The sequence below is a fragment of the Caballeronia fortuita genome, assembly GCF_001544835.2.
GTDB classification, from domain to species: Bacteria; Pseudomonadota; Gammaproteobacteria; order Burkholderiales; family Burkholderiaceae; genus Caballeronia; species Caballeronia fortuita.
This window is the reverse complement of sequence record NZ_FCNX02000009.1, coordinates 111,179-224,165: the sequence shown is the minus strand read 5'-3', so window position 1 is coordinate 224,165 and position 112,987 is coordinate 111,179. Positions and strand designations below refer to the sequence as shown.

Annotated in this window: 107 protein-coding genes, 2 pseudogenes and 1 riboswitch (1 of these 110 only partly in view); of the genes and pseudogenes, 52 read left to right on the top strand and 57 right to left on the bottom strand. The window is 64.5% G+C overall.

What is annotated here, in order from left to right:
• Positions 1-831 precede the first annotated feature (831 nt).
• Positions 832-1,110: a tyrosine-type recombinase/integrase gene (locus AWB77_RS37210; RefSeq protein ID WP_074168903.1), complete on the bottom strand. Its 279-nt coding sequence runs from the start codon at positions 1,108-1,110 to the stop codon at positions 832-834.
• 956 nt (positions 1,111-2,066) lie between these two features.
• Complete coding sequence (locus AWB77_RS18945; RefSeq protein WP_061136075.1) at positions 2,067-2,852, bottom strand: IclR family transcriptional regulator; 786 nt, start codon at positions 2,850-2,852, stop codon at positions 2,067-2,069.
• 189 nt (positions 2,853-3,041) lie between these two features.
• Here AWB77_RS18945 and AWB77_RS18940 point away from each other — a divergent pair, with 189 nt between their 5' ends.
• Together AWB77_RS18940 and AWB77_RS18935 are read left to right on the top strand one after the other, a co-directional pair.
• Positions 3,042-4,325: an MFS transporter gene (locus tag AWB77_RS18940; RefSeq protein ID WP_061135982.1), complete on the top strand. Its 1,284-nt coding sequence runs from the start codon at positions 3,042-3,044 to the stop codon at positions 4,323-4,325.
• A gap of 5 nt (positions 4,326-4,330) precedes the next feature.
• Entirely contained in the window at positions 4,331-4,777 is a 447-nt protein-coding gene (locus tag AWB77_RS18935) for a type II 3-dehydroquinate dehydratase (RefSeq protein WP_061135981.1), read from the top strand.
• A gap of 44 nt (positions 4,778-4,821) precedes the next feature.
• Here AWB77_RS18935 and AWB77_RS18930 read toward each other — a convergent pair whose 3' ends face one another.
• The 5 genes from AWB77_RS18930 to soxC form a co-directional block, all read right to left on the bottom strand.
• Positions 4,822-6,153: an LLM class flavin-dependent oxidoreductase gene (locus AWB77_RS18930; protein ID WP_061135980.1), complete on the bottom strand. Its 1,332-nt coding sequence runs from the start codon at positions 6,151-6,153 to the stop codon at positions 4,822-4,824.
• A 95-nt stretch (positions 6,154-6,248) separates the two neighbouring features.
• Positions 6,249-6,512, bottom strand: coding sequence for a hypothetical protein (locus AWB77_RS18925; RefSeq protein ID WP_061135979.1), 264 nt, complete (start codon positions 6,510-6,512; stop codon positions 6,249-6,251).
• A gap of 156 nt (positions 6,513-6,668) precedes the next feature.
• A complete protein-coding gene (locus tag AWB77_RS18920) occupies positions 6,669-6,890 on the bottom strand; it encodes a hypothetical protein (protein WP_061136074.1) in 222 nt (73 codons plus the stop codon).
• A gap of 164 nt (positions 6,891-7,054) precedes the next feature.
• Positions 7,055-7,621 (bottom strand): c-type cytochrome, encoded by a 567-nt coding sequence (locus tag AWB77_RS18915; protein WP_244158580.1) that lies wholly within the window; start codon positions 7,619-7,621, stop codon positions 7,055-7,057.
• A 34-nt stretch (positions 7,622-7,655) separates the two neighbouring features.
• Positions 7,656-8,948, bottom strand: a complete 1,293-nt coding sequence (soxC, locus tag AWB77_RS18910) for a sulfite dehydrogenase (RefSeq protein WP_061135977.1) — start codon at positions 8,946-8,948, stop codon at positions 7,656-7,658.
• Between the two features lie 226 nt (positions 8,949-9,174).
• Between soxC and AWB77_RS18905 the strand changes: the two genes are divergently transcribed.
• Genes AWB77_RS18905 through AWB77_RS18890 form a run of 4 tightly spaced genes read left to right on the top strand, consistent with a single transcriptional unit; the run spans position 9,175 to position 13,814 of the window.
• On the top strand, positions 9,175-11,118 hold the full coding sequence (locus AWB77_RS18905) for an arylsulfatase (protein WP_061135976.1): 1,944 nt from the start codon (positions 9,175-9,177) through the stop codon (positions 11,116-11,118).
• A gap of 7 nt (positions 11,119-11,125) precedes the next feature.
• Positions 11,126-12,166 (top strand): formylglycine-generating enzyme family protein, encoded by a 1,041-nt coding sequence (locus AWB77_RS18900; RefSeq protein ID WP_096031152.1) that lies wholly within the window; start codon positions 11,126-11,128, stop codon positions 12,164-12,166.
• On the top strand, positions 12,166-12,954 hold the full coding sequence (locus AWB77_RS18895; RefSeq protein WP_061135975.1) for a MetQ/NlpA family ABC transporter substrate-binding protein: 789 nt from the start codon (positions 12,166-12,168) through the stop codon (positions 12,952-12,954). The genes AWB77_RS18900 and AWB77_RS18895 overlap by 1 nt, the downstream gene beginning before the upstream one ends.
• Positions 12,951-13,814: a hypothetical protein gene (locus tag AWB77_RS18890; RefSeq protein ID WP_082852690.1), complete on the top strand. Its 864-nt coding sequence runs from the start codon at positions 12,951-12,953 to the stop codon at positions 13,812-13,814. Before AWB77_RS18895 ends, AWB77_RS18890 begins: the two co-directional genes overlap by 4 nt.
• A 2-nt stretch (positions 13,815-13,816) precedes the next feature.
• Here AWB77_RS18890 and AWB77_RS18885 read toward each other — a convergent pair whose 3' ends face one another.
• Both AWB77_RS18885 and flgM read right to left on the bottom strand, forming a co-directional pair.
• Entirely contained in the window at positions 13,817-14,458 is a 642-nt protein-coding gene (locus tag AWB77_RS18885) for a dihydrofolate reductase family protein (protein ID WP_061136072.1), read from the bottom strand.
• Between the two features lie 72 nt (positions 14,459-14,530).
• Positions 14,531-14,815, bottom strand: coding sequence for a flagellar biosynthesis anti-sigma factor FlgM (gene flgM, locus AWB77_RS18880; protein WP_061135973.1), 285 nt, complete (start codon positions 14,813-14,815; stop codon positions 14,531-14,533).
• 225 nt (positions 14,816-15,040) lie between these two features.
• Between flgM and AWB77_RS18875 the strand changes: the two genes are divergently transcribed.
• Both AWB77_RS18875 and AWB77_RS18870 read left to right on the top strand, forming a co-directional pair.
• The gene (locus AWB77_RS18875) at positions 15,041-15,898 is read left to right on the top strand and encodes an AraC family transcriptional regulator (protein ID WP_061135972.1); all 858 of its coding nucleotides are present in this window, start codon (positions 15,041-15,043) and stop codon (positions 15,896-15,898) included.
• A 44-nt stretch (positions 15,899-15,942) separates the two neighbouring features.
• A complete protein-coding gene (locus tag AWB77_RS18870; RefSeq protein WP_061135971.1) occupies positions 15,943-16,350 on the top strand; it encodes a DUF2000 domain-containing protein in 408 nt (135 codons plus the stop codon).
• A 2-nt stretch (positions 16,351-16,352) separates the two neighbouring features.
• Here the strand turns inward: AWB77_RS18870 and AWB77_RS18865 are convergent, their stop codons facing one another.
• The gene (locus AWB77_RS18865; protein WP_061135970.1) at positions 16,353-16,811 is read right to left on the bottom strand and encodes an NUDIX domain-containing protein; all 459 of its coding nucleotides are present in this window, start codon (positions 16,809-16,811) and stop codon (positions 16,353-16,355) included.
• Positions 16,812-16,935: 124 nt separating this feature from the next.
• Between AWB77_RS18865 and AWB77_RS18860 the strand changes: the two genes are divergently transcribed.
• Positions 16,936-17,310: an ester cyclase gene (locus tag AWB77_RS18860; RefSeq protein ID WP_061135969.1), complete on the top strand. Its 375-nt coding sequence runs from the start codon at positions 16,936-16,938 to the stop codon at positions 17,308-17,310.
• Here the strand turns inward: AWB77_RS18860 and AWB77_RS18855 are convergent.
• The 9 genes from AWB77_RS18855 to AWB77_RS18815 form a co-directional block, all read right to left on the bottom strand.
• Entirely contained in the window at positions 17,307-18,077 is a 771-nt protein-coding gene (locus AWB77_RS18855; protein WP_061135968.1) for an ABC transporter ATP-binding protein, read from the bottom strand. The two genes, AWB77_RS18860 and AWB77_RS18855, sit on opposite strands and share 4 nt — an antisense overlap.
• Positions 18,078-18,091: 14 nt before the next feature.
• Positions 18,092-18,880, bottom strand: a complete 789-nt coding sequence (locus tag AWB77_RS18850; RefSeq protein ID WP_061135967.1) for an ABC transporter permease — start codon at positions 18,878-18,880, stop codon at positions 18,092-18,094.
• 10 nt (positions 18,881-18,890) lie between these two features.
• The gene (locus AWB77_RS18845; RefSeq protein WP_061135966.1) at positions 18,891-19,715 is read right to left on the bottom strand and encodes an ABC transporter permease; all 825 of its coding nucleotides are present in this window, start codon (positions 19,713-19,715) and stop codon (positions 18,891-18,893) included.
• Complete coding sequence (locus AWB77_RS18840) at positions 19,716-20,801, bottom strand: ABC transporter substrate-binding protein (protein WP_061135965.1); 1,086 nt, start codon at positions 20,799-20,801, stop codon at positions 19,716-19,718. It abuts the gene before it with no gap.
• A gap of 66 nt (positions 20,802-20,867) precedes the next feature.
• Positions 20,868-21,806 (bottom strand): TauD/TfdA dioxygenase family protein, encoded by a 939-nt coding sequence (locus tag AWB77_RS18835; RefSeq protein ID WP_061135964.1) that lies wholly within the window; start codon positions 21,804-21,806, stop codon positions 20,868-20,870.
• Positions 21,807-21,910: 104 nt separating this feature from the next.
• Entirely contained in the window at positions 21,911-22,996 is a 1,086-nt protein-coding gene (locus tag AWB77_RS18830) for an NAD(P)H-dependent flavin oxidoreductase (RefSeq protein WP_061135963.1), read from the bottom strand.
• Positions 22,997-23,024: 28 nt separating this feature from the next.
• Positions 23,025-23,939 carry a LysR family transcriptional regulator gene (locus AWB77_RS18825; protein ID WP_061135962.1) on the bottom strand — a complete coding sequence of 305 codons (915 nt, stop codon included), beginning with the start codon at positions 23,937-23,939 and terminating at the stop codon, positions 23,025-23,027.
• Positions 23,940-24,085: 146 nt separating this feature from the next.
• Positions 24,086-25,333, bottom strand: a complete 1,248-nt coding sequence (locus tag AWB77_RS18820) for an ABC transporter substrate-binding protein (protein WP_061135961.1) — start codon at positions 25,331-25,333, stop codon at positions 24,086-24,088.
• 67 nt (positions 25,334-25,400) lie between these two features.
• Entirely contained in the window at positions 25,401-26,645 is a 1,245-nt protein-coding gene (locus AWB77_RS18815; RefSeq protein ID WP_061135960.1) for a DUF1479 domain-containing protein, read from the bottom strand.
• Positions 26,646-26,738: 93 nt separating this feature from the next.
• Here AWB77_RS18815 and AWB77_RS18810 point away from each other — a divergent pair, with 93 nt between their 5' ends.
• The 11 genes from AWB77_RS18810 (at position 26,739) to AWB77_RS18760 (ending at position 38,404) form a co-directional block, all read left to right on the top strand.
• A complete protein-coding gene (locus tag AWB77_RS18810) occupies positions 26,739-27,698 on the top strand; it encodes a helix-turn-helix domain-containing protein (RefSeq protein WP_061135959.1) in 960 nt (319 codons plus the stop codon).
• A 112-nt stretch (positions 27,699-27,810) separates the two neighbouring features.
• A complete protein-coding gene (locus AWB77_RS18805) occupies positions 27,811-28,254 on the top strand; it encodes a hypothetical protein (RefSeq protein ID WP_061135958.1) in 444 nt (147 codons plus the stop codon).
• Positions 28,255-28,455: 201 nt separating this feature from the next.
• Positions 28,456-30,840 carry a bifunctional salicylyl-CoA 5-hydroxylase/oxidoreductase gene (locus tag AWB77_RS18800; RefSeq protein ID WP_061135957.1) on the top strand — a complete coding sequence of 795 codons (2,385 nt, stop codon included), beginning with the start codon at positions 28,456-28,458 and terminating at the stop codon, positions 30,838-30,840.
• Positions 30,840-31,604, top strand: a complete 765-nt coding sequence (locus tag AWB77_RS18795) for an SDR family NAD(P)-dependent oxidoreductase (RefSeq protein ID WP_061135956.1) — start codon at positions 30,840-30,842, stop codon at positions 31,602-31,604. The genes AWB77_RS18800 and AWB77_RS18795 overlap by 1 nt, the downstream gene beginning before the upstream one ends.
• Positions 31,605-31,609: 5 nt before the next feature.
• Complete coding sequence (locus tag AWB77_RS18790) at positions 31,610-32,161, top strand: MarR family winged helix-turn-helix transcriptional regulator (protein WP_208601534.1); 552 nt, start codon at positions 31,610-31,612, stop codon at positions 32,159-32,161.
• Positions 32,162-32,180: 19 nt separating this feature from the next.
• The gene (locus AWB77_RS18785) at positions 32,181-33,032 is read left to right on the top strand and encodes an enoyl-CoA hydratase family protein (RefSeq protein WP_061135954.1); all 852 of its coding nucleotides are present in this window, start codon (positions 32,181-32,183) and stop codon (positions 33,030-33,032) included.
• Positions 33,033-34,211, top strand: coding sequence for an acyl-CoA dehydrogenase family protein (locus tag AWB77_RS18780; RefSeq protein WP_061135953.1), 1,179 nt, complete (start codon positions 33,033-33,035; stop codon positions 34,209-34,211).
• Positions 34,208-34,669: an acyl-CoA thioesterase gene (locus AWB77_RS18775; protein ID WP_061135952.1), complete on the top strand. Its 462-nt coding sequence runs from the start codon at positions 34,208-34,210 to the stop codon at positions 34,667-34,669. Before AWB77_RS18780 ends, AWB77_RS18775 begins: the two co-directional genes overlap by 4 nt.
• Entirely contained in the window at positions 34,666-35,061 is a 396-nt protein-coding gene (locus AWB77_RS18770) for a RidA family protein (RefSeq protein WP_061135951.1), read from the top strand. The genes AWB77_RS18775 and AWB77_RS18770 overlap by 4 nt, the downstream gene beginning before the upstream one ends.
• A gap of 12 nt (positions 35,062-35,073) precedes the next feature.
• Entirely contained in the window at positions 35,074-36,711 is a 1,638-nt protein-coding gene (locus AWB77_RS18765; protein WP_061135950.1) for an AMP-binding protein, read from the top strand.
• An 85-nt stretch (positions 36,712-36,796) separates the two neighbouring features.
• Positions 36,797-38,404 carry an ABC transporter substrate-binding protein gene (locus AWB77_RS18760; RefSeq protein WP_061135949.1) on the top strand — a complete coding sequence of 536 codons (1,608 nt, stop codon included), beginning with the start codon at positions 36,797-36,799 and terminating at the stop codon, positions 38,402-38,404.
• Between the two features lie 4 nt (positions 38,405-38,408).
• On the opposite strand, the gene AWB77_RS18755 is transcribed toward AWB77_RS18760, so the two are convergent.
• Entirely contained in the window at positions 38,409-38,654 is a 246-nt protein-coding gene (locus AWB77_RS18755; RefSeq protein ID WP_061135948.1) for a hypothetical protein, read from the bottom strand.
• A gap of 316 nt (positions 38,655-38,970) precedes the next feature.
• On the opposite strand from AWB77_RS18755, the pseudogene AWB77_RS18750 reads away from it, so the two are divergent.
• Positions 38,971-39,323: pseudogene (locus tag AWB77_RS18750) on the top strand (MFS transporter); the annotation flags it as partial.
• 12 nt (positions 39,324-39,335) lie between these two features.
• On the opposite strand, the gene AWB77_RS18745 reads toward AWB77_RS18750, so the two are convergent.
• The 10 genes from AWB77_RS18745 to AWB77_RS18700 form a co-directional block, all read right to left on the bottom strand.
• Positions 39,336-39,962, bottom strand: coding sequence for a DAK2 domain-containing protein (locus AWB77_RS18745; RefSeq protein ID WP_061135946.1), 627 nt, complete (start codon positions 39,960-39,962; stop codon positions 39,336-39,338).
• Between the two features lie 12 nt (positions 39,963-39,974).
• A complete protein-coding gene (locus AWB77_RS18740; protein ID WP_061135945.1) occupies positions 39,975-40,985 on the bottom strand; it encodes a dihydroxyacetone kinase subunit DhaK in 1,011 nt (336 codons plus the stop codon).
• Between the two features lie 685 nt (positions 40,986-41,670).
• On the bottom strand, positions 41,671-42,672 hold the full coding sequence (locus tag AWB77_RS18735) for an ABC transporter permease (protein WP_061135944.1): 1,002 nt from the start codon (positions 42,670-42,672) through the stop codon (positions 41,671-41,673).
• Positions 42,669-44,213, bottom strand: a complete 1,545-nt coding sequence (locus tag AWB77_RS18730) for a sugar ABC transporter ATP-binding protein (RefSeq protein ID WP_208601532.1) — start codon at positions 44,211-44,213, stop codon at positions 42,669-42,671. Before AWB77_RS18730 ends, AWB77_RS18735 begins: the two co-directional genes overlap by 4 nt.
• A 14-nt stretch (positions 44,214-44,227) precedes the next feature.
• The gene (locus AWB77_RS18725) at positions 44,228-45,340 is read right to left on the bottom strand and encodes a sugar ABC transporter substrate-binding protein (protein ID WP_061135943.1); all 1,113 of its coding nucleotides are present in this window, start codon (positions 45,338-45,340) and stop codon (positions 44,228-44,230) included.
• A gap of 73 nt (positions 45,341-45,413) precedes the next feature.
• Positions 45,414-46,085, bottom strand: coding sequence for an L-fuculose-phosphate aldolase (locus tag AWB77_RS18720; RefSeq protein WP_061135942.1), 672 nt, complete (start codon positions 46,083-46,085; stop codon positions 45,414-45,416).
• Positions 46,082-47,161 (bottom strand): S-methyl-5-thioribose-1-phosphate isomerase, encoded by a 1,080-nt coding sequence (gene mtnA, locus AWB77_RS18715; protein WP_061135941.1) that lies wholly within the window; start codon positions 47,159-47,161, stop codon positions 46,082-46,084. Before mtnA ends, AWB77_RS18720 begins: the two co-directional genes overlap by 4 nt.
• Positions 47,162-47,172: 11 nt before the next feature.
• Complete coding sequence (gene mtnK, locus AWB77_RS18710; RefSeq protein WP_061135940.1) at positions 47,173-48,438, bottom strand: S-methyl-5-thioribose kinase; 1,266 nt, start codon at positions 48,436-48,438, stop codon at positions 47,173-47,175.
• A 37-nt stretch (positions 48,439-48,475) separates the two neighbouring features.
• Positions 48,476-49,171, bottom strand: a complete 696-nt coding sequence (locus AWB77_RS18705) for a GntR family transcriptional regulator (protein WP_244158572.1) — start codon at positions 49,169-49,171, stop codon at positions 48,476-48,478.
• 197 nt (positions 49,172-49,368) lie between these two features.
• Positions 49,369-49,983 (bottom strand): DJ-1/PfpI family protein, encoded by a 615-nt coding sequence (locus tag AWB77_RS18700; RefSeq protein WP_061136070.1) that lies wholly within the window; start codon positions 49,981-49,983, stop codon positions 49,369-49,371.
• Positions 49,984-50,082: 99 nt separating this feature from the next.
• Here AWB77_RS18700 and AWB77_RS18695 point away from each other — a divergent pair, with 99 nt between their 5' ends.
• Complete coding sequence (locus AWB77_RS18695) at positions 50,083-51,420, top strand: aminotransferase-like domain-containing protein (RefSeq protein WP_061135938.1); 1,338 nt, start codon at positions 50,083-50,085, stop codon at positions 51,418-51,420.
• A gap of 23 nt (positions 51,421-51,443) precedes the next feature.
• On the opposite strand, the gene AWB77_RS18690 is transcribed toward AWB77_RS18695, so the two are convergent.
• Complete coding sequence (locus AWB77_RS18690) at positions 51,444-52,298, bottom strand: LysR family transcriptional regulator (protein ID WP_061135937.1); 855 nt, start codon at positions 52,296-52,298, stop codon at positions 51,444-51,446.
• A 105-nt stretch (positions 52,299-52,403) separates the two neighbouring features.
• Between AWB77_RS18690 and AWB77_RS18685 the strand changes: the two genes are divergently transcribed.
• Both AWB77_RS18685 and AWB77_RS18680 read left to right on the top strand, forming a co-directional pair.
• The gene (locus tag AWB77_RS18685; RefSeq protein ID WP_061136069.1) at positions 52,404-53,282 is read left to right on the top strand and encodes an SDR family oxidoreductase; all 879 of its coding nucleotides are present in this window, start codon (positions 52,404-52,406) and stop codon (positions 53,280-53,282) included.
• 305 nt (positions 53,283-53,587) lie between these two features.
• A complete protein-coding gene (locus AWB77_RS18680; RefSeq protein ID WP_061135936.1) occupies positions 53,588-56,095 on the top strand; it encodes a hybrid sensor histidine kinase/response regulator in 2,508 nt (835 codons plus the stop codon).
• Positions 56,096-56,113: 18 nt separating this feature from the next.
• Here the strand turns inward: AWB77_RS18680 and AWB77_RS18675 are convergent, their stop codons facing one another.
• On the bottom strand, positions 56,114-56,893 hold the full coding sequence (locus tag AWB77_RS18675; RefSeq protein ID WP_061135935.1) for a DeoR/GlpR family DNA-binding transcription regulator: 780 nt from the start codon (positions 56,891-56,893) through the stop codon (positions 56,114-56,116).
• A gap of 254 nt (positions 56,894-57,147) precedes the next feature.
• Here AWB77_RS18675 and AWB77_RS18670 point away from each other — a divergent pair, with 254 nt between their 5' ends.
• The 4 genes from AWB77_RS18670 to AWB77_RS18655 are packed head-to-tail and all read left to right on the top strand — an operon-like array spanning position 57,148 to position 61,871.
• Positions 57,148-58,146: a 2-keto-3-deoxygluconate permease gene (locus tag AWB77_RS18670; RefSeq protein ID WP_061135934.1), complete on the top strand. Its 999-nt coding sequence runs from the start codon at positions 57,148-57,150 to the stop codon at positions 58,144-58,146.
• A complete protein-coding gene (locus tag AWB77_RS18665) occupies positions 58,143-59,405 on the top strand; it encodes a four-carbon acid sugar kinase family protein (RefSeq protein ID WP_061135933.1) in 1,263 nt (420 codons plus the stop codon). The genes AWB77_RS18670 and AWB77_RS18665 overlap by 4 nt, the downstream gene beginning before the upstream one ends.
• Before the next feature lie 35 nt (positions 59,406-59,440).
• Positions 59,441-60,442 carry a 4-hydroxythreonine-4-phosphate dehydrogenase PdxA gene (gene pdxA / locus AWB77_RS18660; protein WP_061135932.1) on the top strand — a complete coding sequence of 334 codons (1,002 nt, stop codon included), beginning with the start codon at positions 59,441-59,443 and terminating at the stop codon, positions 60,440-60,442.
• A gap of 49 nt (positions 60,443-60,491) precedes the next feature.
• Positions 60,492-61,871: a CoA transferase gene (locus tag AWB77_RS18655; protein ID WP_061135931.1), complete on the top strand. Its 1,380-nt coding sequence runs from the start codon at positions 60,492-60,494 to the stop codon at positions 61,869-61,871.
• Between the two features lie 10 nt (positions 61,872-61,881).
• Here the strand turns inward: AWB77_RS18655 and AWB77_RS18650 are convergent, their stop codons facing one another.
• Positions 61,882-62,505, bottom strand: a complete 624-nt coding sequence (locus AWB77_RS18650) for a LysE family translocator (protein WP_061135930.1) — start codon at positions 62,503-62,505, stop codon at positions 61,882-61,884.
• A gap of 3 nt (positions 62,506-62,508) precedes the next feature.
• Positions 62,509-63,135, bottom strand: a complete 627-nt coding sequence (locus AWB77_RS18645; protein ID WP_061135929.1) for an FMN-binding negative transcriptional regulator — start codon at positions 63,133-63,135, stop codon at positions 62,509-62,511.
• An 84-nt stretch (positions 63,136-63,219) separates the two neighbouring features.
• Between AWB77_RS18645 and pdxR the strand changes: the two genes are divergently transcribed.
• Both pdxR and AWB77_RS18635 read left to right on the top strand, forming a co-directional pair.
• On the top strand, positions 63,220-64,677 hold the full coding sequence (gene pdxR / locus AWB77_RS18640) for a MocR-like pyridoxine biosynthesis transcription factor PdxR (protein ID WP_061135928.1): 1,458 nt from the start codon (positions 63,220-63,222) through the stop codon (positions 64,675-64,677).
• A gap of 302 nt (positions 64,678-64,979) precedes the next feature.
• Positions 64,980-65,417, top strand: a complete 438-nt coding sequence (locus AWB77_RS18635) for a DUF6632 domain-containing protein (protein WP_061135927.1) — start codon at positions 64,980-64,982, stop codon at positions 65,415-65,417.
• Here AWB77_RS18635 and mntP read toward each other — a convergent pair.
• Positions 65,383-65,952 (bottom strand): manganese efflux pump MntP, encoded by a 570-nt coding sequence (gene mntP / locus AWB77_RS18630; RefSeq protein WP_061135926.1) that lies wholly within the window; start codon positions 65,950-65,952, stop codon positions 65,383-65,385. The two genes, AWB77_RS18635 and mntP, sit on opposite strands and share 35 nt — an antisense overlap.
• An 8-nt stretch (positions 65,953-65,960) precedes the next feature.
• Positions 65,961-66,132: riboswitch (yybP-ykoY riboswitch) on the bottom strand.
• A 170-nt stretch (positions 66,133-66,302) separates the two neighbouring features.
• Between mntP and AWB77_RS37205 the strand changes: the two genes are divergently transcribed.
• Positions 66,303-66,425: a hypothetical protein gene (locus AWB77_RS37205; protein WP_279616187.1), complete on the top strand. Its 123-nt coding sequence runs from the start codon at positions 66,303-66,305 to the stop codon at positions 66,423-66,425.
• A 43-nt stretch (positions 66,426-66,468) separates the two neighbouring features.
• Here the strand turns inward: AWB77_RS37205 and AWB77_RS18625 are convergent, their stop codons facing one another.
• The 3 genes from AWB77_RS18625 to AWB77_RS18615 all read right to left on the bottom strand — a co-directional run bounded on the left by AWB77_RS18625 (position 66,469) and on the right by AWB77_RS18615 (position 69,781).
• Positions 66,469-68,979 (bottom strand): glucose/quinate/shikimate family membrane-bound PQQ-dependent dehydrogenase, encoded by a 2,511-nt coding sequence (locus AWB77_RS18625; RefSeq protein WP_061135925.1) that lies wholly within the window; start codon positions 68,977-68,979, stop codon positions 66,469-66,471.
• A 177-nt stretch (positions 68,980-69,156) separates the two neighbouring features.
• Complete coding sequence (locus tag AWB77_RS18620; RefSeq protein ID WP_061135924.1) at positions 69,157-69,480, bottom strand: hypothetical protein; 324 nt, start codon at positions 69,478-69,480, stop codon at positions 69,157-69,159.
• Between the two features lie 52 nt (positions 69,481-69,532).
• Positions 69,533-69,781 (bottom strand): hypothetical protein, encoded by a 249-nt coding sequence (locus AWB77_RS18615; protein ID WP_061135923.1) that lies wholly within the window; start codon positions 69,779-69,781, stop codon positions 69,533-69,535.
• Positions 69,782-69,904: 123 nt separating this feature from the next.
• Between AWB77_RS18615 and AWB77_RS18610 the strand changes: the two genes are divergently transcribed.
• Positions 69,905-70,276 carry a hypothetical protein gene (locus AWB77_RS18610; protein WP_061136068.1) on the top strand — a complete coding sequence of 124 codons (372 nt, stop codon included), beginning with the start codon at positions 69,905-69,907 and terminating at the stop codon, positions 70,274-70,276.
• A 4-nt stretch (positions 70,277-70,280) separates the two neighbouring features.
• Here AWB77_RS18610 and AWB77_RS18605 read toward each other — a convergent pair whose 3' ends face one another.
• Together AWB77_RS18605 and AWB77_RS18600 are read right to left on the bottom strand one after the other, a co-directional pair.
• Complete coding sequence (locus tag AWB77_RS18605; protein ID WP_061135922.1) at positions 70,281-71,480, bottom strand: amino acid aminotransferase; 1,200 nt, start codon at positions 71,478-71,480, stop codon at positions 70,281-70,283.
• A 40-nt stretch (positions 71,481-71,520) separates the two neighbouring features.
• Positions 71,521-72,897: an amino acid permease gene (locus AWB77_RS18600; protein ID WP_061135921.1), complete on the bottom strand. Its 1,377-nt coding sequence runs from the start codon at positions 72,895-72,897 to the stop codon at positions 71,521-71,523.
• 342 nt (positions 72,898-73,239) lie between these two features.
• Between AWB77_RS18600 and AWB77_RS18595 the strand changes: the two genes are divergently transcribed.
• Positions 73,240-73,500, top strand: a complete 261-nt coding sequence (locus AWB77_RS18595) for a hypothetical protein (protein WP_061135920.1) — start codon at positions 73,240-73,242, stop codon at positions 73,498-73,500.
• Positions 73,501-73,579: 79 nt separating this feature from the next.
• Positions 73,580-73,747 carry a hypothetical protein gene (locus AWB77_RS36405; protein ID WP_167354152.1) on the top strand — a complete coding sequence of 56 codons (168 nt, stop codon included), beginning with the start codon at positions 73,580-73,582 and terminating at the stop codon, positions 73,745-73,747.
• Between the two features lie 49 nt (positions 73,748-73,796).
• Here the strand turns inward: AWB77_RS36405 and aroQ are convergent, their stop codons facing one another.
• The 3 genes from aroQ to AWB77_RS18580 all read right to left on the bottom strand — a co-directional run bounded on the left by aroQ (position 73,797) and on the right by AWB77_RS18580 (position 76,828).
• Positions 73,797-74,234: a type II 3-dehydroquinate dehydratase gene (aroQ, locus tag AWB77_RS18590; protein ID WP_061135919.1), complete on the bottom strand. Its 438-nt coding sequence runs from the start codon at positions 74,232-74,234 to the stop codon at positions 73,797-73,799.
• Between the two features lie 27 nt (positions 74,235-74,261).
• Positions 74,262-75,320 (bottom strand): Gfo/Idh/MocA family protein, encoded by a 1,059-nt coding sequence (locus AWB77_RS18585; protein ID WP_279616186.1) that lies wholly within the window; start codon positions 75,318-75,320, stop codon positions 74,262-74,264.
• A gap of 89 nt (positions 75,321-75,409) precedes the next feature.
• Positions 75,410-76,828, bottom strand: coding sequence for an MFS transporter (locus tag AWB77_RS18580; protein ID WP_061135918.1), 1,419 nt, complete (start codon positions 76,826-76,828; stop codon positions 75,410-75,412).
• Between the two features lie 380 nt (positions 76,829-77,208).
• Here AWB77_RS18580 and AWB77_RS18575 point away from each other — a divergent pair, with 380 nt between their 5' ends.
• Positions 77,209-78,789, top strand: coding sequence for a sensor domain-containing diguanylate cyclase (locus tag AWB77_RS18575; protein ID WP_063936516.1), 1,581 nt, complete (start codon positions 77,209-77,211; stop codon positions 78,787-78,789).
• A gap of 22 nt (positions 78,790-78,811) precedes the next feature.
• Here AWB77_RS18575 and AWB77_RS18570 read toward each other — a convergent pair whose 3' ends face one another.
• The 4 genes from AWB77_RS18570 to AWB77_RS18555 are packed head-to-tail and all read right to left on the bottom strand — an operon-like array spanning position 78,812 to position 83,097.
• Entirely contained in the window at positions 78,812-81,148 is a 2,337-nt protein-coding gene (locus AWB77_RS18570) for a bifunctional diguanylate cyclase/phosphodiesterase (RefSeq protein ID WP_061135917.1), read from the bottom strand.
• A gap of 13 nt (positions 81,149-81,161) precedes the next feature.
• Positions 81,162-81,767: a methylamine utilization protein gene (locus AWB77_RS18565; protein WP_061135916.1), complete on the bottom strand. Its 606-nt coding sequence runs from the start codon at positions 81,765-81,767 to the stop codon at positions 81,162-81,164.
• Entirely contained in the window at positions 81,764-82,183 is a 420-nt protein-coding gene (locus AWB77_RS18560; RefSeq protein WP_061135915.1) for a group I truncated hemoglobin, read from the bottom strand. The genes AWB77_RS18565 and AWB77_RS18560 overlap by 4 nt, the downstream gene beginning before the upstream one ends.
• 2 nt (positions 82,184-82,185) lie before the next feature.
• The gene (locus AWB77_RS18555) at positions 82,186-83,097 is read right to left on the bottom strand and encodes a DUF3034 family protein (protein ID WP_061135914.1); all 912 of its coding nucleotides are present in this window, start codon (positions 83,095-83,097) and stop codon (positions 82,186-82,188) included.
• Positions 83,098-83,470: 373 nt separating this feature from the next.
• Between AWB77_RS18555 and AWB77_RS18550 the strand changes: the two genes are divergently transcribed.
• Complete coding sequence (locus AWB77_RS18550) at positions 83,471-84,682, top strand: MFS transporter (RefSeq protein ID WP_061135913.1); 1,212 nt, start codon at positions 83,471-83,473, stop codon at positions 84,680-84,682.
• Positions 84,683-84,700: 18 nt separating this feature from the next.
• Here the strand turns inward: AWB77_RS18550 and pssA are convergent, their stop codons facing one another.
• Positions 84,701-85,315, bottom strand: coding sequence for a CDP-diacylglycerol--serine O-phosphatidyltransferase (gene pssA / locus AWB77_RS18545; protein ID WP_061135912.1), 615 nt, complete (start codon positions 85,313-85,315; stop codon positions 84,701-84,703).
• Positions 85,316-85,487: 172 nt separating this feature from the next.
• Here pssA and AWB77_RS18540 point away from each other — a divergent pair, with 172 nt between their 5' ends.
• The 4 genes from AWB77_RS18540 (at position 85,488) to AWB77_RS18525 (ending at position 88,710) form a co-directional block, all read left to right on the top strand.
• On the top strand, positions 85,488-85,994 hold the full coding sequence (locus tag AWB77_RS18540; RefSeq protein ID WP_061135911.1) for a MerR family transcriptional regulator: 507 nt from the start codon (positions 85,488-85,490) through the stop codon (positions 85,992-85,994).
• Complete coding sequence (locus AWB77_RS18535; protein ID WP_061135910.1) at positions 85,991-87,547, top strand: MFS transporter; 1,557 nt, start codon at positions 85,991-85,993, stop codon at positions 87,545-87,547. The genes AWB77_RS18540 and AWB77_RS18535 overlap by 4 nt, the downstream gene beginning before the upstream one ends.
• Before the next feature lie 153 nt (positions 87,548-87,700).
• Positions 87,701-87,880 carry a hypothetical protein gene (locus tag AWB77_RS35860; RefSeq protein ID WP_157694834.1) on the top strand — a complete coding sequence of 60 codons (180 nt, stop codon included), beginning with the start codon at positions 87,701-87,703 and terminating at the stop codon, positions 87,878-87,880.
• Entirely contained in the window at positions 87,877-88,710 is an 834-nt protein-coding gene (locus tag AWB77_RS18525) for a cytochrome c (RefSeq protein ID WP_061135908.1), read from the top strand. The genes AWB77_RS35860 and AWB77_RS18525 overlap by 4 nt, the downstream gene beginning before the upstream one ends.
• 12 nt (positions 88,711-88,722) lie before the next feature.
• Here AWB77_RS18525 and AWB77_RS18520 read toward each other — a convergent pair whose 3' ends face one another.
• A complete protein-coding gene (locus tag AWB77_RS18520) occupies positions 88,723-89,121 on the bottom strand; it encodes a RidA family protein (RefSeq protein WP_061135907.1) in 399 nt (132 codons plus the stop codon).
• Positions 89,122-89,149: 28 nt separating this feature from the next.
• Positions 89,150-89,974, bottom strand: a complete 825-nt coding sequence (locus AWB77_RS18515) for an isocitrate lyase/PEP mutase family protein (RefSeq protein WP_061135906.1) — start codon at positions 89,972-89,974, stop codon at positions 89,150-89,152.
• Positions 89,975-90,103: 129 nt separating this feature from the next.
• Between AWB77_RS18515 and AWB77_RS18510 the strand changes: the two genes are divergently transcribed.
• Positions 90,104-90,859, top strand: a complete 756-nt coding sequence (locus AWB77_RS18510) for a COG4705 family protein (RefSeq protein WP_061135905.1) — start codon at positions 90,104-90,106, stop codon at positions 90,857-90,859.
• 57 nt (positions 90,860-90,916) lie between these two features.
• Here AWB77_RS18510 and katG read toward each other — a convergent pair whose 3' ends face one another.
• Positions 90,917-93,184 (bottom strand): catalase/peroxidase HPI, encoded by a 2,268-nt coding sequence (gene katG, locus AWB77_RS18505; protein WP_061135904.1) that lies wholly within the window; start codon positions 93,182-93,184, stop codon positions 90,917-90,919.
• A gap of 337 nt (positions 93,185-93,521) precedes the next feature.
• The gene (gene fae / locus AWB77_RS18500; protein ID WP_061135903.1) at positions 93,522-94,055 is read right to left on the bottom strand and encodes a formaldehyde-activating enzyme; all 534 of its coding nucleotides are present in this window, start codon (positions 94,053-94,055) and stop codon (positions 93,522-93,524) included.
• Between the two features lie 306 nt (positions 94,056-94,361).
• On the opposite strand from fae, the gene AWB77_RS18495 reads away from it, so the two are divergent.
• Positions 94,362-95,651, top strand: a complete 1,290-nt coding sequence (locus tag AWB77_RS18495; RefSeq protein ID WP_061135902.1) for an MFS transporter — start codon at positions 94,362-94,364, stop codon at positions 95,649-95,651.
• A gap of 6 nt (positions 95,652-95,657) precedes the next feature.
• On the opposite strand, the gene AWB77_RS18490 is transcribed toward AWB77_RS18495, so the two are convergent.
• On the bottom strand, positions 95,658-96,368 hold the full coding sequence (locus AWB77_RS18490) for a GntR family transcriptional regulator (protein WP_061135901.1): 711 nt from the start codon (positions 96,366-96,368) through the stop codon (positions 95,658-95,660).
• A gap of 154 nt (positions 96,369-96,522) precedes the next feature.
• Here AWB77_RS18490 and AWB77_RS18485 point away from each other — a divergent pair, with 154 nt between their 5' ends.
• Together AWB77_RS18485 and AWB77_RS18480 are read left to right on the top strand one after the other, a co-directional pair.
• Positions 96,523-97,431, top strand: a complete 909-nt coding sequence (locus tag AWB77_RS18485; RefSeq protein ID WP_061135900.1) for a TauD/TfdA dioxygenase family protein — start codon at positions 96,523-96,525, stop codon at positions 97,429-97,431.
• Between the two features lie 26 nt (positions 97,432-97,457).
• Positions 97,458-98,885, top strand: coding sequence for an aldehyde dehydrogenase family protein (locus AWB77_RS18480; RefSeq protein WP_061135899.1), 1,428 nt, complete (start codon positions 97,458-97,460; stop codon positions 98,883-98,885).
• 111 nt (positions 98,886-98,996) lie between these two features.
• Here the strand turns inward: AWB77_RS18480 and AWB77_RS18475 are convergent, their stop codons facing one another.
• Complete coding sequence (locus AWB77_RS18475) at positions 98,997-99,359, bottom strand: BON domain-containing protein (RefSeq protein WP_061135898.1); 363 nt, start codon at positions 99,357-99,359, stop codon at positions 98,997-98,999.
• A 106-nt stretch (positions 99,360-99,465) separates the two neighbouring features.
• Entirely contained in the window at positions 99,466-100,578 is a 1,113-nt protein-coding gene (locus AWB77_RS18470) for a porin (protein WP_061135897.1), read from the bottom strand.
• 345 nt (positions 100,579-100,923) lie between these two features.
• Here AWB77_RS18470 and AWB77_RS18465 point away from each other — a divergent pair, with 345 nt between their 5' ends.
• On the top strand, positions 100,924-103,737 hold the full coding sequence (locus AWB77_RS18465; RefSeq protein WP_061135896.1) for a winged helix-turn-helix domain-containing protein: 2,814 nt from the start codon (positions 100,924-100,926) through the stop codon (positions 103,735-103,737).
• 17 nt (positions 103,738-103,754) lie between these two features.
• On the opposite strand, the gene AWB77_RS18460 is transcribed toward AWB77_RS18465, so the two are convergent.
• Positions 103,755-104,894 carry an acyl-CoA dehydrogenase family protein gene (locus tag AWB77_RS18460; protein ID WP_061135895.1) on the bottom strand — a complete coding sequence of 380 codons (1,140 nt, stop codon included), beginning with the start codon at positions 104,892-104,894 and terminating at the stop codon, positions 103,755-103,757.
• Positions 104,895-104,902: 8 nt separating this feature from the next.
• A complete protein-coding gene (locus AWB77_RS18455; RefSeq protein ID WP_061135894.1) occupies positions 104,903-106,096 on the bottom strand; it encodes an acyl-CoA dehydrogenase family protein in 1,194 nt (397 codons plus the stop codon).
• A gap of 228 nt (positions 106,097-106,324) precedes the next feature.
• Between AWB77_RS18455 and AWB77_RS18450 the strand changes: the two genes are divergently transcribed.
• The 7 genes and pseudogenes from AWB77_RS18450 to AWB77_RS18420 all read left to right on the top strand — a co-directional run.
• The gene (locus AWB77_RS18450; RefSeq protein ID WP_061135893.1) at positions 106,325-108,217 is read left to right on the top strand and encodes a feruloyl-CoA synthase; all 1,893 of its coding nucleotides are present in this window, start codon (positions 106,325-106,327) and stop codon (positions 108,215-108,217) included.
• 19 nt (positions 108,218-108,236) lie between these two features.
• On the top strand, positions 108,237-109,376 hold the full coding sequence (locus tag AWB77_RS18445) for an acyl-CoA dehydrogenase family protein (protein ID WP_061135892.1): 1,140 nt from the start codon (positions 108,237-108,239) through the stop codon (positions 109,374-109,376).
• A gap of 37 nt (positions 109,377-109,413) precedes the next feature.
• Positions 109,414-110,601, top strand: coding sequence for a lipid-transfer protein (locus AWB77_RS18440; protein ID WP_061135891.1), 1,188 nt, complete (start codon positions 109,414-109,416; stop codon positions 110,599-110,601).
• 2 nt (positions 110,602-110,603) lie between these two features.
• The gene (locus tag AWB77_RS18435; RefSeq protein WP_061136065.1) at positions 110,604-111,038 is read left to right on the top strand and encodes a MaoC family dehydratase N-terminal domain-containing protein; all 435 of its coding nucleotides are present in this window, start codon (positions 110,604-110,606) and stop codon (positions 111,036-111,038) included.
• A 14-nt stretch (positions 111,039-111,052) separates the two neighbouring features.
• Positions 111,053-111,469 carry a MaoC family dehydratase gene (locus AWB77_RS18430; RefSeq protein ID WP_061135890.1) on the top strand — a complete coding sequence of 139 codons (417 nt, stop codon included), beginning with the start codon at positions 111,053-111,055 and terminating at the stop codon, positions 111,467-111,469.
• Positions 111,470-111,488: 19 nt separating this feature from the next.
• A pseudogene (locus AWB77_RS18425) lies at positions 111,489-112,310 on the top strand (SDR family NAD(P)-dependent oxidoreductase).
• 331 nt (positions 112,311-112,641) lie between these two features.
• Positions 112,642-112,987: the 5' portion of a glycosyltransferase family 2 protein gene (locus AWB77_RS18420; RefSeq protein ID WP_061135889.1), read on the top strand. Its footprint extends 638 nt past the window's final position; 346 of the gene's 984 nt are visible here — the first part of the coding sequence; the start codon lies at positions 112,642-112,644; the stop codon falls past the right edge of the window.

Below are 112,987 nucleotides of genomic sequence, written 5' to 3'. Positions count from 1 at the left end.
GCGCGTCGCAGCAGTGTATGTCGGACGCCAAAAACTCGGATATCAGGGAGTGTCAAACGTAGTGGTCGCGCCACGGCAGCCGCGTTTCGGCAAGGTCGCACTGCCCTTCATGGCGCATCGGGAGACGCCGCATCGGCTTGACGCACCGCGTCCACGATGGCGTGGTAGTCGTGGCGCTCGGTATCCACCATGCACATGCAATAGTTCGGCACACCGGCCTCGCCGAACCTCAACTCTAGTTCCGATTCCAGTTCCCATGGATGACATGGGCGATGGCCCGTTGCCGAGTCCTCGTCGATACGAACGCAACGAAGCCCACACGGCGCAGCTCATCGGCGAGCGCGCCAGCATCGAGCTCACTAGTACCGCCTTCGTACTGGATCGGTATGTGAACGCTCACGCCGCGCCTCCCTGAACGCTAATTGAAAGAGCCATTTTAGACGCATCTCCGGCGGAGGGGTTCGGAATAACGGCGGTCGGCCCGCAGTAGGCGTCTTCATAGCCCTTGACCAGCTCGCGCAGATAAGCGGCGGCCGCCGGCATGCTAGTTGGACGTGCCGGGATGCCGCTAGAGTCGCGCCGGATGCGTTGCTGTCTGGCATGCCCTTCAGTCGCCCAATACTCACTTGGGCATACACCTGCGTGGTCGAGATTGTCCGCGTGTCCTAGCATCGTCTGGGTGAACCTGTTATCGGGTGCGCTCTCCAGCTTCAGCGTCGCCACCGTGTGCCGGAATAGTGGCACCTGCCTTGCCCTGTGTCGTCACGAACAGCGTGCCGTCGTCACCAGCCAGCGCCCACTGCAGCCGCGCCCCATCGGATGCCGGGCAACCTAGGCAAGCGTACGATCCTTGATCGGCATTATCCGGTCCTTCTTGCCCTTGCCGTGCCAGATCATCACCGTGCCGCGCTCAAAGGTCCGGTCGAACAGCTTCAGCCCGAACAGCTCCAAGGGACGCATGCCCGTGCTGTACAGCGTCTCCAGGATTCCCCTGGTCCCGGACCCAGGCGTCGCTCTACAGGTGCAGCTCGAATGACCGAACCGCGGTGGACAATTGCTCAATGCAACGCGCACTCCGTGCAACTGGCTATACGGCGAAGATCGCGCCATAGTCGATGCGTGGCTCCGGCGCGCGATCGCCGGAACCCTGCAGATGCACCGCGACGTGAACGCGCGCCGGGGGTGGAGAGAGCGATTTCTAGCAACCACGCTCCGGGCACGCGGCCGACGACCAACGAAGCAAATCGTCGCGACCGCGCCCCAACGACGCTTGGCCGAACCTGCCATCATCACCTGAAGAAAAACGGGGTCGACTTCTTGCGCAGTAGTGTCCGCAGCTTGCCGTGAACTTTGTCGATCACGGCTCTGATTCGGTCAAGATAAGACGGCAACTTTGCGTCGATTGCAGCATTTGCGTCCCTGTCGGCATGACGTGATATCTGGTTGCGCATAACAGACGCTGCTATGGCATCTGAAAAAGCAGGAAGCCACTCAACGTGACCTGCCGTGATGTATGAAATTTCTTTGGTGTCGATGACCGTGCATGCAGCACTCTAGCGACAGCCCGAGAACCGATGCATGGCGTTGGTTCGCGTCGTTACGATCTACCTACGGTCTGCGCTGCAGAACAGTTTTCGTTTGCGAATCTGGTCGACCAGACACGAGTAGCTGGATCATATCTATTTGCAGCCGCTCGGGCACGGCACGGCATGCGAATTCAACGAATTCAATGGTTTAGCGGCGATTGCCAGAACAGCTTTCTTTTACAAACTACCAGATCATCGCGAAGGGGCGGGATTTACTTGGCGCGCCGATGCCACACTCTGTTTCGGTATTCCGCGATCGCCAGCACACTGGATCGAGAGCATTGCCCGCGCCGACAAGGACACACCGCTCGTGCCTGCCGATCCGCGCCACGGCGACAAACCAAGGCAACGAGACATGCACGAGATGAGAAGGCGGCCACGCGCGCCGATGTGCTTGAGAGGGCTTCCGCGCATTGGCTCGGGCACAGCGCCGGCTCGCACGTTCGTTTGCTTGCCCAACAACGTTGGACTCATTTCAGCTCATCCCTTGCCGAGAGGGGGTCGCGTGGGAAACCCAGCCATATTGCTCAGTTGCGCCAGTTCGTCGGCCGCCTCGCGAAGCACCACCGAATACTCGTGGATCTTCCCGGCCGTCAGCCGGACTCGCGGACCCGCCAGGCTGATGACGCCGACGCATCGCGAACCGCTGACCACGGGCGTCGCCACCGCCGACATGCGCGGCGCGAACACCTCGTCGATCATCGCGTAGCCGCGCACGCGCGCGGCGTGCAGGAAACCCAGCAGCGCCTTGAGCGTCGTCGGCGCATTGGGGCCGAACTCGTTGGGTTGCCCGAAGCCTTGCTTCAGGACGAGCGCGGCCGCCTGCTCGTCGGTCATCGTCATGAGCCACGCATGTCCGGTCGACGTGCAGGAAAGTTGCGCTGCCTGACCCATGTCGGGATCGTAGCGAAAGCCCGTGCGCTGTCCGTCCGCCTTGCCCACCCAGATGATCGCCTCGCCGTCGACCAGTGACAGCCGCGCCAGTTCGCCCGTGTGCGCCGCGACGCGTTCGATGATCGGCTGGGCGATATCCGCAATGCCGGTCAGGCTCAGGAATTCGAGTCCGTTCGACGTCATGCGCATGGTAAGGATGTAGCGGCTCTGCTCGACCAGTTGTCTCACATAGCCGCTCTCCACCAGTTCGGCAAGGACGCGATGGCATGAACTGCGCGGCATTCCCAGCGCATCCGCGATCTCGACCAACCCCACGCCTTCGCCTTGCGACGCAAGGAAATCGAGCATTCTCAAGCCGTTCTTGAGCGACATCGTCGATGGATTTTCGTGATATGAAATGCAGTTCCGGTGCGGAACGACCCGCCTTTGCTGCGCAAACAATAGCACCTGTTCGCCGAGAGAAGCGAACATCACGACAGACCGAGAACTCAGGAGACACCCATGTCAGTTACTGCTGACCCCAACCTTGCTGCGAGCGAGCGCGCCGCTCAGGCTCAATCGATGGCGCGTCGCGCCGTTGCAGGCGCCACCGTCGGCACGGCGCTGGAATGGTTCGACTTCGCGCTGTACGGCGTCGTCGCGGCCACGATCTTCCCGAAGCTGTTTTTTCCGTCACTAGATCCGACCGCCTCGCTGCTCGCGTCGCTGGCGAGCTTCTGGGCGGGACTCGCCGCACGTCCGCTCGGCGCGGTCATCTGCGGCATGCTCGGCGACCGATGGGGACGGCGCAACCTGATGCTCGTCACAGTTTCGGTGATGGGCGCATCATCGTTCCTCATGGGGCTGCTTCCCACATACCAGCAGGTCGGCATACTTGCGCCGATCTTGCTGGTCTCGCTGCGCATCGTTCAGGGTTTCGCGCTCGGCGGAGAATCGACGGGTGCGCAACTGATGGCGGTCGAACACGCGTCCGCGTCGAAGCGCGGGCTGTATTCGGGCCTGCTCGGCATTTGCTCGCCGCTCAGCCAGATCCTCGCCAATTTCGCGCTCTTTGCGCTGTCTGCTCTGCTTTCAGCCGACGACTTCGAATCGTTCGGATGGAGAATTCCGTTTCTCGCGAGCTTCGTGCTCGTGTTGCTTGGGATCTACATCCGCATGAAGGTCAGCGAGACGCCGGCCTTCGAGGCGCTCAGGAAGAAAGGCGAAGGGGCACGCGCTGCGAATCCGCTCGGCATCGTCTTCAGGTTTCACTGGCGCACCGCGCTGCGTCTGACGCTGTTCTTCTGCGGCCCGGCTGCGCTGTTCTACCTGATCGTCGTCTTCTCGCTGAGCTATCTCACGAAGAACCTCGGCGTGCCCAAGCAGACCGGCTTCATGCTGCTGATGGTGGCTAACGTCTGCGCCATCGCCGGCGCACTGGCGGGCGGCTATTTGAGCGATCGGATCGGACGCAAGCGCGCGCTGATGATCGGCTCGTTCTGCACGCTGATCTGCTGCCTGATCTATTTTCCGATTCTCAACCAGCACTCGGTCGCCATGACAATGGCCGTAATGGGCGCGTTCCTCGGCTTCACTCAGTTCCAGAGCGGCATTCAGCCCGTGTGGTTCGCCGAATCCTTCCCGACCGAAGCGCGCTACACGGGCTCCGCACTGTCGTACTCGGGCGCGAACCTGCTGACCGGCGGCCCGATGCCCATTGTCGCCGTCGCCCTGCTCAATGCCTTTCATGGTTCGCCATGGGCCATCGTCGCGGTCTGCGGCTCGTTGAACCTGCTCTCTTTCCTCATGATCGCGACGTCGCGGGAAACCAGAGACACCGCCCTCGAACGCAGCGCAACACACTAAAAACCATGACTCGCAAACTCTATATCCTCAACGGCTCCAACCTGAACATGCTGGGCGTGCGGGAGCCGCACATCTACGGCCATACGACACTGAAGGACATCGAGAAGAACAGTCTCGCGCTGGCCGAAGATCTCAAGTTCGACTGCGTGTTCCGTCAGACCAACAGCGAAAGCCAGTTGATCGACTGGATTCAGGAGGCGTTCCTGCAGGACGCCGCGCTCATCATCAATCCGGCCGGATTCTCGTTCGGACGAATCCCGGTACTCGATGCCGTCAAACTGGTCCGACGGCCGGTCGTTGAATTGCATATCACGAATATCCACCGGCGCTCCGAGGAGTATCGCCATTCGACCATCTCGGTCGCTGCGACTGCCGTGATCTGCGGGGCTGGCGCGAATGGATACTTGCTCGCGATCCGCGCAGCCGACGATCTTTGGGGCGAAAAAGGTTGAATGATTGCGGCGCGGCCTCGATCCTCGGAGCGATGCCGCCCGCCTTAGCCGCGCGCGAAGAAACGGTTGGCCGGCCTCGGCAAGCCGAAATGCTGCCGAAGTGTCGAACCCTCGTAGGCACGACGGAAAATGCCGCGCCGCTGCAACTCCGGCACCACCTTCGCGACGAAATCATCGAGGCCCGCCGGCAGATACGGGAACATCACGTTGAAGCCGTCGCTGCCTTCCTCGACGAGCCACTGCTCCATCTGATCCGCGATGTCGGTTGCGGTGCCGACCATCTGCAAACCGGAATAGCCGCCGACACGCTGCGCCAGTTGCCGCACGGTGAGCCCTTCGGCGCGCGCCATGTCGATCACGCGTTCGCGCGCGCTCCTGCTCGCGTTCGTTTCGGGTATCTCGGGCAACGGGCCGTCGGGATCGAACGACGAGACATCGTGGCCCAGCGCGATCGACAGTGACGCGAACCCGCTGTCGTCATGCACGAAGGTATCGAGCAATGCGCGTTTTTCCTGCGCTTCGTCGCGCGAGTCGCCCACCACGACGAACGCGCCGGGCAATATCTTCAGATGCTCGCGCGCGCGGCCCGCGCGTTCCATCCGGCCTTTGACGTCGGCATAGAAGCGCTTGCCCGCGGCGAGATTCGGCTGCGCGGTGAAGACGGCGTCGGCGGTTTCGGCGGCGAGTTGCCTGCCCGCTTCGGACGATCCGGCCTGCACCACGACCGGCCAGCCCTGCACCGGCCGCGCGATGTTCAACGGCCCGCGCACCGACAGATACTCGCCCTTGTGATCGAGCACATGCAGCTTCGCGGGATCGAAGAACAAGCCGCTTTGCGCGTCCTGCACGAAGGCGTCGTCGGCCCAGCTATCCCAGAGACCGGTGACTACATCGTAGAACTCGTGCGCGCGCCGATAACGCTCGTCGTGCTCCATATGTTCGTCGCGCCCGAAATTGAGCGCGGCATCCGGGTTCGACGTGGTGACGAGGTTCCATCCCGCACGCCCTTCGCTCAGATGATCGAGCGATGCGAAACGCCGCGCGATGTGATACGGCTCGTCGAACGTGGTCGACGCCGTCGCTATCAAGCCGATGCGCTCCGTCACGGAAGCGAGCGCGGACAGCAGCGTGAACGGCTCGAACGACGTCGCCGTGTGGCTGCGCTTGAGCGCGTTCACCGGCATGTTCAGCACGGCGAGATGATCCGCCATGAAAAAGGCATCGAAGCATGCTTTCTCGAGCGTCTGGACGAACTGCTTCAGATGCCGAAAGTTGAAGTTGGCATCGGGATACGCGCCGGGATAGCGCCATGCGCCTGTGTGCAGGCTCACCGGACGCATGAATGCGCCGAGATGGAGTTGTCGGGAGTGTGGCATCGCGTCGGAGGAATGAAGGAATGGCGAACCGCGTCAACTTACCCCAACTCTCGCAAACACGCTTGCAACGCGCGAGCGGTGAACTCGTCGCGCGCTTATCGAAACGGCGGCGGCTCGACGGGCGGCTGAAACAGATCGACCGCGTTGCCCATGTTGAAGTACCCCGCCTGCGCGAACAAGGCGATGTGTTCGAGCTGTTCCGCGCGGGTCGCTTCGTCGTTGCCGCGCGCGACGGCACGCGGCGCATCGCACGCGCAGGCGTTCATCACGCGTCTCGCTTCACGCATGAAGCGGCGCTCGCGAGACCGTTCGAGGCTGTCGGACAATACGTGCCAGTAATGCGTCAGGATCTGCGCCATGACTCGCTACCTTCGAATGACGATGACTACAAATCTAAGCTCGCGCGACGCATTTCACAAACGAGCTTTTCTGCGATGCATTGCAGGCATCGTGCGGACGTTGCCGCTCTTCCCGCAGAAGCGCGAGCGCAACGCGTTGGCCGCTGCCTGCAAACGCTATCCACGGCTCTTGCGCGCGCTGCGCTGATCGATCCACAGCCGCGCCCAGCGTGCTGCATAAGCGATTGCGTGGTCGCGCTCGAAGAAGTAATCCAGCGCATCGAAAGTGAAGCTCGCACCGCGCGCGTACCGGTGATGTTCGATCGTCAGGTTTGCCGCATATAAGCCGCTCGGCATGGCCTGAGCAGAGGGTGCAACCTCGTAACCTTTGTATCGCATGAAACGCGTCCTCGGGACTAACCGGGCAACATTGCCCGACGGCTTCATGCTAGGGGTCGACGCACCCGCCGCCAACCAATCCTTTGACGTTTGCAAATCACAGACAGCATCGATTCATCATTACGTCATGCTACGAATTTCGAATCGATGCGCTTGCTATCGATTCAAAGGCGTCCCGGTCGCGGATCGGGCACGAACCCATCGCGGTTGGGCATGCGGATGGCGGCAAGCGAATGCGCATCGAGACGGGCGTCGTCGGGGACGATGCCGTTCTGATTCAGGATCCACGCGCTCACTGCGTAGACCTCGTCGGCGCTCAGCGATTGCGGCGCGTTATATGGCATCGCGCGGCGGATGTAGTCGAATAGTGTCGTCGCGTAAGGCCAGTAGCTTCCGACCGTGCGCACCGGCTTGTCGCTCGCGAGCGTGCCGCGTCCGCCGATCAGCCGGTCGCCCAGGACGCCCTCGCCTTTCGCGCCGTGACATGCGGCGCACTTGAGCGCGAAGACCCGCGCACCGGTCGCCACGTCGCCGCTGCCCGCAGGCAAACCGTGACCGTCAGGCGCGACATCGATGTTCCATGCGGCGATATCCGCAGCCTTCACCGGCGTGCCGATAGCGCCGATAGCGCCGCGCGACGTCGCATCATCCGCCGCAGCCTGCGACGCGCGCCCTTCCCGCCACGGCCCCGAGCAAGCGGTGAGACAGAGCGCCGTCAGACCCACGATCATCGAACGCAAGGCATGATGTTTTCGAGCGGGATCGCTATGCATTTTTCACGCTGCCATCGGCGTCGATGCGCCATTGCTGGATGCCGTTGTAGTGGTAGTTCGAATTCAGCCCGCGCGCGGCGACGAGCGCCTCGCGCGTCGGTTGAATGTATCCGGTCGAATCCGTCGCCCGCGAGAGGATCGTGGCCGGCCCGCCGTTCCACACCCATCCCGCATGAAAGCGCGTGAGCGCGCGATCCCGCGGCGGTCCATCGAGCCGCGCCGCTTGCCATGACGCACCGCCATCGACGGATACGTCGACCTGGCGGATCGCGCCGCGTCCCGACCACGCTAATCCGACGATCGGGTAATAACCGTGCGTCGTCAATTTGTGGCCGGGCGATGGCCGCGTGATGACCGACTTCGCGTCCATCTCGAAGACGAACTGGCGCGCGCGACCATCGGCCAGCAGGTTCGTGTATTTCGACGTTTCCTCTCGCGTTTCGAGCGGCGCATCGACGAGCTTCAGCCTGCGCAGCCACTTCACGTTCGTGTTGCCTTCGAAGCCGGGGACCAGCAGCCGCAGCGGATAGCCGTTCTCCGGCCGCAGGCGCTCCCCGTTCTGCGCATACACGACGAGCGCATGATCGAGCACGCGATCGAGCGGCAGACTGCGCGTCATCGCAGCGGCATCGGCGCCTTCCGCGAGAATCCAGCGCGGTTGCTGGCCATCGTTCGAAGCGAGGCCGCCGGCCGCCTCGATCAAGGTCGAAAGGCGCACGCCGGTCCACTCGCAACACGACAGCAACCCGTGCGTGAGTTGAACGGGCAGTCCGCTCGGCCCTTTCCATTCACTCGCGGTGTTGCCCGAGCATTCGAGAAAATGCACGCGCGATTCGGATGGCAAGCGCATCAGGTCGTCCATCGTGAAGAGCTTCGGCTCGCGCACGAAGCCATGAATCACGAGCCGATGATGATCCGGATCGATATCCGGCACACCGGCATGATGGCGCTCGTAGACGAGCCCGTTCGGTGTGATCGCGCCGTGCAGATCGGCGAGCGGCGTCAGCGACGAAGCCGCGCCCGGCACCGGCCACGCACGCGCCGCGCGGCGCACGACGTCGGCTTCGTGCGGCGACGGCAGGCCGTATGGATGATCGAGGATCGGTGCGCCAGGCATGCGCGACCACGGATCGACGCCAATAGGCTGCAACAGCCCGGACGCCGCATTCGCGTGCGGCGCCACGACTGCCGACAGCGCGAGGCCGCCGAGCATTCGCCGTCGCGGCGACGCGGGATCGCCAGGGCGTTTGGCGGACAACGATGAGAGATGCGGAAGTTTCGGCATGCGCGATGAGTCGGGCAAAGAAGACAGGCAGTCGGGCGCCGATTATAGGTCGCCGTTTCGGGATGCCCAATCGAGATTGCGACTATGTAAATGACGATGCGTGCTTAGGCCCGCGGACCGCTTTCGCAAATCTTCTTCGACGACAAGCTAAGCAGAAATCGATCGTTAGCGCCCGAAAGCCGGTTGCTAAGATCGCCGCTCGCTTTCACGGACCGCCATAACGACAATGACCTTGCACCGCTCGATCGCACCCCGCCGCGCCGCCGTTGCGCTCGCCGTCGCCAGCCTCTTCACGCTGGCTTCGTGCGGCTCTTCAAGCGATAGTTCGCCGACGACCGCACCGGTCGCCGCCGCCGCCAAACGGCCGAACATCCTGTACATCATGGCCGACGATCTCGGCTACTCGGACATCCATGCGTTCGGCGGCGAAATCAACACGCCGAATCTCGATGCGCTCGTCGCATCGGGCCGCATCCTCACGAACCATCACACGGGCACGGTCTGCGCGATCACGCGCGCGATGCTGATTTCGGGCACCGATCATCATCTCGTCGGCGAAGGCACGATGGGCACGCCGACCGACGAACGCAAGGGCTTGCCGGGTTACGAAGGATATCTGAACGATCGCGCGCTATCCGTCGCGCAGTTGCTGAAGGACGGCGGTTATCACACGTACATGGCGGGCAAGTGGCACATCGGTTCGGGAATCGTGGGCAGCACGACGGGCGGCGGGCAGACGCCGGATCAATGGGGCTTCGAGCATAGCTATGCGCTGCTCGGCGGCGCCGCGACGAATCACTTCGCGCACGAAGCCGCAGGCTCGAAGAACTACACCGAAGACGGCCGCTACGTTCAGCCGGGACAGCCCGCTCAGCCGGGCGGCGCAGGCGGCAGTCCAACCGTGTTCTATTCGACCGACTTCTATACGCAACGGCTGATCTCCTACATCGACTCGAACAAGGGCGATGGCAAGCCGTTCTTCGCCTACGCGGCCTATACGTCGCCGCACTGGCCGCTGCAAGTGCCGGAGCCTTATCTGCACAACTACGCCGGCAAGTACGATGCGGGCTACGACGTCATCCGCAACGCGCGAATCGCACGGCAGAAGGCGCTCGGCATCATTCCCGCCGATTTCAACCCGTATCAGGGTGCGCAGGAAACGCTGACCTTGTCGCCCGCGACGGCGAACAACGGCACGGCGAACGCGAAGTACATCAGCGCCGTGCACAGCGCCGCGCAAGGCTATAGCGACTACGGTCCCGGCACGGTCAACAAGTCCTGGAACAGCCTGTCCGCCGCCGAGAAGAAGGCGCAGGCGCGCTACATGGAAATCTACGCGGGCATGGTCGAGAATCTCGATCACAACATCGGCCTGTTGATCCAGCATCTGAAAGACATCGGCGAATACGACAACACGTTCATCCTGTTCCAGTCCGACAACGGCGCGGAAGGCTGGCCGATCGACTCGGGCGCGGATCCCACCGCGACCGATACCGCGAACGCATCCGATGCGATCTATACGACGCTCGGCACCGACAACGGTCAGCAGAACGCGCGGCGTCTGCAATACGGACTGCGCTGGGCCGAAGTGAGCGCGACGCCGTTCCGCCTGACGAAGGGCTTCTCGGGCGAGGGCGGCGTATCGACACCGCTCATCGCGCATCTGCCCGGACAGACGACGCAGTTGCCCACCTTGCGCGCCTTCACGCACGTCACCGACAACACCGCGACCTTCCTCGCGGTCGCGCAGATCACGCCGCCGACGCAGCCGGCGCCGGCTTCGATCAACACGCTCACGGGCGTCGATTCGAACAAGGGCAAGGTGGTCTACAACAACCGTTACGTGTATCCGGTCACCGGACAGTCGCTGCTCCCGATTCTCAAGGGCGACGGCGCCGCCGAAGTGCACACCGCCGCGTTCGGTGACGAAGCCTATGGACGCGGTTACCTGCGCAGTTCCGATGGCCGCTGGAAGGCGCTCTGGACCGAGCCGCCGACCGGGCCCGTCGACGGTCACTGGCAACTCTTCGACCTGCAGGCCGATCGCGGCGAGAACAACGACGTATCGGCGCAGAATCCGTCGATCATCGACAGTCTCGTACAGCAGTGGAACAGCTACATGAGCACGGTGGGCGGCGTCGAACCGTTGCGGCCGCGCGGCTACTACTGAGCGCGCGATGAGCAGACGATGGAAGTTCATCGCCGGCGCCGGCGCCGTCACGCTCGCGCTGTTCGGTGCGGGCTTCGGCGCGGCGCTCGCCGTGAACGACAGACACGGTTTCGATCCGCGCAATCTCGCGCGCACGCTGGCGCCGCTCGGCTCCGAGCAGCAATGCGAACGCTATTCCGGCATTCCGTCCAGATGGCGCGACGATTCGCGCGCGGGCATGGTGCATCTGCGTGGCGGCGAGTTCGTCTTCGGCAGCAAACTGGGTTATGACGACGAGCGCCCGGTGGGCGATGGCAGGACGAAGGTCGGTTCCTTCTGGATCGACCAGACCGATGTCACCAACGCGCAGTTCGCCGCTTTCGTCGACGCAACGGGTTATGTGACCGAGGCTGAACGTCAGGGCGGCGCCGTCGTGTTCCATGTCCCGACGCGCGAAGAATTGAACACACGCGATCTCGCGTGGTGGTCGTGGGTGAAGGGTGCGTCGTGGAAGCATCCCGGCGGATCGTCGAGCACTTGGAAAGGGCACGAGAATCAGCCGGTCACGATGGTCACGCTCGCCGATGCCCTCGCCTACGCGCATTGGCTCGGCCGCGATCTGCCGACCGAGGCCGAATGGGAATACGCGGGCAAGGCTGGCCGCGAGGGCGCGCAACTCGACGCCGCGCCGCGCGATGCGGGGGGCAAGCCATCGGCGAATTACTGGCAGGGCGTGTTTCCCGTGCTCGATTCCGCCGAAGACGGCCACGCGGGTTTGTCGCCGGTGGGCTGCTATGCGGCGAATGATTTCAAGCTGTATGACATGATCGGCAACGCGTGGGAATGGACGAAGGATCCCTACACCGGTCCGCGTCAGCCGCATTCGAACGGCGACACCGCGGCGGTCGCTCCCGCGCGCAAACACGACACGGCGATGGTCATCAAGGGCGGCTCGTTCCTGTGCGCGCAGGATTACTGCGTGCGTTACCGGGCGTCGTCGCGCGAGCAGCAGGAAGCGGACTTGCCCGCGTCGCATATCGGCTTTCGCACCGTGTTGAGGGATGGCTGATGCGCGCGCGATGCGTGATCGGCGGAGCGGTACTGACGGCGGTTTTCATGACGACGGCGCATGCCGCGGAGCAGACGGTTCGCATCGGCGTGATGCCGGGCGAAGAAGCGGCGATCGTCGCGCATGTGCGTGAAGTCGCCGCGAAGCAGGGCATGCCGCTCGCCGTCGTGACGTTCGACGATGCGGCGCGCATCGACGCCGCGCTCGCGAACGGCACGATCGATGCCGCCAGCTTCGAGGACGAAGCGAGCCTCGTCGACCGCAGCGCGCGCAACGGCTATGCGATCGAAAGCGTCGCCGCAACCGTGACCTTGCCGATGGCGTTCTACTCGCGCAAGCTCGCTTTGATCTCGAGCCTGCCGCGCGGCGCGACCGTCGCCATTCCCGCCGACGCAGCCGGCACGGCGCGTGCGTTGATCCTCCTGCAGAACTATGCGCTCATCACCCTGAAAGACGGCGCGGGCCTTCATCCGACGCTCGCGGACATCGCCGGCAATCGCTTCGGACTGAAGATCCGTCGAGTGGAACGCGCGAAACTCTACGCGGCGCTCGATACAACGAGCTTCGTCGCGATGAATGCCGACGATGCCGCGCGCAACGACTTGAAGCCGGGGCGCGACAGCATCGGTATCGAAGATGCGCGTTCACCTTACCAGCATGTCCTCGCCGTGCGCACGCGCGACGCGAAGGCCGCCTGGGTCGGGCAACTCATCCGCGCCTATCATTCCGACGCTGTCGCGCACTTCATTCTCACGCAGTATCAGGATTCGGTGCGCCGGCCTTGGTGAACAGCTACTCGTTGAACTGCACCGCGTGCGGCAAATGCTGCAATAGTCCGCCGGCGATGTCGCTGCGCGAACTGTTCGAACATCGCGATGTGTTCGTCGGCTGCATCGCGCTCGGGCGCGTATCGCGAGACGCGGACGCGCCGCCGCACGCGTTTCCCCTCGATAACGCCAACGCGATCACGATCACGATGCTCGCGCTCGATTACCCGTCGCTCGGACGCTGTCCTGCGCTCGCGCATGACGGGCTGTGCAGCCTCCATGCAGAGGGCAAACCGGATCAGTGCATCGCGGTGCCGCTCGATCCGCTCGTGCCGGATCGACTGCAACATGCAGTGCTTGCGCAGCGTTCGCATGGCGCGGGATGGATCGGTGCGCAGTGCATCCAGCCGGGCGAGCACGCGGGTACGTTGCTTCTCAGGGCCGGCGAGATCGTGGATGAAGAGGCCAGCGCGGCCGTGCAACGCAGACGGCATGCGCTGAGCGTCGAGCGGGAGCTATGGGCTGCGTCGTTGTTCGATGCATTGAAACGAGATTTCGCCGATCCGCGCCGTGCGCTTGCGATGCTTCCCGCCGATGGCTACCGCACCATTGCGAGCGTGCCGGCGCTCATTGGCATCGGGACGCTATCGACGGCGCTCGCGCGCGCGTGCATCGACTATATCGACGCTCAGACGGCGCTGATAAACCGTAACGTCGCGCAGGCCGTGCAACGCCGCCGCCTCGACGACCGGCCGACGACGCAGACACTGCGCGGTTTCTCCGATGCACTTCTTCATGCGGGCGCTCATCTTCGCGCGCTGCCCGAACGCACCGCGACCTCGCTGCTCGCGAAGAAGGCGGAGGCATGGCTACTCGCCTGAAACTACTTCGCAAGAACGACGTGCGTGGCGCGCTCCGTCGCCACATGCTCTACCGTCCGGTATCCGAGCGCGCGAAGATCGATGCCCGCGAATAGCGGCTCGCCCTGTCCGAGCGCGGCCGGCGCAAGCGCAAGGTGGATTTGATCGACGTGGCCGGCCTGAATGTATTGCCGCACGGTCGGTGCACCGCCGCCGATCTTGATGTCCTTCGCGCCCGCCGCTTCACGCGCCTTTTGCAGCGCGACGTCGATGCCTTCGGTGATGAAATGAAAGGTCGTCCCGCCCAGCATCTCGATGGGCGGTCGCGGATAGTGCGTCAGTACGAACGTCGGCGCATGGTACGGCGGTTCGTCGCCCCACCATCCTTTCCATTGATCGTCGGGCCATTCGCCCCGAACGGGTCCGAACATGTTGCGCCCGAGGATGAAGGCGCCGAAACCGTCCATCGCGCGGCGGGCGAACGTGTCGTCCGGGCCGGTTTCGCCGCCCTCTTTTCCGATCATGGCGCGAAAGGTCTGCGTCGGGAAGAACCACTGGAACAGTTCCTCGCCTCGCAGACCAAGCGGATGTTCGAGGCTTTGATCGGTCCCGGCGGCGAAGCCGTCGAGCGACACACCGAATCCGGCTACTTTTACTTGGGTCATGGGCGTCTCCGTTTCGTTGCGAGCTTCCATGCTAACGGGATTCGTCGCGATCGATGACCTCGGAACGCCCAATCAGCCCATCCTCGCGCCCAACATATCGCGCGCGGCGCTCAGCATGCCGTCCGCAATCCGCGCAGAATCCGGCCTGTAGCTGCCGTCGGCGAGCGTCGCCTTGATCGATGCGACCTTCGCCGTATCGATATCCGATTCATTCGACACGCGCAACGTCGACATCGGCGACAGATTCACGGTCGAGCTGCTCGCGCTGGCCGCGCCGCCTTGCTGACCGCCGATCGCGCGCACCGCGGCGGGCTGGAGAATCGTGACGGCGTTGTTGCTGCTGGTTTCGATCTTCATGATGTCCGTTCCTGTCTGTTGAATCCTTTAACGGCCCTCGATTCGAAGTCTTCACCGCCCGGCCAAGGGCCCGCCCTGTTTCGCCGCCAACGAACCGCGCAAAGCCTTGCTGGGTGGGCATTCCGACGAGTTGAAACAAATTGAAACAAAGTGTATGAAAGTGCACATAGCGGGCTTCGCATACCATTTGTGACGGGCACGTTGCCGAGACAACCAAAGCGAGCGATGACAGGCGCAATCGTTTTCAACGACCGGACCGATCACTGGCTCGCCGCGCGGCGCGACCAGGAAACGAGTATCGAAGCGCTGCGCGCGCATTTCAGCGGCCACGCCTACGATCCCCACGATCACGACGACATGCTCATCGGCTACACCGAGCAAGGCGTGCAGCGGTTCCAGTGTCATCGGTCGCTGCATACGAGCGTGCCGGGCCGCGCGATTCTCATCGAGCCCGGCGCGCTGCACGACGGCCACGCGCCCGAGGCGAGCGGCTTTACGTACGCGATGCTGTATCTGCCGCAAGGCTGGGTCGAGCAGGCGGCGCGCGAGCTGAATCTTCCGGGCATGCGCGGCGTCGAGGCGGCGTTCAGCCATACGCTCGTCGACGATCGCCATCTCGTCGATGCCATCCGCGCGGCGTTCATCGCGATCCATCACGACGAAGGCCGGCTCGCGCGCGATCAGACGCTCGATCATCTGCTGGTGCAACTCAGCGGCCAGTTGAACGACGCACCGTCGACGAACACGCTCGCCATTCCGCTCGCCGCCCGCCGCGTGCGCGATATGCTGCACGAACACATGGACGGCAACATCGGACTGGATGAACTCGCGATCGCCGCCGGCATCGACCGGTTCAGACTGACGCGCCTCTTCAAGCGCACGTTCGGCACGTCGCCGCATGCGTATCTCGTGCGCTTGCGGTTGCGGGCCGCGCGACGATTGCTCGCGGAGGGGTTGCGGCCCGCGCAGGTTGCCGCGAGCGTGGGTTTCGCGGATCAAAGTCATCTTGGCCGCTGGTTTCATCGCGCTTACCGGATGACGCCCGCGGCTTATCGGCGAATGTGCACAAACGTTCCAGACTGAGCGCGGCGAATCGCGGACCATGATCGTTCGACGGAGGAACCTTCATGTTCGACACAAAAGTGGCGCTCATCGTGCGCGACGATCTCGCGGTCTGGCAGAAACTGAATGTGGTCGCCTTCCTCGCGACCGGCGTGGCGGCGGCGATGCCCGACGCAATCGGCGAGCCTTACGAGGACGGCAGCGGTCAACGCTATGGCCGCATGCTCGGCCAGCCGATGCTCGTCTTCGCCGCCGATCTGCCCGGGTTGCAGAACGCGCATCGGCAGGCGCTATTGCGCGAATTGAAGATCGTGCCGTATGTCCACGCCATGTTTTCGACGGGACACGATGCGGCCAACCGCGAAGTGTTTCGCGCGCAGGACGCGGCCAATCTCGATTTCGTCGGTCTCGCGCTGCATGGGCCGAAGAAGGCCGTGGACAAGGCCGTGAAGGGGCTCGCGTTGCACGGTTGATGCTAACGCAGGCCGCGATGACAGTACGCAGCCGCAGCCTCGGTCAACGCGATGCCGCGCAATTCGTCCGGCGATGCAAGGCGCGCGGCGACGATCTCGCGATTATCGAGCCGCAACTCGGGCAGCGAATCGAGATGAAGCTCGAAGAAATGCACGGTGTCCTTGCGCCCGTCCCAGATGCCATACGCGCTGCCCGCCGCAACGAGCGCGTGCGGCGGCAGACCGAGTTCTTCATCGATTTCGCGCAAGGCCGCAGCTTCGGGCGTCTCGCCCGCATCGACGCTGCCGCCGGGCAGATTCCATTCACGTCGATACGACGGCTTCACGAGCAGCAACGCCTCCCCGACATGGATCGCAACGAGCGCGCCTTCGTGATGAGGCTGTCGAAAGCCCCACCACATGCGCGCAAGCCGGAACGCGACGCGAAACATCACTCGCCAGATTGAATCGATTAACGCCATGACCGCTTTTCTGTAGTTCGATTAAGCGGATTATGACGAAAGCGGGGCCTGCATGTCTTGGGCGCGCAGCTTGCCGACATGAGAAGATGCGCGGATCGTTGCAATCGGTTCGGGAGCGGATGCGATGCTTGCAGAGATCTATCGCGGATACATCGCCTGTCTGAACGCGCAGGACTGGCCCAATCTCGGCACGTTCGTACATGACACGCTGCGATACAACGAACGCGCGCTGACACTCGACGACTATCGCGACATGCTGCGAAAGGATTACCGCGAAATCCCCGATCTTTTCTTCGACATTCGCTTGCTGATCGAAGAAGCGCCGCGCATCGCGTGCCGGTTGCGCTTCGAATGCACGCCGGCGGGGGTGTTCCTCGGGCTTCACGTGGATGGAAAGCGCGTCGTGTTCTTCGAGAACGTCATCTACGAATTCCGCGACGGGAAGATCGATAACGTGTGGTCCGTCATCGATAAAGCGGCGATCGAAGCGCAGCTTTAGGCGGCTTCCGAGAAGAACCCATCCACGATATCGTCGCGCAACGCAGCCACCTTTCGATCCCCGAGCTTGCGCGGCCTCGGCAGCGACACATCGACGACTTCCCCGATCCGCCCCGGGCGCGCCTGCATCACCACGATCCGGTCCGACAGCAGCACGGCCTCTTCGACGTCGTGCGTGACGAGCACCATCGTGATCCGCTCGCGCTCCCATATGCGTTGCAGTTCAACTTGCAGACGGCTGCGCGTCAACGCATCGAGCGCGCCGAACGGTTCATCGAGCAACAACAGACGCGGACGATTCACGAGCCCGCGCGCAATCGCGACCCGCTGCGCCATGCCGCCCGACAACTGATGCGGATAAAGCCGCTCATGGCCTTTCAATCCGACGAGCGCGATATGCTCCGCCACCGCGTGCGTCTTCTCCGCCTTCGATAACGGCGCGTTGCGCAGCGCCACCGCGACGTTCTGCGCGACATCGAGCCACGGAAACAGTCGATGATCCTGAAACACGATGCCGCGCGACAGGTCCGTCGTCACGATGCGTTCGCCGCCGAACTCGATCTCGCCGTCGTAATCGCCGTCGAGGCCCGCGATCAGACGCAGCAATGTCGACTTGCCGCATCCGCTCGCCCCGACGATGCTGACGAACTCGCCGCTCGCAATGGAAAGATCGATGCGATCGAGCACTGGCGGTGCGTCGTCGCCAACGAAGCGCTTCGTCACATGCCGCAGCGCGAGGCCGCTGTCCTGTTCGATATCCGTCGTCATCTTCTGGTTTCTCCTCAAGCCGCGCGGCCCGATGCAGTGCCGAACCAGCGCCGCTGCACAGCGCGCGCGAAGGCATTCAACGCCCACCCCGTCAAACCGACCACGATCACGCCGAACGCGACGAGATCCATTCGAAACTGCTCGCTGCCATCGACAAGCGTATTGCCGATCCCGCTTCCCGCGACGAGCAGATATTCCGCACCGAGCGTCGCGAGCCATGAATAGATGAGCGCGAGATAGACGCCGGTGAAGATCGACGGCAACGCGGCGGGCAGCACGACATGCGCGAGTGTCTGCAATCGCCCGTATCGATACGCGCGCGCTACGTCGAGCCAGTTCGCGGGCACCGCGCGAATGCCGTCGCTCGTATGCATCACGACGGGCACCAGCGCCGCGAGCGACAGGAACACGACCTTCGCGACATCGCCGAGCCCGAACCACACGGAGATCAGCGGAATCCACGCGAACAGCGACACTTGTTTGAACGTATTGAAGCTCGGCGCGATCGCGCGATTCGCGAGCTTCGATATGCCGAGCAGCGCGCCCAGTGCAAGCCCGAGACTCGTGCCTATCGCGAAGCCCGTCAGTTCGCGCGCAAGCGATGCCGACAGCGCACGCGCGAGCGCCCCGCTTCGAACCTGCTCCACGGCGGTTTCCCAGACCTGCGCGGGCGAGACCAGCACGCCGTGCCCCACCTGGGCGCCGCGCGATACGAACCACCATACGGCAAGCGCGCCGATCGGCAGCACGAGGCCGCGCCACGATCCCTTGACGGTTCCCGCTTCGTATTCCAGTGTCGACATACGCCGTTCCTCAGTTGTTGCGGCCGCGCTGCAGCTTGCGCTCGAACGCATTGAGCAGGCGATCGGCGGCATAACCGATCGCCCCGACGATCAGCACCGCGGCCAGCACGAGATCGAGCTGGAAGAGCTGACGTCCATACACGATCAGATAGCCGAGCCCTTCGGATGAGGCAACCAGTTCCACGACCACGAGCGTCAGCCACGCCTTCGTGAACGCGAGCCGCACGCCCGTGCCGATGACGGGAATCGCAGCCGGCAAAGTCACCCGCGTCACGACCTGCCAGCGCGAATAGCGATACACCGACGCCACTTCCTGCAACGCGCGCGGCGTGCCGCGAAAGCCCTGCAACGTGGATAGCGTGACCGGCACGAGCGCCGCATGCCCGATCAGCAGATACTTCAATGGCTCGCCGATGCCGACGACGATCATCAGGAACGGCAGCCAGCCGAGTACCGGAACCTGCACGATCGCGTTGAAGCTCGGCAGCACATAGGCTTCGAGCGTGCGCGACAATCCGAGCAATCCGCCGAGCGCGATGCCAAGCAGCACGCCGCCGCCGAATCCGACCGCGGCGCGCGTCATGCTCGCCGACAGATGCATCCACAAGTCGCCGCTCTTCACCAGCGCGCCGAGCGTGTCGAACACGAGCGCGGGCGAGGGCAGCACTTGCGCGGAGATCCATCCGTAGCGCGAACCGAGCGTCCACAGCAACGCGCATAGCACAGGCACGATCCACGGCAACGCGGTCCAGCCGATCGTGCGCAACGTATCCTTCGATGAAGCCTCGCGGCCGCGATCCGCAGGCAGGAACACACGCGTCAGCGCCTTGGCCATTTATCGATTCTCCGCAAGACGTTCGCCGGAAGGCTTGCCCGATGCGTCGAAACGCGGCCAGTACGCTTCGAGCTTCAGCGACTTCAACGCCGCGTCGAGATACTTCGGCTCGAACCATCCGTTCACGCTAACGGGCTGGCGAATCAGGTTCAGACGCAAGGCATCGTCGGCGACGGACTGATAGCGCGCGACGAGAAACGGATCGACGAGCGGCGACATGCGATCCTTCAACGGCTGATTCGCGAACTCGGACGCCCACGATTCGACCGGCACGCCACTCTTCGCCCATAACGCAAAGAGCGCATTGCGATTGGCTTCGTCGGATGACCATTGCGCCGCCTGAACGACTGCCGTCACGACCTTCTGCACCGTGTCGGGATGCGCGCGCTCGTAGTCTTCGAGCACGAGCAGATGCGCCTGACGCGTGAACTGCACGCCGTCGTCGCGCGATGCGTAGACGATCTTCGCGAGGCCCTGACGTTGCAGCTTGAAGAGCGAGTAATCGAGGAACACCGCATCGACGCCCTTCGATGCGAGCGCGGCCTGCGCGGCGGCGGTATCGAGATTGATGACGCGCAGATCGCGTTCGCTGAGACCGTTCTGCTTCAGCACGTTATCGGCGACGAGCTGAAGATTCGTGCCGCGGAAGATGGCGACGCGCTTGCCCTTCAGGTCCTTCACGCTCTTGATGTCGGAGTCCGGCGGCACCGCGAGGTACACGCCCGTTCGCACGTTCGATGCAAGCAGCAAATGCGTCTTCAAACCGTTCGCACGGCCGATCACCGAAGGCAGATCGCCCTGATATGCAAAGTCGATCTGCTTGTTCGCGAGCGCTTCGTTGACGGCCGGCCCCGCGCCCTTGAAGAAGATCCATTCGACCTTGGCGTGCCCGGCCTGCAATGCATCCTCGACACGATGCTGCAACTGCGCGGTCGCGGCGGGCGAGCCGCCGAAGGTCGGCGGATCGCCCATGCCCTGCTGCGCGACGCCGATGCGCACCACGGCCGGATCGGCAGCATGCGCGGGACCGATGAGCGCGGCAAAGAGCGTCGCCGCGCTGGCGAGGAGCTTGAATCGTAGTGTCATCGTGCAATGAGAAAGAGTGGATCGCCGGCGATGTCATCGCCGGTGCATGCAGCGACGCAGCGCACGTCAGACCGTGCGCGCTTCCTGTCTGACGATGCGGCTCCTGCGCCCGTCGATGCCCACGGGCACATCGCCATGCACGGTCGCGCGGCGCACGACGCGATGCGCATCGCCGTAATCGGCCACCGCGTAATGCTGGGTCGCGCGGTTGTCCCAGATCGCGACGTCGCCCTGCGTCCAGCGCCAGCGCACGGTGTTCTCGAGGCGCGTGACGTGATCGTGGAAAAGTTCGATCAGCCGGTCCGAATCCCGCTGCGACAGACCGATGAAGCGCTGCACGAAATGGCCGAGCACGAGCGTGCGCTCGCCCGTTTCCGGATGCACGCGCACGACGGGATGCTCCGTTTCATACAGCGTCGACGTGAACTGCTTGCGGTACTCGCTTTCCTGCTGCGTGTCGGGCACATTGCGCGTCGCGGCATAGTCGTAGGCGTTCGAATGCAGCGCCCAGAGCGTATCGGCGAGTTCGCGCAGCACTTGCGGCAGATTCGCGTAGGCGGCGGCCGTGTTGGCCCATACCGTGTCGCCGCCGGCGGGCGGAATCACGACACCGCGCAGAATCGAAATCTTCGGGTACGCATCGACGAACGTGACGTCCGTATGCCACGAATTCGCGCGCGTGCCGTGCTTCGAATCGAGTTCGAGCAGGCGGCTGCCGCTCGCGAGCGATGGCACGGTCGGATGCGCGACGGTCTCGCCGAAGCGCGCGGCGAAGGCTTCCTGCGCGGCATCGTCGAGATGCGACTGGCCGCGGAAAAACAGCACTTTATGTTGAAGCAACGCCTGATTGATCGCGGCGATGGCGTCGTCGGCGAGATCGGCGGAAAGCGTCACGCCGCGCACTTCCGCGCCGCTACGCCCGCCGATCGGGCGTACCTGGAACGGTTCATTCGACGTGGCGGGAGCAAGCGTGGAATCGGCGGCGAGCGTGGGGAGTGCGGACATCGAAAATCTCCGTTGGTATGCGTTTGTCTGTCGATGCAGGCCGCATGGAGTGCGACGGAAACATTGAAGCATCGACAGCGCGCCTGACCAACGAAGCGTTTCGACTATGCATATCGCTGCATGTGCGCGATGCTTTCCCGCAGTTCCGCCTGCAGGCGCGCCATCAGTTCGGCAGCGGGCAATTCCCGCGCGAGCGCGGCGGCCTGTCCCGCCCACTGCGCGCCGTAGCCGAATTCGCCCTTCGCTTTCGCGGCCGCGTGCAGCGACTTGCCGGCATCGTAGGTGACGGGATAGGCGGGGATCGTGGGCGCGTGCGCGCTGCGCCCCAATTCCGTGAACTTGTTGACGAGGCCGCGCGCCTCGCGCCCCGAGATCGCGGATGTGAACGTCGTGCGCGCGGCGGCATCGCTCAGGATTGCACGGCGATATCCCTCGTCGATCGAAGTCTCCGTGCAAGGCACGAACGCCGTGCCGAGTTGCGCCGCCTGTGCGCCGAGCGCGAGCGCCGCCGCGATGCCCGCGCCGTCCATGATGCCGCCGGCCGCGATCACGGGCACGTCGAACTTGCGCACGAGAAGACGCGTGAGCGCGAAGGAGCCGAGATAATCGTCGTCGGCTTGCGTATCGAAGATGCCGCGATGCCCGCCCGCCTCGATGCCCTGCGCGACGATCGCATCCATGCCCGCCGCGGCCACCTGCTCCGCTTCACTCACGTTCGTGGCGGATGCCAGCAGCTTGATGCCCGCGCCGCGCAATGCATCGACATAGTCCTTCGACGGCAAGCCGAAGTGAAAACTCACGACCGCCGGCTTCTCTTCGACGAACACCTTCAGCATCGCTTCATCGACGACGAAGCTCGTATAGATCTCGCTCAGCCTCGCGGGCGGCGTCGCGCCGTATTGCGCGAACACGGGCGCGAGCCAGGCGGTCCATGCTTCTTCGACGGCGGCATCGGCACGCGCGGGCGCGTGACAGAACACGTTGATGTTGAACGGCTTGCCGGTCAGCGCACGCGTCTCGCGGATGACCTTGCGCGCACCCTCGGCGTTCATCGCGCCGACGCCGAGCGAGCCGAGCCCGCCCGCATTCGATACCGCCGCCGCGAGCGCGGGCGTGCTCACGCCGGCCATCGGCGCCTGGATGATCGGCGTATCGATGCCGAGTAACGATGTCAATGCGTTCTTGCTCATGAAAGTGCGTCCCTTTGAACGGTTCGATTCAACGCGTGCCGAGCTTCTCGACGACGAAGTCGACGAATGCCCGTACGCGCGACGACAAATGTCTGCCATGCGGATACAGCAGGATGAACGGCCGGCTGCATCCGCCATGATCGCGCAGCACTTCGACGAGCGTGCCCGCGCGCAATTCGTTCTCCACCGTGAAGCGATAAGTCTGGAAGAGTCCCGCGCCGTGACAGGCGAGCGGAATGCCCGCGAGCGCATCGCCGGAGGTGCCGTAGCCGCCTTGCGTGGTGATCTCGATGGCTTCGCCGTTCTGCATGAAGCGCCACGGCACGGCGCGCCCGGTGCTCGGCATCTCGAACTGGATGCATTCGTGACCGGTAAGATCGTCGATCGTCTTCGGCGTGCCCGCGCGCTTCAGATACGCCGGCGACGCGACCACGACGAGCTCCGCGTCTTCCAGCTTGCGCGCGATCAGGCCGGAGTCGCGCGGCGCGCGGCCGCGAATCGCGAGATCGAAGCCTTCATCGGCGAAGTCGATGTTGCGGTTGCTCAGATGCGCCTCGACGGTGACATCGGGATAACGCTTCCTGAACTCCGCGAAGAGCGGCAACATGCGGTAATGACCGTAGGGCGTCGGCATGCTGATGCGCAGCGCGCCCTTGGGCGTCGTCTGCTGGCCGGTCGCTTCGCGCTCCGCTTCGGCAAGGCGGTTGAGCGCGTCGCGGCATTGCTCGAAATAGCGGCGGCCCGCATCGGTCAGTCGAATCTGACGCGTGGTGCGCACGAAAAGGCGCACGTCCAGGCGCTTTTCCAGTCGCGCGACGGCACGGCTCACGGCGGCGGGCGTGACGCTCGCCGCGGTGGCCGCCAGTGTGAAACTGCCGAGATCGGCCGCGAGGCAGAAGAGTTCGATGCTGCCGAGAAGAAGGTCGTCGAATTGCCGCTGCATGAGAATGGGCTGCGCGTCGCTATCGCTATCGCTATCGCTATCGCTATCGCTATCGCTGCATCTTCCCTGCTTGCCGCCGCACGGTCAACCGACGCGCGTTCAATTGAGTTATGACGCGCGCGAACAGATCCCGGTAACGCGCGCGCCTACTTGACCTTCGCGGCGGCGGCGAGCTTGCGTACGCCCTCTTTCGCGTCCTCGTTCGAGTTCATGAAGTTCGTCACGACATCGGTGATCGCACCGGCCGTCACCGGCGATTGCAGTTCGCCGAAAGCGAGCGATGGAAAGAAGCCGCCCGACTTGATCGTCGCCTGTTCGTCGGCGCGCGACTTCTTCGCGCAGGCGTCGAACTTGTCCATCGACACGTCGAGCCTCACGGGAATCGATCCCTTGTTCAGGCTGAACTGCTCCTGAAAATCCGGCGACATGATGGTCTTCGCCATCGCGAGCTGGCCCGGCGTCGCGTCCTTCTTGCCGTTCTGCTTGAAGAACACGAACGCATCGGCCGTGTAGGTGTACGCGTTCGAGGTGCCCGGCGCGGGCGCGCAGACGAAGTCGACATCCGCCTTCTTGTTTGCGTTGGCGAACTCGCCCTTGGCCCAGTCGCCCATGAACTGCATGCCGCCCGAACCCGATATCACCATTGCGGTGGCGAGGTTCCAGTCGCGTCCGTGATAGCTCTTGTCGAAGTACGTCCTGATCTTTTGCACGGTCTCGAAGACCTGCACCATCTGCGGCGACGTCAACGTCTTCTGATCCAGATCGACGAGCGCCTTGCGATAGAAGTCCGCGCCCTGCGACAGCACGACCGTCTCCCAGATCGTCATGTCCTGCCACGGCTGGCCGCCGTGCGCGACGGGCGTGATGCCCGCCGCGCGGAATTTGTCCGCAAGCGCGAAGAACTCCGCCCACGTCGCGGGCGGCGTGCCGCCTACCTTGTCGAGGTCCGCCTTGTTGATCCACAGCCAGTTGATGCGATGCACCGAGAACGGCACCGCGACATAGTGACCGCCCGACTTCACGTCGCTATCGATCGGCGCGGGGAGATGGCTTTTCCAGTCGGTCGCGGACGGATCGATCGTCACGAGCACGCCCTGATCGGCCCAGTCCTGGATCAGCGGTCCCTTGATCTGCGCGGCCGACGGCGCATTGCCCGAGATCACCTGCGTCTTGAGCGCCGTCATCGCCGCCGTGCCCGATCCGCCCGCGACGGCGAAGTCATTCCATCCGTAGCCCTGCTTGCTCATGTCGTCCCTGAGCACGCGAATCGCCTTCGATTCGCCGCCGGACGTCCACCAGTGCAGGACCGATATCTGTTCGGCCGCCGATGCAGCCTGCGTACCGGCGATGAGAAGCGCGACGGCCGCCGTGGCCGACCTCAGCGAGTGTTTCATTGCAGTCTCCGATATTGTCTTTATGGATGATGCGGCGCGTTGACCGCGCAACGGTGCCGTCCGCCTTCTACAGATCGAATCCGAGTTGCGCGCGGCCGAGCGGCGTCAGATCGCCGGGCGTCGCGCGGCCTTCGAAGTCGACCTCGAAGTGATCGGCGGGAAAATCGGGCGGGCTTTCGCCCTTCAGAAAGCTCGGCAACTGACGCTTGAGATACGCGTCGTTCTTCGCGCACGCGGGCGCGGAAGCGATGTACATCACGTTGCTGTAACCCGAGCCCTTGTGTTCGTCTTCGACCGCGTGAATGACGTCGCTGTGCCAGAACACGGTGTCGCCCGCGTCCATCTCCGGTATCGAGGAAAGCGCCTCGAACAGCGGCGCGTGATACTCCGGCTTGATCGACAGCGCGCGGCCGGGCATGGCGCCGCACAGGTCGTCGTCGGCGATATCGTCCTGGAGGGCGCGCAGGAGGATGTACACCATCGCGTTGGCGATGGGCACGAGTTGCAGCGTGCCGTCGCCCGGACCTTGCGGCGTAAGCGCGGTCCAGCCCTGGAAAGTGCGGAACATCGAGCAGACGGCGGGCGATGCGATCTCTTCCACGTCGGGCCGGAACGCGGCATCGAAGGCATCGTAGGCGCGCCAGTTGCCGGAGAACACGTGCCGGTACACCTTGCGGAAATTGCCTTCTATCCAGCGTTCGACAGAGCCGCCATCGCAATGCGCCGACAGCCCGAGCGATGCCGAACCCGGCGGCCTGCGGCGCAGCCGGTCGGCATAGACGGGCACGCGTTCGGGATCGAAGTGCACGCGCCCATCACTCTCGTTGCGCCAGAGCTTGTTGAGGAAGACGCGCGCGGCGCTCAGCGATTCCGACTGGCGCGCGAGCACTTGCGGCTTCGACCAGTACACGCCGTAAATCTGCGGCTTGCTCGATGCGAGCTGCCCGAAGTACTTGTCCTCGGCGCGGTTTTCGAGGCGTTTGTCGAGGTGATTGCGCTCGACGTAATCGGCGATATCGTCGTCCCACTGGCGCGCCTGCTCGCGAGGAAAGACGTTGCGAATCACGCATGCGCCGCGCGATTTGACGAGCGCGACATCGCCGTCGCTGACGCGTCCTTCGACGATATCGGCGAAGCGGATTTCGGGAATGACGTTCTCGCCGCGATCGCGCCGTGCCGCGATGCGTTTCGCCTCATCGCCGATCGCTTTTTCGACCTCGGCGAAGATCTCGCGATAGTTCGGCAGCGCGGCGCGCAGTTCCTTTTTCGCATGCCGGATCGCGCCCGGCATGTCGTCGATTATCAGCGCCATGATCGTCTCCCTATGAATTTCCGTGCGAAAAGCATAAGACGGCTACGCGATTGCGAGTGATACTATCCGGGCAATTCATTTGCGCTTTCGGCCATGAAACCAGCTTATGAGCACGTCGAGTTCGGCGAGGACTGTTCGGTCCGGGTATACCATCGGCGGCTCGCGCGTATTCCGTTCGAATGGCATCACCATCCGGAATACGAGTTGACGCTGACGATGAATAGTCATGGCAAGCGCTATATCGGCGATGCCGTGAACGACTATCAGGCCGAAGACCTCGTGCTCGTGCCGCCGGATTTGCCGCATACGTGGTCGTCGAACCGGTCGATCGATCCTGCCTTGCCGCAAGTCGCCATCGTCATATGGTTCGACGGCGACTGGGCGCGACGCATGGCGGATTGCTGCCGCGAATACGAGCCGCTTCGCAAGCTGCTGCGCCGCGCCGCGTGCGGGCTTGCCTTCGATCCGCCCGCCGGAGAATGGATGCGCGGCCGGCTCGCGCCATTGCTCTCGAACGTGCCGCGCGAGCGCCTGAGCGCGGCGCTCGACATTCTGTGCACGCTCGGCGAAGCGCCCGGCCATCCGCTCGCATCGCCGAGCGCGTTCAATCAAACGAACGCCGGGCCGTCAGGTCACGAACCCGAACGCATCAGTCGCGTGCTCGCGATGATCGATGCACGCTTCGCGGAACCGCTGCGCATAGCGGATCTCTGTGCGGCGGCGAATCTTTCGGAGCGGACGTTGACGCGCTATTTCGTGCAGCACATTGGCGAGAGCGTCGGACGATATATCGCGCGCGTTCGCATGGGGCACGCGTGCCGGATGCTTGGCGATACCTCGCTGCCCGTGTCAGTGATCGCGGCTCGTTCGGGCTTCGCGAACGTCGCTAATTTCAACCGGCAGTTCAAGGCGGCGAAGCAGACGACGCCGGCGGACTATCGGCGGCAGTTTCGCGCGGCGGGCAGCGCCGGGACGGACACGGATACGGCAGCGCGCCTGACCGAACGGCCGCCGTCATTGCGCCGGCGGAACAAGGGCGCGGATGCCGCGTAAGGAAGGCTCAACGCCTTGTTACACCTCTTACCGCCGCTCACGCGCGATGTTACGAAAGCCTTTCGATGGCACAGTTATATTCGCGCCGTCTCATAAATAAAACATCTGAACTATGTCAAAGCGAATCCTTCGACTCGTTGCTATTGCAACGCTCGCGGCTGCATCGTCGATGCCGGCCATTGCAGGCGACATGAACAATGCGCTCGGCGGCGCGCTCGGTGGCGTCGCGGGCGCGGCGCTCGGCGGTGCGGTAGGCGGCAGCACGGGCGCGGTGCTCGGCGGAGCTGTCGGCGGCGGCGCGGGTGGCGCGGTCACGTCGAATCGTCGCGAGCGCACGGGCGCGATCATCGGCGGTGCGCTCGGCGGCGGTGCGGGCACGGCGGCAGGCAATACGATGGGCGGCAGAGGCGGCGGCCTTATCGGCGCGGCGCTCGGCGGCGGCGCGGGCTCGGCACTGGGCGGCAATATCTCGCGCTCGAACTCGTACGCGGATGACTACGGTCGCGATTATCGGGGCAATCGCGGCAAGCATCACAAGCATCATCACCGCGACTGATCGGCTGATAAGGGCTCGCTGCGCCTCACGATGAACTGAAACATCGCGCGCGGCACGCACTCCATCGACATCCATCGTGGAGAGCGGCGCGCGCGAACTCAGTCGCAGACGTTCGTCAATTTACTTGACATCTAAATTATCAAAACCTAAATTATCGACATGGAGTGAGACACCGCAAGACACACGACCCGGAGAGCAAGCATGCGCATCGTCTGTATCGGCGGAGGCCCGGCGGGTCTGTATTTCGGGCTTTTGATGAAGCGCCGCCATCCCGGTTACGACATCACCATCGTCGAACGAAACCGTCCATACGATACTTTCGGATGGGGCGTCGTCTTCTCCGATCAAACGCTCGGCAATCTGCGCGCGGCGGACCCGCAAAGCGCCGACGCCATTCTCGATGCCTTCAATCACTGGGACGATATCGAGGTTCATATCGACGGCCGCACGATCCGCTCGTCGGGTCATGGCTTTTGCGGCATCGGCCGCAAGCGTCTCTTGAACATTCTCCAGGCGCGCTCTGAAGAACTCGGCGTGAAGCTCGTCTTCGAAACGCAAGTCACGAACGACGAAGACTACGACGCCGATCTCATCATCGCGAGCGACGGCCTCAACAGCGCGATCCGCGCGAAATACGCATCGACGTATCAGCCCGACATCGACATGCGCGACTGCCGCTTCGTATGGCTCGGCACGCACAAGTGTTTCGACGCCTTCACGTTCGCGTTCGAGAAGACCGAATGGGGCTGGTTTCAGGCGCATGCTTATCGCTTCGACGAGAACACGTCGACGTTCATCGTCGAAGCGCCCGAGCGCGTGTGGCGCGCGGCCGGCCTCGCCGACATGAGCAAGGAAGACGGCATCGCGTTTTGCGAGAAACTCTTCGCGAAGTATCTCGACGGCCACGCGCTCGTTTCGAATGCCACGCATCTGCGCGGCTCGGCGCAATGGATCCGCTTTCCGCGTGTCGTCAATCGCGAATGGGTGCACTGGCGCGAAAGCGCGCCGGGCAAGCGCACGCCTGTCGTGTTGATGGGCGATGCGGCGCATACCGCGCACTTCTCCATCGGTTCGGGTACGAAGCTCGCGCTCGAAGATGCGATCGAACTCGCGAACAGCATCGACACCGCCTTCGCGAAACAGGACGGCGATCTCGCAGGCGCGCTCGCGCATTACACGCAGGTGCGCAGTGTCGACGTGCTGCGCATTCAGAACGCCGCGCGCAATTCGACCGAATGGTTCGAGCATGTCGATCGTTACGCGTCGTTCGAGCCCGAGCAGTTCGCGTATTCGCTGCTTACGCGCTCGCAGCGCATCTCGCATGAAAATTTGCGCGAACGCGATGCGCGCTATCTCGCATCGTTCGAAGACTGGCTCGCCGCGCGCTCAGGCCTCGAACGCGATGCAAAACAACGCCCTGTTCCGCCGATGTTCACGCCGTTCACGTTGCGCGGCGTTACGCTGAAGAACCGCGTGGTCGTCTCGCCGATGGCGCAGTATTCCGCCGTCGACGGCATCGCGGGCGACTATCACCTGATGCATCTCGGCGCGCGCGCGATGGGCGGCGCCGCGCTCGTGATGACCGAGATGACCTGCGTGTCGCCCGAGGCGCGCATCACGCCTGGATGCCCCGGCATGTATGCACCCGCGCATCTTGCTGCGTGGCAACGCATCGTCGAGTTCGTGCATGCGCAATCGGATGCGAAGATCGGCATGCAGATCGGTCATGCGGGCGCGAAGGCATCGACACGTGTGGCCTGGGAAGGCATCGATCAGCCGCTTCGCGACGGAAACTGGCCGCTCGTGTCCGCATCGCCGCAACAATACTTGCAAGGCGTGAGCCAATGGTCGCGCGAGGCATCGCATGAAGACCTGCGCGAGATCGAAGCGCAGTTCGTGCGCGCCACGGAGATGGCCGCGCGCGCAGGCTTCGACTGGCTCGAATTGCACTGCGCGCATGGCTATTTCCTGTCGAGCTTTCTCTCGCCGCTCACGAATCATCGCACCGACGAATATGGCGGCTCGCTCGAGAACCGTCTGCGCTATCCGCTCGAAGTCTTCACGGCGATGCGCGCCGCATGGCCGCAAGACAAGCCGATGTCGGTGCGCATCTCCGCGCACGACTGGGTCGATGGCGGCACGACGCCCGACGACGCCGTGCAGATCGCGCGCGCAGTCAAGGCCGCGGGCGCGGACATGATCGACGTATCGTCGGGGCAGGTCAGCAAGCAGGAAAAGCCCGTGTTCGGCCGCATGTTCCAGACGCCGTTCGCCGATCGCATCCGCAACGAAGCGGGCATCGCGACGATCGCGGTCGGCGCGATCTCGGAAGCGGATCACGTGAACAGCATCATCGCGGCGGGACGCGCGGACCTGTGCGCGGTGGCGCGTCCGCATCTCGCGAATCCATCGTGGACATTGAACGAGGCCGCGAAGATCGGCTACTTCGATATCGCATGGCCGAAGCAATACGCCGCCGCGAAATCGCAACTCGAACGCAATCTCGAACGCGAACGCGCGATGGCCGCGGACAATGCGCGCCTCACGCCGCAAGAACGCGCGCAGCGCGCGGAAGGATCGGTCTGATGATGTCTTCTCTCGCGGACAAACACGCGGTCGTGACGGGCGGCGGCAGCGGCATAGGCGCATCGTGCGCGCTGGCGCTTGCAGAAGCGGGCGCGCGCATCACGCTGATGGGCCGCGATATCGCGCGTCTCGAAGCGCAGCGCGATGCGATGCGTGCGCGTGTCGATGTGGCGTGCATCGCCGTCGATGTGACCGACGAAGCCGCCGTCGCCGCTGCATTCTCGCGCGCCGGACCCGTCGATATTCTCGTGAACAACGCGGGCCACGCGCAAGCCGCGCCCTTCACGCAAACCGATACCGCGCTGTGGCAACGCATGCTCGACGTGAACCTCACGGGCGTCTTCTTCTGCACGCGCGCCGTGTTGCCTTCGATGCTCGAGCGCGGCTATGGCCGCATCGTGAATGTTGCGAGCACGGCGGGACAGACCGGCTATGCGTATGTCGCGGCGTATTGCGCGGCGAAGCATGGCGTCGTCGGTCTCACGCGCGCACTCGCCGCCGAAGTCGCGACGAAGGGCGTCACGGTCAATGCGGTGTGCCCCGGTTATACCGAGACCGAACTGCTGCGCTCATCGCTCGATCAGATCATGTCGAAAACCGCGCGCGGCGAACAGGAAGCACGCGATGCACTCGTGCGCAACAACCCGCAACGCCGCTTCGTGCAGCCCGAAGAAGTCGCGAGCGCCGTGCTTTGGCTATGCGCGCCCGGCTCGGGTTCGATGAACGGCCAGTCGATATCCGTATCAGGTGGAGAAGTCACGTGAGCAACATGGCAGGCAACAAGAAAACGGGCGCCGCGGCCGAATCGAAAGCGCCGCGCAAGGGCGTCGAGAAACCGGCCGATAACGTCGTCGATCTGGAGATGAGCACGGGCGCGGACAGTCACATGGGATTGCGTTTGTGGCTGCGCATGCTGACGACGACCAACCTCGTGCAAGCCGAACTGCGCAAGCGCCTGCGCACCGAATTCGATACCACGTTGCCGCGCTTCGATCTGATGGCGCAGCTCGAACGTCATCCCGAAGGATTGAAGATGACCGAGCTGTCGCGCCGCATGATGGTCACCGGCGGCAACGTGACCGGCATCACGGATCAACTGGAAAAGGAAGGACTGGTCTCGCGTTATACCGATCCGAACGATCGGCGCTCGACGAGCGTGCGCCTCACGCCGCAAGGCCGCGCCGCATTCGACAAGATGGCGACCGCGCACGAGCAATGGGTCGTCGAAATGTTCGGCGGTCTCGAACTGAACGAAAAATCGCAGACGCATCAGCGGCTCGGCAAGCTGAAGCAACATCTGCTGAAGACGCTGAAGGACTGAGAGATTGAAGGAGATAACGATGACCTCATCCGCTGCCGGGGCGCTCTTCGCCGGCAATCGCGTAACGCTCGCGGAGTATCGCGCGACGCATTTCGGCTGGTCCGTGACGAGCGGCGTCGCGACCATCATGCTGAACAGGCCCGAGCGCAAAAATCCGCTGACGTTCGAATCGTATGCCGAATTGCGCGACCTGTTCCGCCAGCTCGCCTATGCAACCGATGTGAAAGCCGTCGTCATCCACGGCGCGGGCGATAACTTCTGTTCCGGCGGCGACGTGCATGAAATCATCGCGCCATTGATCGATCTACCGATGCCCGAGCTATTGCTCTTCACGCGCATGACCGGCGATCTCGTCAAGGCGATGCGTCATTGCCCGCAACCGATCGTCGCCGCCGTCGATGGCGTCTGCGCGGGCGCGGGCGCGATCCTCGCGATGGCGTCCGACATGCGTCTCGGCACCGCGCGAAGCAAGCTCGCGTTCCTGTTCGCGCGCGTCGGTCTCGCGGGCTGCGACATGGGCGCGTGCTCGATCCTGCCGCGCATCATCGGACAGGGGCGCGCGGCGGAACTGCTGTTCACGGGCCGCGCCGCGAGCGGCGACGAGGGCTATCAGTGGGGCTTCTACAACCGCCTTTGCGCGCCCGAAACCTTGCTCGACGAAGCAGCTAAGCTCGCCTCCGAACTCGTCTCGGGGCCAACCTTCGCGCACGGCATCACGAAGAAGATGCTGCATCAGGAATGGAGCATGAGCATCGACGAAGCGATCGAATCGGAAGCGCAGGCGCAAGCCATCTGCATGAGCACGCGCGATTTCGAGCGCGCCTATCGTGCGTTCGCCGCGAAGACGCGTCCCGTGTTCGAAGGAGACTAAATGGACGTCGATCCTCACAGCGCGCTCGCGTGGCCCTTCTTCGACGAACGGCATCGCGAACTCGCGCGCAATGCCGATGCGTGGGCGCAAGAGCATCTGAAGCACGTCGATCACGCCGATACTGATGCCGCTTGCAAGCGCCTTGTACGCATGCTCGGCGATGCGGGCTGGCTCAGGCATTGCATCGGCGGCACGCGTTACGGCGCATCGGGCGATACGATCGATACGCGCGCCGTGTGCCTGCTGCGCGAAACGCTCGCGAAGCACGATGGCCTCGCCGACTTCGCCTTCGCGATGCAAGGGCTCGGCTCCGGCGCGATATCGCTCGCCGGCACCGATGCGCAAAAGGCGCGTTACTTGCCGCGCGTCGCGAACGGCACCGCACTCGCGGCGTTCGCGTTGTCGGAGCCGGAAGCGGGATCGGACGTCGCGGCGATGTCGCTCGATGCGCGCATCGATGGCGACGCATACGTGCTGAACGGCGACAAGACGTGGATCTCGAACGGCGGCATCGCGGATTTCTATGTCGTGTTCGCGCGCACCGGCGAAGCGCCGGGCTCGCGCGGCATCAGCGCGTTCATCGTCGATGCGGATACGCAGGGCTTGCACATCGCCGAACGCATCGACGTGATCGCACCGCATCCGCTCGCGCGCCTGCATTTCGACGAAGCGCGCATACCGCGCAGTCAAATGCTCGGCGTCGCGGGCGAAGGCTTCAAGATCGCCATGCGCACGCTCGATATCTTCCGCACGTCGGTTGCGGCGGCATCGCTCGGCTTCGCGCGTCACGCGATGGAGGAAGGACTCGAACGCGCGGCATCGCGCACGATGTTCGGCCACACGCTCGGCGACTTTCAACTGACGCAGGCGAAGTTGGCGCAGATGGCGTTGACCATCGACACCAGCGCGCTGCTCGTCTATCGCGCGGCATGGCTGCGCGATCAGGGCGAGAGCGTCACGCGCGAAGCAGCGATGGCGAAGTGGCACGCGAGCGAAGGCGCGCAGCAAGTCATCGATGCAGCCGTGCAGTTGTGGGGCGGCCTGGGCGTGAAGCGCGGCACCGCGGTCGAATCGCTTTATCGCGAGATACGCGCGCTGCGCATTTATGAAGGCGCGACCGAAGTGCAGCAACTCATTGTCGGACGCGACCTGCTGAAAGCACACGGAGAACGCCGATGACACCGATAACGCCGCCTGCCTTCGACATGCCGATGCGTATCCGTTTCGCGCACTGCGATCCGGCGGGCATCGTCTACTTTCCGCAATACCTCGTGATGACCAACGCGCTCGTCGAGGACTGGTTCGATCACGCGCTTCGCATCGACTATGCGCGCATGATCTCGCAGCGGCGCGTCGGGCTGCCCATCGTCAAGCTCAATTGCGAGTTCTCGCGGCCAAGCCGTATGGGCGAAACGGTGACACTTACGCTTGCTGTCGATTCCGTCGGGCAGCGCTCGATTCGCATCGACATCGTCTGTCATTGCGATGGCGAAGTGCGCTTTCGCGCAAAGCAGGTGCTCGTGACGACATCGCTCGACGATGGCCATTCGATCGACATTCCCGCCGACATCGCACGCGCCATCGAACAGTTCGCGCCCGGCACGAGCCGCGCGCTGAAAGAGGAGACACGTTCATGAAGAAGACGCTTCTGCCTTCGGGCTGGGTCAAGCCGCGCGGCTACGCGAACGGCGTCGCGGCGCGCGGCACGCAGGTTTATATCGCAGGCCAGATCGGCTGGGACGAAGAGGCGCGCTTCGTCAGCAAGGCATTCGGCGCGCAGGCCGAGCAGGCGTTGCGCAATGTCGTGGCCGTGCTGCGCGAAGCGGGCGGTCGGCCCGAGCATCTCGTGCGCATGACGTGGTATGTGACCGACAAGCGCGCGTATCTCGCTGCGGCGAAGGAAATCGGCGCGGCGTTCCGCGAGACGATCGGCGATTACGACATCGCGATGAGCGCCGTGCAGGTGGCCGCGCTCATCGAAGACGATGCACTGGTGGAAATCGAAGCCACGGCTGTCATCCCCGACTAAGCGGAGAGCACGATGGAACGGTCAGCACACGTCGATACCTTCGCGCGCGATCACCTGCCGCCGCAGGAACAGTGGCCGGTGTTGATGCTCGACAACGCCGATGTCGCCTACCCCGCGCGCATCAATTGCGCGACCGAACTGCTGGATCGCGCGATCGAAAGCGGGCACGGCGAGCGTACCGTGATCTGGTCCGATGCGAACGGCGAGCCTCATGCAACGAGTTATCGCGAGTTGCGCGCGCTCGTGAATCGCAGCGCGCATGTGCTCGTCGATGAGATGGGCTTGCGTCCGGGCAATCGCGTGTTGTTGCGCGGACCGAATACCTTGCAGATGGCCGTTGCGTTCTTCGCGGCGTTGAAGGCGGGCCTCGTCGTCGTACCGACTATGCCGCTGTTGCGCGCGAAGGAACTCAAGCAGATCATCGACAAGGCACGCATCTCGGCCGCGCTGTGCGACGTGCGCCTGACCGAAGAGCTGAGCCGCTGCGCGACCAGAGGCGACGAGTTCCATTGCGAAGGCCTTGCGCAAGTCCTCACGTTTCACGACGATGCGCCCGCCTCGCTGGAATCGCTCGCAAGCAGCAAGCCCGAGCAGTTCGACGCGTGCGATACCGCCGCCGACGACGTGTGCCTCATCGCGTTCACGAGCGGCACGACGGGCGCGCCGAAGGGCTGCATGCACTTTCATCGCGATGTCCTCGCGATGTGCGATCTCTTTCCGCGACACATCCTGAAGCCCACGTCCGGCGATGTCTTTTGCGGCACGCCGCCGCTCGCTTTCACGTTCGGTCTCGGCGGACTCTTGTGCTTTCCGTTGCGCGTGGGCGCATCGACGGTATTGCTCGAGAAGCTCACGCCCGAAACGCTGCTGCAAACCGTGCAACGCTTTCGCGCGACGATCATGTTCACCGCGCCGACGTTCTATCGGCAGATGGCGCCGCTCATCGATCGCTTCGATGTATCGAGTCTGAAGAAGACCGTGTCGGCGGGCGAGGCCTTGCCCGACTCGACGCGTGCGCTGTGGCGCGAAGCGAGCGGCATCGAGATGATCGACGGCATCGGCGGCACGGAGATGATCCACATCTTCATATCGTCGGCGGGCGCGGACGTGCGTGAGCATGCGATCGGACGCGCAGTGCCGGGTTACGTCGTGCAAGCCGTCGACGATGCGATGCGGCCCGTGCCGCCCGGCACGCTCGGCAAGCTCGCGGTGCGCGGCCCGACCGGTTGCCGTTATCTCGCCGACGAGCGTCAGACCGGGTTCGTGCGCGATGGCTGGAACCTGCCCGGCGACTCCGTCGTGATCGATGAAGACGGCTACGTGTTCTATCAGGCGCGCGCGGACGACATGATCGTATCGGCGGGCTACAACATCTCCGGTCCCGAAGTCGAGAGCGTGCTCATGCAGCACGAAGCGGTCGCGGAATGCGGCGTCATCGGCGTGCCCGATGAAACGCGCGGACAGGTGGTGAAGGCGTTCGTCGTGCTCAATCCGGGGTTCGCCGGCGACGATGCGCGCATCGCCGAATTGCAGGAGTTCGTGAAGCGCAACGTGGCGCCGTACAAGTATCCGCGCGTCGTGGTGTTTCTCGATGCGTTGCCGCGCACGGAAACCGGCAAGCTCAAGCGCTTCGCGTTGCGCGCGATGTAGCAAGCTCGCAAAACGTTTGCTTGGTAGAGTATGGGCCACGCCCGCCGCGAGGCGGCTTGCCCACTCTTTCGAGCAAACAAGAAAAATGGTTCCGACGCATCGACACCTTGCCGTTTCCCTCTTTGCCGCACTCGCCGTGACCTCCCAGGCCGCATCGGCTGCGAGCAAGACGCTCGTGTTCTGCTCCGAAGGCAGTCCCGCCGGCTTCGATTCCGCGCAGTACACGACGAGCACCGACTTCGACGCGGGCGCGCATTCTGTCTACGATCAACTCGTCGAATTCAAGCGCGGCACGCTCGATCTCGTGCCGGGTCTCGCGCAGAAGTGGGACGAGTCGCCGGACGCGAAGACCTTCACGTTTCATCTCCGGCACGGCGTGAAATTTCAATCGACGTCATGGTTCAAGCCGACGCGCGACTTCAATGCGGACGATGTCGTGTTCACGTTCAAGCGCATGATCGATCCGAACGAGCCGTTTCAGAAGGCGCATCCCGTGAGCTTCCCGTATCTGACCGATCTCGGTTACGACAAGAACATCGCCGCCGTCGACAAGCTCGACGACTACACCGTGCGCTTCACGCTGAAGACGCCGGATGTCGTGTTCGTGCGCAACATCGCCATGGAATTCGCATCGATCGTATCGGCGGAATATGCCGCGCAACTGCTCAAGCAAGGCAAGCCGGAGGACCTGAATCAGAAGCCTGTCGGCACCGGCGCATTCGTGTTCCGCGACTATCAGAAGGACGCGACGATCCGCTACGACGCGAACCCGGATTACTGGAACCGCAAGGACGTGCATATCGACAAGCTCGTCTTCTCGATCACGCCGGATGCCGCCGTGCGCCAGCAGAAGTTGTCGAGCGGCGAATGCCAGTTGACGTCGTTTGCACGTCCCGCCGATATCGCCGCGTCGAAGCAGGATCCGAAGCTCGCTGTGCTGTCGGGTGTGGGCTTCAACGTCGCATACGTGGGCTACAACACGACGCACAAGCCGCTCGACAACGTGAACGTGCGCCGCGCGCTCGACATGGCGATCGACAAGCAGGCGATCATCAAGACCGTCTACGAAGGCGCGGCCACCGTCGCGACCAACCCGATGCCGCCATCGCAATGGTCGTATAACAAGGCGCTGAAAGATGCGCCGCACGATCCCGCGAAGGCGAAGGAACTGCTCAAGGAAGCGGGCTTCCCGAACGGCTTCACCATCACGTTATGGGCGATGCCGGTGCAGCGCGGCTACAACCCGAACGCGCGTCTGATGGCGCAACTGATTCAGTCGGACTGGGCGAAGATCGGCGTGAAGGCGAACATCGTCAGTTACGAATGGGCGGAGTACAACAAGCGCGCGAAGACGAACGGCGAGCACGATGCGATTCTCTACGGCTGGCTCGGCGACAACGGCGACCCCGACAACTGGCTCGGCACGACGCTGGGTTGCGACGCGGTTCACGGCAGCAACATGGCGAAGTGGTGCAACAAGCAGTTCGACGATCTGCTCGCGAAAGCGCGCCTCATCACCGATCAGAACGCGCGCACGAAGCTCTATGAAGAAGCGCAAGTGGTCTTCAAGGATCAGGTGCCGTACACGCCGCTCGCGCACGCCAACATCTTTCAGCCGATATCGAAGCGCGTGCACGGCTATCTGATCAGCCCGCTCGGCGGACATCGCTTCGACGGCATCACGCTCGACTGAGCGATCAGCCGCCGCGATACGACGCATCGATGCTGTCGTGCTGCTCGCGCTTGCTCGACTGCATTCCCGACGCTTCGGGCGTGTCGTGTCTGACGCCCTTCGTGTGCTGCGTGCCGTTCTCCCTGTGAGATACACGCTTCACCGCGCTTTTGCACGGCATGCTCGCCGCGCTGCACTCGTGCGCGATTGCGGGCAAGGCGGACGAGGCCGCGCTCGCGACGAGAAGAACGGCGATGGTCTTCGCTTTCATGGCAACCCCGTGAATCCGTCGATAAAAAGAGGCGCGATCCGTCGACACGGCTCCCGGAATGAAACCATCGTGCCGACGGCATCACGCCCGCTTCTCCAAATGCATGGCTTATGCCAATGACGCGCTGATTCGCGGCAAGTCTTACGGGATAAGGGAGAGGCTCGCCGAGCGATGAGCGCGTGGAGGCGCTTCTGTTGGACTGGAGCCAACGCTCGCGAGTCTCCTGTGCGTAGCGAACCGACATCGCGGTGACATGTCGACGAAACGCATGGTCTCTTTCTCGTGCTGCTCGTGATGGTGCTGATGAGCCCGATTCGTGACGCCTTCGTCGCTGCCCGCGCTTTTCCGACGCGCATTCGTTACGGCGCGCTCGCTATCGGCTTCGACGTATCCGTGTCGCGCTTCGGCGGCACGACGCCGCTCGTTACGGCATGGCTCGTCGATGCCGCCGGCAATCCGATGATGCCCGCGTACTATCTGATGGCGTCATCGGTGATCGGCGTGGTGTCGGTACTTGGGTTGCGCGAGACGGCGCGCGAGCCTTTGCTCGGCTCGGGACCGCGCGTCGCGACGAAGGCCGAAGCGGTCGCCCTCGCGCTCAGGAAGTTGAAGGTCGTGGAGGCCGGGAAGCGTGAACGCGAGGTCGTGGCGCAAAGAAAGCGCGCATGAATCGCGCAGCATTCATGCCGCGATGGCATGTCTCAACGCTTCAAGAAAGCGGACGTAAGCGGTCGCGCCGGGGTCCGCGTGGCCGATGCTGCGCTCCTGCACCCATGCGGCGCGACCCTTCTTCGATTGCATCGTCGCCGTCGCGCTGACTTGCTCGCGTGCTTTCGCAATCATCGCGTCGAGCGCATCCGCCGCGCTGCCTTGCGATGCGGCGAGCACGTCGAGACTCGGCACGAGCGCATCGAGCACGGTCTTGTCGCCGACCTGACTCTTGCCGCGTTCGATGATGCGCGCCGCCACCGCCTGCCCGATCGCGAGCGCCTCGTCGCGACCTATCGCCTCCTTGTCTTTCACGGTCTTCGCCGCCGCGATGAGACCGCCGCCGACGAGCGCCGCGAATGTCGATGGATTCGCCGTCGAGAACGCCTTCGCTGCGGCCAGCATGATGTCGTTCAACGTCGCCCTTTCCGGCAGCGCGCTCAATGCCTTCACGACCGCCATCGATCCCGCCTGCACGGTGATGCCGAGATCGCCGTCGCCGAGTGCGGCATCGAGATCGCGTAGTTCGTCGGCGTGAGCGGGAAGCGCGCTCAGCGCGCTTGTGAGGATGTTCCGCAGTTCCCTGCTTGTGACGCTCATCGCTGGCTCCTTTCAGGATTCGGTGCCGTCGCGGAAGAACGGCGAACGCGCGGGCGCTTCGAGCAGCACTTCGAGTTCATCGTCGAGCAGCATGATCGTGATCGATGCGCCCGCCATCTCCAGGCTCGTCACATATTCACCGACATACGAGCGCGCGATCTTGAGCCCTGCATCGCCGATGAGTTGCGCCGAACGTCGATAGAGCAAGTACAGCTCTTCGAGCGGCGTCGCGCCGAGACCGTTGACGAGCAGTGCGACGCGCGAGCCTCTCGGCGCGGCGAGATCGTCGACGATTTGCTTCGTGATGCGCTCCGCGATGGCGTCGGCGGTTTCGAGCTTGCCGCGATGCGTGCCCGGTTCGCCGTGTATACCGATGCCGATTTCCATTTCCCCTTCGGGCAGCGTGAACGTGGGCTTGCCTGCGGCGGGCAGGATGGTCGGTGAGAGGCCGACGCCCATCGTGCGGCAGTTTGCGTTGGCTTTGGCGCAGATGCGCGCGACGTCTTCGAGCGAATCGCCGCGTTCGGCTGCGGCGCCTGCGCATTTGAAGGCGAAGACCATGCCGGCGACGCCGCGCCGGTCGGCTGCGCGATCTTTCGGTGCGGAGGCGACATCGTCGGTCAACACGACTGTTTTTATGTCGATGCCTTCCGCTTCGGCGAGGTCGGCGGCGAGATCGAAGTTGAGGACATCGCCGCCGTAGTTGCCGTAGACGTAAAGCACGCCGGCGTCGCCGTTGACGGCTTTGGTCGCTTCGAAAATCTGTTCCGACGATGGCGACGAGAAGACGTTGCCGACCGCGACGCCGGCGCATAGCCCTTCGCCGACGTAGCCGAGGAAGCCGGGCATGTGGCCGGAGCCGCCGCCGGTGACGATGCCTACGCGGCCTTGCTTCGGGGCGTCAGCGCGGACTAGAGCGCGTTTGTCTTCCGTTGCAGCTTTTATCCATTTTGGATGGGCTTGTAGCAGGGATTCGATGATTTCATCGACGAAGGATTCGGGGTTGTTGATGATTTTTTTCATCTCGGTTTCGTCTCCGGTTTTTGCTTCGGTTCGCTTGCTTGTGCTTCCATGGAATCCTGCTTTCTTGTCGGTCTATTGGCTCTGCCCCTGTGCGGGGCGGCAGTCACTTTCTTTGCTGCTGCAAAGAAAGTAACCAAAGAAAGCAGCTTCTGTTGCGCCCGCGGTCACACGCACGTTGGCTAGTCCTCTCGTCCGCCGTGGCACTCGCCTAAAGGGTGCCCTCATCACGATCCCGGGCTTGGCTCGCGCACGGTATGCCATCACTCGCCACACAACAAACTGGTTCAGCATCAATAGCTCCGGCCCGCTTCGCGGCCGAGGGGTGAACGGGTCTACGCGCACTTCGCTGGAACGTCTCCATCCACGGCACTTACCGTCCATCGGTTTCCCTCGCAAACCCATCGGCAGCGCGTAGCGCTGTGCCGGAGCAGTTTCGTGCTGAACCAGCGCGCTGAAACGACCAGCTAGTCAGACGGTGCGCGAGCCAAGCCCGGTTGGACCTATGAGGGCGACACTTAGGCGAGTGCCACCGAGGACGAGAGTACTACCCAAACTGCGTGTGACAGCGGGCTTGATAAGCTGCTTTCTTTGGTTACTTTCTTTGCAGCAGCAAAGAAAGTGACTGCCGCCCCGCACAGGGGCAGTGCTAATAGACCACAAAGAAAACGGGACCAACCGAAAAAAATCAAACCTTCCTCCGCTGACTCAAAGCATCAAGCAAGACCGCGGCAAAGATGACTCCACCTTGAATGAACTGCGTCCAGAACGGATTCACTCCAAGAAGAGAAAGCCCGACATTGATAACGCCGATCAGCACGACACCGATAAAAGTCCCGACGATAGACCCACGCCCGCCCGCCAGCGAAGTCCCTCCAATAACGATAGCCGCGATAACCTGCAACTCGAGCCCATTCGCCGCCGAAGGCAAAGCCGAATTCAACCGCCCGGCAAGCACGATGCCCGCAATCGCCGCCGTCACCCCCGCAAGCATGTAGGTAAAGAACACCACACGCCTTACCGGAATCCCAGCAAGCCGCGCCGCTTCCTGATTCCCGCCGACGGCAAACACCTGATGTCCGAACGTCGTCTTGCGCAACAACACATGCCCCGCGACGAACACGACAAGCATCACCACCATCGGCATGGGTAAACCCGCAACGGTCCTGGCGCCAAACATCGTGAACGCGTTCGGAAAATCGAACTTGGTGCGGCCGTCGGAAATGGCGAGCGTAAGGCCGCGCGCCATGGCCATCGCGGCCAGCGTGACGATGAACGGCACGAGCCTCAGCCATGACACCACGAGCCCATTGAGCGCGCCCGCCAACGCGCCCACCGCGAGCGCAACGCATAGCCCCGTAACGCCGAGCCCGACCGCGCCCGGACTCGACCCCGCCATGACCGTCGCCGCCACCATGCCGCTCAACGCGACCAGCGAGCCAACAGAGAGATCGATCCCCGATGTGATGATGACGAACGTCCCGCCCACCGCTGCGATGCCAACGACCGACACCTGCACCATGATGTTCGTGAGCGTGCTCGTCGTCAGAAACTCGGGCGATGCGATCGACAACGCAATACAGATGATGACGAGCGCCGCGAACAATGGCCCGATGCCACTTCTCAACTGCCGGATCACGCGACGCGATAGCGCCTCGGTATCCGAACGATCGGCTGCCGTGGATGTCATGCGCCTGCTCCTGTCGTTGCCCACTGAATCACCGTTTCGGAATTGGCCTCGTCGCGCGCGATCTCGGCCACGATGCTGCCGCGATACATCACCAGCACGCGATCCGACATGCCCAGCAATTCCGGCAGCTCCGAACTCACCATGACGACCGCCGCGCCCGCGCGCGCCATCGTCACCATGTGCGCGTATATCTCCGACTTCGCGCCCACGTCGATGCCGCGCGTCGGTTCATCGAGCATGATGACGACAGGGCTCGTCGCCGTCGCGCGACCGAGAATCACTTTCTGCTGATTGCCGCCTGAAAGCGTCCCTGTGATCTGCAGCACCGACGACGCCCGCACGCCGAAGCGCGCGCTCGCTTCCTGCGCAAGCCTGCGCTTCTTCGCGCGGCTCACGAAGCCGCCGCTCGCGAGCGCCTTCAGGCTCGACAACGCAACGTTCTCTTCGATGTTCGCCTCCAGCACGAGCCCTTCGAGCTTGCGATCCTCCGACGTATAGACGAGGCCGTGACGCACGCCCTGCGTCGGCGAATGATTGCTGACCTTCTTGCCCTTCACGAGTATCTCGCCGCTCGTCACGGGCAACGCGCCGAAGATCGTCTTCAGCAACTCCGTGCGCCCCGCGCCCGCGATGCCCGCGATGCCGACGATCTCGCCCGCGCGCACCGAAAAGCTCGCATTGCGCAAGAGCGGCGCGCTCGCCAGATTGCGCAATTCGAGCACCACAGGACCATACTCGCGCGGCTCCCACGGATAGAACGATTCGAGGTTGCGCGCGACCATTGCCTGCACGAGATCGGCTTCGGTCCATCCGGACATCGGACGCGCGCCGACGGTCGCGCCATCGCGCATCACGACAGCCGAATCCGCAAGCTCGAACACTTCCTCCAGGTGATGCGAGATAAAGATGATGCCCATGCCCTCTTCACGCAGCCTGCGCACCACCGCATACAGATTCGCGATGTCATGGCTTTGCAGCGCGGCGGTCGGCTCGTCCATCACGAGGATGCGCGCATCGCGCGCGATTGCCTTCGCCACTTCGACGAGCTGCCGCTTGTTCAAAGGCAGATCGCCGAGACGCATCCACGGCGGCACGTTGTCGAGACCGACGCGCGCGAGCGCTTCGCGTGCCATCGTGTTCGCCTCGCGCATCATCACGAAGCCGTTGCGCGCGGGCATGCGGCCGAGGAACAGATTCTCCGCGACCGTCATGTCGTTGATGAGCGACAACTCCTGATAGATGACGGCCACGCCCGCATCGATTGCCGCGTTCGTGCCGCGCGCGAGCGGCATGCCGTCGATCTCGATCGTGCCTTCGTCGGGCTCGTATGCGCCCGACAGCACCTTCACGAGCGACGACTTGCCCGCGCCGTTCTCGCCGACGATCGCCATCACATGACGCGCATGCAACTCGAGGCTCACGCCGCGCAGCGCCTTCACGCCAGGAAAGCTCTTGACGATACCCTGCATGCGCAGCAGCGGCTTCGCTGCATCCGAAGCCGTGCGCGCAAGTGCTGCGGTTTCCGCTGTCATCTCGTGCATTCCGCCGGTTGGCCTTACTGCTTCACTTCCTCGGACCACAAGCCGTATTTCTTCACTTCGTCCGAATCGATGTTCGACTTGTCGATGAGCATCGTCGGCCACGCGTAGTTCGCGGGCACGTCCTTCTTCGCGTTGTAGTCCGCGATGAACTGCAGCGACTTCGCCGCCATCTGGATCGGGTTCTGCGAGATCGTCGCGTCCTGCTTGCCCGCGCGAATCGCGGACAGCGCCTGCGCGGTGCCGTCCGCGCCGATCACGAGAATATGCTCCTTGTCGCCGAGCGGCTTGTAACGTCCCGCGTTGTCGATGGCCTTTTCCGCGCCCACGGTGTTGTCGTCGTTCGCACCGAACACGGCATCGATCTGCGGATATTTCTGCAGGATGCTCGTCATCGCGTTGAGCGACTTCTCCTGATCGAACGCGCCTTCCTGACGCGCGACGACCTTGATGTTCGGGTACTTCGCGATCTCGTCGCTGAAGCCCTTCTCGCGATCCGTCGCGGCGGTCGTGCCGACGAGCCCGATCAGATCGACGACATTGCCCTTCTCTTCGCCATAGCGCTTCTTCAGTTGCTCGGCGATCCATTTCGCCGCCGTCTGCCCGAGCGCGACGTTATCGGACGCGACGAACGACGTCACCTTGCCGCCGTCCGATCCGCGATCGAGCGTGAAGACAGGAATGTTCATCGAGTTGGCTTTCTCGACGGCGGGAATGATCGCCTTCGAATCGATCGGATTGAGCACGAGCGCCGTGACGCCCTGGCTCAACAGATTGATCGCGTCGTTGACCTGTTGCTGCGCGTCGCCGTTCGCGTTGGTCTGCACGAGATCGAAGCCCTGTTCCTTCGATCCGCGTTCGACGCCCGCCTTCAGTCCGACGAAGAACGCGTTGTTCAAGGTCGCGATCGAGAAGCCGATCTTCGTCTTGCCGCCCGCCGCCGTCGCCGGTGCGCTCGCGGGCGCGCTTGCTGCGGCGCTTGCGCTCGACGCCGCACTGGTGCTGCTCGTCGACGACGCGTTGTCGCTCTTCGAGCATCCGCTCAACGCGGCGGCCGCGCATAGCAGCACGGCGCTCGTGGATTTGCCGAACGTTCCCCAACTGTCGAATCTTGCCGAACTCCAGGCCATGACTGTCTCCGTTGTACGAGTTGTTCAATGCTGTCTTGTCTTGCGATGAAGCCGCGCTCGCCTTCGTGCGGTCTCAGCGATCCTCCGTGTTGCGCCTGCCGTAAGTCTTGAACCTCTCCAGCACTTCATCCATCTGTTCGTCCGAGAGCACAGGCGGCGCGCCGATCTGCAACGCGAGCAGATATTGCTTCGCGAGCACTTCGACCTCATGCGCGAGCCACACGGCGCGCGCGAGATCGGCGCCGAGCGCGATCACACCATGATGCGCGAGCAGACACGCACGACGATCTTCCAGCGCAGCAAGCGCATGATCGGACAACGCCTGGCTGCCGAAGACCGCATACGGCGCGCAACGGATCGACTTGCCGCCCGCCGCCGCGACCATGTAATGCAGCGCGGAAATCTCGCGGCCGTGAATGGCGAGCGCGGTCGCCGCGATCGAATGCGTATGCACGACCGCGTGAATATCGTCGCGCGCGTGCAGGATATCGCGATGAATGCGCCATTCCGACGAAGGCCGTTCGATGCGAAGCATGTCCGCATCGTCGGCGATATCGAGCGGCAGCCACACGATCTGGCTTTCATCGAGGGCGCGCGCGGCCACACTGCTCGGCGTGATGAGAATACCCTCGCGATAACGCGCGCTCACGTTGCCCGATGTGCCCTGATTGATGCCGAGCCGCTCCATCTCGAGCGACGTATCGACGATGGCGCGGCGCAACGCACGTTCATCGGCGGCGCTCATGCGGCGTTTCCTTGCGCGGCGAAGAGCGTTCGCAGCGATCGTTCGAACGGGGCGCGCACGATGCCGCGTTCGGTCACGAAGCCGCTCACGAGCATATGCGGCGTCACGTCGAACGCGGGGTTGCGCGCTTGCATCGCATCGGGCGCGATGCTTCGTCCCGCCAGATGCGTGACTTCGTGCGCGTCGCGTTCTTCTATCTCGATGCGTGCGCCGCTTGCCGTGTGCAGATCGAGCGTCGATGAAGGACACGCGACATAGAACGGAATGCCGTAGTGATGCGCGGCGATGGCAAGGCCGAGCGTGCCGATCTTGTTGGCGAAGTCGCCGTTCGCGGCGACGCGGTCCGTGCCGACGATCACGACATCGACGAGCCCTTGCGACATGATCGATGCCGCCGCGCTATCCATGATGAGCGTGACGTCGACGCCCGCCTGCTGCAGTTCGAATGCGGTGAGACGCGCGCCTTGCAGAAGCGGTCGCGTTTCATCGGCATAGACCTTGAAGCCGATGCCCGCGCGATGCGCCGCATAGATCGGCGCGGTCGCGGTGCCGATGCCCGTCGTCGCAAGCGCGCCCGCATTGCAGTGTGTGAGCACGCCGCTGCCTTCGCGTATCAGCGGCATGCCATGTTCGCCGATGCCCTCGCACAAGCTCTGATCCTCCGCGTGTATGCGCTTCGCTTCTTCGACGAGCGCCCGATAAAGCGATGCCGCATCGCTCGCGTCGGTATCGCGTGCATGACGCAACATGCGCCGCACGCCCCAGCTCAGATTGACCGCCGTGGGCCGCGCCGTTTCGAGCCAGTTCGCATGCGCTTCCAGTTCGGCGCGAAACTGCGCGACGGGCAGCGCAGTCGCATCGCGCATCGCGATGCACAGCCCATACGCCGCCGCGACGCCGATAGCCGGTGCGCCGCGCACGCGCAACTCGCGAATCGCGCGCCACACCGCTTGCACGTCGGCGACGTTCTCCACGACGATCTCATGCGGCAAACGCGTCTGATCGAGCAAGAGCAGATCGCCGTCGCGCCATTCGATCGTGGCGGGAAGCGTTTGGAAGAAGGGCTGCGAAGCCATGAAGTCTCCTGTCACATCGTCGCGGCGTCGCGCTGCATTTCACGCGCAAGCATCGCGACCTGTTCGATATCGCCGAGCGAAGCGCGCCCGACGAGCAACGCTTCCGCACAGCGCAGACAACGCACTTCGATACGCGCGCGCGCTTCTGCATCAGGAATGCGCGTGATTTCCGCGACCTTCGCCATGCCGACGATGCGGCGGATCATCTTGCAGCCGGCGAATCCGAGCGTATCGGCAAAGAGACGCCGCATGAAATGCGTGCGATACGCGCCGAGCGCGCGGCTGTCGGCATCGGCGCCGATGAAGCGCCGCTTGCTGCGGCTTTCATGGTCGCGCCACAGTTCGATGAAGCGCGCGCTGAAGCCGCTCCAGATGCGCATCATCTGTTCGAGCAGCCATTCCTGATACGGGCCAGGATCATGTCCGTCGATACGGCCGTGCCAGTCGCGCGAAAAGTAGGCGAGCAGCAGATTCGCGAGCAATGCGCCGATGTCGAAGCCCATCGGACCATAGAACGCGAACTCGGGATCGATGACGAAGGTCTCTTCTTCATCGACCATGATCGAGCCGGTATGCAGATCGCCGTGCAGCAAGGTCTCGGCGTGATTCATGAACGCCCATTTCATGTCCGCCGCCGCGATGCGCAACGGCTCGTGCGTTCTCAGGCGTTCGATCGCGTCTTCCGGCAGCGCGGGGCTGTACACGTTCGACGGATGATCCTCGAACGGAAACGTGAAGACGAGGTCTTCGGTGATCTTGCATAGCTCCGCGTTGACGGCGGCGCTCGCGGCCTGCTTCTTGATGTCGGGTGCGAGAAAGAGATCGGAGCCGTGAAAGAGCGTGTTCGCGAGATACGTCGACAGATGATCCGCAAGACGCGGGTAAGTCACGCCATCCATCAAGCCTTGCCGCAAAATGCGATGCGACGCGAGATGCTGCATCACCATCAGGAAGCGCTTGCTGTCTGCGTGATAAACCTTCGGCACATGCTGCGGACACAGTGCGCCGAAGCGGCGCAGCGCGGCCACTTCGTGCTCCATGCGCTGACACGAGAGCGGCCACGTCTTGCCGACGAGCCGCAAAAACGGCGGCGCCTGCTTCACGACGACGCTGCGCCCCGGCGTCTTCGCATTCTTCACGAAGTACACGTAGTTCAGATTGCCGTCGCCGACTTCCGCGACTTCGAGATCGCCGGGGTCGCCCAGCAGCGCACGCACGTCGGGCACGCCGCCGAGATAGGCGGCAAGTTCCTGCGCGGTGAAAGCTTCAAACTCCATCGGTGTCTCCTCCGATGATGCCCGGCGCGCGCCTCGCTCAGCGACGCTTGCGCACCAGATCGAACTTGAAGATGCTCGTGTTGTAGTAGTCGTTGCTATAGCAGAACGGCTCGCCGCTCTGATCGAAATCCACTTCGTCCAGCAGCAAAAAGAGACCGAAGCCATCCCCGAGTTCAGGCAGATCGCGCGGCGTGAGAATGGTCGGCTGTATCGACGTATGCGTATGCGACAGCCGCCGCCCGGTGCGCTCGAACATGCCAAAGAGCGACTCGCCCATGTCGCCCTCGGCGGCATCGAACACGCGCTTCGGGACCGTGTCGATGCAATACGCGGCGATGGCGTCGTCCGCTCGCCGCACGCGCTCGATGCGCACGCAGGGATCGCCCGGTGCGATGGCGAGCTTTTCCGCGAGACTCTCCGATGCCGCGACGGTCTCCGTGCGTATGCGGCTCGTCGACGGCACCGCGCCCACGCTGCGAATCATGTCCGTCACCGACATCAGATCATCGAGCCCGCCATGCAGCTTCAGCGAAATTTGTCTGATGAAGGTGCCCTTGCCCTGCTGACGCGACAACAGGCCATGCGAGATCATCTGCGCGACCGCTTCACGCAAGCTGGACCGGCCGACGCCGAGCAGCTCGCAAAGCTCTATTTCAGTGGGAATCTGATCGCCGGGCTTGAGCTTGCGCTCGCGAATCATGGTGAGGAGCGACTCCTGAATCTTGTCGCTCATCGATCGCTCGACGCTCAGGCGCATGAGGTCCTCTCGGATGACGGTCCCTGAAATATACATCAGACGTCTGATGTTTCTGTAAGGACTTTCCCGAAGCGTTTAATGCTTTGAACAAGCGGTTTTCTTTGCGCATGTGCAGCATGACGGAGCGTGTATCGCCCATGACGGCAGGGTTTGCACCGCACGATTCATGCGGCTCAGACGTGCGTAGCAAAGTCGATGTACGGCGCGATATTTTTCATCGCGCGTTCCACGTATTCGCTTTTTTCGCCGACGGGCGCCACGTAATGCATCGCGCCGCGCGCCGCGTCGATGCCTTCGAGCCGCGCGATCACCCACGCGGCCAGATACTGCGACGCAAGACATCCGCCCGCCGTCGCGACATTGCCATTCGCGACGAACGGTTGATCCAGCGTGCGCACGCCAGCTTCTTCGACCCACGGCTTCGTCGTCAGATCGGTGCAGGCGGGCACGTCTCGAAGCAGGCCGAGCTTCGCGAGGATGAGCGTGCCCGAGCATTGCGCGGCGAGCAACTGACGCGCGGGATCGAGCCTGATGCGCGCCATCAATGCAGCGTCCGCGACGACATCGCGCGTGAGCCTGCCGCTGCCGACGATCACGGCATCGGCGTTCGCGGCGTCTTCGAGCGTGGCTTGCGCTTTCAGAACGAGACCGTTCATCGAACGCACTTCATTCGATGGACACGCGATCGACACCTTCCAGCCCGGCTTCTTCACGCGATTGAGAATGCCGAGCGCGATCAGCGAATCGAGTTCGTTGAAGCCTTCGAACGTGAGAATGGCGATATGCATGATGTCCTCTTTTCGACGCATGGATTGCGTGCGTGCATGGTACGGCGCGATACGAATACAATCAAATGATTGTCATGGATACATCTTCAACCCGCGATCATGCCGAAACCGCCGCGTTACAAACAGATTGTCGATCGGTTCGTCGACGAGATTCGTTCTGGCCGTCTCAAGGCGGGCACGCGGCTGCCGACGCATCGCGAACTGGCCGCGAAAGAAGGACTCGGGATCGTGACGGCGACGCGCGTCTATGCGGAGCTCAACGCGATGGGTCTCGTCAGCGGCGAAACCGGGCGCGGCACCTTCGTGAAGGAGACGACGCTCGCGCGCGAACTCGGCATCGATCAGGTTGCGATCGCCGCGGACATCGTCGATCTGAACTTCAACTATCCTGCGCTCCCCGGTCAGGCCGAGATGCTGCGCAATGCGCTGCGTCAGTTGTCGTCGACGGGCGATCTGGAAGCGCTGTTGCGTTATCAGCCGCACGGCGGGCGCGCACGCGATCGCGCGACGGTCGCGCGTCATCTCGCGCGGCGCGGGCTCGACGTGGAGGCGGATCGCGTGCTCATCGTCGATGGCGCGCAGCATGGACTTGCGACAACGGTGATGGCGCTGCTCAAGCCCGGCGATGTGATCGCGGTCGATACGCTGACGTATCCGGGCTTCAAGCTGTTGGCAGAAGCGCATCGGATCGAACTCGCGCCCTTGCCGGCGTCGGGCACCGGTCCCGATCCCGACGCGCTCGAAGCGTTATGCAAGCGCCGGCGCGTGCGCGCCATCTACACGATGCCGACGCTGCACAATCCGCTCGGCTGGGTGATGACGGCGACGCGTGGCAGGCAGTTGGCATCGATTGCGCGCAAGCGTGGGCTCGTCATCATCGAGGATGCCGCCTATGCCTTCCTCGCCGAGGATGCGCCGCCGCCGCTCGCCGCCATCGCGCCCGAGCGCACGGTGTATGTGTCGGGCTTTTCGAAGAACGTGGCGACGGGCTTGCGCGTCGGTTATGTCGTCGCGCCGCCAGAGTGGGTGCCGAAGATCGAGCGCGCGATCAGAGTGACGACGTGGAACACGCCCGGCGTGATGACGGCGATCGCGTGCGGCTGGCTCGAGGACGGCACGGTCGAGCGGCTCGAAGCGCAGAAACGCGCGGATGCGTCGATGCGGCAGGCGATTGCTTCGAAGGCGTTGGGGCGTTTGAAGCGCGTGGCGCATCCGTCGTCGTACTTCGTGTGGCTGCCGATGCCCGAGGACGTGCGCGCGGACCGCGTCGCGTCGGCGTTGCTGGACGCGCGTGTATCGGTATCGACGGCCGAGCCGTTCTGCACCACGGCACAGGCGCCGCATGCGTTGCGGCTGGCGTTGGGATCGGTGGATGCGGGGACGTTGAGGGCGGCGTTGGGGCGGGTTGCGGAGGTGGTGGGGAAGTGGGCGTATTGAAGCGGCGTCCCCTGCAACGCCGATCACCGCGACCCACCCCCCAACATCTCCAGAAACACCCTCACCTTCGCGCCCAACAACCGCCGCGAGCTATAAAGCGCCCAGATTTCCACCGCCGGCCCCGCATCGACGCCGAGCTTTGCAAGCCGCCCCGCCGCGACATCCGGTTCGACGAGCAGCCCCGGCAGCAACGATGCACCCGCGCCCTCAAGCACCGCCTCGCGCGCCATCAGCAACGACGATAACCGCAGCACCGGATCCGGCGTGATCGTGCGCTCGCGGCCATCGTCGCCCAGAATCTTCCACGGCACGCTCGCCGCGCGCGCCAGCACGACAGCGGGCAAGGACGTTGCGTCTTCGTCGAACACGAAACCGCGCGGCGCGACCAGCACGCGCCGGTCCGTCGCGATGCGGCGTCCGATCAGCAGTTCATCGGCGTCCGGATCGATGCGGATCACGAGGTCGTAGCCGTCCTGCACCGGGTCCATGACACGATCCTCGGCAACAATCTCCAGTTCGACCTGCGGATACGCCGCAGCGAAGCGCGACGCCACGCGCGGCAGCACGACATGCGCAAACACGATCGGCGCACTCACGCGCAGGCGTCCGCTCGGCACCGGTGCGCGCGAACGGATCGCGGCGCCCGCATCGTCGATTTCGGCGAGCAGGCCGCGCGTGCTCTCGTGGAGCGCGCGGCCTTCGTCGGTCAGGCGCAGCGTGCGCGAGCCGCGCTCGATGAGCCGCACGCCCAGACTTTGCTCCAGTTCCGCCACGCGCCTCGAAAGAGAAGCCTTCGGACGGCCCGTCCGGCGCGCAGCGGGCCCGAAACCGCCATGTAACGCGACGGCGTTGAAATCGGCGAGTGCAGTGAGATCCATGTTTCGTTCCGTTCGTGAGACGAACCGTCCCGAATCATGGTCTATCGGCTCGAAGACGGAACGCCTATCGTAACGACTGTTCCCAACGTATCCAAGGAGATCGACATGACTATTCTCGTGACGGGCAGCACCGGCGTCATCGGCACGCAGGTTCTCGACCATCTGAAGGACAGCGGCGCGGCCGTGCGCGCGCTCACGCGTTCGCCCGAACGCGCGAAGTTTCCGGCGGACGTGACGCCCGTGCAGGGCGAACTGGGCGAGATCGGCGCGCTGCGCGAGACGATGAAGGGCATCGACACGCTCTTCCTGCTCGCGCCGAACGCCGCTGACGAGCTGACGCAAGCCCTCCAGGCGCTGAGCATCGCGCGTGAGGCGGGCGTTAAGGGCATCGTGTATCTGTCCGTATTCAAGGGCGATGCCTACACGGACGTGCCCCATTTCACCAGCAAGCACACGGTCGAGCGCATGATCGAACACTGCGATCTGCCCGCGACGATCCTGCGCCCCGCTTACTTCATGCAGAACGACAGCCGCATGAAAGACGCGCTGATGCATCACGGCGTGTACGGCATGCCGATCGGCGCAAAGGGCATTTCGATGGTCGATACGCGCGATATCGGCGATGCCGCCGCGCGCGAGCTGCTGCGCCGTGAACGCAGCGACGCGCCCTTGCCGCGAGAAGCCTACGCGCTCGTCGGCCCCGATGCGCTCACGGCCGAAAGCATCACGGCAATCTGGCGCGACGCGTTGAAGCGCGAAATCAACTACGGCGGCGACGATCTCGACGCGCTCGAAGCGCGCATGAAAAACGCCGGCCCCGAATGGCTCGCCTACGACATGCGCCTCATGATGCAGCGTTATCAGGAGGACGGCGCGGTTGCGTCGCGAGAGGAAATAGAGAAACTGACGTCGCTGCTCGGCCGTCCGCCGCGCACGTATCGCGATTTCGCCGCCGAATCCGCCCGCGAATGGGCGACGTCATAATCCGCCCATAAACCGAATCCGCGCAATCTCTCCGTATAACGAAATAAAATCGCAAGTCAGAATAGCCGGATGCCGGGCGCTAAAATAAGCCGAAATTACCGCGCCCGGCTTTCGACATGAAATTCATACTCCCCGCGCAATCCCTTCCCGCCAGTCCTTTAAGCCCGCCTAAAAAGCCCCTGACGCGAAATTTCTCATAGCCGCAAACGTTTGCCGCTATATTTATGCTTCGACTTAAGTAATTATCAGACTTATCACGATACCTCCGCGATTCACCATCGCGATCCATCGAATGGAAATGGCTCATGCGGACTCAATATGAGGCATCGATACCGGAAAATAAAATCACTGCCGAACATAAGCGCCAGGCGCACTTTCAGCGATGGTTCGCGACGTTCGCCAGCCTCGCCCATTCGCGGCTTCCGCTCGACGCCTATCTGCAAAAAGTCACCGACACACTGAGAGAAGTCGCGGGCGTCGCCTCCGCGGTCGTCGAATGGATCGAGGGCGACGAGCTCGTCTATCGCGCGGCGAGCGGCACGGCGGCGGTTCACATCGGCGTGCGGCTGCCCACCGCCGGCAGCCTGTCGGGTCTGTGCATCACGCGCCAGCAGGCGCTCATCTGCCGCAACACGGCGACGGATCATCGCGTCGACCGTGCCGCGTGCGAGGCGGTCGGCGCCGTATCGATGGTCGTCGCGCCCGTCGTCTACGAAGGCCGCTCGGCGGCCGTGCTCAAGCTCATTTCGGGCGAGACCGACTATTTCGGACAGTCGGACATCAGCATTCTCAACGCGTTTTGCGCGTGCATCGCGGAGACCATCGCGCGCGAGGACATCGCGCAGGAAAATCGCAAGTTGATGCGCGAAAACGCCACCGTCGCCGCCGATCTCTCGGTCGAGTCGTCGCTGCGCATCGAATACGAAAAGAAGCTCGCCGATGCCATGCGCCGCCGTCAGACCGTGCTCGACAACGCGCACGTCGCGTTCGTGTCGATGGACGAAGCGGGCATGGTCGTCGATGGGAACGAGGCCGCGTGCGCGCTGTTCGGCTGGAAGCAGCACGAGGTGACAGGCCGCGAGCTTGCGCTGTTTATCGTGCCCGAACGCTTTCGGGACGCGCATCGCAAGGGTCTCACGCGCTATCTCGCGACCGGCGAGGCGCGCATGATCAACCGGCGCGTCGAGCTGCCCGCGCTGCGCCGCGACGGCAGCGAATTCGCCGCCGAACTGACGATCAGCGAAGTCTGGTACGAAGGCCAGCGCCAGTTCGCGTGCTTCGTGCACGACATCACCGACCGGCACGTCGCCAACGAGGCGAACGAAAGGCTGCGCCTGCTGATCGATTCCGTGAGCGACTACGCGATCTGCATGCTCGACCAGAACGGCCATGTGCGCTCGTGGAACAGCGGCGCGCGCGCGATCTACGGCTTCACAGCCTCCGAGGCGATCGGCCGGCATTTCGCGCTCTTTTACACGTCCGACGAACACGGCCGCGACCGCCCCGCCGACGACCTCGCGCTCGCTGCGCGGCGCGGCCGCATCGAGCACGAGGACTGGCACGTGCGCAAGGACGGCTCGGAGTTCTGGGCGCACGTCATGCTGAGTGCGCTGCCGAACAACAACGGCGGCGAGCAGGGCTTCGTCAAGATCACGCGCGACATGACCGCGCGGCGGCGTCTCGAAGAACTGGAAGCGTCGAGCCGGCGCATGAACGAGTTTCTCGCGCTGCTCGGCCACGAACTGCGCAATCCGCTCGCGCCGATCCGCAACGCGGTGAGCATTCTCAAGCTGAAATCGTCCGACGATGCCGACGTGATCCGCAGCCGCCAGATCGTCGATCGTCAGCTTGCGCATCTGACCAAGCTCGTCGACGATCTGCTCGAAGCCGGACGCGTGAGCTCGGGGAAGATTCGCCTCACGACCGGAATCGTCGATATCGCCGATGTCGTGCACCTGAGCGTCGAGGGGAGCCAGCCGCTCTTCGACGAGCGCGCGCAGCGCATCGACGTGAAAGAGAGCGGCCAGCCGCTCTTCGTCAACGGCGATCCGACGCGGCTCGTCCAGGCGCTCAACAACCTGCTCAACAACGCGTCGAAGTTCAGCCCGCCCGCGTCGACGATCACGCTCGAAGTCGGCCCGCGCGGCGGCACGGTGATGGTGCGCGTAATCGACGAAGGCCGCGGCATTTCCGCCGAAGCCCTCGGCACGGTCTTCGATCTTTTCGTGCAGGAGCATCCGCCGGGCGCGCACGCCGACGAAGGCGGGCTCGGCATCGGTCTTACGCTCGTGCGCGCGATCGCGGAATTGCACGGCGGGCATGTCGAGGCGAAAAGCGGCGGCGCGGGGCGCGGCAGCGTGTTTTCGCTTTGGCTGCCGATCGCGGAGCCGCCCGCGCGCGGCACGCCGTCGGGCGCCACGCCGGCCGCGCTCGCAAGCCGTCAGCTCGACGTGCTCGTCGTCGACGACAACCGCGATTCCGCCGACAGCATGACGCTGCTCGTCGACATGCTCGGTCACAACGCGCGCGCCGCCTACGACGGTCCGGGCGCGCTCGAATCGTTCGAGGCGGCGCGGCCGCAGGTCGTGCTGCTCGATCTGTCGATGCCCGGCATGACGGGTTTCGACGTGATCCGGCGTATGCGCGGGGACGGCGATCGTCCGGGCAAGCGCGTGATCGTCGCCGCGATGACCGGCCTCGGTTCCGACGAGGACATGGCACGCACGCGCGCCGCCGGCTTCGATGCGCATCTCGTCAAGCCGGTCGATCTCCCGGAACTAGAGCGCGTGCTGGCGCTGGCGGCGCGCGTCTGAGAGGCTGCGGCGCACGGGTTACGCTTCCTTCGACGTAACCTCCGCCGTCTCCACCGTCACATTGCCTCGTTCCTCGAAGCGCGCGAGCATCGGCGCTTCGGCGAGCGCATCGGTGACGAGCGTCCAGTCGCGCTCGAGCGGCGTCCAGTGCTGCTGGTTCGCGCGCTCGAGCTTGTTCGACGTGACCAGCACGAATACGGCGGCCGCCTGGCCCGCGATGCATTCCTTCAGGAACGCCTGCTCCGCCGTCGCTTCGCACAGGCCGCGGCCCGCGACGACGCCGTCCGCGCCGAGAAACGCCTTGTCGAACGTGATGCGCGTCAGCGCCACCTGCGCGATGGGCCCGAGCGTGCTCATGCTCGAAGGCCGCACATCGCCGCCGATCAGCGTCACGCGCACATCCGCCGACGCAAGCAGATTCACCGCGAGCAGATTGTTCGTCACGACGTGGATCTCCGTGCGCCCGGCGAGGCAGCGCGCGAGCGCGGCGGTGGTCGTGCCGCCGTCGAGAAAGATGGTGTCGCCGTCCTGAACGTGCCGCGCCGCCGCGCGCGCGATCGCTTCCTTCTGCTCGCGAAAGCTCTCGCGGCGTGTGTCGAGCGATTCTTCCGGCTCGTGCATGCCCACCGACGCCGCGCCGCCATAGGTGCGCACGATGCGCCGTTCGTCCGCGAGCGCGCGCAGGTCGCGGCGCACGGTCGCTTCCGACATGCCGAAGTGCTCGCACAGCGCGGCGACATCGTTCATGCCGGACAGCACGGCCTTCAACATGGCTTCGCGGCGTTTTTCGACTTTCATCCTGTTCCTTTTCTGACCGGCGGCGACGCACAGTGTAGCGAACCGCGCGGGTGCGTCGAATGCTCGCACTTCGTTGCAAAGCTAAGCCGTCATTTTGATCGATTCGCTCATTTAGTGAGCAAAAATGATTGGCGCGGTCAGTGTAAACACTAATGCTTAGCGGTTTGCGCAAAACCCGGCCGAGGACTACACTCGAAATTGATCGATTCAATCACTTTATGATCGATTCGGCCAGAAACCACTGCGGAGACACCATGGCTCAGATTCATATCAAGCGCGCCGTCGAGCGCGTTCCCGGCGGGATGATGATCGTCCCGCTGCTGATCGGCTCGCTGATCGCGACGTTCGCGCCGGGCATGCCGAAGTTTTTCGGCTCGTTCACGAACGCGCTCTTCACCGGCGCGCTGCCGATTCTCGCGGTGTTTTATGTGTGCATGGGCGCGAGCATCGACGTAAAAGCTACGCCGTATCTGCTCAAGAAAGGCGGCGCGCTCTTCGCGACGAAGGTCGGTACGGCGATCGTCGCGGGCATCGTGCTCGGGCATTTCCTCGGCGAGCAGCCGATCACCTCGGGCGTGTTCGCGGGCATCTCGACGCTCGCCGTCGTCGCCGCGATGAACGATACCAACGGCGGCCTCTACATGGCGCTGATGGGCCAGTACGGCCGCTCGGAAGACGTCGGCGCGTACACGATCATGTCGCTCGAATCCGGTCCGTTCCTGACGATGGTCACGCTCGGCGTCGCGGGTTTGTCGGCGTTTCCGTGGCCGACGCTCGTCGGCAGCATCCTGCCGCTCGCCGTCGGCATGCTGCTCGGCAATCTCGACCGCGAAATGCGCGAGTTCCTCGGCCGCGCCGTGCCGGTGATGATCCCGTTCTTCGCGCTGGCGCTCGGTGCGAGCCTCGATCTGCACAAGGTGTGGCAAGCCGGTCTGCTCGGCATCGGTCTTGGCTTCGCGGTCGTTATCGTGACGGGCATTCCGCTTTATTTCGCGGATCGTCTGACCGGCGGCACGGGCGTCGCCGGCGCGGCGGCGGCCAACACCGCAGGCAACGCGGCGGCCGTTCCGGCGCTGATCGCGGCGGCGAATCCGGTGTATGCCGAAGCGGCCAGGTCGGCGACGCTGCTCGTCGCGGCGTGCGTCGTCGTGACGGCGATCGTGTCGCCGATATTGACCGCATCGATCGCCAAACGCGTGAACGCGCGCGCCGATGCGCGTTCCAACGCGAAGACGCGGGAGGCCACGCAATGAAGAGCTTGCTGATCGTCGCCGACGATCTGTCGGGCGCCGCCGACTGCGCCATCGCGTTCGCGGCGGCGGGCCGCAAGACGGTCGTGTCGCTCGATGCAGGCGCATCGGATGTATCGGATGCGCAGGCGAGCGTCATCGCCGCCGACACCGACACGCGCCGCCTCTCGCCCGCCGACGCCGCGCGCCGCACGGCCGATACGTGGCGCACGCTGCGCGCGCCCGGCCGGCGTCTCTACAAGAAGATCGATTCGACCTTGCGCGGCAACTGGGCCGCCGAAGTCGCGGCGCTGACGCGCGTCGCGGGCCCGGCGATCGTCACGCCGGCGTTCCCCGCGACGGGCCGTACCGTGCGCGATGGCCGCGTGTTCGTGCGCGGCGTGCCGCTCGACGACACCGAAACGTGGCAGCTCGAACACGCCGGGCAGCACGCCGGACTGCGCGACTTGCTGGACGCAGTAGGCCTGCGCGTCGCGCATGTTTCGCTCGATGCGTTCCGCGCCGCGCCCGGGGATGTCGCCGCGATGGTCGTGTCGGCGGCGGCATCGGGCAACGGCATCGACGCGATCATCGTCGATGGCGAAACGCGCGACGATCTCGCCACGCTCGCCCGCGTGAGCGCATCGGTCGATGCGCCGTTCTTCTGGGTCGGCTCAGGCGGGCTCGCACGCGAACTGGCCGCGCTGCCCGATCTCTTCGACGCCGATGCGGCCGCGCGACCGGCACGCGCCATCGAACCGGCGCAAGGCCCGATTCTCGCGCTCGTCGGCAGTCTTTCCGCGATCTCCGAGCGTCAATGCGCGATGCTCTGCGCCGAAGCGGGCATCGGCGAAATGATCGTGCCGCCCGCCGTGTTGCGCGACGGCGCGCGGCATCCGCAATGGCAGGCGTGGAGCGTGCGTATCGGTGACGCGGTGCGCGGCAAGGAAGACGCGATCCTGCGCATCGGCCGCGACGACGCGTTCGATCCCGCCGAAGGCGCGCTGTTGTCGAACGCGCTCGCCGCGCTCGTCGCGCCGCACTTCGATGCGCTCGGCGGACTCATTGCGACCGGCGGCGAAACGGCGCGCGCGATGCTCGCCGCCGCGAAGGTCGGCAGCCTCGAACTCGTCAGCGAAATCGAAGCGGGCGTCGCGCTCGGGCGTCCGGCGAACGGCAAGGGCCCGTCGATCGTCACCAAGGCCGGCGCGTTCGGCAGCGAGCACGCGCTGCTCGGCGCCTGGCTGCATCTGCGCGGCGCGGACATTCCCATCGCGCGTTAAAGCGCGTTGAACACAGACATCATCAGACGAACATCATGAGCAACTATCTACCCGTAATCGGCATCACGATGGGCGACGCGAGCGGCGTCGGTCCGGAAGTCGTCGTCAAGAGCCTCGCGCACGACGCGGTGTACGAGCAATGCCGTCCGCTCGTGATCGGCGATGCGCGCCGGCTGGAGCGCGCGATCGACATCGTCGGCGGCAAGGCGACCGTGCGCCGCATCGCGGACGCGACCGAGGCGCGTTACGAGCCGGGCACGATCGACTGCATCGATCTGAACCTGATTCCCGACGATCTGCCCTTCGGCGAACTGTCCGCCGTCGCGGGCGATGCGGCGTATCGGTACATCGCGCGCGCCGTCGAACTGGCGCAGGCAAAGCAGATCGACGCGATCTGCACCGCGCCGCTCAACAAGGAAGCGTTGCACGCGGGCGGCCACAAGTTTCCGGGCCACACGGAAATGCTCGCGCATCTGACGGGCGTCGACGAAGTGTCGATGATGCTCGTCGCGCCGCAATTGCGCGTGATTCACGTGACGACGCATATCGGCATCATCGATGCGATCCGCAAGATCGAGCCGGGTCTCGTCGAGCGCACGATCGAACGCGGCAACGCGACGCTCGTGAAGGCGGGGATCGCGAAGCCGCGCATCAGCGTGTGCGGCATCAATCCGCATGCGGGCGAAAACGGTCTGTTCGGTTATGGCGAGGAAGAGGAGAAGATCATCCCCGCCGTGAAGCGCCTGCAGGAACGCGGGCTGGACGTGACCGGCCCGTTGCCCGCTGACACGCTCTTCTATCGCGCGGGGCGTGGCGACTTCGATCTCGTCGTCGCGATGTATCACGATCAGGGTCACGGTCCCGTGAAGGTGCTCGGGCTCGAAGCGGGCGTGAACGTGACGGTCGGGCTGGAGGTGATCCGCACGTCGGTCGATCACGGCACGGCGTTCGATATCGCCGGCAAGGGCATCGCCGATGAAGGCAGCATGCTCGAAGCGCTGCGTCAGGGCGCGGAACTCGCGACGCGGCGTCAGTGACGCTGATGGCGTGATAATGGGCGCTCCACACGAAGCAGGAGCGCCCGGCATGATCTCTTCTCTCGATACGCTGCGCAGCCTATGGCGCATCGCCGGCCTGCCCGACGATGCGCTTTCTTTCATCGACCTTCCGGGCCGCGATCCGGTTTTCCCATCGAGTTTCGCGCTCGGCACGGCGGCGCAGGCGACCATCGGCGCGGCGGCGCTCGCGGCGTGCGAACTCGGCGCGCTGCGCGGCGGGAAGCGGCAGCGCGTGTCGGTCGACATGACGCATGCGGCGGTCGAATGCACGGGCGCGTTCACCGTCGATGGCAAGGAGCCGGAGACATGGGGACGCTTCTCCGGTCTCTATCGATGCGCCGATGGCTACGTGCGCATCCACGCCAACTTCGAGCATCATCAGGATGGCGCGCTGCGGCTGCTCGGGCTCGATCCGCGCACCGCGACGCGCGAGGACGCCGAACGCGCGTTGCTCGCGTGGCGCGCGAGCGATTACGAGAACGCGGCGGCACAGCGCGCACTCGTCGTGACGATGCTGCGCACCTTCGACGAATGGGATGCGACGCCGCAGGCGCAAGCCATTGCCGCGCAGCCGTTGATGACGATCACGCGCATCGGCGATGCGCCTTTGCTGAAGCTGCCTGCCTTGCCCGACGACGCGCGTCCGCTCGACGGCATTCGCGTGCTCGATTTCACGCGCATCCTCGCGGGGCCGGTCGGCGGACGCGCGCTCGCCGCGTTCGGCGCGGACGTGATGCTCGTCAACGGGCCGCATCTGCCGAACATTCCGGCCATCGCGGATACGAGCCGCGGCAAGCGCTCGGCGCTGCTCGATCTTCGCGCGGCGGCGGATCGCGAGGCGCTCTGGCGTCTGATCGACGAGGCGCATGTGTTTGCGCAGGGTTATCGGCCGGGCGGAATCGCGTCGCTCGGATTCGGGCCGGATGCGGTGGCGCGGCGTCGGCCGGGGATCGTTTATACGTCGCTGAGCGCCTATGGCACCAAAGGGCCGTGGGCCGAACGGCGCGGTTTCGATTCGCTAGTGCAGACCGCGATGGGCTTCAACGCCGCCGAAGCCGAAGCTGCGGGCGAAAGCAAGCCGCGACCTTTGCCGATGCAGATGCTCGACATGGCGAGCGGCTTTCTGATGGCGTTCGGCGCGGCGGCGGCATTGTGGAAGCAGCAGCGCGAAGGCGGAAGCTGGCATGTGGAGGTGTCGCTCGCGCAGACGGGGCATTGGCTGCGCGGGCTCGGGCGCATCGATGGCGGGACGCGCATCGCGAAGCCGGATTTCGCGCCGTTCATCGAGCGGTATGAATCGGGATTCGGCGATTTGATGGCGGTGCGGCCGAGCGCGCAACTCGCGCGGACGCCGGCGGGCTATGTGCGCGAATCGGCGATGCCGGGGACGGCGGAGGCGCGGTGGTGAGGGAGGCCCGCTACGCCGCAACCGCGCGGCGCGCCAGCGCCAGATACCCGCCCAATCCGAGCATGACCGCACCCGAGGTGCGCGTGAGCATCCTCGCGCGCGCGGCGCGTGCCGCGCTCGACCTGAGCAGACGTGACGCGGCGAGCACCGCGCCTACATCGACGAGCGTATTGAGCGTGACGCAGATGCTCCCGAGCGCCACGAGCTGCGGTATCAGCGCCTGACCCGGCGAAACGAACTGCGGCAGGAACGCGAGAAAGAAGAGCGCGGTCTTGACGTTGAGGGCTTCCACGAAAACGCCCTCGCGAAACGCGCGCCGCGCGCCGTGCGATGCGACCGGCGCAATGTCCGCCGCGTCATCCTTGCGCAGCAGAAGCCGGACGCCCAGATAGATCAGATACGCTGCGCCGACATACTTCACGGCGGCGAAGAGCAGCGCGGATCGCGCGATCAGCAGGGAAAGGCCGAGCGCCGCCGCAGCGACGTGCAACAGTCCGCCGATCGCCGTGCCGAAACACGATGCCAGGCCTTCGGACCTGCCGCCCGCGACGGTGCGCGCCACGACATACGCGAGACCCGGGCCGGGCGTGATGGCGAGAAGAATCGCGGCCACGAAAAAAGCAACGAATGACATGGTTCAACTCCCCGCGCGTGACATCGCCTCAGCAAGCTCCTGATTTCCGCGCGCGTCCAGCGCCTCAGCCGCGCCGATCCGATCCCGCGTCTCCTTGTTCTGACTCAGCTTCGACTTGCCGACGAGCGACGTCACCGCGATCTCGATCCCGACGATATTGCGCAGCATCCCGTCGATGAACTCGCGCTCCGAATCGCCCATCTTCCACGGCTTCGGCTCGTTCGCCTCGTGCCGCCGCGTCAGCCGCGCGACCAGCCCGCGCACGAACGGCTCGTCGTCGCGGACCGTGAGCACGCCGTGCGCGTGCACGACTTCGTAGTTCCACGTCGGCACCTGCCGATGCGTCTCGTGCTTGCTCGGGTACCAGTTCGGCGAGATATAGCCCTCCGCGCCGCGGAAGATCACCATGACGGGCGTGCCGCTCGGGCAACGCTGCCAGATATCGTTGGCGCGCGCGACGTGCGCCGTGAGCAGACCGTGCGCGCCCTGCGCCGGATCGAATTCGAACGGAAGGTGATTGGCGTCCAGACCGGTATCGTCACGCGTGACGAGAATGCCCAGCGGATGCTCGCGCACGATCCGATGCAATTCTTCAGGGCGCGTCTGGGCGAAATGCGGCGGTATGTACATCGTGAATCCCGGTGAAAGTGGCGCGATCCCGTCACTATCGTGCGAAACAGGCACAATAAGAAGGTCCAGTTTTGAGCGATTTGCATGGTCCAGTCGAACAACACGAACGGCACGGGACGCCGCATCTACGATCTGCTGCGCGCCCAGATCGCCGACGGCACGTTGCCCGCGGGCGCGAGCGCGCCATCCACGCGCGCGCTCGCGGCCGATCTCGGCGTGTCGCGCACGACCGTCACGGCCGCTTACGAACAACTCGCGGCCGAGGGCTTTCTCGTCACGTCGGCGGGACGCTCGGCGCGTGTGGCCACGCCGTCGATACCCCTCGCGCCGCCGCTTCCCGCCGTCGCACAACGTGGCACGCCCGCGCTTTCCGCGTACGGCCGGCACGTCGCGGCGCTGCCGTTGCCCGCGATCGCCGGGCGGCAAGAAGGCTTCATCGATTTCCTGTATGGCGCAGTATCCGCGCGCGACTTTCCATCGCTCATCTGGAAGCGCGCGTATCAGGCGGAATTGCTGCGTCAGCCGGCGCACCTCTACTACATCGCGCCGGAAGGCGATGCGTCGCTGCGCCGCGCGTTGCAGGCGTATCTGGGCCGCGCGCGCGGGCTCGTCTGCGAAAGCGCGCAAATCGTCGTCGTCAACGGCACGCAGCAGGCGCTCGATCTTTGCGCGCGCATGCTGCTCGATCCCGGTGACGCCTTCGCATTCGAAGATCCCGGCTATCTGATCGCGCGGCATTGCTTCGAGGCGTCGGGCGGCGTGCCGTTGCCCGTTCCCGTCGATGAACACGGTATCGACACGCGCCGCCTGCCCGCCGATGAACGCGCGCGCTTCGCTTACGTGACGCCGTCGCATCAGTTTCCGCGTGGCGGCGTGCTGCCGATCGGACGCCGGCTCGAATTGCTCGAATGGGCGCAACGGCACGACGCGTGGATCATCGAGGACGATTACGACGGCGAATTCCGCTACGGCCAGCGCCCTATCGACGCACTGCAATCGATCGATTCGAATGGCCGCGTCATCTACATCGGCACGTTCTCGAAGGCGCTGTCTCCGCATTTACGGCTCGGCTACGTGATCCTGCCGCACGATCTCGTGCCTGCGTTTCGCCAGGCCAAACGGCTCGCGGATCGTCATTCGGCGGTCATCGAGCAGCGCGTGCTCGCCTCGCTGATCGAAAGCGGCGCGTATGAGCGACACGTGCGGCGCGTGCGGCGCGAGTACGAACGGCGTCGCGCGGCATTGCTCGATGCGATCGATGAACTGCTGCCGAAGCGCGCGCAAGTGATGGGCACGGCGGCGGGTTTGCATGTCACGCTGTGGCTGCCGTTCATCGATTCGACCGATGAAGCCGCGCTCGTCGCCGCCGCGCGCGCAAAGGGTGTCGGCGTGTATCCTGTGTCGCCGCTGCATGTCGCGCCTCAGCGCGGCACGCGCGGTCGATCTGCCGGTCTCATCCTCGGCTATGCCAGCGTGCCGGTCGACGTTATCCGCGAAGGCGTTCGCATACTCGCCGATGTCATCGGGCCATTCAGGCGTTAGTCGAGCGCGCGATGCAGGCTCGAGCGGGATGCGCTTGCGCCCGGTTCGATACACCCGAATCGATGCTGAACGGCACGCGCCGCGCGAGCGCGCACATGATCGATGCGCGCGGAAATCGGACGTGGCATGACGTGCTGGATTTTTGACCGAAAGCAGTGGATCAAGGAATCGTATCGATCAAAAGCCAGTGGCTGTTATTTCATTTGTCGTTATTTTTGGTCGATGATCCTGCCGCCGCCAATGGCCTGACAAGCGCGCTCGCGGTATCTTTGCGCTGATGCCGCGCCGCCGAAGGAGCCGCCATGAACGAGGTCCACCGTCTCGCCTGTTTGCGCATCGTGCTCGTGGTCGTTGGGCTGATCGCGCTGTTCGCGCTCTATCCGCTGATGCTTTTCTGGCCTTCCGGATGGGCGTGGGAATCCGGCCACGCGGACCACGCGGGCCTGTCGGAATACGCGCTGATGATCGTCGGCATTTACGCGACGCTCGGCGTGTTTTTGCTCATCGCATCGCGCGACCCGATGAAGCATTTGAGCCTCATCTGGTTCACGGTCTGGTCGAGCATCGTGCACGGCGCAATCATGGCCGTGCAATCGTTCGGCGGCGCGGGACATTTCGGCCACCTGACAGGCGATGTCCCCGCGCTTTTCATCGTCGCCGCCGCGCTCGCGATCTTCACGCCGCGCGGCGGCAAGGCGCGCGTGCTCAGTGCAGATAGCCGAGGTGCTCGGCCAGAATGACGCTGCCTACGCCGATCAGAATCAGCCCGCCGACGATCTCCGCGCGCTTGCCGATCGTCGCGCCGACGAGGCGGCCGACCATCACGCCGATCGTCACCATGAGCATCGTCGCGAAGCCGATGGTCGCGGCCGTCGAAAAGATATCGACGTCGATGAAGGCGAGGCCCGCGCCGACCGCCATCGCGTCGATGCTCGTTGCGAAACCGGTGAGCGCAAGCACCCAGAACGAATGCGAGTTGGGCTTTTCTTCTTCGTGGCCCGCGCTGCTGAAGCCTTCGCGGATCATGCGCGCGCCGAGCAGGAACAGCAGCCCGAACGCGATCCAGTGATCCCACGCGGTCACGTATTGCGCGGCGGCGCGGCCGAGCGCCCAGCCGACGAGCGGCGTCAACGCCTCGATCACGCCGAAGATCACGCCGGTCTTCAACGCTTCCGCGATGCGCGGCTTGTGCAGGGTCGCGCCCTTGCCGACGGCGGCGGCGAATGCGTCGGTGGACATGGCGAAGGCAAGAAAAATCGTGGAAGCGAGATTCATCGAGTAGCGCTCTGGTCGGGCAAGATGAAACGACAGAACGCGCGCCCGACCGGTCGCGAGTTCTGTCGATGGTCTTGCCAACCTGTGATGGCTGCTCATGCCACGGTCCGTACGACCGAGCGTGTTGACATGAGCGCTTTTCCGTTGCGGAAAAGCCGGCTACTCCCCAGCGAAGAAACGTGACTTTAACACGGTTGGATGACCGTTCCCGCGACGATTTTCCCGGCTCGCCCCATCAGCGTCGCCAATTTTGCGCACGGTCAATTTCGCCATGCGATTTGTTGCAACGCGTCATATTGTGGTAATCTCAGGGTTATTACCTAGTTAGTTACCCTAGTAAGGAGCCAGTCATGGGAATCATCGCCGCCACGCCGATCGCGCTCGTTTCCTTCATCGTCGCCACGTTCCGCGACGCGCTCAAGACGCGCGCCAAAGTAAGCGCGTTGATGGCCGAAGCATATCGCCGCGCTTGAAGCACGCAACGCAGGCGCGGGCCAAGGTCCCGCGCCTTCGAGCCTACTGCAGCGTATAAGCGATCACATAATCGCCGGCCTTCGTGCCGAGCGAACCGTGACCGCCCGCCGTCACGAGCACGTACTGCTTGCCGCTCGCGTCGGCATAACTCATCGGCGTGGCCTGACCGCCCGCTGGCAGACGCGCTTGCCACAGCTTCTTGCCGTCGCGCACGTCGTAGGCGCGCACGTACTGATCGAGCGTGCCCGTCAGGAACGCTACGCCGCCCGCCGTCACGATCGTCCCGCCGAGGCTCGGCACGCCCAGCGGCATCGGAATCGGCAACGGCGCGCTATCGACGATCGTGCCGTTCTTGTGCATCCACGCGATCTTCTGCGTGCGCAGATCGACGCCCGCCATGTAACCCCACGGCGGCGCCTGGCACGGAATGCCGAGCGGTGAAAGAAACGCGCTGATCTCGTAGCCGAACGGCGTGCCGCGCGCGAGCTTGATGCCGCTCGTCTCGCTGCCCTTCTTCTCGCCGTTCTCTTCCGGAATCTTGTCGCGCGGAATCAGCTTCGACGTGAAAGCCATGTAGTCCGGATTCGCGATCAAAATCTGCCGCACCGGATCGACCGATATGCCGCCCCAGTCGAACACGCCGAAGTTGCCGGGGAACACGAGCGTTCCCTGTTCCGACGGCGGCGTAAACGGTCCGTCATAGCGCAAGCTCTTGAACTTGATGCGGCACCAGAGCTGATCGAACGGCGTCGTGCCCCACATGTCGGCTTCCTTCACGCGCGGCGGATTGAAGTTGAGCGCGGAGACCGCCTGCGTCGGCGACGTGCGATCGCCCTTCGCCGCGCCGCCCGGCACCGCGACTTCGCTGATTGGCACGATCGGCTGGCCGGTTTCGCGGTTCAGCACGTAGATGCTGCCCTGTTTCGTGGACGCGATCACCGCCGGCTGCGTGCCTTGCGCCGTCTGCAGATCGACGAGCGTCGGCTGCCCGCCGACATCCATATCCCACAGATCGTGATGCGTGAACTGATAGTTCCAGCGCAGCTTGCCCGTCGCGCCATCGAGTGCGACAAGGCCCGCCGCGAACTTCTCGGCCTGCGGCGTGCGTTGACCGCCCCACTGATCGGGCGTCTGATTGCCCATCGGCAGATAGATCATGCCGCGCTTCTCATCGACGCTGAACATCGACCACATGTTCGGCGAGTTGCGCACGTAGGTGCCGCCCGGCGCGATCGGCTCGGTGGCGTCCGGGTTGCCCGGGTCCCAATTCCAGACGAGATGGCCGTCGTTGACATCGAACGCGCGGATCACGCCCGACGGCTCGTTGTTCGATTCGTTGTCGGTCACATGGCCGCCGACGATCACGAGGTTGCGAAACACCGCCGGCGGCGATGTCGAGTAATAGCCGCCCGGCGTGAACGGGCCGATGTTCGCGCGCAGATCGACCGCGCCGTTCTTGCCGAAGCTTGCGCACGTCTTGCCGGTGTCGGCGTCGAGCGCGATCAGGCGCGCATCCGCGGTCGGCAGGAAAAGGCGATGCGGGCACTCGGCCTGCGCCGTGGTCTGTGCGGGCGTCTGCACGGGCGCGGAGGCTTCGGCGGGCGCGGACGCTGTATCCGCCGCGGACGGCGCGCTGGCGTCGACGGGAGCGGAAGCCGCGGTCACATCGGATGCGGCCGCCGCCGGCATCGGATGCATTGCCGCATCGTAATAAGCGACGCCCCGGCAAGTCATATGCTCCCAGTGCTTGAACCCGACCGGGCTCTGGATCTGCGGATCGTAACGCCACTTTTCCTTGCCGCTCGCGGCATCAAGCGCGATCACCTTGCTGTGCGGCGTGCACAGGAAGATCGTGTCGCCGACCTTGAGCGGCGTGTTCTCGTCGGTGGTTTCTGTGGGATCGTCGGCGCCCGGCATGTCGCCGGTGCGATACGTCCACGCCACTTTCAACTGATGCGCGTTCTCCGGCGTGATCTGCGCGAGCGGCACGTAGCGTTGCGCGAGCGGCGAGCCGCCATAATCGATCCAGTCGCCCGGTGCGCGGCCGGTCGCGGCGTTGGCATCGGGCTGATTGGCATCGGCGGCGACATTCACGTCGATGCGTCCCGGCGTGTCGTGGGTATCGTTGAAGAAAGTGCCGGCGCCGAGCAGCAGCACGATGATGATCGCGGCGGCAAGCGGGGTGCGCGCCGCGCGCGCGGTAGAAGGCGGCCCGAATAGCGCACCGCTGTGCACGAACGGCATCAGCAGCCAGATCGCGAGCAGCAGCCAGATCCACAGGCGCGGCATCAGTTGCCAGAAATCGAAGTGCACTTCGAAGACGGCCCAGATGGTCGAGCCGAACAGCATCAGCGCAAAGAGCACCAGCGCGGAACGCCGGCGAATCAACAGCAGCAGGCCCGTCAGGATGATGGCCGCGCCCGCGATCACGTAGTACCACGATCCTTTCAGCGAGACGAGATAGGCGCCGCCTGCCGCCAGCACCACGCCGATGACGATGAACGCGATGGCCGTGAAAAGTGTGAGCGGATTGAGTCTTCCGTTGACAGCCATGCTGAATTCCTCCGTGACGATGAAATGCGGAACACGGCCGGCTCACGGTCGTGGTTCGGACGTTGTCGCGTCGTGGGAGGCAGCAATCGCTGTGCCGTTCGGCAGAGAGAAATTGCGTGCGGGGCGTGCTTACAGATGACTTTCCGCGCGAAGAGGCCTGCTCGCGCCGCAAAAATCTCAGAAAGAGCGCGGCCAGAGTCCGCCGTGTGCTCGTGCGGGCATGACGCCGGCGACGAACGCCGCCTTCAGATCGGCGCGCTCGGAGAAGCGCGGCGCATCGAACCACGTCAGGAATTCTTCGCGCCAGTTGGCCCAGGCGTTTTCGTCGAAGTCGAAGTCTTCGTCGATACGGCCGTTGTCGCGCAGATACGCGCCAACCACTTGCGTGCCGTTCCAGTACGCGACCGCGACATCGGTGAGATCGGCCGTCACGCCGCGCGGCAGATCGCGCAGCAGCATCGCGACATGCGCCTTGAACGATTTGAACTCGGTCGGTCTCATCGGCTGCTCCGCTTCAAAAAGTGCGTGAAAAAAGCTGCATGGACGCGTCCGTTCAGTTGAACACGCCCTTGTTCAGATCCTTTCCGAACGCGGCAGTCCATTGCGTGCCGTGTCCGATGCGATATTCGCGTTCCTTCAGCGTGGAACGTCGCGTGATGGTGACTACGCCCTGAAGCGGATATACATCGTCCACGACATCGGACGCGCCGCCTTCCTGCACGAGAAAATCGCTCTCCTCGAGCCGATGCCGCGCGAGTATCGCAACGAAATCCGCCCGCTCGTCCGGTGCGATGACAGTCATGACATCCTCCACGGTCGAAGGCTGCTTCTTTCAAAGTAGCACACGCGCGGCGGAACGTCGGCGCATATCTTGCGACGAGCGCGGCACGGCGCACGCGCTTTTTCCTTGGGAGTCGAAATGCCGATGAATCGCGAAACGATGTTTCTATGCGCGGCGGCGCTGGCTGTCTGCACGCACGCCCGCGCCGACGACGCCGTCTGCGGCACGCTCGAAAGCGCAACGAACGGGCAGGACGGCATGATCACGCTGCGCGAAGGGGAAAGCGTGAATTTCTGGCGAGGCGGCGCCGTGCGGCACGGCGCGCTGCATGTCTACAAGGACGGCGAGGTGTATCACGTGTACTGGCAGCCGGAAGGTAGCGGCGATGTCTACGTGCTCGCGAACGAAGGCACGAGCGCCGTGCGGCTCATCCTGACGCCGCCGCGCGGCACGAAAGTCGACACGGGACCGGGCAGCCTGCCGCCGCAGAAAGTGCTGTCCTGTCCCGCGATGTAGCGATTTACTTTGCCGCGAGCACTTGCCCGATGGCATCGGCGACAATTTGCACGTTGCTGTCGTTCAGGCCCGCGACGCACATGCGGCCCGAGCGCAGGATATAGACGCCGAATTCTTCCTTGAGCCGGTCCGCCTGCTCCGCGACGAGTCCCGTGTACGTGAACATGCCGCGCTGCTTCACGTAGCGCGTGAGCATTTCGCCGCGCACGTGGTCCTTCAGGCCGTCGTGGATCGCCTGGCGCATACGCGCGATGCGCTGGCACATCGACGCGAGTTCCCGTTCCCATGACGCCTTCAGCTCCGGCGTATTCAGCACGTGCGTGACGATCTTGGCGCCGTGCGTCGGCGGATTGCTATAGTTCGCGCGCACCGCGCTCGTCAGCTGGCCGAGCACGCGATCGGCTTGCGCGGCATCGTCGCAGATCACGTGCAGGCCGCCGCAACGTTCGCCATACAGCGAGAAATTCTTCGAGAACGAATTGGCGATGAACCCCGGCACGCCACGGCGCGCGAGTTCGCGGACGGCGAACGCGTCGTCGTCGAGGCCCGCGCCGAAGCCTTGATACGCCATGTCGACGAACGGCAGCAGATCGCGCTCTTGCAGCACGTCGATCATCTTCACCCATTGCGCCTCGTCGAGATCGACGCCCGTCGGGTTATGGCAGCACGCGTGCAGCAGGACGACGCTCTTCGCCGGCAGCTTGTCGATGCCGGCGAGCATGTCGTCGAACCGGAGGCCGCCGGTGGCTTCGTCGTAGTACGGATACGTGTTCACCTCGAAGCCCGCGCGCTCGAAGATGAAACGATGGTTCTCCCACGTCGGATCGCTCACCCACACTTGCGACTTCGGGAAATAACGCTTGATGAAATCCGCGCCGACCTTCAGCGCGCCCGAACCGCCGAGCGTCTGCACGCTGGCGATGCGGCCATCGGCGCGCGCGGGGCTGTCGTTGCCGAAGACGAGCGCCTGCACGGCGTCGCGATAATGCGCGAAACCGGCCATCGGCAGATAGGGCTTCGGGCCGAGATCCTTCAGGATCGACAGTTCGGCTTCGCGCACGGCCTGCATCACGGGCAGACGGCCTTCGTCGTCGAAGTAGATGCCTATGCTCAGGTTGACCTTGCTGGTGCGCGGGTCCTTCTGGAAGTTTTCGTTCAGCGAGAGGATCGGGTCGCCGGGATAGGCATCGATATGTTCGAACATGGTCACGTATGAGGACGAGAGATCGGCAGAAGAGGCCGCGTCAGTCTGCGCGCGCGGCCCGAGTCTTGAGATAGTAGCCGATTCCGAGAACGGCCAGCCATACGGGGATCAGGTACACGGACAGACGCAGGTCGGCAATGGCGTACATCACCCAGACGATGCCCGCGAGAAACGCGAGCACGACGTAATTCGAAAGCGGATGGCCGAAGCTCGGAAACGACGTCGTTTCGCCAGTCGCGCGCTTGCGGCGGCGGAACATGAGGTGGATGACGGAGATCATCGCCCAGTTGATGACGAGCGCCGACACCGCGAGGCCCATCAGCAGGCCGAACGCGCGCCCCGGAATCACATAGTTGATGACGACGCACGCCGCCGTCACCAGCGCCGACACCGCCAGCGCCGCGAGCGGAATGCCGCGCGCGCTCACCTTCAGCAGCGCGCGGGGCGCGTTGCCCTGCTGGGCGAGGCCGTAGAGCATGCGGCTATTCGCGTAGACGCCGCTGTTGTACACGGAGAGCGCGGCGGTCAGCACGATGACGTTGAGCACATTGGCGACGAGCGCGCTGTTCATCTCGCGGAAAATCAGCACGAACGGGCTGCCGCCGGTCGCGACCTTGTCCCACGGATACAGCGACAGCAGCACGGCGAGCGCGCCCACATAGAAAATCAGGATGCGATAGATGACCTGATTGGTCGCACGCGGAATACTGCGCGACGGGTCTTCCGCCTCCGCCGCCGTGATGCCGACGAGTTCCAGCCCGCCGAACGAGAACATGATGACCGCCATCGACATCACGAGCCCGTGCACGCCGTTCGGAAAGAAGCCGCCGAGCCGCCACAGGTTCGTGACGCTCGCGTCCGGCCCCGCCTTGCCCGACGCGAGCAGCCAGCCGCCGAAGATAATCATGCCGACGATCGCCGCCACTTTCACGATGGCGAACCAGAACTCCGTCTCGCCGTAGGACTTCACGCTCGTCAGGTTGATCGCGTTGACGATCACGAAGCACGCGAGCGCCGATATCCACGTCGGCAATCCCGGCCACCAGTACTGCATGTAGATGCCGATCGCCGACAGCTCCGCCATGCTCACGAGAATGTAAATGGCCCAGTAATTCCAGCCGGAGATGAAGCCGGCGGCGTGGCCCCAGTACTTGTCGGCGAAATGGCTGAAGGAACCCGCGACCGGCTCGTCGACGATCATCTCGCCCAGTTGCCGCATGATGAAGAACGCCATCAGCCCGGCGATCGCGTAGCCGAGCAGCACGGATGGCCCGGCGAGTCTGATCGTCTGCGCGACGCCGAGAAAAAGACCCGTGCCGATCGCGCCGCCGAGCGCGATCAATTGGATGTGGCGGCTTTTCAGTCCGCGCTTCAATGAATCGGTGTGAGGTGCTGCGTTCGTGTTGCCTGAAGCCATATCGTTGCCTGCTGTGCCGCAAAAAATTACCGCTCTTGCATGAACGTACGATCGCTTATCGATTCGTACGATGCTCTGGTCTGCTTTTTGGGTAGGAACTGTTGTTTTTTCGTGCGGATGACCCCATAGCGCGCAGCAAAAAAGGCCGATTATTTATCGACGGATTTGCGATTTTACCGTCCGGCAGACGGCGAAGCCTTGGTGCGCGGACCTGCGCGGCGGCGCCCCGCCACTCGGGGATCGCACAACAAACGAATTGAGGCCGGAATCAGGGCTTGTTCGGAGGATTGACAGAGGCGCGTCGGCGGGAGAATCGCATCATCCACTCACGACGGGGTCGCCATGTATCAGACGATGGAAGGAAACGCCAGGCCGCATCGCACGGCGCAGTGTTTGCCTGAAGAATCGCAAGACGGCGCGCAAAGCCAGGCGGAATTGCTGCACGCGCTGCAGTCGGTGTCGGAGAACATCATGCGCCTCGCCGGGAAGCTGCGCGGCGAGCGCGATGCCACCGCCGACGACGCACAGACCATGACCGAGCAGCATGCGCTCGCGCAACAGCTGATCGGACGCCTGCTGACGCTGCCCGCGTCGCGGACGTAGTGGACCAACAGGACCAGCAGGGCTAACAGCAGGAGAGCGCAACGACGGCGAAGCCGCCCGCGCTCGGAGCATCGGGGGAATGGAAATGAGCTACTTGACGATCATCGCCGGGGTCTGGGGTGTATGCGCGGTCGGCGCGGTGTTGTTCATCCGCGGCGCGGCGCAGCGCGATCAGGAACCGGCGCGCACGCAGAGCGAACGCGAGCCGGTTGCGCCCGCCCCGAAGGACTTCAGTCATCCGGCTTGAGCCGGAGACTTCCGCGAGGCGCCCACACGCTTCGCGGGAGTGACCTCCGTTACTTGATTGCGGCGACCGCTGCGCGCAGGCCGAGCAAGTAGCTATCCACGCCGAAACCGGAAATCTGCCCCTTGGCGAGTTCCGCGAACACCGATTTGTGGCGGAACTCCTCGCGCGCGTGCACGTGCGACATGTGCACTTCGATGATCGGCGCCTTCAGGATCGCGAGCGCATCGCGGATCGCGTAGCTGTAATGCGTCCACGCGCCCGCGTTGATGACGATCGCATCGACGTTCTCTTCGAACGCGCGATGAATCCGCGAGCACATCTCGCCTTCGATATTCGTCTGGTAGCACTCGACTTCCACGCCCAGCTCCTTGCCGAGCGCGGTCATCTGCTCGTCGATCTGCGCGAGCGTCGCCGTGCCGTACTGCTTCGGGTCGCGCTTGCCGAACATGTTGAGGTTGACGCCGTGCAGCGTCAGGATCTTTGCCATGAGTTGTCCTTGAGTGGAGAAAGAGAGTCACGCGGTTTCGATGATGTTGCCCGTACTGGCGGACAGCGCGATGGCCTCCGTGATCCGCAGATTCTGCAGTCCGTCGCGCGCGCTGACAATAGGCGCGGCTTCCCCGCGCGCCACGCGCCCGAAATGTTCCATCTGATGCGCGAGCGGATCGTCGCGCCGCATCGGCACGATGCTCTCTTCGAACGGCTTCCACCATGAGCGATCCTCGGCTTTCGAATACGACTTGAGGCGCATCGTCGGCACGGACAGCGAGCCGGAGGTGCCGGCGATCACGTAGCAGTCTTCGTCGGGATAGGTCGAATACGCCTTGTTCTCCTGCGACGTCTGCTCCCAGCTTCGCGGGCACGCGGCCGTATCGGAGAGCATGAAGGTGCCGAGCGCGCCGCTCGCGAATCGCAGATTGATGGCGACAGTGTCCTCGACGGCAAAGCCGCGCGTCGCGTGCGATGCGAACGCCTGCACCGCGACGATATCGCCGCACAGCATGCGCAGATTGTGGACTTCGTGAATCATGTTGAGCAGGATCGGGCCGCCGCCCGGCTCGCGCCGCCACGGCGCGCTCGCGTAATACTCGTCGGGCTTGAAGAACACGGCGCTGCCCATCACCGCGACGAGCTTGCCGAGCCGTCCTTCGTCGATCACTTCTTTCGCGCGCGCCATGATCGGACTATGCGCTCGATGATGGCCGATCAGCACTTTTGCGCCCGAACGTTCCACTTCGTCGACGAGCATCTGCGCTTCGTCGACCGTCGGCGCGATCGGCTTTTCGAGCAGGATCGGCACGCCCGCCGCGAGACAGATGCGCGCATGTTCGACGTGCAATTGATTCGGCGTCGCGAGCACGATGCCGTCGGGGCGATCCTTCGCGAGCAGTTCATCGAGCGTCCTGTAAAGCGGCACGCCCGCTTTCTCCGCGATATCGACCGCGCCCGCCGCCGGATCGACGATGGCGGAGAGCGTGCACGTCGCGCTCGCCTGCGCGACGCCCATATGCGCCTGGCCGATATAGCCCGCGCCCGCCACCGCGATACGCGTCTTGCCTGACTCTGTGTTCACTTCGATTCCACCGTGTTGAAAAAAAGCGCGAGTTCACCCCGGCGGCGCGCCGTCACGCGCCGCCCGAGTAAAGAATGAGCAAATGAAACTTAGGATGCGCGCGCGTTAGCGACCGATTCCGCGCGCAGACGGTCGTACTCGGCTTTCTCCACAGGCCGCGCGCCTTGTTCGCCAAGCTGGTTGAGCGGGATGCGATACGTCTCGCGCGCGCTCCATGCGGCGATCGCCGAGATGATGGTGACCGCGAGCGTGATCGAGCCGATCGTGAACGGAATGTTCGTCGATCCCGGCGGCGCGACGCTCGCGAACAGCGCGGGCAGCAGCGCCGTGATGGTCGTGCCGACGTTCTGCGAGATGGCCATCGCGGAGACGCGCGTGCGCGTCGGGAAGAGTTCGGGATAGAAGCTCGGGAAGATCGCGTTGTAGCCCTGATAGACGATGCCCCACATCAGCAGCGACGCGACGATCGCCATGCCGACGTTGTGAATGCTGATCGCATAGAGATATAGATACGACAGCAGGCCCGACGCGATCGCGCCGACGATGATCGGCGGCCTGCGCCCGATCTTGTCGGAGAGATTGCCGACGAGCGGAATCACGACGACGGCGAGAATATTGCCGACGACCGGAATCCACAGATACACGCTCTTGTGAAAGCCGACGCCGTAGGCCGCCTGCACCGCATACGCCGCGCCGAAGATGGTCGCGACCACGGGAATCACGTTCATCAGCGCCATGCAGACGACGCGGATCATGTCGCCGAGGTTGTACTTGAAGGCATCGACGATCGGCGAGCGCGGCACCGCGCCTTTTTCGCCTTCCTTCTCGAAGGCGGGCGTTTCATGCACTTCGCGCCGGATGATGTAGCCCGCGATCAGCACGAACGCCGACAGCAGGAACGGAATGCGCCAGCCCCAGCTATTGAACGCGTCCTCCGGCATGTAGTACGCGAGCGGCAGGAACACGGCGGCGGCGAGAATCTGTCCGGCCTGCACGCCTTGCAGCGTGAAGCTCGCGAAGAAACCGCGCCGGCCGAATGGCGCGTGCTCGAGAATCATCGAGCTTGCGCCGGAGATTTCGCCCGCGACCGCGAAGCCCTGCACGAGCCGCAGGATCACGAGCAAGGCCGGCGCGAGCATGCCGACGCTGTGATAAGTCGGCAAAAGGCCGACGGCCATCGTCGAGAAACCCATCAGGAACATGCAGAGCACGAGCACGGTCTTGCGGCCGTGGGTGTCGCCCCAGTGGCCGAGCACGAAGGCGCCGATCGGACGGGCGACGTAGCCGACGCCGTAGGTCGCGAGCGATGCGACGATCGCCACTTTTGGATTGCCCGACGGAAAGAAGAGCTGCGGGAAGATGAGCGCGGCGGCCTGCGCGTAGATGAAGAAATCGTAGTACTCGAGCGCGGAGCCTATCCAGCCGCTCGCCGTGGCCTTTTTCGTCTGCTTGTGGTGCTCGGCGTGCGACCCGCCTTTTGCACCGGGTGAGAGCGAGTTCGTGTCCATGACGTCTCCTTTTATGAATCGCCCGATGGTCTCTGTGGCCATCTTCGCGACGATGCTGCTTCTTCCGTTCCTCACCGACGACGGTCCATATAGCGTCGATCATCATCGCCCCGGAATCGAAAGCTTTCGATGAGGCAAAACCCGCGCGTGCGCTGCAAACGAAAGGCACGGGCACTAACTTACTATGTCCGCGGGAAAACATAATTCGGCTCGAAGGAAGTTCAGAATACGCTAACAGCGAATAATGGCGTTCCGCGTAATCTAAGCCCGTGCTAAGTTTCGCCTAAAGAATGTGCAGACCCGGCCGTATACACGACTACCGGCGAAGACGGCATCGTCGCCGAACCCTTTTTCGTCCTCTCGTGTGCCCGGTCTTGCGTATGTCAGGCAACCCGTCCCTGATCGATTCGATTCTCGCCACACCGGCGACGGAGGACGGACGCATCACGGCCGCGATTCGGGCATCGCTGCTGTCGACGCTGGTCGAAGACATCCGCCCGCTGTTTCTCTCCGGCATCTCCAGCGCGTTCGTCGCGATGATGGCGCTCGGACGCCAGCCCGCGCTCTGGACGCTGCTCTGGGTCGCCGCCGACGCGCTTCTGCTCGGCGCGCGCCTGTTCATCGTATGCCGCTATCGCGCGCTGAGCCGTGCGGGCGAGACGCATCCCGGACCGTGGGCCGCGCGCTATGCGCCGTTCGCGCTGCTCACGTGTCTCGTGACCGGCCTCGGCACGATGGCCTGCGTGATTTCCGGCGACGCCGAACTGGCCTCGCTCGCGATCATGGTGACGGCGGGATTGCTCGGCGGCATCGCATCGCGCAACGCGGGCCTTCCGCTTCTGGCGATCGCGCAGGTGTGCGCGGGCGCGCTGCCGATCGGCGTCGGCGGACTGTTCGGCCCGCCCGGCTACTGGATTCTCGTGCCGCCGCTCTTTCTCTACATCGGCGCGATGTGTTCGGTCGTGCAGCGACACTATCGCGGGCGCGTCGCGCTGATGACCGCCGAGCGCAGCCACGCCGAAATCGCCGCGCGCTTCGATGCGGCGCTCGCGCACATGCCGCACGGCCTGTGCACCGTGGATGCGTCGGGCAAGGTGGTGATCGCCAATCGCCGGGCGGCGGAACTGTTCGGCGCGACCGTCGACATGCTGCGGCTGAACGTGTCGCTGCCTGAATTCATCGGTTATGTGGGGCTGGCGAAGCTGGGCGAGCCGCTGCGCGAGCAACTCGCCGCACGCTGCGCGCACTGGCTCGAAAGCGGCGATCTGCCGCCGGTGCCGCTCGATCTGCCGCTGCGCGACGGCCGGCATCTCGAACTGAGCCGCAATCCGGTGCCGGACGGCAGCGCGGTCATCATCATCGAAGACGTGACGGAGCGGCGCAAGGCGGAGGCGAAAATCCTGCAATGGGCGCATCACGATTCGCTCACGGGCCTGCCGAACCGGCGCTATCTCGGCGAACACGCCGCGCGCCTGATGGCCAACGCCCCGGGCCGCGAAAAAGTGATGGTGATGTACGTCGATCTCGACGGCTTCAAGCGCGTGAACGACACGCACGGCCACAACGCGGGCGACGAACTGCTGAGACTCGTCGCCGACCGCCTGCGCAACGCGATGCGGCGCGGCGAACTGGTCGCGCGGCTGGGCGGCGACGAATTCGCGATCGTCGCGACGTATATCGCGGATGCGTCGAACGTCGTGTTCGCGCGCAAGATCATCGGCGAGTTATCGGCGCCCTATACGCTCGAATCGGGGCAGACGGCGCGCGTGGGCGTGAGCATCGGCATCGCGCTCGCGCATGCGGGCGAGCCGTTCGAAAGCGCGCTGAAGCGTGCCGATGGCGCGCTCTACGAAGCGAAATCGCAGGAACGCGGCGCCTACCGCTTCGCCGGCCGCGACGGCGACACGCTCGCGGGCGACGAACAGGCGGTCGCCAACGCCGAGCGCGGACGCGGCTGGTAGACCCCGCCACGCCACTACACTGCTAGGCCGGCCCCGCGAGCGAAACCTGCTCGTTCTCCGCCTGCCAGCGTTCGAGCCACGCTTCGAGCTGCGCGGGCGGCAGCGGCCGGCTCAGGTGATAGCCCTGCGCGAGATCGCAGCGCAGCGTTCGCAGCCGCTCCAGCATCTCCACGGTCTCGACGCCTTCGGCCACGACCTTCAGGCCCATGTTGTGCCCGAGATCGATCGTCGAGCGCACGATGGTCTCGTCGTCCTTGTGCTGGAACATGCCGATCACGAACGACTTGTCGATCTTCAACTCGTCGACGGGCATGCGCTTCAGATACGACAGCGACGAATACCCCGTGCCGAAATCGTCGATGGACAGGCGAATGCCGAGCGCGTGCAGCCGGTCGAGCGTTTCGATCGCGTGATTCGGGTCGTCCATGATCGCGCTCTCTGTGATCTCGATCCAGATCGATTCTGGCGCGACGCCGTGCTTGTCGAGCAGGCTCTGGAAAATCTCGGGCAGCGTCGACTGGATCAGCTCGCGCGCCGACACGTTCACCGACACCGCCAGCTCGATGCCCTGCCTGCGCCATGCGGCGCACTGCGCGATGGCCTTGTCCGCGACCCAGCGCGAGATCGTCTTGATGTAGCCCGTCTGCTCCGCGAACGGAATGAACTGATCGGGCGCGACGAAGCCGCGCGTCGGATGATCCCAGCGCACGAGCGCCTCGACATATTTCACGCGATGCGTCGCCAGATCGACCTTTGGCTGATAGTAGAGCGTCAGTTGATCGCGCTCGACGGCCTGGCGCAGCTCGCTCATCAATGAAAGACGCTCGGCGCTGTTCTGGTCGTGACGTTCGTCGTAGAACGCGAAGCCGAGATTCGAGCGCTTCGCCACGTACATTGCGATATCGGCGCGGCGCAGGAGCACGTTCATGTCGGTGCCGTTCTGCGGATACGCGACGATGCCGATGCTCGCGCCTACGTCGACGAGCTGTCCTTCGATCGTAATCGGCTCTTCGAGCGCGCGCAGCATGCGGGCGGCGAGCACGCGCGCCCCTGGCAGATCGTCGGTGGGCAGCAGAACCGCAAACTCGTCGCCGCCCAGACGCGCGACAGTATCGGTTTCGCGTTGCAGCGCCGCGCGCAGGCGCTTCGCCACTTCGCACAGCAGCATGTCGCCGATCGGATGCCCGAGCGTGTCGTTCACGTACTTGAAGCGGTCGAGGTCCATCATCATCACGCAAAGCGGATGATTGCCGCGCGTGGCCGCGCCGACCGCCTGCTGGAGCCGGTCGTTGAAGAGCGCGCGATTCGGCAGGCCAGTCAGCCGGTCCATGTACGCGAGTTCCGTGATGCGCTTTTCGCGCTCCGCGATGCCTTCGCGCATCTGGTTGAACGCGTGCGCCAGTTCGCCGATCTCATCGTGCTGGCGAATTTCGACTGGCGCGGCGTAATCGCCCTGCCCGATGCGCTTCGAGAACTGCGCGAGCGCCGCGATCGGACGCGTCACGGAACGCGCGGTGAGCACGCTGCCGACGATCGACACGAGCACGCCGAGCAGCGTGATGAGCAAAAGCGTCGACTGCAAGCGATGAAACGGCGCAAGCGCATCGATCAACGAGCGTTCGAGCAGGACCGCGACCGCGCGGCCTTCGGAATGCAGGCGCATCACGCGCGTCGCGTAGCCGTCTTCGGCAAGATGCGCCTGATCCTTCAGCGCGTCGCGCGCGTCGCCGGGCAGCGAACTCGCGAGCACGCCCCAGTTGCCGTCGTCGTCGACGGTGAGAAACGACACGTCGAGCGAGGTGAGCGAACTCATCGTGCGCGCGAGCGAGTCGTCGATCGCGAAGCCCATCACGACCCACGCGATCGTGACCGGCGTCTTCACCGGCACCGCGACGAGCTGATACGCGCGCGCGCCGATCATGCCGAACGACGACGCATCGCCGTTTTTCGCGACCTCGCGGATCAGCTTCGGAAACGGAAACGCCATGCCTTCGTGCCCGACGCCGCTGCTGTCGGCGATCAGCTTGCCGTCGAGATCGACGAGCATCACCACATCCGCATGGACGCGGTCGCCGTGATTCTGCAGCGCGGACGCGACGGTCTTGCTGTCGTGCGTCGCGACGGCCTCGCGAAAGCCGAAGTCGAGCGCGACCACGCTCGCCGCCTGCGTCAACTGCTCGCTGTTGCCGTGCAGGATCTGCGCGAACACGCGCTCGGCCACCGAAAGCTGATCCTCGGCGCTGCGATGCGCGTTCTTAAGAATCACCGAATTGATGACGACAAACGCCGCAGTCTGTGCGACGAGCATCAGCACCACGAAGACGAGCGCGATCCGCGCGCGCAGGCTGTGAAGGAACATCGCGGCCGGCGTCCTATTCGGCGGGCCGCAGTTGCAGCGCGAACTTCGCGGCGCCGTCCGCGTTGACCTTCTGCATTGGCTGCGCGTTCGGATCGCTCTGGCGGAAATGCCACGCGATCACCCTGTACGCATCGGCGGGCAGATTGTCGATGACCGCGGCGCCGTTCGCGTCGGTCTTCGCGAACCACGGCGTATCGACGATCAGCAGATACGCGACCATCGCGTCGTGAATATTGCAGCCCATCACGACGAGGCCGGGCTTGTCGAACACGACCGGATTCGCGGGAATGCCGTGATACAGATTCAGTTCGAAGCGTTTGGGCGGCGAGAACGAATAGACGTCGTGCTCGATGTTGTCCTTGTTCGGAAACGTCACCGACGCGCCCGTCTGCACGACGGACACCATCGGCACGAAGCGGCGCTTGATCTGGTCGATGACGGCGGCGGCCGGCTTCGTCGCGGGCGGCTTGCCGTTGACGGGCAGCGCATACACGATGGCATCGGCGACGGGCGCGCCGGCCTGATCGACGACCTGCACGCGCACGTTCGCCGCGCGGGCGATCGGCGCGCCGCACGCGAGCAGCACGAGCGTCACGAAAAGAGATTTGAGCATGTTCATTCGCGGTCCTGTACGTCGCGGTACATGGGCGCAAGCCTGGCGAGCAGCTTGTTCTGCGCGTGGAACGGCACGCCGTTCTTGTCCATCGCGGCCTGCAGGTCTTCGACGAGCGCGTTGAACGCGGCCCGGTCGATGTTCTGTCCTTCGTGCGTGCGCCGCATCGGCCGGCCGGTGTAGACGCAGGGACCGTCGAGCAGCACGCAGAACTGCTCGACGAGCTTCTGCTTGATGCGTCTGACCGGCGCGTTGTCGAAATACGGCGCGGTGCGCGGATCGGCGAGCACGGTGTCGTACATGTCGTCGACGATCCTGGTCAGCCCTTGCGTTTCGCCGAACTGCCGATAAAGCGCGTCGTCGGCGCGCGCGGGCGTGCAGGCGAGCGCGAGCAAGATCAATGCGACGTGGTGGATTTTCATCGTCAGAATCCCGCCTGAAGCGACACATAGAGGCCGCGCTGATTCTTCACGGTGGCGATATCGCCGAGCGCGACATACGCCGCCGTCAGCGAGACGTGCTTGTTCGGTGCCCACGCGACGAACGCATCGTAGGCGTCCTGCTCGCGCGCGAACGAGAGGTTGTTCGGCTTCATGCGATATTCGCCGCCGACCGCGACGTTCTTCGACAGCAGATACGCCACCGACGACTCGAATTCCGCGTGATAGGCGTTCGACCGGTCGCCGCCGAACCCGAGCAGGCCGAACTGGTTCGCCTTCGTGAGACGCAGCGTGCCGTTGAGCAGAAGGCTTTGCGCGAGCAGCAGCTTCGTCGCGGAGAGATAGAAATCGGTGCCGGAATTGCTCGCCGCGCCGACCGCCTTGACGACATCGCCCTCTTCGTTGTGCTTGAACTGCAAACCGGCGGCGATCTGCGGCAGCCACGTGTCCTGATCGAGCACGGCATCGCCGACGAGACGCACCTTCACGCCGAAGATGTTCTGGTTGAATCTGAAGCCCTCGCCGAGACCGAGCTGCGCGCCGGCATCGCGCGTATCGAAGCTCTGTCGGGCGAGCGACAGCTCCACGCGATTCGCGACGCCCACGGTGAGTCCCCACGAGCCGAGCGCGTAGTCCTGCGTGCGGACATAAGTGCCGTGCGCGTTCGCGCCGAGCTGGCTCGCGGTGCCGTAGCCGCCGATGACGGCCCACGGCACGAGGCCGCCGCCCGCCGCGCCTTCGATCTGCGATACGCCGCCCGTCAAGAGCAGCTTGCCGCCGGTGAGCGGCACGACGGGCGGATCGTCGGCGAAAGCGGACGTGGAGAACGACACGAACGACACGAGCGACGCCAGAACCAGTCCGGCGAGGCGCATCCTGGAGTGCATCAGGCGCATGCGGGAGCCATACGAACGAGTTTCGGGATTCCCGCATGCCGCCGCGGGATGCCGCGATCGTATTGCGGCGAACCTGGCGTTCCGGGAGCGGCGCGCCGGTCTGGCCGCGCCGCGCTTCATCTACCGGTAAACGGCCGCTAACAGGCGAACTTGACGGCCGTTCGTAAGTAATCGCGCGCCAAACGTTTGCAATGCGGGCTTCATCGGCGTGAACTCGCGCACGGATTTTCAGGCCGGCCGTGCGAGAAATACCCGGAACGTGCGCGGCGCTCTGTTCTCATATGGAGTAAGCGCAACCGAAGGGAAAACCGCCTCGCCGAGCGCGAAACGCGCCGAAAACGTATAGTGCCGTTCTGTTACTTCGGAAATTTCCATGTCGACACCTCACTCGACCGCGCTCGACAACGGCAAGCATGTCGAACTCACGCGCGGCCTGATCGCGCTTTTCGCCTTCTGCTGCGGCGCGATCGTCGCCAATCTGTACTACGCGCAGCCGATCACCGAACTCATCGCGCCCGATCTGCACATGGCGGGCGGCACGGCGAGCCTGATCGTCTCGCTCACGCAGATCGGCTATGCGCTCGGGCTGTTCTTCATCGTGCCGCTCGGCGATCTGCTCGAGAACCGCAAGCTGATGATCGCGACGGCGCTCGTGTCGATCGCGAGTCTCACCGCCGCGACGTTCACGCATACGCCGGGCTGGTTCCTCGTGATTTCGTTGCTGATCGGCTTTTCGTCGGTGGCGGTGCAGATTCTGATTCCGCTCGCCGCGCACTTCGCGCCGGACGAATCGCGCGGCAAGGTGGTCGGCACCATCATGAGCGGGCTGCTGCTCGGCATTCTGCTGTCGCGGCCGGTATCGAGCCTCGTCGCGGGTCACTTCGGCTGGCGCGTCATGTTCGGCGCCGCGGCCGTCTTGATGATCGGCATCACGACCGTGCTCGCGTTCACGATCCCGAGCCGCCGCCCGGATCATCAGGCGACGTACTTCGAACTCATCGGCTCGCTCGGTCATCTCGTTCGCACGATGCCGGTGCTGCGGCATCGCTCGCTCTATCAGGCGCTGATGTTCGCGTCGTTCAGCCTGTTCTGGACCGGCATTCCCGTGGAACTGACGCGGCACTATGGTTTGTCGCAGACGGCCATCGGCATCTTCGCGCTGATCGGCGCGACGGGCGCGACCTCGGCGCCGATCGCCGGGCGTCTCGCGGACGCGGGCCATACCGTACGCGCGACTTTCATCGCGCTCGCGCTCGCGGCCATCGCGTATCTGCCCGCGGTGATTCATCCGGCGTGGGGCGTGGCCGCGCTCGCCGTGACGGGCATCGTGCTCGACTTCGCCGTGCAGATGAACATGGTGCTCGGCCAGCGCGAAATCTACGCGCTGCACGCCGCAAGCCGCAACCGCCTGAACGCGGTGTACATGACGAGCATCTTCGTGGGCGGCGCGTTCGGCTCGGCGTTCGCGAGCCCGCTCTACGAGCACGGCGGCTGGACGCTCGTCGCGAGCGTGGCCACGTGTTTCCCGCTCGTCGCGCTCGCGCATTTTCTCTTGATCGGACGGCATCACGCGGCGCGCGACTGAACGCGGGCCGCGCCGATCTCACGGCTTCGGAATGCGGATGCGGCTGATCATCAGCGAGCCCGAGATCGCGTAGATCAGCACGAGCGGATGCAGCGTGAAGCCGCCTACACGCAGCGTGCCGAGCCACATGCTCTCGCCGATCGCGCCGGACCACGCACCGATGGTCAGCAGCAACACGATCAGAAACGACGTGGGAATCGGCGTGCCTTCGAAATGCGTGACCTTGCCGCTGCTGCCCGACATCTCTTCGGTCGTCACGTTGTAGCGCGCGAGACGCGACACGCCGCACGCGACGAAGTATGCCAGGATCACGCGGTCATACAGGCCGCGCATGCCGAATCCGTAACCGATGATCGCCGGCGCGACGCCGAACGAAATGACGTCGGCAAGCGAATCGAGTTCCTTGCCCAGCAGCGACGCCTTTTGACGCCAGCGCGCGATGCGGCCGTCGAGCACGTCGAACACGAGCGCCGCGAAGACGAGCGCGCACGCAAGATAGATATGCAGCACGTCGGAGTCGTCGAGATACGACATCGACGAGAACAGCGCGCCCGTGCCGCACACCGCGTTACCCAGCGTGAACCAGTCGGCCAGGTGGAAATCGCGGATCATCGAGAATCGTTTGGCTTTCATTCGTTTCGGTTTTCGTGACGTTCGGGCGGCGCCGACGGCCAGCGCCGCGAAGCCTTCAAGTCTATCATCGCGCCCTCTTTCCTTAGCACTCCGCATGCCAGCTAAACCTGTACGCGCACGTTTAGGTTTGTGTTAGGATGCACGGCATCGACCCAGTACTTTCGATGCCGCCATGTCAGCCGCCAAGCCCGCGCTCCTCACCATCCGCGACGCCGCCGAGCGCCTGCAAGTCACGCCACGCACGCTCAAGTATTACGAGGAGCGCGGGCTCGTGACGCCATCGCGCAGCGAAGGCCGTTACCGGCTCTATAGCGAGCAGGACCTCGATCTCTTCGCGCGTATCCTTCGGCTGCGCTCGCTCGGCTTTTCGCTGCAGGGCATCGTCGAGATGCTCAAGCGGCCGATGGAAACGCTCGGCGAAGGGCGCACGGGCTTCTCGGCGTCATCGTTGCGGGAGATCGAAGCGGCGCTGTCGCAGCAGATCGAATCGGTCGATGCGCGCATCGCCGCCGTGCGCCGCGAACTGAAGGAAGCGCAGGCCGTGCGCAGTGAACTCGCGAGCGACCTCGACTATCTGCGGCGCAGAATCGCGGGTGAAAGCAAGGAAGCGCTATTGCAGGAGCGCATGGCCGCGCGCAAGCCGCGCCGGGCGAAGAACGCGGGAGACGCCGGCGAATGATCGGCGCGTCGTACCGGCATCCGAAGCAGCTTGCCGAGCGTGTTCTCGGCGATCTGTTTCCGTGGGCGATTGCGCTTGCCACGGGTCTCGACTATTTCGACAACTCGCTCTTTTCATTTTTCACGAGCTATATCGCGGGCGGCATCAATGCATCGTCCGATGAACTCGTGTGGGCGTCGAGCGCGTATGCCGTGGCTTCCGTGCTCGGCATCCTGCAGCAGCAATGGTGGATCGAGCGGCTCGGCAATCGACGTTATATCGCCGGGTGCCTGTTCCTGTTCGCGGCGGGCGCGATGGCGGCGACGCTGTCCGAATCGGCGATCGAACTGGCGCTCGCACGCGGGTTTCAGGGCTACTTCATCGGCCCGATGATGAGCGCCGCGCGCATCCTCATCCAGACGCGATTCACGCCGCAGACACGCCCCGCCGCGACGCGCCGCTTTCTCAACATGATCCTGCTCGGCACCGCGCTCGCGCCGTTGTGCGGCGGCTATCTCGTCGCCTCGCTCGGCTGGCGCGCGCTCTTTTCCTGCACCGCGCTCGCGGGCGTCGCGCTCGGCGTGCTCGCGTTCATCGCAGTGCCGTCGACGGGACGCGTGCAGCCCGAAGCGCGCGGCGATACGCACTTCTGGCCGTACATCCTCTTCGCGTTCGCGCAGGGCGCGTTGCAGATCGTCATGCAGCAAGTGCGCTTCGAACTCTTCAGCACGTCGCCGGAACTGATCGTGCTGACCGTCGCCGGGTTGCTGTCGCTCGGCTGGTTCGCATGGCATCAGTGGCATCATCCGAAGCCGTTGCTGCGGCTGCATGCGTTGCGCGAGAAGACGTTTCAGGTGGGCATCGTGTTGTACATCGCGTTCTATTACATCAACAATGCGATGAGCTTTCTCGTCTCGCGCCTGCTCGAAGGCGGGCTCGGTTATCCGGTGGAGAACGCGGGACGGCTCGTCGGCTTCACGTCGATGGTGTCGCTCGCGATGGCCGTCGTCTATTTCCGCTATGCCGCGCGCATCCGGCACAAGAAGTGGCTGATCGTAACGGGCTTTCTGATGGCCGCGTTCATCGGCACATGGATGATCAACATGCCGCCCGGCGTCAGCATGCCGTGGCTCATCGCGCCGATGGTCCTGCGCGGCATGCTGCTGCTCTTCATCGCGCTGCCGGTCGCGAATCTCACGTTCCGCGTCTTCGCGATCGATGAATACAGCCACGGCTATCGCTTCAAGAACATCGTCAAGCAACTGACTTACTCGTTCTCGACGGCGACGATCATCATTCTCGAACAGCATCGCGCGGCGCTGCATCAGACGCGGCTCGTCGAGACGGTGAATCCGTACAGTCCGGCGTTTCAGGGCGCATATGAAAGCTTGCTCGACGCGTTCGGGCGCATGGGCGAGAGCGCCGCGCAGGCGAAGAGTCTCGCGCTCGCGGAGATCGGGCGCATCGTCACGCAGCAGGCGAACTTCTTGAGTTCGCTGGATGGCTTTTACTACATCATCGGCGTTGCGTTGTGCGCGAGTGTGATTGCGGCCTGGCAGACGCGTATCGATTGAGCGCCGCAACGAAGTATCATGGCCGGACGTTCAACGATCGCAGCCGCCACCATGCTCCCGTCAGGTGATTCGTACGAAGCCGTCGTCCGCAGTTCGAATGGCGCATTCCCGAGCCCTGCGACATCGCGCGGGACGTTTGCAACGAATGGGCCGATGGCTCGGAGCGCATCGCGCAACCGATCGTTCGGCAATGCGGTGTCGGGGTATCGCGTGGCGATCGTCGCGCTCAACGACAGCTTCGTGCCCGAATTGCCGATGACCACGACCGGCGAGGTGATCCGCGAGTCGCTGCGCGCGCAGTTCAAGCCGGCGCGCGAAGGAGACGATGAATGATCTTCCGGCGCGCATTCGCATCCGCATTCGCACTCGCACTCGCAATCCTCATGCTCGCCTGCGGCTTTGCGATGGCCGCGACGCTCGCGATCAACGTCGGCGGCGAGCGCTCGCTCACGACCGAGCAATTGCTCGCGCGTCCCGATGCCGCGATCATCCGCGTGCCGAACGACGTCACGTTTCATCGCACGATGACGTATCGCGCCGTGCCCTTGCGCGCGCTGCTCGGCATCACGGAAATGCCCGCGGGCAAGGAGCTCCAGGTGAGCGCCACCGATGGCTTCGTCACGCACTTTTCCGCGAAGCTGCTTTTCGGCGACGGCAGGAAGCGCGCCGAACCGTGGCTCGCGATCGAATCGCCGGACGAGCCGTGGCCGCAAGTGCCGGGCACCGGCGATATCGGTCCGTTCTATGTCGTGTGGATCGATCCGGCCGCCTCGGGGGTGTCGAGCGAGCAGTGGCCGTTCAAGGTCGACGCGTTTCACATCGCGCCGACGCTCGCCGCGCGCTTCCCGCAAATCGCCGTCGACAAGAGCGTGCCCGCGAACTCGCTGGTCCGTCGCGGCAAGACCGTGTTCGCCACGCAGTGCATCGTGTGCCACAAGCTGAACGGCGCGGGCGATGCATCGGTCGGCCCGGACCTGAATCGTCCGCATAATCCGACCGACTATTTTCAGCCGTGGGCGCTGAAGGCCTACATCCGCGATCCGAAGTCGATCCGTGCATGGCCCGACATGAAAATGCCCGGCTTCGACAGGAAGGCCATCAGCGACAGCGATCTCGACGCGCTCATCGCCTATCTCGGCTATATGGCGAAGCGAAAGAAGTAAGCCCGCCGATGCTCAGGCGACCGCCGCCACGCAATCGATCTCGATATCGAATTTGCCCGGCCACGCCGGCACGTTGACGAAAATGCGCGCCGGCGGATGCGGCCCGAAGAAGCGCGCGTAGATCGCGTTGACCACAGGGAACGCATCGACCGATGTGCAATAGACGTTGCACTTGAGCACCTGATCGAGCGATGAACCTGCCGCTTCGACGCACGACTTCAATTGCTCGAGCACGAGTTCCGTCTGCCGCTCGATCGTCGCGTTCGCCGCGATCTCGCCCGTTTCGGGATCGAACGGCGGGAAGCCGGACACGTACACCGTGTCGCCGTGGCGCGTGACAGCGGAGGTCGGCGCCTTGAAGCGTTCGAGCCACGTCGAAAGCGGTTCGACGCGAATGATTTCGCGAGCCATGGTCATCGTCTCCTGTATGAGGCAAGAACTACGCGCGGGCGTCGAAAATTCCGTTCAGATCATTGCCTGACGCCGCGTCCTCGAAGCCGTCGAAGCGGCCATCGGCGAGCCCTTGCGCCGCGCGCATGAATCCGCCCCACGCCGCCCGCGCGAGTCCGCCGCCTACACTTACGCGCCGCACGCCGAGCGCGGCCACATCGCTCAACGTGAATTCCGACACACCGCCGATCAGCAGATTCACCGGCTTCGGCGCGACCGCCTTCACCACGGCCTCGATCTGCTCGCGCGTCTTGATGCCGGGCGCGTAGAGACAGTCCGCGCCGGCATCGGAATATGCTTTGAGACGCGCGATGGCATCGTCGATATCGGGCTTGCCGGCAAAGAAATTCTCCGCGCGTCCGACGAGCAAGGTGTCGCCGCCGCTTTCGTCGATCGCGCGCCGCGCCGCCTTCATGCGCGCGACGGCGACATCGACCGGAAAAAGCGGCGCGGCTGTATCGCCGGTCGAATCCTCGATCGACAGGCCCGCGACGCCCGTTTGCACCGCGAGCTTCACGTTCGCGCCGACTTCGTCCGGCGTCGCGCCGAAGCCGCTTTCGAAGTCGGCGTTCACGGGCAGATCGGTCGCCTCGACGATCTCGCGCAAGTGAGCGAGCACCGCATCGCGCGTCATGTGATTGTCGGCGTGGCCGTGCGACCACGCGAAGCCGGAGCTCGTCGTCGCGAGCGCCTTGAAGCCGAGCGTCGCGAGATAGCGCGCCGAGCCGGCGTCCCAGGGATTCGGCAACATGAAACAACCGGATTCGTGCAGCGCGCGGAATGCGGCGCGTTTTTCGGCGGCCGTGCGAGGCATGGTGCGTCTCCTGTTGATGAACGGGACAGAACGTAGACGATACGCGATCGCGTAAAAGCGCGCTCGCCGCTAAGTCTCTCTTAAGCACGCGCGCACTACGCTCGAGCTTTTCCTCGCACGAGACACGACATGGAGCACGCAAAAAACCCGCTCGCCAAGGTGCCTGAACTGACCCTTGCGTTCTGGATCATCAAGATTGCGGCGACGACGCTCGGCGAAAGCGGCGGCGACGCGCTTTCGATGTCGATGAACCTCGGCTATCTGATGAGCACGTTTATCTTCGCAGTCGTGTTCGTCGTCGCGGTGATCGCGCAAGTGAAGGCCGACCGCTTCCAGCCCGCGCTCTACTGGATCACGATCATCGCGACGACGACCGTCGGCACCACGCTCGCTGACTTCGCGGACCGCTCGCTCGGCATCGGCTACGCGGGCGGCAGCGCGATCCTGCTGGCGTTGCTGATCGCATCGCTCGCGGTGTGGTATCGAGCAATGGGATCGGTGTCGGTATCGACGATCGCCTCGCCGAAAGCCGAAGCCTTCTACTGGGTGACGATCATGTTCTCGCAGACGCTCGGCACCGCGCTCGGCGACTGGACCGCCGACAGCGCGGGCTTCGGCTACGCCGGCGCGGCGATGGTCTTCGGCGGCCTGCTGCTCCTGATCGTGCTCGCGTATTACTTCAGCAATGTGTCGCGCACCGTGCTGTTCTGGAGCGCGTTCATTCTGACGAGGCCGCTCGGCGCGGTGGTCGGCGACTTTCTGGACAAGCCCGTCGCGCACGGCGGACTCGCGATGAGCCGCTACGGCGCATCGCTCGCGCTCGTGATGTTCATCGTCGTATGCGGGTTTCTCTTCAAGCAGCGGCCCGCGCGCGCGGCGCATTGATGCGCGCTGCAAAAAAAATGCGGCGGCCCCGAAGGACCGCCGCATCGCTGCATCGACTTACTTCTGCTTCAGATCGAAACGGTCGAGGTTCATCACCTTCGTCCAGGCCGCGACGAAGTCGTTGACGAACTTCTCCTTCGCGTCGCTGCTCGCATAGACCTCAGAGAGCGCGCGCAGCACCGAATGCGATCCGAAGACCAGATCGACACGGCTGCCGGTCCACTTGCGCTCACCCGTCTTCCGGTCACGGCCCTCGAACACATCGCGGCGCGACGACAGCGGCTGCCATTCCGTGTTCATGTCGAGCAGATTGACGAAGAAGTCGTTCGTCAGCGTTTCGGGCTTGTCGGTCAGGACGCCGTGCGCGCTCTTGCCGCTCGTCACGTTCAGCGCGCGCAGGCCGCCGATGAGCGCCGTCATCTCCGGCGCGGTCAGCGTCAGCAATTGCGCCTTGTCGATCAACAGCGATTCGACGGGCACGCCCACGTTGCCCTTGACGAAGTTGCGGAAGCCGTCGGCGACCGGTTCGAGCGCCGAGACCGAGAGCACGTCCGTCTGATCCTGCGACGCATCCATGCGGCCCGGCGTGAACGGCACCGTGACCTTCTGGCCGCCCTGCTCCGCCGCCTTTTCGATCGCCGCGCCGCCCGCCAGCACGATCAGATCGGCCAGCGAAATCTTCTTGCCGTCCGACTGCGCGCCGTTGAACTCCGTCTGGATGCCCTCGAGCGTCGAGAGCACCTTGCCGAGCTGCTCGGGATCGTTCGCTTCCCAGTCCTTCTGCGGCGCGAGGCGGATGCGCGCGCCGTTCGCGCCGCCGCGCTTGTCCGAACCGCGGAACGTCGACGCCGACGCCCACGCCGCCGACACCAGATCCGCAACCGAAAGCCCCGACGCCAGCACTTTCTGCTTGAGCGCCGCGACTTCCTGATCGCCGACGAGCGGATGATCGACCGCCGGAATCGGGTCTTGCCACAGCAGTTCTTCCTGCGGCACTTCCGGCCCGAGATAGCGCGCCTTCGGACCCATGTCGCGATGCGTCAGCTTGAACCACGCGCGCGCGAACGCATCCGCGAACTGATCGGGGTTCTCCCAGAAACGCTTCGAAATCTTCGCGTATTCGGGATCGAAGCGCAGCGCGAGGTCGGTCGTCAGCATCGTCGGCTTGATTTTCTTCGACGGATCATGCGCGTGCGGCACGGTTTCGGTCGAATCCTTCGCGACCCATTGATTCGCGCCCGCCGGGCTCTTGGTCAGTTCCCATTCGAAACCGAAGAGGTTTTCCCAGAACCCCTGGCCCCACTTCGTCGGCGTCGTGGTCCAGGTGACTTCCAGGCCGCTCGTAATCGTGTCCGCGCCCTTGCCGCTGCCATAGCTGCTCTTCCAGCCGAGGCCCATGTTTTCCAGATCGGCCGATTCCGGTTCGGGACCGACGTTGTCGGACGGACCTGCGCCGTGCGTCTTGCCGAAGGTATGGCCGCCCGCGATGAGCGCGACGGTTTCCTCGTCGTTCATCGCCATGCGCGCGAACGTTTCGCGGATGTCGTGCGCCGCCGCGAGCGGATCGGGATTGCCGTCCGGGCCTTCCGGATTCACATAGATAAGGCCCATCTGCACCGCGCCGAGCGGATTCTCCAGATTGCGGCCGCCGTCGGTGCGGCTCACTTCTTCGCCGTGCTTCTGTTCGTCGGCGGTGATGACGCCCTGATCCTGGTCGTTGCCCGCCGCGCCTTTGCCGTAGCGGACATCGCCGCCGAGCCAGGTCTTTTCATTGCCCCAGTAGACGTCCTGATCCGGCTCCCACGTGTCTTCGCGTCCGCCCGCGAAGCCGAAGGTCTTGAAGCCCATCGTTTCCAGCGCGACGTTGCCGGTGAGAATGATCAGATCGGCCCACGAGAGCTTCTGACCATATTTCTGCTTGATGGGCCATAGCAGCCGGCGCGCCTTGTCGAGGCTGACATTGTCGGGCCAGCTATTGAGCGGCGCGAAACGTTGCTGACCGCGTCCACCGCCTCCGCGGCCATCGCCGATGCGATAGGTGCCGGCGCTGTGCCACGCCATGCGGATGAACAGCGGGCCGTAATGACCGAAGTCGGCGGGCCACCATTCCTGCGAATCGGTCATGAGCTTGGCGAGGTCTTGCTTGACGGCGGCGAGATCGAGGCTTTTGAATGCTTCGGCGTAGTCGAAGCCCTTGTCGAGCGGATTCGACTTGGCCGAATGCTGGCTCAGCAGATCCACCCGTAGTTGCCGCGGCCACCAGTCACGGTTCGTCGTACCGGTACCGGCGGCATGCGTAAACGGGCACTTCGATTCGTTTGACATGCGTTATCTCCTTGCGAGGACGTATCCACTAGTTGTTCTGCTGCTCACTGCTGGTCCGATAAGGGATTTCGCGGCGTGCGCCGGGCGCGCGCGATGCGACCCGGCAGCCTGATACAACTTAAAAAATACGTGAGAGCGACGCTCAATAGAATGCGATTTTTGCAATGCCGCCGATAGGTGACGGCTATAAGACAGAGCCGCGCATGTTGCAGTGCACGAAAGCGCAATTCGGCACGGGCTTCAGTCTAGCAGCGTCTTGCACGCCTGGCAGGCGATGTGCGCGGCGCGCATTTTTCGTCTCTTTCAACGCAGGCTTTTCGGTTAGTCTTCCGAACGATCAGCTCCAGTCGTCCATGTCGTGCTTGATGCTGTGCCGATTCGCGATCAGCTCGTCGACGCTCGGCTCGTTGTTCATCGCGCGCCGGATCGCGAGCTTCGTCGCCTCGTAGTTCGTGCGATACATGTCCTTCTTGTCGAGATGGAGGTCCGTCGCGCAGCGCGGATCGATCCACACGAGGCTGATGATGCACAGATCGTTCGCCTGATCTTTCGGCAAGATGCCTTCGATGAGGCAATCGACCACCGCATCGGCCGTCGCGGACTGCACCACGCCGCCGAACAGATCGATGTTCGCCATATCCTTCAGCGTCACTTTCGGCACGATCATCGTCGCGGGCCGCACCATCTGGTTGCACGCGCGGATGGCGAACATCGCGGTATGTCCTTTCGATTGCGCCATCATGTTCGCAAACGCATGACCGACCGGCCCATCCACGCGGCCGATGAGAATTTCGGGCATCGCGTCGGTTGCCTGCCCCGCTGCCGCCAGCACGGTTGCTTCGCCTGCGCGGAACGTCAGATCCAGACCCATGTGCATTCTCCTTTGAAGGTTCGACAGACCGAGGGAAAAAGCGAATGCAAAGACGATGCCATTCCCGGCCAGCAAAGCCGCGACGGGTGCGCTCGCCTGTTAATAACGGCAGTCTGCGCTCGCCGCGTGACACACTGTGCGGGGCGTCGTTTTCCCTGTCCTCCCTGTTTCGGGTGGGTGTGCGGCCCCTCGCGCGCACTTAACGTGACAAGCGTGCTGTTGCACTGTCCGCGCGAGCGCGCGACGAAACCCGTTTTGCACCCTGCGGCGGCCTGTCGGGCGCCGCATTTTCGAGCCGATCCGAACATGAATTCTCTCGACGGTTACAGGCCACGCGCGGCGTGGATGACGACCCTGTTGCTCACGGGGCTCGCCCTCATCAACTTTCTCGACAAGATCGTGCTCGGCATGGTCGCCGTGCCGCTCATGCGGGAACTGAACCTGTCGCCGGCGCAATTCGGCGTCGTAGCGGGGAGCTTCTTCTGGCTGTTCGCCGTATCGACCGTGCTGGTCGGCTTCCTGTCGAACCGCGTCCAGACGCGCTGGCTGCTGCTCGCCATGGGCGTGATGTGGGCCGTTCTGCAGGTCCCGCAGGCGCTCTTCGGCAGCATGAGCGCGTTTCTCCTTTGCCGCGTCGTGCTCGGCGCGGCCGAAGGCCCGTTCTATCCCGTGTCCGTGCATGCGCTCTACAAATGGTTCCCCGACGAAAAGCGCAACATGCCCGTCGCGCTGCTGAACCAGGGCGCGATCGTCGGCTTGCTGCTCGCGGGACTGCTGATCCCGGTCATCACGCATCGATGGGGCTGGCGCATGAATTTCATCGTGCTCGGCGTCATCGGTGCGGTGTGGAGCGTGCTGTGGTTGTGCGTCGGGCGCGAAGGCAATCTCGCGCAACGCGCACGCACGCAGTCGGGCAATACGGTCGTCCGGAGCGTGCCGTACCGCAAGCTGCTGAGCAGTCCGTCCGTCCTCAGCGTCTTTATCCTCGGCTTCGCCGCTTACTGGATGATGGGCGCCAACATGACGTGGCTGCCAAGCTACCTCGAAAAAGCGCTCGGCTTTTCGGGCATCACGTCCGGACGCTGCTTCGCGCTCGTGATCGTCACCGCAGCGCCGTTCAGTCTCGGGCTCAGCTGGCTGTCGCAACGCATGCTCGCGCGCGGCGCAACCTCGCGGGCCGCGCGTGTACGCCTCCTGTGCGTCGCCTTCGCCGCTGGCGCCTGCCTCTTCTCCGCGCTGATGCTGCCGGGACTCTCGCCCGCGCAAAAGGTCGCGGTGTTCGCCGTGGCCGGCGCGCTGCCGTCGGTGTGTTTCGCGCTCGCGCCCGCGCTGCTGTCCGAAATCGTGCCCGATGCGCAGCGCGGCGCGCTGATCGGCATTCACACGGCGCTCGCCAGCACGGGCGCCGCGATCGCTCCGATGCTCATCGGCCGGATCGTGCAGACCTACGGCGGCTCGAGTGCGCGCGCGTACGAACTGGGCTTCGCGACGAGCGCGGCGATGCTGGTGCTCGCCGCGCTCGTCGCGTTGCGCTGGCTTCATCCCGAGAGCGCACGACGCGCATCGGACGAGCCGGTCGCGGCCGGCGCGGCCTGAGCAGGTCTAGCGCGTAACCTTCGCCCTGTACGAAAAACGATCGCCGCGAAAGAGCAGTTCGGCGCAGCACAGCGCCTTGCCCTGAATATCGATAGGCGTACACCGCACGCGCAACAGCGGCGTGCCCGGCTCCACCTTCAGCCGCCGCGCTTGCTCCTTCGTGGCGGCAACCGCGGCGCTCTCGGTTTCGAGATGCTTCAGCCGGAACCCGAGGCGCTCCTCGAAGATGCTCATCGCGTCGTTCGTTTCGAGATCCTCGGCAACGAGCGCGGTGACGAGCGCTTCATCGCCCATCACCATGAAAAGCGCCACCGGCACTGCGTCCCACAGCCGCAGGGTCGTCGCACACATGAGCGTGTCGCCGGCCTCCAGCCCGAGCGCGCGCATCGCGAACGCCGGCGGCGCGATCGGCCGCACAGATAGCAGTTCGCCGTGCGCCGTCTGGCCGCGCTTGCGCGCCGCCTCGTAAAAACCGGTCAGTTGCCCGAGGTCGGAGCGCGCCGCCGGACGCGTGACGAAACTTCCCTTCCCGTTGATCTTCTCGATCAGCCCGCTCGCATGCAGTCCGGCGAGCGCCTGGCGGATCGTGATGCGGCTCACACCGTATTGCGCAACGAGGTCGGCTTCCGACGGAAGCTTGACGCCCGGCGCGAGATCGTTGGCGACGATCTGCTGCCGCAACGCTTCTTCGATCTGCCTGAACCGAGGCTGTGTCATGGCGCGCTTTTCCTGTGTGATGAGTAGCAACGATGTCGCGATTGTAGCTGTCATGACAGGTTACGGGTTTTAACCAGTACACCTGTTATGACAGGTAGTGAGACGATGCGGGGAGAATTTTTTCGCGCAACGTCGCATCAACAGGAGGATCGACATGTCGCACGCTGCTCAAGCCATCGAACCACGCAGCTCCAGCCAAACCGCGCAGGAGCACTGGCCATTCACCGTCCGGCAGGCCACGCCTGCGATCGGCGCTTACGTCGGCGATATCGACCTGCGCGAGCCGCTCGACGAACCCACGTATCTCGCGCTGCGCCGTGCGCTCATCCGCTACAAGGTCCTGTTTTTCCGCGATCAGGACCTCACGCCCGCGCAGCATGTCGCGCTCGGCAAACGCTTCGGCAAGCTCGAAGTGCATCCCGTCCTTCCGCGTCATCCCGACCATCCGGAACTCGTCGTGTTCGACAAGTCCGATCAGAAGCGCGGGCGCGAGAACATCTTTCACAGCGACGTGTCCTGGCGCGAAGTGCCGTCGATGGGCTCGATCCTGCGCTGCGTCGAGTGCCCGCCGACAGGCGGCGACACGATCTGGGTGAACATGGCGCTCGCCTACGAGAAGCTGCCCGGCGACATCAAGGCGCGGCTCGAAGGCCTGCTCGCGGTCCACGACCTCTTGCCTCTCTTCGGCGCGGCACTCTCGCCCGAGCAGCGCGTGAGCGTGCGCGCCCAGAATCCGGCGGTCACGCATCCGGTCGTGCGCACGCATCCCGAATCCGGCGAGAAGCTGCTCTTCGTGAACGAAGCATTCACGACGCATTTCGCCAATTACGCGGAGATCGCCGGCTATCGCTTCGGCTTCGATCTCAAGCTGGCCGAAATGGACCTGCTGCAGTATCTGTTCCGCCAGGCCGCCGCGCCGGAATATCAGGTTCGTCTGAAATGGGAAGCCAACACGGTCGCCTTCTGGGACAACCGCTCGACGCATCACTACGCGGTGCAGGACTACTACCCCGCCGTGCGCCGCATGATGCGCGCGACGATCATCGGCGACCGTCCGGTTTGAGCGCGTCATCGAGGAACGGAGAAATCGTGAAAGACCTGAACAAGTTCTATATCGGCGGACGATGGTCCGAACCGTCCGCCGGCGCGCAGTTCGCCGATATTGTGAATCCGGCGACCGAAGAGGTCGTCGGTCGCGTGGCGATGGCGACATCCGCCGACGTCGACTGCGCCGTCGCGGCCGCCCGCGCCGCGTTTCCCGCGTGGTCGCGCACGAGCGTCGATGTGCGCGCCGCACTGCTCGGACGCGTCATGGCGCTCTACAAGGAGCGCCTCGGCGAGCTTGCCGACGCGATCACGACTGAAATGGGCGCGCCCGTATGGCTCGCGCGCGAGAAGCAGGCCCCCGCCGGCCTCGGCCAGCTTCATGGCACGCTGACGGCGCTCCAGGGCTTCCCCTTCGTCACCACGCGCGGCAGCACACAGATCGTGCGCGAGCCAGTGGGCGTCGCTGCGTTGATCACGCCGTGGAACTGGCCGCTCAATCAGATCGCCGCGAAAGTCGCGCCCGCGCTCGCGGCGGGCTGCACCATCGTACTGAAGCCATCGGAGATCACGCCGCTCGACGCCGCGCTCTTCGCCCAGATCATGCACGACGCGGGCGTGCCGGCCGGCGTGTTCAACATGATTTACGGCGATGGCGCGGAGATCGGCGGCGCACTCGCACGTCACCGTCACGTCGACATGGTGTCGATCACCGGATCGACGCGCGCTGGCGTGGACGTCGCGACGAAAGCCGCGCCGACCGTCAAACGCGTCACGCAGGAGCTGGGCGGCAAGTCGCCGAACGTGATTCTCGACGACGCCGATCTGAAGAGCGCCGTCTCGAACGGCGTCGTGTTCTGCATGATGAACTCCGGCCAGACGTGCATCGCGCCGACGCGCATGCTGGTGCCGAAGCACCTTCACGACGCCGCCGCCGCCATCGCCGCGGCGACCGCCAACGCGCTCACGGTCGGCGATCCGGCGCATCCCGATACGAAGCTCGGTCCGATCTCGAACCGGCGTCAGTACGAGCGCGTCCAGCAGATGATTCAGCGCGGCATCGACGAGGGCGCAACGCTCGCGGCGGGCGGTGCCGGCCGGCCCGCGGCGCTCGCGCGCGGCTTCTATGCGCGCCCGACCGTCTTTGCGAATGTGCATAACGACATGCGCATCGCGCGCGAGGAAATCTTCGGGCCGGTCGTCGTGCTTATTCCGTACGCAAGCGAGGATGAAGCGATCGATATCGCCAACGATACGGAGTATGGCCTCGCGGCCTACGTATCCTCGTCCGATCCGGCGCGCGCGCGGCGTGTCGCGCAACATCTGCGCGCGGGCGCGGTGATGCTCAACGGCGCGGCGCTCGACCTGAACGCGCCTTTCGGCGGCTACAAGATGTCGGGCAATGGCCGCGAATTCGGCGAGCACGGCATCTCGGAGTTCCTCGAAACGAAGTCGATCGCCGGATGCGTGTAAGGCACGCCGCCCCGCGCCGGTTCATGACCGGCGCGGGGGCGGCGAAGTGGTGGAAGTGGTGGAAGTGGTTGAGGCGGTTGGATCGGCTGGCGCGCTGCGAAGGAAAAGCGGTCAGAACGTCGAGAGCGTCAGCGTGTTGCGCACGGATTTCACGCCTTGCACGCCCTGCGCCACGCGCGTCGCCTGCTCGATCTGTGCTTGTTCAGGCACCCAGCCTTCCAGCAGAACGTCGCCATTGGTCGCGCGCACGGTGATGCCGCTCGCGCGCATGCCTTTCTCCTTCGCGAGCGCGGTCAGAATGCGCCTGCGCAGCGCGCGATCGGCCGATCTCGATGAAGCCTTGCTCCCGCTCGACGCCGATACCGCCGCCGATGCGCCCGCTGCCGCCGATGCATCCGCCTGTGCGTGCGCGTGAAGCGCGACGCCGAGCGCGGCGACGCCGATCATCAGTTGTCCGGTGCGAATGATTTTCATGATTCGATGTATTGCCATGGTCGTTGTCACGATGTTCGATGCGATGAAAACGGAACGGCGCCACTTGCCGCGCCTGCCGGTGCGGACGAAGCGCGCCAGCGGTGAATCAGAACCGGTGCGACATGCCCACGCCGACGAGCGTCTGGTTCTCGCCGGCGGTGGTCGTGTAGCCGGGCCATGTCGTCGTCGCGAGGCCGTTGTTCTTCATGTAGCCCGCGCGCGCATAAACCGTCGTGCGCTTCGAGAGGCTGTGATCCATGCCGACCTGCACGCCCCAGGTGTTGTCGTGCACGCCGCGCGCGAGACGCTGGAACCCGGCGAGTTCGATGGCGTCGGCGGGCGTCGCCTGGATCGTCGCGCCGATTTCCGCGACGCTGAACGGATGCGCCGCGTTCAGCCGCGCCGCAACCGAGCCGGCGCCGGGATTTTCCGGCTTGTGATAGGTGTAGTTGGCCTGCAGGTTCACGATGCCGATGCGGTACGCGAGCGCCGCCGTGTAGTGCTCGACGGACACGGTATTCACCGAGGCGGGCAGGCCGGGCAGGGTCTTCGACCCCGGATGCTGGAACTGATACGACAGGCCCGCGTAGAGGCCGTAGCCCGAGTAGGTTGCGGCGACATCGAGCATGTTGCCGGTGGACTGCGGATAGGGCTGCGTGACGCTCGCGGCGAGCGCGTACATGCCCCAGACCTGAAATCCGCTGAGATTGGGCGACTTGTAGACGATCGCATTGCTCGAACGTCCGCCGCCCGTTTGCGTGGCGATCGTGTTGCGATCGATGGTATTGGCCGAAGCGGCAAGCGGCGAGAGGATCTCGTTCGCGCGGAACGGATCGGTTGGATAGAGCGACCAGAACGTCGGCTGATATTGCCTGCCGAAGGTGAGCGAGCCGTACTTTTCGTGCGACAGGCCCACCCACGCCTGGCGATAGAACATCGACGAGGAATCGGCGAAGGCGGTGCCGTTGTTGAGGTTGTAGCCGTTTTCCAGCGTGAACACGGCCTTAAGGCCGCTGCCGAGGTCTTCGCTGCCCTTCAGGCCGAACATCGAACCGCTGTTGCCGCCGCTGCGCATCGACCAGGCGTGCTGCCCGCCGTTGTCGAACCATTGAAAAAACCCGTCGGCGACGCCGTAGAGCGTGACGCTCGACTGTGCCGACGCGCCGCCCGCCACGACCGCAAGGGCCACACCGGCAACGCCTTTTCTGATGAACCGCATGTCTGTCTCCTCCTTGTTCGTCGTCTGCCGGCCGCGCGGTCCAAACCGCCCGGCGCACGCTGGCGACCTTCTGATCCCCTCCGGCTCAGTGTCGCAGCCCCTCGCGGCATGACCACTACCCGAAGCGAGTGGGCGCGGGAATACCCCAGTTCGTTCGTTGCCCGAACTACCATTCGAAACGAACCGGTACAAGTGTCTGGTTCCTATATTTCCGCGCGGGGGACTACGCGTGTTTCCCTAGCGCGCGCGGTGCGCCGTGAACGCTAGAATCGTCCGACGCAAATCGAGCCCGGCCGTGCGCGTACAGCCGGAGTGCCGTCCCATTTCGAAAGAAGCAGGTGCGTGATGAATGAAACGATCTTCCTTCGCATTCCGGATCATGCCGATGATCGCGCCGGCCCCTCGTCCGCACCGGCCGATCGCGCGTGCGGCTCGCCGCGCGTATCGACGCGCATCGTGGGCCGCGAGCGGCTCATCGGCCAGCTCGTCGAATCGCGGCGCAAGCGCTGCATCGTGATGCAGGGCCCGGCGGGCTACGGCAAGACGACGGCGCTCATCGCGTGGCGCGAGGCGCTGTATCCGCTCGCGTTTCAGGTTGCGTGGCTCACGCTGTCGGAGGAAATCGACGACCTCGCCCGCTTTCTCGACGCGCTCGCCGCGAGCCTGGCACAAGTCGATCCGGCCATTGCGGGCGACGCCGCGCTGCTCGGCGGACGCGGCATGGACGACGAAGCCATCGAGCGCACGATCATCGCGCTCGTACGCGGCATCGCGAGCCGCCAGGGCGATCTCGTGCTCGTGCTCGACGACCTTCATCGGCTGACAGACCCGCGCTGCCATCAATCGCTGCAATGGCTCCTCGATTACGCGCCGTCGAATCTTCACGTCGCGCTGGCGTCGCGCGGGGCGATTCCGCTGTCGGTCGGCCGCATCCGCGACGAAGGTTTGCTGCTCGAACTCGACATGCGCGATCTGCGCTTCTCGGTGGCGGAATCGCATGCGTTCCTGAAGTCGCAGCTGCGCGAGATCAGCCCGCGCGACGCGCGCCGGATGCACGAAATGACCGACGGCTGGATCGCCGGCCTGCAATTGCTCGTGGTGAGCGCAAAGCGCGGCAATGTCGCGCCGAAGCATCTCGTGCCGGACGGCGCGTTCACGAGCGCGCCGCTGCTCGGCATCCACTCCTTTGCGGAATATTTCTCCCGCGAAGTGCTGTCGAGGCTCGCGGCGAACGAGTGCGAGCTGCTCGTGCGCATGGCCGTGTGCGAGCGGCTCTGCGCGCCGCTGTGCGTCGCGCTGATCGGCGCCGAGGATCGTCCCGCCGACGTGCTCAGGCTGCTCGCGCGCCTCGAAAGCGACAATCTCTTTCTCGCGCCGGCCGGCCACGACGCGCATCACGCGTGGTATCGCCTGAATCCGCTCTTTCGCGAGACCCTGCTCGAGCGCTTTCGCGCACGCAGCGAGGCGCAGCGGCGGCAGGTGCATCGCGACGCGTGGCAGTGGTTCCGCGCGCACGATCACGTCGACGAAGCCGTGCGTCACGCGGTGCTCGCGGGCGAGTGCGCGGCCGCGGCGAACCTCGTCGCGCACGTCGCGCACGGCCTGCAGGCGCGCGGCGAGTTGCGCAGGATCGTGGCGCTGATGCGTCTGTTGCCGCCGGCCGAGATCCAGGCGCGCGTCGGGCTGCGGCTCTGGATGATCCATCTGCATCTCTACAACCGCGAGTTCGACGCTTGCGCGTGCGCGCTGGAACGGCTTCGCGCCGATCTCGCACCCGACGACACCTTGTCGCACTATCGGTTGATGCTGCTGCAAGGCGCGCTCGCGGTGCAGCGCGACGACCTCGACGCGGCGTGCGCGCTGCTGCCGCGACTGCACGCGCTGCCCGATGACGCGCCCGGCGTCACCATCGGCGCGCGCAACAATCTGCTGTCGTGGATTCACACGCTGCGCGGCGAATACGAGGATGCGCGTCGCAGCCAGGCGGAGCGCGCGCCCCTGCTCGCCGACGGCACGCCGCTCACGGGCACGCCGGCGGGCGTGCTGAGCGGACGCGCGCTCGTGGGATTCGGCCATCTGCTCGAAGGCGATCTCCTGCGCACCGAGCGCGTGTGCCGCGACGTGCTCCACGAAGCCGAACCGCGCCGCGGCGCCGCAGCCGAAGCGTCCGCGCTCGCCACCGCGCTGCTCGGCGAAGTGCTCTACGAATCGGGCGACGCGGACCAGGCGCGCAGACTGCTCGAAGAACGTCTCGACGTCATCGAACGGGTATCGTTTCCGGATGCCGTGACGAGCGTGCTCACGGTTTTGTCGGCGTCGCATTGGCTGGCGGGCCATCGGCTCGATGCGATCGCGTGTCTCGATCGCCTCGAGGACTATGCCGCCAGGCACGAACTGCGCCGCGCGCTCGCATATTGCGGGGGGCAGCGCGTGCGGCGCGATCTGCAAAGCGGCCAGTTCGACGCCGCGCATGCGGGCCTCGCGCGGCTCGACGAACTGATCGCGCGGGCCGGATCACGCGCGCACGAGGCCGATTTGCGCTTCGTGGCCCAACTGGCGCATATCGACTGGCGGCTCGCGCACGAGGACTTCGACGCGGCGGCGCATGCGCTGACGCCGCTCATCGCGTTGTGCCGCGAGCGCGGCTGGCAGCGGCGAGCCGTGTCGCTCGACGTGCGCAAGGCCGTCACGGCGCACTATCGCGGCGACGCGGCCAACGCGCGCAAGCTCATGCTGGAGGCCGTGCGCCACGGACATCGGCTGCGTCTCGTACGTACGCTGCTCGACGCCCATCCCGCCGCGCTGGAATTGACCAGCCGCGTTTGCGAGGAGAATCAGCAGGACGGGGTGTTGCAGTTCTACGCGGATCGTCTGCGCGACGCGCACGCATGCGCCACGGCGAAACGGGCCACCACACCAGGAACCGCGGGCGCGCGCTCGGTCGACTCGAAAGCCTCGGATATTTTGAGCGTGCGCGAATCGAAAGTCCTGAGCCTGCTCGCGCAGGCTTTGCCGAACAAGAAGATCGCCCGGACGATGGGCATCTCGCCCGAGACGGTGAAGTGGCATCTTAAGAACATCTACGGCAAGCTCGGCGTGTCGAGCCGCGACGAAGCCGTCGCGCGCTCGCGCGACCTCGCCCTTAGCGACGGAGCGTGATGTCCGCCGCGCGGATCTTACGCCGTGAGCGCGCGGGAGCTTGCGCCGGCCGGCAGATTCGCGAGCACGTCGGCGTGATGGTCTGCATCGCCCAGGCGCAGCGACGCCGCCGTCAGCGCCTTGAAGTAGTCGCCCACCGGCAGTTCCGCCGTGACACCCATGCCGCCATGCAACTGCACGGCCTGCTCGCCGACGAAGCGCGCCGCCTGACTCACGATCAGCTTGGCCGACGAGATCATGCGGCACCGCTCGACCGCGTCCGGATGGTCGATGGCCGATGCGGCGAGATGCGCCATCGACACGGCCAGTTCCTTCTGCACGGCCATGTCCGCGATGCGATGCCGCAACGCCTGAAAGCGCGCGAGCGGCTGGCCGAACTGCTTGCGCATGTTCAGATATTCGGCCGTCATTTCGATCAGGCGCTCCAACGCGCCCGCGCTCGCCGCACACAGCGCGGCGATGCCGAGTTCGAGCGCGGTTTCGAGCATCGCTGCGCCGTGCGTGCCGTCGCCGATCATCGCGCTTTCCGGCACGCGGACCGCCTTCAATGTCACGTGCGCGTCGCGGGCGCCGTCGAGCGCCGGATACGGGCGCATCGACACACCCGCGGCGGTCGACGGCACGACGAACAGCGACACCGCCTGCGCCGACGCGTTCCACGCCGACACGATCAGCGATCGCGCCGTCTCGCCGTGCCACACGTGAACCTTCTCGCCGTCGAGCTGGAAACCGTCGGCATGCGCTTGCGCGAGCGTCGATGGCCGCGCGAAATCGTATCGCGTGCACGTCTCCTGATAGGCAAGCGTCATGATTTCCCGGCCCTCGGCGATGGGCGGCAGCCACGCTTCGCGCTGCGTTTCGGTGCCGTGTCGCTGAATCAGTCCTGCCGCCATGACCGCGCACGCAATGAGCGGCTCCGGCAGCAAGGCGCGGCCTGCTTCGAACTGCACCGCGAACGTGTCGGTAGCGTCGGCGTCGAACCCGCCGTATTCGGCGCCGATCACGAGACCGAGCACGCCGAATTCCGCGTAAGTCCGCCACGCGTCGCGGCTGAAGCCGTTTGCGTGACGGCGCGTCTCCAGCGGATAGCGTTCCTCGATGAAGCGCCGCAAGCTGTCGGCGAGCTGGCGCTGTTCTTCGCTGTATGAAAAGTCCATGTCCGGCCTCACGCGTCGATGACCGCTTTCGCGATGATTTCTTTCTGCACTTCGTTCGTGCCGCCGTAGATGGTCGGTTTGCGCATCTCCAGATAGAAGCTGCCGACGCCCGCGCCGTGGGCGGGTCCGGGCGTCCATCCGTCGAAGCCGTCGGCAAGCCAGTCCGGCGAGAAGGGCAACGCATCCGGCCCGGCGATGTCGAGTTGCAAGGCCGACAGCCGCTGCTGCAGCTCCGAGCCGCGAATCTTCAGGATCGACGATTCCATGCCCGCGCCGCGCTGGCTCGCCTGCGACGCGACGCGCATCAGCAGCATTTCGAGCGCGAGCACCTCGGCCTCGATGCGGGCAATCTTCTCGCGCACGCGCACGTCTTCCGCAAGCGGCTTGCCGTGCCTGCGTTCGCGCAGCGCCTGCGCCTTCACGTAGTTCAGCTCGCGCCTGCACGCGCCGATCCCCGCGATGCCCGTGCGCTCGTGACCGAGCAGATACTTTGCGTAGGTCCAGCCGCAGTTTTCCTCGCCGACGAGATTGCCGGCCGGCACGCTCACTTCATCGAGGAACACCTCGTTGACATCGGCGCGGCCTTCGAGTGTGCGGATCGGGCGCACGGTGACGCCCGGGCTTTTCATGTCGATCAGGAGCAGCGAGATGCCGCTTTGCTGTTTCGCCTCGGGATCGGTGCGCACGAGGCAGAACATCCAGTTCGCGTGCTGTGCGTAGGTGGTCCAGGTCTTCTGTCCGTTCACGATGTAGCGTGCGCCGTCGCGCACCGCCCGCGTCTTGAGCGAGGCGAGATCCGAGCCCGCGCCCGGCTCCGAATAGCCTTGGCACCACCAGTCCTCCGCCGTCGGAATGCGCGGGAGGAACCGCGCCCGTTGCGCCGCGCTCGCAAACTTCATGAGCACGGGTCCGATCATCTTGAGTCCGAAAGGAAGCTGGTTGGGGGCGCCCGCGATGCCGCATTCGATATCGAACAGAAGCCGCTGCATCGGGCTCCAGCCCGTGCCGCCGAACTCGGCCGGCCACCCCGGCGCGCCCCAGCCGCGCTGGTTCAGGATGCGTTGCCAGCGAACGAGATCTTCGGCGTCGAGATGGCGGTGACCGAGCACCTTGTCGCGCAGATCGAGGGGCAGGCTTTCGCGCAGAAAGCGGCGCACTTCGTCGCGGAACGCGAGATCCGCGTTGGAATAGCTGAGATTCACTGGACTGTCTCCTCGACGCGCGATTCACCGACATCGCCCGCCTCTACCGATGCGCCTTGAGCGGCTTCACGTCGTGCCGGCTGTTGATAGCAAGATACGCTGCCGCACCGCAGGCGCCGCCACCCGACTTGGGTGGTCGCCGCCTTGCGCACAAGCCGTATGCTTCAGGAAAACGGCACACACTCGTCGGCTGTCGAGGATGCCAAACACGCAGAGGAGACAAGCGTAATGACTACGCCAGAAGCAGGCGGCGCGACGAAGCCGCGGTATCGTCCCGTACGCTTCCCGCAACGCCGAACGATTGTCGAGCGCCGCGCCGGCGGCACGCTGATTCTTCGTTGCGACCGCGCATTGCCCGACATCGCGCAGCGCTCCTTCGCCGACTTCATTCCCAACTGGGCCGCCGAGCGCGGCGACACGCCGGCCTTCTGCGAGCGCGCGCCAGATGGTGCATGGCGCACGTTGAGCTGGCGCGATCTGTGGCGGCAGGTGCGCTCGGTCGGCGCCGCACTCCTCGACATGGGCCTCGGCCCGAAGCGCCCCCTGATGCTGCTGTCGGGGAATTCCATCGAGCAGGCAGTCGCGCTGCTCGCCGCCGAATACGCCGGCATTCCGAGCGCCCCGGTTTCGCCTACCTACGCGCTGCTCAGCAAGGACTTCGGCCGGCTCAAGGCAATTTGCGAGCGCGTGCCGCCCGGCGCGGTGTTCGTACAGGAAACCGGACAGTACGCGCGCGCGCTCGCGGCGCTCAGCGCGGCGGACGCGCCCGACGTGCCCGTCATCGCCGTGAACGGGGCGCAGGCGGGACACTTCGCGTGGGACACGCTCAGCGCCACGCCGCTATCGGACGCGCGGCAGCAGGCGCTCGAGCACGCACATGCCGCGATCCGCGACGACGACACCGCGCGCGTGCTCTTCACCTCCGGCTCGACCGGCGCGCCGAAGGGCGTGCGGCTCACGTACCGCAATCTGCGCGCGGTTGCCGCCTACTTCGCGGACAGCTTCGCGTGGCTGCTCGACGCGCAACCCGTATTCCTCGACTGGCTGCCGTGGCATCACGGCCTGGGCGGCGTGCTGCATCTCGGCCGCGCGGTCGAATTCGGCGCGACGCACTACATCGACGACGGCCGTCCAGTGCCCGGCATGTTTGAGCGCACGGTGCGCAATTTGCGCGAAGTGTCGCCGACGATCTTCACGAGCGTCCCCTCCGCGTGGACCGTGCTCGCCACCGAACTCGAACGCGACCCGCAACTCGCAAGAAGCCTTTTCGCAAACGCGAGTTTCTTCGGCTACGGCGGCGCGAGCATGCCCGCCGATGTGTGGACGCGCATCCAGAACGTCGCGCAAAAGACCATCGGCGAGCGCATTACGTTCTGCACCGGTCTCGCATCGACGGAAACGTCCGGCATGGGCACATATTGCGGCTGGCCGACGGACGCGCCCGGCAACATCGGCACGCCCGCGCTCGGCTCCGAAGTGAAGCTCGTGCCGCTCGAAGGCACCGATGGACGTTACGAAATCCGCATGCGCGGCCCGAACGTGTTCGGCGGCTATATCGGCCAGCCGGAACTGACGGAGGCGGCGTTCGACGAGGAAGGCTTCTTCCGTTTCGGCGATGCCGTGCGTCTCGCCGATCCCGACGATGCCTCGAAGGGCATGGAATTCGCGGGCCGCACCGTCGAGGATTTCAAGCTCGCGAACGGCAGTTGGGTCCGCACCGGCGCGCTGCGGCTCGCGCTCGTCGATTGCTGCGCCCCGCTGCTCTCGGACGCCGTGATCTGCGGTCATGACCGCGACTATCTCGCCGCACTCGCCTGGCCGAACGTCGCGGCCTGCCAGCGGCTCGCGCCCGAGCTCGCGTCGCTCGACGCGAAGGCGCTCGTCGTCCATCCGATCGTCGTCGGCGCGCTGCGCGAGCGGCTCGCGCGGCAAAAGCCCGCCGGCGCCACGCTCGTCATCGAACGGCTGATGGCGATGGCCGAACCGCCGTCGCTCGACGCCAACGAAATCGCCGACAAGGGTTACGTCAATCAGGCCACCACGCGCGCGCGCCGCGCGCATCTGATCGAAGAACTGTACGCAAACGATCCGGCGCCGCACATCGTCCGCGCGCATCCCTAGCCAACACGAGGAGTTCGTCATGCACATCAATCGCACCGTCTTTCGAGACGATCATGAAATGCTTCGCACTACTGCGCGACGATTCTTCGATCGCGAATGCGTTCCGCGCCAGGCGGAATGGGACAAGGCCGGCCGCGTGGATCGCGAGACCTGGCTGAAGGCGGGCCGTCAGGGGCTGCTGTGCGTGTCGATTCCAAGCGAATACGGCGGCGGCGGCGGCGACTACGGGCATGTCGTCGTGGTCAACGAGGAAATGACGCGCGCGGGCGTGAGCGGGCCGGGCTTCGCGGTGCATTCGGACATCGTGGCGCCGTATATCGCGCGCATCGGCAACGAGGAGCAAAAGCAGCGCTGGCTGCCGCGTATCTGCACCGGCGAACAGATCCTCGCCATCGCGATGACCGAACCCGGCACCGGCAGCGACCTGAAAGCGGTGCGCACGAGCGCGCGCCGCGAGGGCGACCACTATGTCATCAACGGCAGCAAGACCTTTATCACGAACGGCCTGAACGCCGATCTCGTCGTGGTGGTCTGCACGACCGATCCCACGGCGGGCGCGAAGGGCGTGAGCCTGATCGTCGTCGAAGCGACGCGCGCAGGCTTCCGGCGCGGCCGCAAGCTCGACAAGATCGGCATGCACGCGCAGGACACTTCCGAACTCTTCTTCGACGACGTGCGCGTGCCGGTCGAGAACCGTCTCGGCGAGGAAGGCAAGGGCTTCGCCTATCTGATGGCCGAGTTGCCGCAGGAGCGCCTGAATATTGCGATCGGCGCGGCGGCGCGGCTCGAAACCTGCCTCGAACACACGCTGAACTACGTGAAGGACCGGCGCGCCTTCAACCAGACCGTGTGGGACTTCCAGAACACCAAGTTCAAGCTGGCCGACATCAAGGCGCAGGCCATCGCAGTGCGGTTGATGGTCGATCACTATCTCGAAGTGCATCTGAGCCGCCGTCTCACGCTGGAGGAATCCGCGATCGCGAAGCTCTACGCGACGGAAACGCTCGGCAAGGCACTTGATGAAATGGTGCAACTGCATGGCGGCTACGGCTACATGCTCGAGTACCCGATCGCCCGCGCGTTCGTCGATGCCCGCGTGTCACGCATCTACGGCGGCGCGAGCGAGGTGATGCGCGATCTCATCTCGCGCAAGCTGTGAATCCGTCGAATCCTCAATCAGCGAAGGAGAGAAGCACATGAGCCGCAAAGTGTATGTCGCGGGTGTCGGCATGATCCCGCTCAAGAAGCCGGGTACGAGCGAAACCTACGACGTGATGGGCGAGATCGCCATCCGCGACGCGCTCGGCGACGCCGGCCTCGACTTCAGGGCCGTTCAGCAGGCGTACGCCGGCTACGTGTACGGCGACTCGACGTGCGGACAGAAGGCGCTGTATCGCGTCGGCATGACGGGCATTCCGGTCATCAACGTGAACAACAACTGCGCGACAGGCTCGTCGGCGCTCTGGCTCGCGCGCCAGGCCGTGGAGAGCGGCGCGGTCGATTGCGCGCTCGCCGTCGGCTTCGAATTCATGCAGCCGGGCGCGTTGTCGTCGAAATGGAATGATCGCGCGCCCGCGCTGGAACGCGCGCTCGACCTGACCAACAAGCTCGTCGGTCACACCGAGATTCCCACGGCGATCCGCCAGTTCGCGGGCGCAGGGCTCACGCACATGCGCAAGTACGGCACGAAACTCGAGACGTTCGCCCGCATCCGCGCGAAGGCGAGCCAGCACGCGGCGCGCAATCCGCTCGCGGTGTTTCGCAATGTCGTGTCGACCGAAGACGTGATGAACGCGCCCATGCTCTGGGAAGGCGTCCTCACGCGTCTGATGGCGTGCCCGCCCACGTGCGGCGGCGCGGCGGCGATCGTCGTGTCCGAAGCCTTCGCGCGCAAGCACGGGCTGCGTACCGACGTGCTGATCGCCGGGCAGTCGCTCGCCACCGATCTGCCGAGCACGTACGAAGCGGACGACATGATCCGCGTCGTCGGCTTCGACATCACGCGCAATGCCGCCGCGCGCGCCTACGAGCAGGCGGGCGTCGGCCCCGAAGACATCGACGTCGTCGAGCTGCACGACTGCTTCGCGCAAAACGAGCTGCTGACCTATGAAGGACTCGGCCTGTGCAACGAAGGCGAAGGCGAGCGCCTCGTCATGAATGGCGACAACACGTACGGCGGCAAGTGGGTCGTCAATCCGTCGGGCGGCCTGCTCTCGAAGGGCCATCCGCTCGGCGCGACGGGCCTCGCGCAATGCTACGAGCTTACGCATCAGTTGCGCGGCACGGCGGGCGACCGTCAGGTGAAGGACGCCAGGCTCGCGCTCCAGCATAATCTCGGGCTGGGCGGCGCGGGCGTCGTCACCATCTACAAGCGGACCGTCTGATGATGATCGACAGGAAACATATCGGCATGCGTCTGCCGGTTTTCACGGCGTCGACCGACGCGTGGCGGCTCCGCTTTTTCGCGAAGGCGATCGGCGAGACGAACCCGATCTATTTCGACGATGCCGCCGCGCGCGACGCCGGCCATGCCGCGCTGCCGCTGCCGCCCACGTTCCTGTTCTCGCTCGAGTTCGAACAGCCTTCGACGGCATGGCGCGACGAGCTGGGCATCGTGTCGTCGCGCATCCTGCACGGCGAGCAGTCGTTCGAGTATCACCGCATGGCATACGCGGGCGACCTCCTTCGCTATGAAGGCCGTATCGCCGATATTTACGACAAGAAGAACGGTGCGCTGTGGTTCATCGTGCGCGAGACGCGGGTAACGAACCAGCGCGGGGAGCACGTGGCGGATCTGCGCAGCGTCATCGTCCAGCGATAAGCGAGGAAATACGGATGGGCCACATCAGTTTCGATTCGATCCAGGTCGGCGACACTTTGCCGCCACTTACGCTCGCCCCGGTTGGGCGCACGACGCTCGCGCTGTTCGCGGGCGCATCGGGCGATCACAACGCCATTCACATCGACACCGACTATGCGCGCCGCGCCGGCACACCAGACGTATTCGCGCACGGCATGTTGTCGATGGCGTGGCTTGGGCGGCTACTGACGTCGTGGGTCGAGCAGCGGCAGTTGCGCGCGTTCGGCGTGCGCTTCGTCGGCATCACGCAACTCGGGCACGTCGTGACGTGTACGGGCAAGGTCACCGAAAAATTCGAAGCCGCGGGCGAGCGACGCGTGCGGCTGGAAATCCAGACAGTCAATCAATATGGCGAACCGCGCGTGCTCGGCGACGCGGTCATCGCGCTCTGATTTCATACAGGAACACATCATGGGCAAGCTCGAAGGCAAAGTGGCACTGGTGACCGGCTCGGGTCGCGGCATCGGTCAGGCGATCGCGAAGAAGCTCGCGAGCGAAGGCGCGCGGCTCGTCATCAACGATCTCGACGCCGAACCTGCGCAAGAGACCGTCGAACTGTTGCGCCAGCAAGGCGTCGATGCGGTCGCGTGCGTCGGCAACGTTTCCGCGCCGGATTTCGCGGACCGCTTCGTCGGCACGGCGATGAACACGTTCAAGGGCATCGACATCATCGTGAACAATGCGGGGTTCACGTGGGACGACGTCGTGCAGAAGATGACCGACGAACAGTGGTAAGCGATCATCGACTGCCATCTCACGGCTCCGTTTCGCATCCTGCGCGCGGCGTATCCGCATATCAAGGCGCTGCACGCCGCGGATAAGGAAGCCGGTCGCGAGAACTATCGGAAAATCGTGAATATCTCGTCGACATCCGCGCTGAACGGAAATGCCGGGCAGATGAACTATTCGTCCGCAAAGGCGGGCGTGATCGGCATGACGCGCGCGCTGGCTCGCGAATGGGGCCGCTTCAATGTCAATGTCAATTGCGTCGCGTTCGGACTGATTCATACGCGCATGACCGTGAGCACCGAGGACGCGGCGTCCGTGAAGATCGACGGGCGCGATATCCGGGTGGGCCTGAACGCCGAGATGCTGAAATCGCACGCGCAGCGCAATCCGCTGGGCCGCGGCGGCACGCCGGATGAGGCGGCGGGTGGCGTTTATCTTTTCTGCTCGCCGGAATCCAATTACATCACCGGACAGACCGTCGCCGTGGCTGGCAATCTGCAATAGAGCTGTCGATTTCCAAGTGCGTGTGCTGCGTTGGCACGTTCGGTCTGTCCGGACGTGCTTTTTTATTGTGCTGGCAAATTGATCGGAGTGCTTTGCTTGATCCAGAAATAACCGTGCGTGCCAATTTCCGGTCATTGTTTCGCAAATAGCAGGATGACTGAGTATTAAGTACGGGGTGGAACGCTCGGCCGTCCGGCAAAAACTGCTGAATAACCCTTGCACCAATCTGGCAATAGTCAATGACCCTAATGCGTGCATGCCATGCACCAAGTAGAATCCCAAGGCCATTCATCGCTCTACTGAAAAACTCCGCGGCCTGGAGTTCCAATACATGCAAGCACCGCCAAAAATCAGCGTCCTGCTACCCGTGTACAAAGTCGAGCCGTACATCCAAGAATGTCTCGACTCACTTCTGTCACAAACCTCCACCGACTTCGAGATTATTGCCGTCGACGACAGCAGTCCTGACCGCTCCGGGGAAATGACTTCCCGCATTCTGGAGAAGCAAAACAGAATTCCTTGGAAGCTTATTAAAAATCTCGAAAACAAGGGCCTGGCCGAAACTCGCAAGATCGCTGCATTGGCGGCACGCGGCGAGTATGTTCTTTGCGTCGACAGCGACGATCATATTCACCATGACACCATCCGCCGCGTCATCAACGAAGCCGAAGCGCACA

Excerpts from the sequence above, each read along its gene's own strand:
- AWB77_RS37210 (WP_074168903.1), bottom strand. The coding sequence starts at position 1,110 with ATGGCGCGATCTTCGCCGTATAGCCAGTTGCACGGAGTGCGCGTTGCA.
- AWB77_RS18945 (WP_061136075.1), bottom strand. The coding sequence starts at position 2,852 with ATGTCGCTCAAGAACGGCTTGAGAATGCTCGATTTCCTTGCGTCGCAA.
- AWB77_RS18940 (WP_061135982.1), top strand. The coding sequence starts at position 3,042 with ATGGCGCGTCGCGCCGTTGCAGGCGCCACCGTCGGCACGGCGCTGGAA.
- AWB77_RS18935 (WP_061135981.1), top strand. The coding sequence starts at position 4,331 with ATGACTCGCAAACTCTATATCCTCAACGGCTCCAACCTGAACATGCTG.
- AWB77_RS18930 (WP_061135980.1), bottom strand. The coding sequence starts at position 6,153 with ATGCCACACTCCCGACAACTCCATCTCGGCGCATTCATGCGTCCGGTG.
- AWB77_RS18925 (WP_061135979.1), bottom strand. The coding sequence starts at position 6,512 with ATGGCGCAGATCCTGACGCATTACTGGCACGTATTGTCCGACAGCCTC.
- AWB77_RS18920 (WP_061136074.1), bottom strand. The coding sequence starts at position 6,890 with ATGCGATACAAAGGTTACGAGGTTGCACCCTCTGCTCAGGCCATGCCG.
- AWB77_RS18915 (WP_244158580.1), bottom strand. The coding sequence starts at position 7,621 with ATGATCGTGGGTCTGACGGCGCTCTGTCTCACCGCTTGCTCGGGGCCG.
- soxC (WP_061135977.1), bottom strand. The coding sequence starts at position 8,948 with ATGCCGAAACTTCCGCATCTCTCATCGTTGTCCGCCAAACGCCCTGGC.
- AWB77_RS18905 (WP_061135976.1), top strand. The coding sequence starts at position 9,175 with ATGACCTTGCACCGCTCGATCGCACCCCGCCGCGCCGCCGTTGCGCTC.
- AWB77_RS18900 (WP_096031152.1), top strand. The coding sequence starts at position 11,126 with ATGAGCAGACGATGGAAGTTCATCGCCGGCGCCGGCGCCGTCACGCTC.
- AWB77_RS18895 (WP_061135975.1), top strand. The coding sequence starts at position 12,166 with ATGCGCGCGCGATGCGTGATCGGCGGAGCGGTACTGACGGCGGTTTTC.
- AWB77_RS18885 (WP_061136072.1), bottom strand. The coding sequence starts at position 14,458 with ATGACCCAAGTAAAAGTAGCCGGATTCGGTGTGTCGCTCGACGGCTTC.
- flgM (WP_061135973.1), bottom strand. The coding sequence starts at position 14,815 with ATGAAGATCGAAACCAGCAGCAACAACGCCGTCACGATTCTCCAGCCC.
- AWB77_RS18875 (WP_061135972.1), top strand. The coding sequence starts at position 15,041 with ATGACAGGCGCAATCGTTTTCAACGACCGGACCGATCACTGGCTCGCC.
- AWB77_RS18870 (WP_061135971.1), top strand. The coding sequence starts at position 15,943 with ATGTTCGACACAAAAGTGGCGCTCATCGTGCGCGACGATCTCGCGGTC.
- AWB77_RS18865 (WP_061135970.1), bottom strand. The coding sequence starts at position 16,811 with ATGGCGTTAATCGATTCAATCTGGCGAGTGATGTTTCGCGTCGCGTTC.
- AWB77_RS18860 (WP_061135969.1), top strand. The coding sequence starts at position 16,936 with ATGCTTGCAGAGATCTATCGCGGATACATCGCCTGTCTGAACGCGCAG.
- AWB77_RS18855 (WP_061135968.1), bottom strand. The coding sequence starts at position 18,077 with ATGACGACGGATATCGAACAGGACAGCGGCCTCGCGCTGCGGCATGTG.
- AWB77_RS18850 (WP_061135967.1), bottom strand. The coding sequence starts at position 18,880 with ATGTCGACACTGGAATACGAAGCGGGAACCGTCAAGGGATCGTGGCGC.
- AWB77_RS18845 (WP_061135966.1), bottom strand. The coding sequence starts at position 19,715 with ATGGCCAAGGCGCTGACGCGTGTGTTCCTGCCTGCGGATCGCGGCCGC.
- AWB77_RS18840 (WP_061135965.1), bottom strand. The coding sequence starts at position 20,801 with ATGACACTACGATTCAAGCTCCTCGCCAGCGCGGCGACGCTCTTTGCC.
- AWB77_RS18835 (WP_061135964.1), bottom strand. The coding sequence starts at position 21,806 with ATGTCCGCACTCCCCACGCTCGCCGCCGATTCCACGCTTGCTCCCGCC.
- AWB77_RS18830 (WP_061135963.1), bottom strand. The coding sequence starts at position 22,996 with ATGAGCAAGAACGCATTGACATCGTTACTCGGCATCGATACGCCGATC.
- AWB77_RS18825 (WP_061135962.1), bottom strand. The coding sequence starts at position 23,939 with ATGCAGCGGCAATTCGACGACCTTCTTCTCGGCAGCATCGAACTCTTC.
- AWB77_RS18820 (WP_061135961.1), bottom strand. The coding sequence starts at position 25,333 with ATGAAACACTCGCTGAGGTCGGCCACGGCGGCCGTCGCGCTTCTCATC.
- AWB77_RS18815 (WP_061135960.1), bottom strand. The coding sequence starts at position 26,645 with ATGGCGCTGATAATCGACGACATGCCGGGCGCGATCCGGCATGCGAAA.
- AWB77_RS18810 (WP_061135959.1), top strand. The coding sequence starts at position 26,739 with ATGAAACCAGCTTATGAGCACGTCGAGTTCGGCGAGGACTGTTCGGTC.
- AWB77_RS18805 (WP_061135958.1), top strand. The coding sequence starts at position 27,811 with ATGTCAAAGCGAATCCTTCGACTCGTTGCTATTGCAACGCTCGCGGCT.
- AWB77_RS18800 (WP_061135957.1), top strand. The coding sequence starts at position 28,456 with ATGCGCATCGTCTGTATCGGCGGAGGCCCGGCGGGTCTGTATTTCGGG.
- AWB77_RS18795 (WP_061135956.1), top strand. The coding sequence starts at position 30,840 with ATGATGTCTTCTCTCGCGGACAAACACGCGGTCGTGACGGGCGGCGGC.
- AWB77_RS18790 (WP_208601534.1), top strand. The coding sequence starts at position 31,610 with ATGGCAGGCAACAAGAAAACGGGCGCCGCGGCCGAATCGAAAGCGCCG.
- AWB77_RS18785 (WP_061135954.1), top strand. The coding sequence starts at position 32,181 with ATGACCTCATCCGCTGCCGGGGCGCTCTTCGCCGGCAATCGCGTAACG.
- AWB77_RS18780 (WP_061135953.1), top strand. The coding sequence starts at position 33,033 with ATGGACGTCGATCCTCACAGCGCGCTCGCGTGGCCCTTCTTCGACGAA.
- AWB77_RS18775 (WP_061135952.1), top strand. The coding sequence starts at position 34,208 with ATGACACCGATAACGCCGCCTGCCTTCGACATGCCGATGCGTATCCGT.
- AWB77_RS18770 (WP_061135951.1), top strand. The coding sequence starts at position 34,666 with ATGAAGAAGACGCTTCTGCCTTCGGGCTGGGTCAAGCCGCGCGGCTAC.
- AWB77_RS18765 (WP_061135950.1), top strand. The coding sequence starts at position 35,074 with ATGGAACGGTCAGCACACGTCGATACCTTCGCGCGCGATCACCTGCCG.
- AWB77_RS18760 (WP_061135949.1), top strand. The coding sequence starts at position 36,797 with ATGGTTCCGACGCATCGACACCTTGCCGTTTCCCTCTTTGCCGCACTC.
- AWB77_RS18755 (WP_061135948.1), bottom strand. The coding sequence starts at position 38,654 with ATGAAAGCGAAGACCATCGCCGTTCTTCTCGTCGCGAGCGCGGCCTCG.
- AWB77_RS18745 (WP_061135946.1), bottom strand. The coding sequence starts at position 39,962 with ATGAGCGTCACAAGCAGGGAACTGCGGAACATCCTCACAAGCGCGCTG.
- AWB77_RS18740 (WP_061135945.1), bottom strand. The coding sequence starts at position 40,985 with ATGAAAAAAATCATCAACAACCCCGAATCCTTCGTCGATGAAATCATC.
- AWB77_RS18735 (WP_061135944.1), bottom strand. The coding sequence starts at position 42,672 with ATGACATCCACGGCAGCCGATCGTTCGGATACCGAGGCGCTATCGCGT.
- AWB77_RS18730 (WP_208601532.1), bottom strand. The coding sequence starts at position 44,213 with ATGCACGAGATGACAGCGGAAACCGCAGCACTTGCGCGCACGGCTTCG.
- AWB77_RS18725 (WP_061135943.1), bottom strand. The coding sequence starts at position 45,340 with ATGGCCTGGAGTTCGGCAAGATTCGACAGTTGGGGAACGTTCGGCAAA.
- AWB77_RS18720 (WP_061135942.1), bottom strand. The coding sequence starts at position 46,085 with ATGAGCGCCGCCGATGAACGTGCGTTGCGCCGCGCCATCGTCGATACG.
- mtnA (WP_061135941.1), bottom strand. The coding sequence starts at position 47,161 with ATGGCTTCGCAGCCCTTCTTCCAAACGCTTCCCGCCACGATCGAATGG.
- mtnK (WP_061135940.1), bottom strand. The coding sequence starts at position 48,438 with ATGGAGTTTGAAGCTTTCACCGCGCAGGAACTTGCCGCCTATCTCGGC.
- AWB77_RS18705 (WP_244158572.1), bottom strand. The coding sequence starts at position 49,171 with ATGAGCGACAAGATTCAGGAGTCGCTCCTCACCATGATTCGCGAGCGC.
- AWB77_RS18700 (WP_061136070.1), bottom strand. The coding sequence starts at position 49,983 with ATGCATATCGCCATTCTCACGTTCGAAGGCTTCAACGAACTCGATTCG.
- AWB77_RS18695 (WP_061135938.1), top strand. The coding sequence starts at position 50,083 with ATGCCGAAACCGCCGCGTTACAAACAGATTGTCGATCGGTTCGTCGAC.
- AWB77_RS18690 (WP_061135937.1), bottom strand. The coding sequence starts at position 52,298 with ATGGATCTCACTGCACTCGCCGATTTCAACGCCGTCGCGTTACATGGC.
- AWB77_RS18685 (WP_061136069.1), top strand. The coding sequence starts at position 52,404 with ATGACTATTCTCGTGACGGGCAGCACCGGCGTCATCGGCACGCAGGTT.
- AWB77_RS18680 (WP_061135936.1), top strand. The coding sequence starts at position 53,588 with ATGCGGACTCAATATGAGGCATCGATACCGGAAAATAAAATCACTGCC.
- AWB77_RS18675 (WP_061135935.1), bottom strand. The coding sequence starts at position 56,893 with ATGAAAGTCGAAAAACGCCGCGAAGCCATGTTGAAGGCCGTGCTGTCC.
- AWB77_RS18670 (WP_061135934.1), top strand. The coding sequence starts at position 57,148 with ATGGCTCAGATTCATATCAAGCGCGCCGTCGAGCGCGTTCCCGGCGGG.
- AWB77_RS18665 (WP_061135933.1), top strand. The coding sequence starts at position 58,143 with ATGAAGAGCTTGCTGATCGTCGCCGACGATCTGTCGGGCGCCGCCGAC.
- pdxA (WP_061135932.1), top strand. The coding sequence starts at position 59,441 with ATGAGCAACTATCTACCCGTAATCGGCATCACGATGGGCGACGCGAGC.
- AWB77_RS18655 (WP_061135931.1), top strand. The coding sequence starts at position 60,492 with ATGATCTCTTCTCTCGATACGCTGCGCAGCCTATGGCGCATCGCCGGC.
- AWB77_RS18650 (WP_061135930.1), bottom strand. The coding sequence starts at position 62,505 with ATGTCATTCGTTGCTTTTTTCGTGGCCGCGATTCTTCTCGCCATCACG.
- AWB77_RS18645 (WP_061135929.1), bottom strand. The coding sequence starts at position 63,135 with ATGTACATACCGCCGCATTTCGCCCAGACGCGCCCTGAAGAATTGCAT.
- pdxR (WP_061135928.1), top strand. The coding sequence starts at position 63,220 with ATGGTCCAGTCGAACAACACGAACGGCACGGGACGCCGCATCTACGAT.
- AWB77_RS18635 (WP_061135927.1), top strand. The coding sequence starts at position 64,980 with ATGAACGAGGTCCACCGTCTCGCCTGTTTGCGCATCGTGCTCGTGGTC.
- mntP (WP_061135926.1), bottom strand. The coding sequence starts at position 65,952 with ATGAATCTCGCTTCCACGATTTTTCTTGCCTTCGCCATGTCCACCGAC.
- AWB77_RS37205 (WP_279616187.1), top strand. The coding sequence starts at position 66,303 with ATGGGAATCATCGCCGCCACGCCGATCGCGCTCGTTTCCTTCATCGTC.
- AWB77_RS18625 (WP_061135925.1), bottom strand. The coding sequence starts at position 68,979 with ATGGCTGTCAACGGAAGACTCAATCCGCTCACACTTTTCACGGCCATC.
- AWB77_RS18620 (WP_061135924.1), bottom strand. The coding sequence starts at position 69,480 with ATGAGACCGACCGAGTTCAAATCGTTCAAGGCGCATGTCGCGATGCTG.
- AWB77_RS18615 (WP_061135923.1), bottom strand. The coding sequence starts at position 69,781 with ATGACTGTCATCGCACCGGACGAGCGGGCGGATTTCGTTGCGATACTC.
- AWB77_RS18610 (WP_061136068.1), top strand. The coding sequence starts at position 69,905 with ATGAATCGCGAAACGATGTTTCTATGCGCGGCGGCGCTGGCTGTCTGC.
- AWB77_RS18605 (WP_061135922.1), bottom strand. The coding sequence starts at position 71,480 with ATGTTCGAACATATCGATGCCTATCCCGGCGACCCGATCCTCTCGCTG.
- AWB77_RS18600 (WP_061135921.1), bottom strand. The coding sequence starts at position 72,897 with ATGGCTTCAGGCAACACGAACGCAGCACCTCACACCGATTCATTGAAG.
- AWB77_RS18595 (WP_061135920.1), top strand. The coding sequence starts at position 73,240 with ATGTATCAGACGATGGAAGGAAACGCCAGGCCGCATCGCACGGCGCAG.
- AWB77_RS36405 (WP_167354152.1), top strand. The coding sequence starts at position 73,580 with ATGGAAATGAGCTACTTGACGATCATCGCCGGGGTCTGGGGTGTATGC.
- aroQ (WP_061135919.1), bottom strand. The coding sequence starts at position 74,234 with ATGGCAAAGATCCTGACGCTGCACGGCGTCAACCTCAACATGTTCGGC.
- AWB77_RS18580 (WP_061135918.1), bottom strand. The coding sequence starts at position 76,828 with ATGGACACGAACTCGCTCTCACCCGGTGCAAAAGGCGGGTCGCACGCC.
- AWB77_RS18575 (WP_063936516.1), top strand. The coding sequence starts at position 77,209 with ATGTCAGGCAACCCGTCCCTGATCGATTCGATTCTCGCCACACCGGCG.
- AWB77_RS18570 (WP_061135917.1), bottom strand. The coding sequence starts at position 81,148 with ATGTTCCTTCACAGCCTGCGCGCGCGGATCGCGCTCGTCTTCGTGGTG.
- AWB77_RS18565 (WP_061135916.1), bottom strand. The coding sequence starts at position 81,767 with ATGAACATGCTCAAATCTCTTTTCGTGACGCTCGTGCTGCTCGCGTGC.
- AWB77_RS18560 (WP_061135915.1), bottom strand. The coding sequence starts at position 82,183 with ATGAAAATCCACCACGTCGCATTGATCTTGCTCGCGCTCGCCTGCACG.
- AWB77_RS18555 (WP_061135914.1), bottom strand. The coding sequence starts at position 83,097 with ATGCGCCTGATGCACTCCAGGATGCGCCTCGCCGGACTGGTTCTGGCG.
- AWB77_RS18550 (WP_061135913.1), top strand. The coding sequence starts at position 83,471 with ATGTCGACACCTCACTCGACCGCGCTCGACAACGGCAAGCATGTCGAA.
- pssA (WP_061135912.1), bottom strand. The coding sequence starts at position 85,315 with ATGAAAGCCAAACGATTCTCGATGATCCGCGATTTCCACCTGGCCGAC.
- AWB77_RS18540 (WP_061135911.1), top strand. The coding sequence starts at position 85,488 with ATGTCAGCCGCCAAGCCCGCGCTCCTCACCATCCGCGACGCCGCCGAG.
- AWB77_RS18535 (WP_061135910.1), top strand. The coding sequence starts at position 85,991 with ATGATCGGCGCGTCGTACCGGCATCCGAAGCAGCTTGCCGAGCGTGTT.
- AWB77_RS35860 (WP_157694834.1), top strand. The coding sequence starts at position 87,701 with ATGGCTCGGAGCGCATCGCGCAACCGATCGTTCGGCAATGCGGTGTCG.
- AWB77_RS18525 (WP_061135908.1), top strand. The coding sequence starts at position 87,877 with ATGATCTTCCGGCGCGCATTCGCATCCGCATTCGCACTCGCACTCGCA.
- AWB77_RS18520 (WP_061135907.1), bottom strand. The coding sequence starts at position 89,121 with ATGGCTCGCGAAATCATTCGCGTCGAACCGCTTTCGACGTGGCTCGAA.
- AWB77_RS18515 (WP_061135906.1), bottom strand. The coding sequence starts at position 89,974 with ATGCCTCGCACGGCCGCCGAAAAACGCGCCGCATTCCGCGCGCTGCAC.
- AWB77_RS18510 (WP_061135905.1), top strand. The coding sequence starts at position 90,104 with ATGGAGCACGCAAAAAACCCGCTCGCCAAGGTGCCTGAACTGACCCTT.
- katG (WP_061135904.1), bottom strand. The coding sequence starts at position 93,184 with ATGTCAAACGAATCGAAGTGCCCGTTTACGCATGCCGCCGGTACCGGT.
- fae (WP_061135903.1), bottom strand. The coding sequence starts at position 94,055 with ATGGGTCTGGATCTGACGTTCCGCGCAGGCGAAGCAACCGTGCTGGCG.
- AWB77_RS18495 (WP_061135902.1), top strand. The coding sequence starts at position 94,362 with ATGAATTCTCTCGACGGTTACAGGCCACGCGCGGCGTGGATGACGACC.
- AWB77_RS18490 (WP_061135901.1), bottom strand. The coding sequence starts at position 96,368 with ATGACACAGCCTCGGTTCAGGCAGATCGAAGAAGCGTTGCGGCAGCAG.
- AWB77_RS18485 (WP_061135900.1), top strand. The coding sequence starts at position 96,523 with ATGTCGCACGCTGCTCAAGCCATCGAACCACGCAGCTCCAGCCAAACC.
- AWB77_RS18475 (WP_061135898.1), bottom strand. The coding sequence starts at position 99,359 with ATGAAAATCATTCGCACCGGACAACTGATGATCGGCGTCGCCGCGCTC.
- AWB77_RS18470 (WP_061135897.1), bottom strand. The coding sequence starts at position 100,578 with ATGCGGTTCATCAGAAAAGGCGTTGCCGGTGTGGCCCTTGCGGTCGTG.
- AWB77_RS18465 (WP_061135896.1), top strand. The coding sequence starts at position 100,924 with ATGAATGAAACGATCTTCCTTCGCATTCCGGATCATGCCGATGATCGC.
- AWB77_RS18460 (WP_061135895.1), bottom strand. The coding sequence starts at position 104,894 with ATGGACTTTTCATACAGCGAAGAACAGCGCCAGCTCGCCGACAGCTTG.
- AWB77_RS18450 (WP_061135893.1), top strand. The coding sequence starts at position 106,325 with ATGACTACGCCAGAAGCAGGCGGCGCGACGAAGCCGCGGTATCGTCCC.
- AWB77_RS18445 (WP_061135892.1), top strand. The coding sequence starts at position 108,237 with ATGCACATCAATCGCACCGTCTTTCGAGACGATCATGAAATGCTTCGC.
- AWB77_RS18440 (WP_061135891.1), top strand. The coding sequence starts at position 109,414 with ATGAGCCGCAAAGTGTATGTCGCGGGTGTCGGCATGATCCCGCTCAAG.
- AWB77_RS18435 (WP_061136065.1), top strand. The coding sequence starts at position 110,604 with ATGATCGACAGGAAACATATCGGCATGCGTCTGCCGGTTTTCACGGCG.
- AWB77_RS18430 (WP_061135890.1), top strand. The coding sequence starts at position 111,053 with ATGGGCCACATCAGTTTCGATTCGATCCAGGTCGGCGACACTTTGCCG.